The sequence below is a fragment of the Erythrobacter sp. 3-20A1M genome, assembly GCF_018636735.1.
Classification (GTDB): Bacteria; Pseudomonadota; Alphaproteobacteria; order Sphingomonadales; family Sphingomonadaceae; genus Alteriqipengyuania.
This window is the reverse complement of the sequence record NZ_CP045200.1, coordinates 1963051-2074457: the sequence shown is the minus strand read 5'-3', so window position 1 is coordinate 2074457 and position 111407 is coordinate 1963051. Positions and strand designations below refer to the sequence as shown.

The window sequence follows — 111407 nt, the reverse complement described above, 5'->3', positions numbered from 1 at the left end:
GCGTTTGTCCACCATTTCACTGCGGCGATCGGCGGCGGCGAGGTCGCCGCGCGCGACCTCTACCCTCCGCTCCGCCTCGCGGGCATCGTTACGTGTGCGGTGGGAAAGGGCAGCTAGTTGTCCGCGAAAGGCGAGGTGGTAGGTCAGCATCCCCCCAGTCACGCTCTTTTCCGGTGAATCGTAATCGTTGACGAGTTGGCGACTGCGTTCCGCCAATAGCGCGAGCCGATCGAACTGCTCTCCGCTTGTGGCGACGCTTTCGGCGGCTCGCAAACGGTCGACCGCGCGCAGCCGTGCGATCCGTTCCAGCCGCCCGGACCGCCCCGTCCTAGCCATCGCCATTGATGATCCTGGAGAGAGCCTGCGCACTCTGCGCCAGATCGCTCTTCTCGCTCGCGCGCTGGCACAGGAAGGCCGAGAGAGCCTCGTGCATCTGCATCGCCCGGTCGACCGCGGGATCGGCACCTTGGCGATAGGCTCCCATAAGGACGAGATCCCGGTTCGCCTCGTAATCCGCAACCAGAGCACGGAAGCGGCGCGCGTCTTCGATATGCGCCTCATCCGCCACCGCGGTCATCACCCGGCTGAGGGAAGCGGGAATGTCGATCGCCGGATACTGACCCCGCTGGGCGAGATCGCGCGACAGCACGATATGGCCGTCCAGGATCGCGCGAGCGGTATCCACCACCGGGTCGTTATGGTCGTCGCCATCGGCGAGCACGGTGTAGAGCCCGGTGACGGCTCCGCCCGAGGTCGAGGAATTGCCCGCCCGCTCCACCAGCCCGGTTATGGTGGCAAGGGCGGAAGGGGGATAGCCACGGGCGGCACCCGGTTCGCCGAGCAGCAGCCCGACTTCACGCGCGGCGTGCGCGACACGGGTCAGGCTGTCCAGTATCAACAGCACCCGCTTTCCCTGCGCGCGGAAATATTCAGCCAGGGAAGTGGCAAACCGCCCGCCCCTGAGGCGCAGGTTCGCGGCATGATCGGCAGGTACCGCCACTACCACGGTGCGCTCGCGCGTCTCGCCCTGCATGTGGCGCGCGACAAAATCGGAAACCTCGCGGGCGCGCTCGCCAATCAGGCCGACCACGGCGACATCGCATTGCGCGCCATCGGCGATCATGTCGATCAGGACCGACTTGCCGACGCCCGATCCGGCCATGATCCCCATCCGCTGCCCCACGCCCATCGTGGTGAGCGCATTTATCGCGCGAATGCCGGTGTCGAAGGGATCGGTTACGGAGGCGCGTTCGAGCGCCGCCTCGCGGTGCCCACCCAGCGGCCACGCCTTGCGCGCCCTGATCGGTGGGCCTCCGTCGATCGGGCGACCGCGCGCATCGACCGCCCGCCCGATGAATTCCTCGCCCACCTGCACCATTCCGGGCGCGCCTTCGGCGCGGACGCGGGCCCCCGGCTTCAATCGCGTGGTATCGCCCAGCAGCATCATCAGCGAATATCCGCCGCGAAAGCCGATGACTTCCGCTGGCGCTTCCTCGCCCCCGGCTTCGCTTTCCACGCGCGCGATCGTCCCGATCGGTGCCGGCAGTCCCGACACCTCGATCAGCCCGCCATTGCAGGAATGGACGCGGCCATGGGCGACGCTACCCAGGTTGGGTTGCGCGGCCTTCAGGCCCTCGATTTCGCGCGAAAGGAGGTTCAGCACGCGGCAAAGGCGGCGCGCAGGGCCGCTGCCCATTCCATCGGCCCGTCGCTGACCCCGCCGTCATTGCCTTCCAGCCGCAACGCCCCGCGTTCCAGCATCGGGTCGGCCTCTATGGTCCAGCCCGCCGCGAATTCGGGGTCCAGCGCCACAGTATCGTCGGGATGCAGCATCAGCGTCAGCGCTTCCTTCGCTTCGCCAATCCGCTCCGCCGCGTCGAAACAGCGCTGCTGCAACCGCTCGCGGTCCAGCGTCAAGGGCATCAAAGCGTCCTCGCACAGCCCCACCACGGTCTCCGCCAGGCGATCGGCCAGCTCGCGCCGTGCGGTCTCGTCGAGCCGCTGAAACGAGAGGCGAAGCTTCTCGCGAGATCTCTCTACTTCCTCGGCTTCGATCTGCGCCTGCGCGCTCGCATGCGCTATTCCGGCGGCGAAGCCATCATTGCGCGCGGCCTCGAGCGCCGCAGCGTGATCGGCTTCCGTGGTTTCCTCGATCGGCGGTGCGAGGACGACCATCGTCCCGTCGAACCGGGAGTCGGGAACGAACGGGTTCGCCTCCTGCTCGAACGCGGCTAGCCATGCGGGCCGTCCGGCGGGCGCGTGTGACAGCGATTCAAACATACTCGCCATCGCTTTGTCCCAGAGCGATCTCGCCGCTTTCCGCCAGTTGGCGCGCAGTGGCAATGATGCTGCGCTGGGCGGTCATCATATCCGCCTTGCGGATGCGGCCGCGCAATTCGATCTCGTCGCGCACCCCGTCCGCCGCGCGCGACGACATGGCGGCGAAGATCGGTTCGCGATCCTCCTCGTCCAGACCCTTCAGCGCATCGATGAGAACGTCGTTCTCGACTTCGCGCAGGAGGCGACCGATCGACATGGCGTCGAGTTTCAGCAGCATGTCGAAAGTGAACAGCTCGGCCTCGATCTCGCGCGCCAGATCGGCATCGCGACTGTTGATCGACGGCATCACCAGCTTCTCGATATTGCCCTCGGCCCGATTGATCAGTTCCGCCGCTTCGCGCGCGCCGCCCATGCTGAGCGGCGTCTGGCCGAAGCGTTCGCTGATGCGGCGTGTCAGCATCGCGTCCAGCATGACGATGGCCTGGGTGGGAACCTTGCCCAGCCGCGCCACCCGCTCGACGATCAGCGGCTGCTTGTCCATCGGCAACTGCGCCAGCAGGCTGGCGGCGGAATCGGAATCGAGCAGCAACAGCAGCACCGCGATGACCTGCGGCGGTTCGTCCTCGATCAGGGTCAACAGGCTCTGCGGAGCCAGCCAGCGCGCGATTTCCAGCGAACGATTGACCTGGTTCGGCGCGATGCGATCCATCAGGTGACTGGCCTTGTCCGACCCGACCGCGCGCGACATCAGTTCGCGCACCTGCGTCGGGCGATCCTTCACCGGCAGCGTCTCGCGCGCCGCCTCCACGATGAAGCGGTCGAGCGCGGAAGCGATACCGGGCGCGTCCACCTCGCCCAGCGCGCACATGGCCTCGCCGAGGCGGTGGAGCTCTTCCGGTTCGAGCCGCGAGAGGATGGCAGCCGCCTCGTCCTCGTTGAACAGCATCACGATGATCGCCGCGCGATCGAAGTCGCTTGAGGGAAGGGGATAGCTCATCGTCCCGCCTCCACCGGAGCTGCCAGCATCCGTCGCAATGTGGCCGCAGCCTGATCGGGCTGTTCGACGGCCAGCCGACGCGCCAGCTCGACTTGCTCGCGCACGGATTCATGCGCGAGATTGGCCTGCGTGGTGGCCCCGCGAAGGGCGATCATGGACTGGCTGTCGAGGTCCGGGCTAGCGGTATCGTCCCCGTCCTTCTCCTCCTCGTCCCGGTCGCGGCGCAGATTGCGCAGCAAGGGACGCACCCCGAAGATCAGACCGAGTATCACCGCGAGCAGTGCGATGCCGTTGCGCAGGATGGTGCCGAACCATGCGGTCTCGTAGAACGGAGGCGCTTCGGTAACGACCGGGTCGAACGCGCTCGAGATGACCGTCACCTTGTCGCCGCGGTCGGGATTGGCTCCGACCGCTGCCGCCACGAGATTTTCGATCTGCTTGACGCTGGCGGGCTTGATCGTCTTGAGCGCCTCTGAGCTAAGTGCGACCGCGACGGACAGGCGGCGCACTGCGCCAGGCGTGGTCGTGGTCACCTGGACCTGACGCCCCAGCTCGTAGGTGCGGCGCGCGCTGCTTTCGCCCGAAGTCTCGGGATTGCCGGCAACCTGCGTATCCTGCGGCGGCCCCTCCTCAAGAACGTTCGGCGCGGGCGGCGTATTAGCGAGAACGCCGGGCACCCCGCCCGCCGGACCGGCCCCGCTCTGCTGCGAGCGCGACTGGGTCTCGCTGCGCAACGCGCCCTCCTTGTCGTAATTCTCCTGCGCGGAGGTCATCTCGTCGAGGTCCAGTTCGACCTGGACCTCGCTCGAAAAATTGCCTTCGCCCACGATCGGAACCAGCAGTTGCGCGATCTGGGCGCGGAGCTTTTCCTCGAACTGGCGTTGCAGGTCGAGCCCGACCGAACCGTCGCTGGTGGAACGGTCGGACAGCAGCTTGCCGTGCTGATCCACGATACGCACTGCATCGGCGCTCATCCCCGGAACCGAGGCGGCTACGAGATTGCCGATCGCGACAACCTGATCCGGAGACAGGTTTCGACCGCGCGCCATGCGCACCATGACTGAGGCGCTGGGCGCGGACTGTTCGCGCACGAAAACAGACCGTTCGGGCGTTGCAAGATGCACCCGCACCGCCTCGACCCCGTCGATCTCCATGATCGTCATCATCAATTCACGCTCGCGCACGTTGCGTACGCGCTCGCCCTCCAGCGTGCGGCTCGATCCCAGGGGAATCGCGTCGAGCATTTCGGACGTGCTTTCGGGCGCGGCCAGCGCGCCGTTGCTGGCGACGAGCATCCGCGCGCGATAGAGATCGTCCTCGCCCACGGTCAGCATACCCGTGGTGTTGTCGATGGTGTAGTCGATGCCACCCGTGTCGAGCGCACTCGCGACCTCGGCTCGTTCGGAATCGGACAGGCTGCCATAGAGCACGCGCTGGGGCGGCTGCGACAGCCCCACCCACAGCAGCGCCAGCGCCGACAGGCCGCCGAGCACACCGATCGCGGGCAGGCTCTTGCGGATCGCGGGCTGCGCGGTGAAGGCTTTCAGCCGTTCGCCGAAAGACCCGTATGCCGGATCGGTGAAGGCCCCCAGCAGCGAGGCGCGCGGCGCACCCGCGCCAGTGGGCGACGGAACGGCGAGAGCGGTGCTGCCCGCGCCGGAAGGAACGAGGTCTGCCATTGGTTACACACCCATCCGCATGATGTCCTGATAGGCCGACAACAGCTTGTTGCGGACCTGCAGGGTTGCCTCGAAGGCTATTCCGGCTTCCTGACGCGCCAGCATGACCTGCGCGACGTCGGTAACTTCTCCGCGTTCATACGCGGCGGTGATGTCCGATGCGCGTGTCTGCGTCGCGCTGACGGATTCCACCGCGCCTTTCAGCGCGTCGGCGAACCCGCCCCCGACCGGGGCCGTACCGGTAGGGGCAGCCTGCGCCACCTCCTTCCCGGTCGCTTCGTTGAGCGTCTTGAGCGCGTCGGAGCGCTCCATGATCTGGCGGCGCAGGTCCATCACCTGCTGCACGCCCGAGGTGGGTCCGATGCCGCTCATCGGCCAGCTCCGGCGACCGCGAGACCGGCCTCGCGCATGTCGGCCAAGCGATAGCGCAGCGTGCGCTCACTGATGCCGAGCCGGCGGGCGGTGGCCGCCCGGTTACCGTTGGTTTCTTCCAGGGCGTCGGCGATCGCCTGCGCTTCCATCTTGCGCACGATGTTGGACAGGCGCCCACCCTTCGCGGGCAGAACGTCCGTCGCTTCGGCTGAAACGGGCGCGGCGGCCTGGCTCGAGAGTCCTTCGAAAACCGACTGATCGCCAGGCGTCACTATGCGGGCGACCCGGTCGAATACGATGTGGCTCACGCCGATCTCGCGTTCCCCGTCCGCCATCACCAACGCGCGCCGGATGACGTTTTCCAGTTCGCGCACATTGCCCGGCCACTGGTGCTGCCGCAGTTTGGCCAGCGCCGCCGCCGATACGAAACCGGGCTCGCCTGGGCGCGTCGCGTGGCGCAGCATCATCGCGAAAGCCAGCGGGGCGATGTCGCCCGGCCGCTCGCGCAGCGCCTGCAACTGGATGGGAAAAACATTGAGGCGGTAATAGAGGTCGGGGCGGAAGCGTCCCTCGGCCACTTCCTGCGGCAGATCCCGGTTGGCGCAGGCGATCACGCGCACGTCCACCGCGACGGGCTTGGTCGCGCCGATGGGAACCACCTCCCCTTCCTGCAACGCGCGCAGCAGCTTCGCCTGCAGAGCCAGAGGCATCTCCGCGATTTCGTCGAGGAGCAGCGTGCCACCGTCCGCGGCCCGGAAGAAGCCTTCCGCTGCCTCGGTCGCGCCGGTGAACGCACCCTTCTTGTGACCGAAGAGCATCGCCTCCAGCATGGCCTCGGGCATGGCCGCGCAATTGATGGCGATGAAGGGGCCGTCGCGGCGCTCGCTGGTGCGGTGGATGAAGCGCGCCATTACTTCCTTGCCGGTTCCCGACGGACCTTCGATCAGCACGGGTACGTCGCTGAGCGCTACGCGCTCCGCCAGCATGAGGTTGGCCGCGCTCGCGGGATCGGCGCACATCGGGGTCACACCGGTATCGGCTGCCGCCAACAGCGCAGCGATCGGCGTCTCTCCCGTCGGATCCGCGTAGGTGAGGCGGAAGCCACGAGCACCGAGCGGCGCGAGATTCTGTTCCTCGCCACGCTCCAGTACGATCAGCAGATCGTCGCCCCGCCGTGCCGGGGCCGGAGAAGCGACATCGCACACGACGATCGTTCCCTTGCCGGGCAGGCGGGACAAGGCGCGCGAGACCCTCTCGCAAAGTGGCGCGTGAATTTTTTCCACGTCCGCATGAAAGTGGATTTGCGGCATTTACCGAGACCCCTGTTAATCATCTTTCCCGAGGGGGCCATTTGGAGCCTTACGTCCAACCATCCGGTAATTTTAGGGGCGGTAGTACTACCATGTCCGGGAACGGATCGGATTTTGCTGCGGGTCTTAATTTTCGATCCTGTCGGTCGCTCTTCCCCCTGTCAGCCGCGACACGGGGTCGGGTTGATGAAGCCACGACAGGAGTTTTCAAATGGCTGTTATCAATACCAATATTAGCGCGCTGAAGGCATCGAACGCTTCGGTTCGCGCCGACAAGATGATGGGCGTCGCGATGGAGCGTCTTTCCACCGGCAAGCGCATCAACAGCGCGAAGGACGACGCCGCCGGCCTCGCGATCGCGACCAGCATGACGTCGCAGATCCGCGGCATGGGCCAGGCGATTCGCAACGCGAACGACGGTATGTCGATGGCGCAGACCGCGGAAGGCGCGCTGGAAGAAGTAACCAACATGCTTCAGCGTGTGCGTGAGCTGGCCGTTCAGTCGAAGAACGAAACCTACGATGCCACCGACCGCGGTAACATGCAGAAGGAAGTCACCGAGCTTACTTCGCAGATCAACTCGGTGCTCACCAACACGAAGTTCAACGGCAACGCGCTGTTCAACAACACGGCCACTGCGTCCACCGCCGCCGAGAACTTCGACATCCAGGTTGGCCCCAACTCGGCCGACACCGTGACGATCGAGAAGGTCCAGATCGACGCGACAAACCTCAGCGCCACCGGTCTCGACGTGACCGACACGACCAAGGCGGCTGCGACCATGACCAATGTCGACAACGGCCTCAAGGCGGTCAACACCGCTCGCGCCACGCTCGGTGCGTCGCAGAACCGTCTCGACTCGGTGGTGAACGACCTGACCACCAATTCGACCAACCTCGCCGACGCGCGTTCGCGGATCGTCGATGCCGATTACTCGGCCGAAACGACCGCCCTCGCGAAGTCGCAGATCCTTAGCCAGGCTTCGACCGCGATGCTCGCGCAGGCCAATCAGAGCCAGCAGAACGTCCTGTCGCTCCTGCGCTAAGACCGCGGTCCTTCAAAGACCCGATCCCGGGGACCCGGCAGGAAACTGTCGGGTCCTTTGGCGTTTGTGGCTATTGCGACGAGTCGGCGCGCACCGGCACGGTAGCGGTCGACGGAATTTCCGCGCCTCCACTCTCGAACCCACCGCCTAGTGCCACGAACAGGTTCGCCTGGTTCTGGAGATAGGCGCGCCGGGTCATCAGCAATTGCTGCCGCGCGCTGAACAGGTTGCGTTCCGCATCGAGCACCTGAAGGTAATCGGTCACGCCCTCGCGATAGCGCAGCCGCGCGATCCGGGCGGTGTCTTCCTGAGCGCGCACGGCCTGTTCCTGAACCGCGACCTGCCGCGCGATATATTCACGCCCCGCAAGCCCGTCCGACACTTCGCGGAACGCGGTCTGGATCGCCCGTTCATAGGTCGCGACCTGCTCTGTTTCCTGCGCACGAGCGAGGTCGAGCTGACCCTCTCGCCGACCCCAGTCGAAGATCGGCAAGTCGATCGACGGTCCGACCGAGTAGAAGAAGTTCCCGGTATCGAAGAGGCCGTCGAGACTGCTCGAGGTAAGGCCTGCCCGCCCGGTAAGCGAGATCGAAGGAAAGAACGCCGCCCGCGCGGCACCTATATTGGCGCGCGCGGCGGTCAGGTTCTCTTCCGCCTGCACGATATCGGGCCGCCGGAGCAGCAGATCGGACGACAGCCCCGCGTCGAGCCGGAGCTGGTTCTCCTGCTGCGCCAGCGTCAGGGACGGCGGGAGATCGGCCGGTGTTTCACCCCCCACCAGCACCAGTAATTGGTTGCGAAGCTGGGCGGCGGAGAGCTGCTCGGTCGCCAATTGCTGGTCCGCCTGGGTCAGCAGCGTTTCCGCCTGATAATAGGGAAGCGCGGAATCGACCCCCGCGTCCAGCCGCCTCTTCGCCAGACGAAGCCCTTCGCGCCGCGATTCGGCGGTGGCCTGCGCCAGCTCGATCTGTTCCTGCGTTTCGACCAGTTCGTAATAGGTCGTGGCGACATCGGCGATCAGCGAGAGATAGAAAGAGCGCTGGGCCGCGACCGATGCGAGATACTGCGCCCGCGCCGCCGCCGACAGGTTGGCAACGCGCCCCCAGAAGTCGAGTTCGAACGCGCTCACACCAACGCCGACCTGGAACTGATTGGTCGTAATCGCGCCTTCGCCGGTCGTCGCTCCCCCCGTGCCGCCAGTTCCGGGCACTCCGGTGCCAGGCGTTCCGGTGCCAGGCGTTCCGGCGAATCCGGCAGAGCCCGTCGGGAAACGGCTGCGGGTGACGTTGCCCGTGGCAGCGATGGTGGGAAGGCGCTGGCTCGTCTGGATCTGGTACTGCGCGCGTGCCTGCGCGATGCGGGCCGTCGCCGCGACGAGATCGCGGTTGTTCGAGAGCGCGGTGCCGATCAGCGAGTTGAGCCGCGGATCGACGAAGAACTGCCGATAGGACAGGGTTGCGGCGACCACCTCTCCGTTCGGTCGATAGGTTGGCTCGTACGCGCTTGGCACGGACAGCGGCGGGCGCTCGTCGGCGGGCGCTAGATTGACGCAGCCGGTCAGCACCAGCGCCAGAGCACTGGCCGAAGCGCCGAGCCTCGTTCCCCTCACGACGACATCCCTTCGTCTTGCGCTTGTTCAGGGCGCGCGCTGTCCATCGTTCCCGCCGCGCTAGGCTGGCCTCGGCTCAGATGCCTGCGCACCAGCAGGTAAAGCAGCGGGATCACGAAGATGCCGATCGCGGTGGCGGTTATCATCCCACCCATCACGCCTGTGCCAACCGCGACCCGGCTGGCCGCGCCCGCCCCGCTTGCCAGGACCAGCGGCACCATCCCGAGAATGAATGCCAGCGACGTCATGATGATCGGGCGCAAGCGAAGGCGTGCCCCTTCCTTCACCGCTTCTATCGGGCTCTTGCCCTGCTCTTCTTCCTCGATCGCGAACTCGACGATCAGGATGGCGTTCTTCGCTGCCAGACCGATGATCGTGATGAGCCCCACGTTGAAATACACGTCTGCCGACAATCCGCGCAGCATCGAGAGGATGACCGCTCCGAGTACGCCGAGCGGCACGATCAGCAGCACCGCGATGGGCACCGCCCAGCTCTCGTATAGCGCCGCGAGCACAAGGAAGACGACCACGAAGCTCAGCCCCAGCAGCAAGCCGATCTGTCCGCTCGACTGCTTCTCCTGATAGGAGATACCGGTCCATTCGAAGCCAACGCCGTCGGGCAGTTGCTGCGCAAGCTGCTCCAGCTCCGCCAGCGCCGCCCCCGAACTCTTGCCGGGGGCTGCGGAGCCCGACAGGGTCATGGCTGGATAGCCGTTATAGCGCGCGAGGCTTGGTGGGGCGGCGGTCCAGTCCACCGTCGCGAAGGCGCTGAAGGGGACCAGACTGCCCTCTGCGTTCGGCACCCGCAGGGCCAGCACATCCTCCGGCGTCATGCGATAGGGTGCATCCGCTTGCGCCAGCACCTGGAGCACGCGGCCTTCGCGGTTGAAGTCGTTCACATAGGCCGACCCGAAAACGGTAGACAGAGCCGTGTTCACATCGGTGATCGACAATCCGAGTGAGGTTGCCAGTACCCGGTCAATGTTCACATCGAGCTGCGGAACGGGTGGCTGGTCCTCGGGCCGCAGCTCTCCGATGATGTCGCTTTGCGATGCAAGGCCGAGCAGCTGGTCGCGCGCCTGAGTCAGCACTTCGCGCCCGACACCGGCCCGATCTTCCAGCTTCATGGAGAAGCCACTGGCATTGCCGAGCTCGCGGATCGCGGGCGGCTGGATCACGAACGCCTGTGCGCTGTCGAACTGGCCAAACTGACCCATCGCCTGGCTCATCAGCGCGGACGCGGATTCGCCGTCGCCGGTCCGCTCGCTCCAGTCGATCAGCGGCGTGAAGATGATCGCCGCGTTCTGGCCGCTGCCATAGAAACTGAAGCCGCGGACTGCGACTACGTTTCGACCACGTCCTTGCCCATCCAGTATTTCACGATCGGGTCGATCGCCTGGTTGGTACGTTCCTGCGTAGCGCCCGGCGGTCCCTGGATCGCGGTAATCAGATAGCCTTGGTCCTCCGTCGGCAGGAAGGCGCTTGGCAAACGGGTGAAGAGCAGCACCGCCAGACCGATCAGCAGCGCGAACACCGCGAGGCCGCGCATGGTGTGAGCGAGGATTTTCTCGTTCACATTGACGTAGCGCTCGGTCATCCGATCGAACCAGGCGTTGAATTTCTCCAGTCCGCGCCGGAGCAGGCTAACACCTTTCGCGAACAATCCCTTGATGCCACCCTTCTCCCGGTTCGCCTCGAGCCGATCCATCTCGGCCTGCTCCTCTTCCTCCGTCTTGAGGAAGGTCGCGCACAGCGCGGGGGTCAGGGAAAGGGCGAGGAAAGCCGAGAAGAAGATGGAAATCGACAGTGTCGCCGAAAACTGACGGTAGATCGCGCCAACGGAACCGGGGAAGAACGCCATCGGAATGAACACGGCGATCAGGACCAGCGTGATACCTACGATGGCACCGGTGATCTGGTCCATCGCGATACGGGTCGCTTCCTTGGCCTCAAGACCATCCTCGCGCATGATCCGCTCGACATTCTCGATCACCACGATCGCATCGTCGACCAGGATACCGATCGCCAACACCATGCCGAATAGCGTGAGGACGTTGATCGAGAACCCGAAGAGCCACAGGCCGAGGCACGCGCCCGCCAGCGCGATCGGCACCACCAACGCGGGGATCAGCGTGGCGCGCCATTTCTGCAGGAACAGGAACATGACGAGAAAGACGAGGATCATCGCCTCGACCAGCGTCTTGACGACTTCCTCGACCGAAATGCGCACGAACGGTGTGGTATTATACGGAATGCTCCACGCGACATCGGCCGGCAGCTGTGGACCCAACTCCTCCATGCGCTCGTGCACACCGGTATCGGTCGACAACGCGTTTGCACCGGTCGCCAGCTGGATCGCCATGCCGGCCATCGGTTTGCCGTTGAGAGTGGTGGAAGTCGCGTAGCTCTGGGCGCCCAGTTCCACGCGCGCGACATCCCCCAGCCGCACGGTGGCACCGCCGGTATCGCCGCGCAGCACGATCTCGCGAAATTCCTCCGGCGTCGTCAGACGGCCGCCGGGCACGATCGTGGCGGTAATTTCCTGCCCGTCGGTATTCGGCAAAGCACCTATGGAGCCGCCCGCGGTCTGGCTGTTCTGCGCGCGAACGGCAGCGATGACCTCGCTCGGCGAGATGGAGAAACTGGCAAGTCGCTCGGGATCGAGCCAGATGCGCATCGCGTATTCCGAACCGAACAGACGCACGTCGCCCACGCCCGGCACACGGCGCAGTTCGTCGATGACTTGCGTCGATGCGATATTGCCGAGGTCGGTGGTGGACAATTCGCCGCTACGCGAGGTCAGCGCGACGATCTCGAGGAAGCCGGTATTGGCCTGCCGCACGACGATGCCCTGGCGGCGGACGTCCTCGGGCAGGCGCGCCTGCACCGTGCTCAGCCGGTTCTGAACCTCGGTCTGCGCGATATCGATATCGGTGCCGGACTCGAACGTGACCGTGATCTGCGCGGTGCCGTTCGATTGGCTCGACGAGTCCATGTAGAGGTAGCCCTCCACCCCGTTGAGCTGTTGCTCGATTACCTGGGTGACGTTTTGCTCCAGCGTCTCGGCGTCGGCACCCGGGTAGGTGACGCTGATCGAGAGCGAGGGCGGCGCAACCGTTGGATATTGTTCGACCGGCAATGCGCGCAGCGCAATGATCCCGGCGAGCAAAATCGCGATCGAAATCACCCAAGCAAAGATCGGCCGGTCGATGAAGAAGCGTGAAAGCACCTCAGCGCGCCTGCTGGGTCTGGTCCGTCGCCCCCGACTTGGCCTGCGCCGTGCCTTGCTGCGGCGCACCACCCTTCTTCGCCGCACCCTTCCCGTCTGCACGCTGCACCGCCACACCGGGGCGCATCTTCTGCAAATTGCTCGTCACCACGACATCGCCAGGCTTCAGCCCGCTGGTGACGATCCACTCACCATCGACCATCTGTCCAAGCTTGATCGGACGCGGCTGGACCTTCCCGTCCTGCCCGACGACGAATACCGTTCCGCCCTGCTCGGTCATGTTGACCGCCCGCTGCGGCACGGTGATCCCGCCCTTGCGCTTGCCCGCGAAAATGGTCGCGCGAACGAACTCGCCGGGCAGCAACTGGCTGTCGGGGTTGGAGAATTCGGCGCGCACGGCGACAGTGCCGGTCTGCTGGTCGACCGAATAATCAAGGAAATCGATATAGCCGGGTATGGGATACTTGCCACCGCTGGGGAAGCTCAGGCGCACCTCGACCAGATCGTTGTCGCCCAGGTCGATATTGCCCGCCGTGATTTCGTCGCGGATTTCCTGCAGCTGCGTCACGCTCTGCGCGAAGCGGACGTAGATCGGGTTGATCTGCTGGACACGGGTCATCAGCGTGCCCTCGGTCCGCGAAACCAGCGCACCCTCGGTGACGTCGGCGGCGCTCGCGCGACCCGCAATCGGGGAGCGAACGGTGGTATAATTAAGCTGCAACTGCGCAGCCTGCACGGCAGCGCGCAATTGCGCGACATTGGCCCGCGCCTCGCGCTCCGCAGCGACCGCGGCGTCGAATTCCTGGCCGCTAATGGCGTTTTCCTTCACCAGTGGGCGATAACGGCTGACCACCGCCGAAGCGTTGGCGAGGGTCGCCTGCGCGCGTTGCAGACTCGCTTGCGCTTGCTGGACTTCGGCCCGCATCTCGCTCGGATCGATCTTGAACAAAGGCTGGCCCTTCGAAACGAAGGTGCCTTCCTCGTACAGGCGCTGCTGCACGATACCGTCGACGCGGGCGCGAACTTCCGCCTCGCGCACCGGCTCGACCCGCCCGGGCAATTCGATGACGTTGGGCACTTCGTGCGTACTGATCGTGACCGTCTGCACGGGCACGGCGGGAGGAGCCTGCTGCTCTTCGCCCTTGGAACAGGCTGCAAGCGAAAGCAGCGCCGCGAGGCTGATAAGTCGTGCCACCATGCGTGGCCCCCTATCGTGCTTCTTCGCACCTGCGAAGCCCCAAAGGGCCGCCTGATACAAAGTTTCTGTTTGCAACCTGATACCGACGCCCTCAGCCCGAGAGCGCAACCACCTGTTGTATCGCGAGGACGGCGAACAGCAGCGTCGCCGCGACCAGAACCGCATTGCCCAGCGGTCCGTTGCGTGCCTGCCGGGGTACATGCGAGGAATTGTTGAGGATCAACAGCGTCACTGCAAGGAAGGGCATGAAAAGCGCCCCGAACGCACCATAGGCGATCACCAGCAGGAACGGCCGGTCGGCGAACAGCAACAGCATCGGCGGGAAGGTAAGCCAGGCGAGGTAGCAGCGATAGGCCGCGCTTCCCTCGTGTCCGCCCTCCTCTCGCCCGCGCAGCTGATACCACCAGTCGGAGAAGAACAGGCTCATCCCCTGCCACACGCCGAGTAGGGAGGAGAGCGAGGTCGCGGCGAAGCCGACGAGAAACAGCACGGCGATGGCCCGCCCGAAGCGCGCTTCCAGCACGTCCGACAGGCCGAGCAGCCCCTTGTCGCTATCGGCCAACGCGATCCCCGCGGCATTCAGCAATTGCGCCCCGACGATCAGCATCGCGATCACGAAGATGCCGGTCACGCAATAGGCGACGGCGTTGTCGAGCCGCATCACCGGCACCCAGCCTGGCCCGCGCCAGCCCTTCGCCTGCGTCCAGTAGCCATAGGCGGCGGTGGTCACGGTGCCCCCGACCCCGCCGATAAGGCCCAGCGTGTAGAACAGCGATCCTTCCGGAAGCTGGAATGCGAGCCCGCCTGCGAGGTCCGGCAGGCTAGGCGCGACCAGTATGGCAAGGCCGACCATGATGACGAACATCAGCCCGACCAGCAGCTTCATCACCAGTTCGAATGTCTCGTAGCGGTTGAACCACACGAATGCGAAGCCACCCAGCCCGCAGGCGATCGCCCATGCCTTGAGCGGGATCGCGGGAAACAGCGCGGCCAGCGGCAACGCGCTCGCGCTCATCGCGGTGGCACCGTAGATGAAGCCCCAGACGATAACGTAGATGCCGAAATACCAGCCGGTCCAACGTCCCAGCGAACGCCATCCGGCAAGGATCGTGGAACCGGTGGCGATGTGATAGCGGGCGGAGCCTTCCGACAGCGCGATCTTCACCACGCAACCGATCACCGCAGCCCACAGCAAGGCGTAGCCGTAGCGCGAGCCCGCAATCAGGGTCGCAACGAGATCGCCCGCACCCACGCCCGTGGCGGCCACCACGATGCCGGGGCCGATATGGCGCCAAGCTCGCCTGGTCCCGATCTCCGGTCGATCGTCCGACATGCGGCAGCTCCTGCTCGTGTCGACGGATGGTGAGCCCTGCTGGGTTCGAACCAGCGACCTACTGATTAAAAGTCAGTTGCTCTACCGACTGAGCTAAGGGCCCATCACCGAAGCGGTGCCCTAGGCAGGGGGCGCGGGTCGGTCAAGCGGGTCGCGGTTTGGAGAGGCGAAAGCGCAGCTGGCGCAGCGTCAGTGAAGTCACCGGATCGCGCCAGTGGGCCGCGATCAACGCGGCCGGACCGATGACGAAGGCGCGTTCGCGAAAGGCGGGGTGCGGAATCGCAAGATCGGGCGCGGCACACATCCCGCCCGACCACAGCACGATATCGAGATCGAGCACCCGCGTACCCCAGCGCCGCGCACGGCGGCGGCCGAACGCGCGCTCCATGCGCTTGAGTTCGGCTAGGATCGCATCCGGTGCAAGCGCGCTCTCGACGATTACCGCCGCATTGGCGAACGTGCGGGCGGAAGGGCCCAGCGGCGCGCTGTCGATCACGGGCGAGCGCGCGGTCACGGTGCCAAGGGCGGAGAGTTCCTCCATCGCCGCCGCCACGACCTCGCGGGGGCGACCGTAACGGCGGTGCCGCCGGTTGGAGCCGAGCGCGATCAGGTAGAGCTGCGCGCTCAGACGTCCTCGCAGATGCGGGAATAGAGCTGCGGACGGCGATCGCGGAAGAAGCCCATCCCCGCGCGGTGCTTCGCTGCGGTATCGAGATCGAGCGTTTCTATCAGCACACCCGCTTCGTCGCGACCGAACTCGGCCAGCATGTCGCCCCATTCGTTGGTGATGAAGCTGTGGCCGTAGAAGGTCTGGCCGTCTTCCGTCCCGATGCGGTTGGCGGCGATCACGGGCATGCAGTTCGACACCGCGTGACCCGTCATCGCGCGTCGCCACATGCGGCTGGTGTCGAATTCGGCATCGTATGGCTCGGACCCGATCGCGGTCGGGTAGAACAGCAGCTCGGCCCCCATCAGCGCCATGACACGAGCGCTTTCGGGATACCACTGGTCCCAGCATACCCCCACGCCGATCCGGGCACCGGCGATGTCCCATACTTTGAACCCGTCGTTCCCGGGGCGGAAGTAGTATTTCTCTTCGTAGCCCGGCCCATCGGGGATGTGGCTTTTGCGATAGGTGCCCAGGATCTCGCCACCCGCGTCGATCATGGCCAGCGTGTTGTAATAATGGTGCCCGTCGCGTTCGAAGAAGCTGGTCGGGATTGCGACCTGCAGCTTCGCCGCAAGCTTCTGCATAGCCAGCACGCTGGGGTGTTCGGCGGTAGGCCGCGCACGAGCGAACAGCGCCTCGTCCTCGGTCTTGCAGAAATAGGGTCCGGCAAAGAGTTCCGGCGGCAGCACGATCCGCGCGCCCCGCCCCGCCGCCTCCTCGACCAGCGCGGAGACGGCATCGACGTTTTCGCGCTCGTCCTCGCTAGCCAGAGTCAGCTGGAGCGCTGCGACGGTAACGGAACGGGTCAAGAAGGGGGCCTCAGCGCTTGCGGAACAGGAGGGTCATGCGGTCGCTCTCGCCGACCGCGTCGAGTTCGGGGCGGTTGGTCGAGCGGGACGGCGGCAATTCCCATACGCCCTTCGGGTGATCGGCGCTGTCCTTGGCATTGGCGTTGACCTCGCTGGTGCCGACCAGCTCGAAACCCGCCGCCTCGACCAGGCCGATCACGTCGCTCTGGCGCATGTAACCGCGGCTGCCGTCAGTGTAGTCGCCCGCCGCCCACGGCTTCGCGCGATGCTGGACGATGCCCAACATGCCGTCATCCTTCAGCAATTCGCGTAGGCGCATCAGCTCCGCACGCAGCGCGCCGGAGCGGTAGAGGTTGTGCATCTCGCGGAAGATCAGCGCACGGTCGACGGTGCCCTTCAGCGCCTCGGGAACGTCCTGAGATGCGTAGGCGGCGACCGGGGCACCGGCCAGGTTCCAGCCGGGGCTGTCCTTGGCGAAGGCCGCAGGCAGCTTCGCGAAATAGCCCGCCATTCCCTCAACGTCGGCGTTGGCCGGGTCGGGCATGATCCCGACATAACGCCCCGCGCTGCCGAGATAGGGCACCAGCACGCGCGTGTACCAGCCGCCCGCGGGCATGTAGTCGACCACAGTCATGCCTGGCTCGACGCGAAAGAACTCCAGCGTTTCGGCCGGATGGCGCCATTCGTCGCGGGCCCGATCGTCGGCGCGGTTGTCCTGGGCCAGCGCGCCTTGCATCGCCGCATCGGGCGCGGCCTGCGCAAAAGCGGGGGCGGCTATTCCCAGGGCCAGGGCGGCGAAGGCGATCGTGATCGGGCGCATGTCTCTCTCCTGCTGCTTCTGCCCCATCTAGCCCACCGCTGCGCGATGACAAAGGGCGACGCGGTTCCTACATGCGGGATCAAAGGAGACAAGAGATATGGCAAACAGCGAAACCGTGATCGTCGCCGGCGGTTGCTTCTGGTGCACCGAAGCGGTGTTCAAGGACGTGATCGGCGTGACCGAAGTCGAAAGCGGCTATATCGGTGGCGAGGTCGAGAACCCGACCTACAAGCAGGTGTGCTCGGGCAATACCGGCCATGCGGAGGCGGTGCGCCTCACCTTCGACAGCGACCGGGTTTCGCTGGCCGAGATCTACGACATGTTCATGGGCACCCACGATCCCAGCCAGCTCAACCGGCAGGGCAACGATGTGGGCACCCAATATCGCAGCGCGATCTTCCCACTATCGGACGAGCAGCGCGAGGCGGCCGAGGCCGCGATCGCGCGCTGGAACGAGAGCAATCCGGGCGAGGCGGTGACTACGATCGAGGACGGGACGTGGTATCCGGCCGAGGACTACCACCAGGATTACTGGGAGGGCGAAGGTCAGCGGAACCCCTATTGCATGGCGGTGATCCCACCCAAGCTGATGAAGCTGCGCAAAAGCTTCCAGGGCAAGGTCCGCGAGGACGCGTGAGGATGGCGAGCGGCTGCGGCCTCAAAGGCCGTAGCTGCTCTCGTCCACGCCCGTGCAGCGCCCATAGGTGGCGGTGGCATTACCACCACCAGCGCGCGTATAGCGCGTCGGGCCGAGCACGGTGATCGCCAGCTCTTCCGTGACCCGCTCCTTCGATTGGCTATCGGTACACGTCTGCGAGCCGGTATAGGTGCGGCCCTCGTGGCGATCCCAGATAAACACGCACGTGCCGAAGTTTCGGGTGCCGAAGCCCTTGCCATCGAAAGTATTGACCGTCGCCAGCGGCGGCTCGGTGGTGCATTGCCCATCGCCCGTCACGACATCGTACACGCCATTCTCGAGGCCCAGATCACCCGCATCTCCCCCGTTCGACACCGGGGTCGCGGGGCTTTTGGCCTTCGCAACCTCGCCCGTCGGACGCGGCTGATCAGGTTGCGGTTCGTCGTTCGCGGAGCAGGCGACAAGCGAAACCGCGCCGCCGATGATGATGAAAGCGGCGCGCAGTTGCATTGTCGTATCCCTTCGCGATTCTACACTCACGCAAAGCATCGCGAAGGATTGCGGTTCCGCTTCAGTCGCCGCTGGGATCGACGAAATTGCCCGCGCCGATATTAGCATTGACCACGCCGCCGTCGATCGGGATTGTGGTTCCGACGACATAGTCGCCCGCCCGGCTGAGCAGATAGATCGCGCCAGCCGCCATATCTTCGGCAACACCGACACGGCGGCTTGGAATACCCTTCTCCACCTTGTCGGCATTGTCGCGCGCGGCGCGGTTCATCGCACTGGGGAAGGCCCCCGGACCGATTCCGTTGACCACGATATTATCGGCGATCAGGCGAGCGGCCATCCGGCGGGTCAGGTGGATGAGACCCGCCTTGGACGCCTGATAGGGATAGGTTTCCCACGGGTTCGACTTCATCCCGTCTATGCTGGCGATCATCAGCACCTTGGCGGGACGGTCCTTCGTCGCCGCTGCCTTCAGCAGCTTGTGCAGCTTTTGAGTCAGGAAGAACGGGGTCTTCAGGTTGAGATCAACCGTCTTGTCCCAGCCCCCTTCGCCGAACTCCTCGAACGGTTCGCCCCATGCTGCCCCCGCATTGTTGACGAGGATGTCGAGCCTGTCCTCGCGCGAGGAAAGCTCGTCGGCGAGCTGCTGGATCCCGTCCATCTGCGACAGGTCGCCGACCAGACCGATGACCTTGTCCCCGAACTCGGCGCTCGTCTCCTCCACCTGCTCCTGCTTGCGCGCGACGATATAAACGCGCGCACAGCCTGCGGCGAGCAGGCCCTCGACGATCATCTTGCCGATGCCGCGACTGCCGCCGGTGACGAGCGCGACGCGGCCTTCGAGCGTGAATAGGTCGTTGAGGTTCATAAATATCTCTTTCTTCCCCTCCCGCCTGCGGGAGGGGCAGCGAGACTTGGGCTTGCCTCGCAAGTCCTAGTCGTAGCGGGGTGGGCCTTCCCTCCGGTCGGCCCATGCCCACCCCCGCCCCCTCCCGCAAGCGGGAGGGGAGACTTCATCAATATCCGCTAAGGTCGGCCACCCGGCCCGCGTGGTAATATGCATCGCCGAGAAATTCGCTGAGCGCGCGGTCGCGCTTCATGAACAGGCCGATATCGTATTCGTCGGTCATGCCGATGCCGCCGTGCATCTGCACGCCCTCCTGCACCGCCAGCGCGGCGGTGCGCGCGACCTTGGCCTTCGCGACCGAGGCCATCAGACTGCCACGCTCGCTGCCGCCATCAAGCAGCTGTTGCGCCTTGATCACCGCGGCGCGGGCGATCTCGACCTCCGCATAAAGATGCGCGGCGCGGTGCTGCAGCGCCTGAAACTCGCCGATCAGCTTGCCGAACTGCTTGCGCTGCTTGAGGTAGTCGACGGTGCGATCCATCGCGCCCCGCGCGACGCCCACGCCCTCCGCCGCCGCGCCGACGCGCCCGGCGTCGAGCATGCGGTTGAGCAATTCGCGCCCCCCATCGACCTCGCCGATCACGGCATCGCCATCGAGTTCGACCCCGTCGAATTTCACATGGCTCGCCATCGAGCTATCGACCAGCCGCACCGGATCCTGGCTCATATTCGCCGCATCCTTCGGCACCGCGAATAGCGTGACGCCATCTTCGTCGCCGTCGCTGCCAGAGGTCCGCGCGGCAACCACCAACATGTCCGCGCTCGCGCCCTGAATCACGAAATCCTTGCGGCCCGACAGCTTGAAACCGTTGCCGGAGCGCTCCGCCTTGCAGGCGATCCGTTCGGGGCGATGCTTCGCCCCTTCGTCGATCGCGACGGCATAAACCGCCTTGCCCTCGATCAGGCCGGGCAGATAGCGCTCCTTCAGCGCGGCGTCGGCATCCTTCAGCGCGGTCGCCGCGATCACCGAACTGGTGAGGAAGGGCGACGGGGTCAGATTACGGCCGATCTCTTCCAGCACGATTCCGGCCTCGACATGGCCCATGCCCAGGCCGCCGTCGTCCTCATCCACCAGCATGCCGGTGAAACCCATCTCGGCGAACTGTTCCCACAAGCCATGACCGAAGCCGTCCTTGCACTCGCGGTCGCGCCAGTGGCGCAGCTGTTTCTCGATCGCGCCTTCTTCGGCCATGAACTGGCTGGCGCTGTCGGCGAGCATCGCCTGATCGTCATCGTGATAGAGTGGCATCGGGTTTCCTCTTCCCTGATTTCGTCATTCCGGACCTGATCCGGGATCCCGCTGCTTTCACCCGCGCGGGAAGCGGGCCCCCGGCGCGGAGCCGGGGTGGCGATTATTCGTAACTCCTCAACCGCCCGGCAGTTCGAGGATGCGCTTCGCGATCACGTTCAGCATCACCTCGCTGGTGCCGCCTTCGATGCTGTTCGCCTTGGTCCGCAGCCAGCTGCGCGCGGGGGTCCCGCCGTCTGTTTCCTCGCTGTCCCATTCCAGACTGCGCGAGCCGCCGGCGGCCATCATCAGCTCGTGGCGACGCTTGTTCAGCTCGGTCCCAGAATACTTCATCATGTTGGGCTGCGCCGGATGCGCCTTGCCCACCTTCGCCTCGTCGAGGAACTTCTCCGCCATACAGCCATAGGCGAGCGCATCGACGTCGAACATCGCCAGCTCGGCGCGCAGCACCGGGTCCAGTTCGCCCGCCATGCGCTTCATCGCCGCGCCGATCGCGCTGGTGCGGTCGCTCCCGCCCGCGCCCGAAATCATCTCGCGCTCGTGGCCGAGCAGATATTTCGCGACGTCCCAGCCGCGGTTCACCTCGCCCACATAGGCCGGCACGTCCTCGCCATAGCTCTTGGGCACCTTCACATCGTCCATGAAGGTTTCGCAGAAGGGCGAGTTGCCGCTGATCAGCTTGATCGGCTTCGTGCTGCATCCCTCGCTCGCCATGTCGAACAGCATGAAGGTGATGCCCTGGTACTTGTTCGCCTTGTCGGTCCGCACCAGGCAGAAGATCCAGTCGGCCTGGTCGGCATAGCTGGTCCATACCTTCTGCCCATTGACGACCCAATGATCGCCCTTGTCCTCGCCGTAAGTCTGCAGGCTGACGAGGTCCGACCCGCTGCCCGGCTCCGAATAGCCCTGGCACCAGCGGATTTCGCCGCGCGCGATCTCGTTCAGGAAGCGCTGCTTCTGACCTTCGGTACCGAATTGGAGCAGCGCCGGGCCGAGCATCCAGATGCCGAAGCTGGACAGCGGCGGACGGGCATTGATCCGCGCCATTTCCTCGCGCAGCACCTTTGCCTCCGGCGGGGTGAGCCCCGCGCCGCCATATTCCTTCGGCCAGCTCGGCACAGTGTAGCCCTTGTCGCGGCACGCCTCGAACCACGCCCTCTGCGCCTCGTCCTTGAACTCGGCATCGCGGCCGCCCCAATAGATGTCGCGCTCGTCGCGCACCGGCTCGCGCATCTCGGGCGGGCACTTGGCTTCGAGCCACTGCCGGGTTTCGGCACGGAATTGTTCGAGGTCGGACATGGTCGCTTTTCGCTCCTCTCAAAGGTGGCGCCTGTGCGCCTTTCGTTGAGTCGAAATATGAGGAAATCCGCGGCGCGATCAAGCGGCTTCGCCCCTTTCCGCCATGCCGTAGCGTCACCTCGTCGCGCGTTGACGGGGGCGGCGGTGCGCCTAATGTGGCGGCAATGTCGATGGAGAGGACGACCCCGCGATTCTGCGCATTTCGCGCCTGCTTGCGAGCAGCGCGGGACCGAGGCATTGCGAGCGCGTGATCACCCCCGTTACCACCGGCAGGCTGCCCATGCGGGTCAAGCTCGCGCACGGATTCGGCGCGGTCGCCTTCGGGGTGAAGGATAACGGCTTCAGCTTCTTCCTCCTGATCTTCTACAACCAGGCGCTGGGCATGGATGCTGGCACCGTGGGGCAGGTACTGCTCGCTGCATTGCTGGTGGACGCACTGGTCGATCCGCTGATCGGAAACCTTTCCGACCGGACCTATACGCGGTGGGGACGCCGCCTACCCTGGCTGTATATTGCGCCGATCCCGTTGGCGATCGCATGGGTGTTCCTGTGGACCCCGCCCGGCGGATCGGCGCCGAGCGCGCTCGAACTGTTCGGCATCGCGGTGTGCGTTCGCCTGCTGCTGTCCGCCTGCGAAGTACCGTCCATCAGCCTCGTCCCCGAACTGACCGCCGATTACGACGAGCGTACCACGCTGTTCCGCTATCGCTTCCTCTTGGGCTGGATGGGCGGACTGATCATGATGGTGATGGCATACGGCGTCTTCATGCCGGGGCCGGAGGGACTGTTGCAGGCCGAGGGATACCTGCCCTTCGGCATTTTCGGCGCGGTCCTGATGGTGGTCTCCGTCATCGGCTCCGCCCTTGGCCAACACCGCCTACTGGCGCGCCTGCCGCCGGAGCGCCCTGCCCCGTTCAGGTTCGGCCGGGCCTTCACCGAAATCCGCGAGGCATTCTCGGAGCGGGCGTTCCTGATCTTCGCCGCGGGCGCGCTCGCCGCCTACGTGTTCCAGGGCATGACCTTCTCGATCTCGCAATATCTCAACCTGTTCGTGTGGCAGTTCGACCGCGCGGCGCTCAATGCCTTCCCCGCCGCGCTGCTGCTGGGCGCGATCATCATGTTCGTCATCGCCAACCCGGTGCAGAAGCGCTTCGGCAAGCCACGCGGTGCGATGATCTGCGCCCTGTCCGGCTACGTCATCGCGATCGGGCCCTATTACCTGTTCCAGTTCGGCGTCTGGCCGGACCCGGGCGCGCCGGCCACGGTGCTGGGCTTGTTCTCGGTCTCCACCGCGCTCTATTTCTGTTTTCTCGTTATCGGCAACGCGCTGGCGATCACGACAGTGATCTGCGCCAGCAGCATGATCGCCGACGTGGTGGAGGCGCATCAGGAACGTACCGGGCGCAGGTCGGAGGGGGCGTTTTTCTCCGGCAACTGGCTGATCCAGAAATGCGCGACCGGCGTCGGCATCTTCGTGACCGGACAGGTCATCGCCGCTTCGCAGCTGGTCCGCAACGCCCAGCCCGGCACCGTGCCCGCCGCCACGCTCGATACGCTGATCTGGCTCTATGTCGGCATCGGCGGCGTGCTGGTCGCGCTGACCGCCTTCTGGCTGGGCCGCTTCCCCATCGGACGGGCGGAGCACGAGGCACGGGTCGCCGCCCTCGCCGCAGCCGCGCGTGCCGATCGCGAGCATCTGACCATCACGCCCTGAAAACACATCGCTTTCAAAAGACCGAAAAGAAAGAGAAGAGGACCGACCCCATGGATTTCCAACCGACCGAACGGCAGCAGCACTGGCGCGACCGCGTGCGCCACTTCATCGAGGCCGAGATTCGCCCAGCGGTCGCAACCTATCGCGAGCAGGACGCAACTGGAGAGCGATGGAAAGTCATCCCCGTGGTCGAGGATCTGAAGGCCAAGGCGAAGGCACAAAGTATCTGGAACCTGTTCATGCCGCCGCGCAACGACAGCCATCACCATGTCGACGAGAGCTTCGAGTTCGAAGGCCCCGGCCTCACCAATCTCGAATACGCCCTATGCGCCGAGGAGATGGGCCGCATCGGCTTCGCGTCCGAGGTTTTCAACTGCTCCGCGCCCGATACCGGGAACATGGAGGTGCTGCATCGCTATGGCACCGCGCAGCAGAAGGAGGATTGGCTGAAGCCGCTGATGAACGGCGACATCCGCTCCGCCTTCCTGATGACCGAACCCTTCGTGGCGAGCTCCGACGCGACCAATATCGAAACCCGCATCGAGCGGGACGGTGACGAATACGTCATCAACGGGCGCAAATGGTGGAGCTCGGGCGCGGGCGATCCGCGCTGCAAGGTCGCGATCGTGATGGGCAAGACCGATTTCGAGGCGCAGCGGCACGTCCAGCAATCGATGGTGCTGATGCCGCTCGACGCACCGGGCGTCACCGTCCTGCGCCACCTGCCCGTATTCGGGTACGACGATGCGCCGCACGGCCATATGGAGATCGAGCTGAAGGATGTGCGCATCCCCGCCACCAATATGCTGCTGGGCGAGGGGCGCGGGTTCGAGATCGCGCAAGGCCGCCTCGGGCCGGGCCGCATCCACCACTGCATGCGCACCATCGGCACCGCCGAGGAAGCGCTGGAGAAAATGTGCCGTCGCCTGCAATCGCGCGAAGCGTTCGGAAAGCCGGTGTACAAGCACTCGGTCTGGGAGGAGCGCGTTGCCCGCGCCCGTATCGACATCGAGATGACGCGGCTCCTCTGTCTGAAAGCCGCCGACATGATGGACAAGGTCGGCAACAAGGCGGCGAAGCAGGAAATCGCGATGATCAAGGTGCAGGCGCCCAACATGGCGCTGCGCATCATCGACGACGCGATCCAGGCGCATGGCGGCGCCGGCGTGAGCGACGATTTCGGTCTCGCCAAGTCCTACGCCCACCAGCGCACCCTGCGCCTGGCCGATGGGCCGGACGAGGTCCACGCCCGCTCCATCGCGCGTATGGAGTTCGGCAAGCACGCCCCCGAGCCCGACGAGAGCGGTCTCGGCACCGGCGGCGCGGCACGGGCCAGCGCGGGTAGCGCCGCGGCCGGCGGAGCGCGCTGATGACGAAGGCAGCAATTCTCGAAAAGCCCGGCGAAGGTCTCGTCATCCGCGAGGTCGTGCTGGCCGAACCCGGCCCGCACGAGGTGCTGGTCGATGTGAAGGCGTGCGGCCTGTGCCATTCGGACCTGCATTTTATCGACGGACATTATCCGCACGCGCTGCCGACCATCCCCGGGCACGAAGCGGCGGGTGTGGTCCGCGCGGTGGGGCAGGAGGTGAAAACGGTGAAGCCGGGCGACCATGTCGTCTCGTGCCTGTCGGCCTATTGCGGGCATTGCGAGTTCTGCACCACGGGACGCCTCGCCCTGTGCATTAGCCGCGATGTGCGACGGGGCCGCGACGCGGACCCGCGCATCACCTTCGAGGACGGGGAGGCGGTCAACCAGATGCTGAACCTGTCCGCCTTCGCCGAACAAATGCTGATCCACGAACATGCCTGCGTCGCGATCGACAAGGACATGCCGCTCGACCGGGCGGCGATCCTGGGCTGCGCCGTCACCACCGGGGCGGGCGCAATCTTCAACGCCTGCAAGCTGGTTCCCGGTGAAAGCGTGGCCGTGGTCGGCTGTGGCGGCGTGGGGCTTGCCGCCGTCAACGCCGCGAAAATCGCGGGCGCGGGCAAGGTGATTGCGCTCGACCCGCTGCCGGAGAAGCGCCAGCTCGCCGAAGCGCTAGGCGCGACGCACACGATAGATGCGCTGAGCGAGACCGCGGCGGACGAAGTGGTGAAGATCACCGGCGGCGGGGTCCATCACGCGATCGAGGCGGTGGGGCGCGAAGCCTCCGCCGCGCTGGCGATCAAGGTGCTGCGTCGCGGGGGCACCGCGACCGTGCTCGGCATGATGCCGCTGGATTGCAAGGTGGGCCTCGGCGCGCTCGACCTGCTTGCGTCCAAGAAACTGCAGGGCGCGTTCATGGGCGACAACCGTTTCCCGGTCGACCTGCCGCGGCTGGTGGATTTCTACCTGCGCGGCCTGCTCGATCTCGACACCATCATCGCCGATCGCATACCGCTGGAACAGATCAACGAAGGGTTCGACCGGATGCGGGAGGGGCATAGCGCCCGCAACGTGGTGGTGTTCGAATAACCTTGCGCACCGCCCCCAAAACCCCATGATGTCCGCATGCAATGGCTGATCTGCCTCGGGGTACTCGTCGTCTCGCTGCTGGTAATGCCGGCGGCGATACGCTGGATAAAGCGCACCCGCGGTCCCTATGCCGGGTCCGGTATCGGAGCACTGGGCGCGGTGCTCAACGAAGCGCTGGACCCGGCTGCCGCTAGGAGCCTGCAGGCACGCGAGACCAAGGAACGGGTCGGGGACGAACGCAGCGGCGAAAACGGAGACAAGGACCACGATCTGCCGCTAAGGTGATCGGCATCGGATTTTGACGGGAAGGGAGGCAAGCTTCGGCCACGGCCGGGGCGGATAATATGGCGAGCATCGATTACGAGACCGAAATGGTCGGCACCGTGGAGGTGCCCGAACGCGACCGGCTGGACGAGGTGGCGCTGACCGCGTGGTTCGAGGATAACGTCGAGGGGTTTTCTGGGCCGATCACGCTGGAGAAGTTCAAGGGAGGCCAGTCCAACCCGACCTACAAGGTGAAGACGCCCGGCCGCACCTACGTGCTGCGCCGCCAGCCCTTCGGCAAGCTGCTCCCTTCCGCCCACGCTGTGGATCGCGAATACACCGCGATGAGTTGCCTCGGTCCGACCGGATTTCCGGTGCCCAGGACCTACGGCCTGTGCGAGGATACCGAGGTCATCGGTGCCAAGTTCTTCGTCATGGACCTCGCCGATGGGCGCAATCTGTGGAACGGTGCCCTGCCAGATTACGAACCGGACCAGCGGCGCGAGATCTACCACGCGATGATCGACACGCTGGCGGACCTCCACCTGAAGGACCCGCAGGCGATCGGCATGGGCAATTTCGGCAAGCCGCAGGATTACTGCGCGCGCCAGATCGCGCGCTGGAGCAAGCAGTACCGACTGTCGGAGACCGACACGATCCCCGAAATGGACCGCCTGATCGAATGGCTGCCCGAAACGATTCCCGCGCAGCACGCCAGCGGCATCGTCCACGGCGACTACCGGCTCGACAACCTGATTTTCCACGCCAGCGAAAACCGCATCATCGCGGTCCTCGACTGGGAGCTGTCGACACTAGGCGATCCGGTCGCCGACTTCGCCTATTTCATGCTCAACTGGGTCAATCCGCCCGACGGGCGCGCGGGGATCGGCGGGCTCGACCATGCCGCGCTGGGCATCCCGACGCGCGAGGAAGCGGTGGAACGCTACGTCGCGCGCACCGGCTATCCCGTGCCGCCGATGGACTGGTACTTCGCCTACAACCTGTTCCGGCTGGCGGGCATCATGCAGGGTATCAAGAAGCGGGTGATCGACGGAACCGCCAGCTCCGCCCATGCGAAACAGATGAGCGAGCGCGTCGCGCCGCTGGTCGCCAACGCCTATCACTTCGCGAAGGAGGCCGGTCTCGACTGACCGGCCTTCCTCGCAAGGTTAGAAGCCGCGGCTGAAACGCACGAGCAGGCCCTGATCATCGGGTGCCTGCGCATAATGGCCCGGCTGGCGACGATAGAAGGCGCTGGCCGAGAACCCGCCACCCCATAGCGGGGTGCGCCAGTTGAGCTCGCCCATCACCTCGCGTCCGCTGGGTGCCAGCGACAGGGTGCGGATGCCGAACTGGGTTTCCTGCGTGGCGTAGTCGTAATCGACCGGCAGGTTGAGCGAGAGCCCGCCTGCTTCCACCCGCAGGGGCTGCGAAAGGCGGAAACCGAACGCATCCCCCCGGCGCAGGGTGTTCTCGCGGACCAGGTCGAGCGACCATGCCGCGCTGCGCATGGTCGATCCGCCCGCCACCAGGCCGCCGCTATGCGCGCGGGTCATGCCTTGACGCAGCGAAGCGCCAAGCCGCAGATCGCTCGCGAGGTCGAGCCCGATCGAAGTATCTAGGAACAGACTGTCGGCACCGCGCGCACCGAAGCTGTCGTTCAGATACGCACCCAGCACGGTGCGATCCTCGCGCAGCCATTCGATCCCGACATTGGCCGAGACCGGGCCGATCTGCCGATCCGCCGCCACGCCGAAGCGGGTGAACGGATAGCGTTCGCGGCGCGTACCCGTGACGTCGATCCCGAGGCGGTAATTGCCCAGCCACACATCGCCTCCGCCCGCCGTCAGCGTCAGGCCCGTCGCGCCCAGCGACCGGCGCAGCGCGACGGCAGAGCCCTCGCTTTTCTCGAAGCCGGTGTCACCGGCGGCATCGCCAGCGATCATGAAGGCGGGGCGATCCTGCCCCTGCATATGCGCGGCGAGCCCTTCGGGACCTTCCGAGAAGGCGAAGCCCAGCTGCGTTTCCGGGCTCAGTCGCATCGCGACCCTGCCAGCGAGCACGCGCGCTTTCTCCGCATCGCCGGGCGCGAGCCGCAGGGGGTTGGAGAGGGCGGCGGTGTCACCCGACGCGGCGACCGTGAAGGCCAGGCTGACCTTCGCATTGCCGGCGACGATGCGCCGGGTCGAGGTGCCGACCGCAGCGCGCAGGCGACGCTCCACGGCCGCGCCCCGCGCCGCGGCACCCAGGTCGATGCCGTAGGCGCGATCGTATTTGTCGAGCATGACGGTCTTGAGCGAACTCGTGGCCAATGCGTCTCCCATCGCGCCCGAACCAACCAGCATATCGTCGGCAAGGGCGAAAGCGGTGCCCGTCCCCGCCAGCGTGGTCCGGCCCTGCGGCGCGAAGGCTGCTGCGATGTCCAGGATACCGCGCCCGTAGATCGCATCGGTCCCCGCGGCCCCGGCATCGCGCGCGGTATCGAGCAGCAGCGTGACGATCTGCTGCCCGGTCAGGTTGGGGAAGGCTTGCGCCAGCAGTGCGACCGCGCCCGAAACTTGCGGGGCGGAGAAGCTGGTGCCTGAAAACAGCGAGACGAACTGCTGACCGTCGCGATTGGTGACCTTCAGCGTCCCGTCCTCATAGACGCAGCAGATCGATTCCCCCCGCGCCGACAGGAACGACGCGGCTTCCGCCCCAGCGCGGTTGCTGAAGTCCGAAAACTCGCCATTCTCATCGACCGAGCCGACGATGATGACCGAACCACTGCCTGACTGCAGGATGCCGCGGCCGAAGGGATCGGGGTTGTCGGGATCGAGATCGGGTTCGGTCGAGTCGCCATCGTTGCCGGCAGCGACGATGATCACCACCCCGGCAGCCGCGGCGCGGTTGACCGCGGTGCGCAATTGCTGGCTGGGGCTGCCGCCGCCAAGGCTCAGATTGACCACCCTCGCCCCTGCCGCAACCGCACGGTCTATCCCGGTCGCGATGTCCCGATCGGAGAAGGTGCACTCGACATCGTCGGGATCGTCCGGACCGGCGCAGGTGCCCGGCGTGTCGGCGCGATAGATCAGCAGATTGGCGTTGTAGGCGATGCCGACGACGCCGGTATCGTTGCGCGCGGCCGCCGCGACCAGCGCGACATTGGTGCCGTGATCGTCCTCCCCATCGAGCGAACGATTGCCCGCGACGTCGCCGGAGCCGGCGAGGATGCGGCCGGCGAATTCGGGATTGTCCTGATCGATCCCGGTATCGATGATCGCGATCGCGGTATCCTTGCCGGTCGCGCCCTGCTGCCACGCGGTGATCGCGTTGTGATAGGCCGGGCCGTCCGATCGGCGATATTCCGCGGTGTTGAAGTTCGGGGGCGGCGGCGGGGGCGGAGGGGGGGGCGGAGGGGGGGGAGGCGTCGGTGCCGGGGTTACCGGCGGCTGCGGCGCGGGGGTGCTGATCACCCCGCCCCCACCGCCGCCACCGCCACCGCATGCGCTCAATGTAACCATCGCGGCTATGGCGGCGGCACCGCCGAGGCGGGCCCGATTATTGGTCGATGTCATGTGCGATCCCTGAAAGGTCAGTCCTCGATGGCGATGTGGTCGATTGTCTATCATCACGATGCTATCGATATGGTTAACATCGCCCTGCGTGGGCGGTGGGGATTTGTCGGTGCCCCGCTTGTCTCTCGCCCGGCGCGCCGCTAGCAGCGCGCGAAGCCCGAAAAAGCGACGCGAGGTACCCGCAGGAATGACACAGGCGCTCCAGAGTGCGATCGATGCCGCGTGGGAAGATCGCGCGAACGTCACCCCCGACAGCCGCGAGGTCGCGCAAGCGGTCGAGGAAGCAATCGCTCTGCTCGACGGGGGCGAACGCCGCGTGGCCGAGCCCGACGGAACCGGCGGCTGGCAAGTCAATCAATGGCTGAAGAAGGCGGTTCTGCTGTCCTTCCGCCTGCGCGACAACGCCGTGATCGAAGGTGCGGTCGGCGCGCCCGCGTTCGACAAGGTGCCGAGCAAGTTCGCTGGCTGGGATGAGGCGCGGTTCCGCGAGGCGGGCTTTCGCGTCGTGCCGGGAGCGATCGTGCGCCGGGGCAGCCATATCGGCAAGGGCACCGTACTGATGCCCAGCTTCGTCAATATCGGCGCCCATGTCGGCGACGGCAGCATGATCGACACTTGGGCCAGCGTCGGGAGCTGCGCGCAAGTGGGCAAGAACTGCCATATCTCCGCCGGGGCCGGGATCGGCGGCGTGCTCGAGCCGCTGCAGGCCAATCCCACGATCATCGGCGACAATTGCTTCATCGGCGCTCGGTCCGAAATCGTCGAGGGCGTGCAGGTCGGCGAGGGCTGCGTGGTCGCCATGGGCGTGTTCATTACCGCCTCTACCAGGATCGTCTATCGCGATAGCGGCGAAGTAATCCGCGGCCATATCCCGCCCTATTCGGTGGTCGTACCCGGATCGCTGCCGGGCGAGGCGGGCAAGCCGTCGCTTGCCTGCGCGGTGATCGTGAAGACGGTCGACGAGCAGACGCGGGCCAAGACGGGTATCAACGAGCTGCTGCGCGATTGACGCGCAGCCTGCCAGGGAACATGCTTACATGCCGCGCGCTTATGACCGGCATACAATCCGAGGGGACCACGATCATGGCCGACCGTAACGACAACACGCATATCGACGAAACCCGCGCCAGCGGCGGCAGCAAGGAAGGTGTGGTCCGCTGGGTACTGATCATCGGCACCCTGCTGGCGATCGTTCTCCTGACCGTGATCTGGATGACCGGCGCGCTGACGCAGGGCGACCAGGAAGAAGAGATTACCGCATCCGGCAATATCGAGGCGCAGGCCAACGACGACAGCATCGTCGGCGACGGGGCGGATGCCGGGGAAGGCGTGGCGGCGGATCAGAACCAGCTCGATAACGGGCTGGAGGTTATCGACAACGATCCCACGACCCCCGCGACCTGATCCGCTTCTGATGGAACCTCCTTCTCCCCCTCGCCGTTTCGGATGACGTCGAGGAGCGGCGAAGGAGGTATTCGATGAGCAATTCCAACAGTTTCCAGACCGGGCAATATGTCCAGTGGAACTGGGGCAACGGCACGGGCAAGGGCCAGATCAAGGAGCGCTTCGAGCGCGAGGTGACTCGCACCCTGCAGGGCAGCGAGATCACCAAGGACGGCGATTCCGACAACCCCGCATATCTGATCAAGCAGGACGATGGCGACAAGGTGCTGAAGCGCGGATCCGAACTGGAGGCGCAGGACTGATGCCGGCAAAATCGAAAGCACAGCAGAAAGCCGCAGGCGCGGCCCTGTCCGCGAAGCGGGGCGAAACCAAGGTTTCCGATCTGCAGGGTGCATCCAAGCAGATGTACGACAGCATGAGCGAGGACGAGCTGGAGGATTACGCCTCCACCGATCGCGAAGGCCTGCCCGATAAGGTCGACGACGACGATTAAGTCGTCCGGGCGCGCACGCCCTTCCCTCCCCCGCCTATTGCGGTGCGGGAGAACGGTAGGTGACGCTCCCGTCGGGTCGTGAGACCGGCTCCCGTCCACCGGGTGCAGGCTCCAGCGCACTCGGGTTGGGGCGCGGGGCGGGACGCGGCGATGGCGAGGCGGGCAGCCGCCGCCCGGTCGCGCGTTCCAGAAAATCGTCACCCGCCGCCTGCGGAGCACCGTCCTCGCCCACGTCCGGGCGACGCTGGGTGGAGCCGGGGGCACCGGGCGTGGGTACTGCGGGTGAGGCATTTCCATTATCGTCCGGCGCGCGCCGCCCCGGTTCAACCAGATTGCCCTGCTCGTCGATATAGTAATACTCGTCCGGGTCGCCGAAATAGAACTCGTCGTCCGGCTCGGTCTGCCATTCGGGCAGTTCCACGTCGGTCTCGAATTCCTCCACCGGCCGATCCTTCACCGCGTACCGCATATAGGCCGCGAATGCCTGCGCGGGGGCCCGCCCACCGGACAGGCCGCCGACCGCCCGGTTGTCGTCGCGCCCCATCCATACGCCGGTGGTGATCCCGCTGGAGAAGCCGACGAAATAGCCATCCTTGTTGGAGCTGGTGGTGCCCGTCTTGCCCGCTACGGGCCGGCCGATCTGGGCCGCACGTCCGGTCCCGGTGGCAACCGCGGTCTGGAGGAGATCGGTCATCTCCATCGCAATATAGTCCGCCACCAGCTTCACCTGCCGCTCGGGCTCATGTTCATAGACGGTGCGCCCGCTGGCGGTCGTGACCTTCACGATGCCATAGGGCTCTACCGATTTGCCGCCCGCCGAAATCCCGGCGAAGGCGCGGGTCATGTCGATCAGCCGCACGGTCGAACTGCCCAGCACCATCGCCGGATAGGTGGATATATCGGTGGTGATGCCAAACCGGCGGGCCATCGCCGCGACATTGTCGAACCCGACCTCGTTGCCCAGTTGCGCCGCGACGGTGTTCTTCGAATAGGCGAAGGCGCTGCGCACGTTCATCTCGCCCGCATAGCCGCCCCCCGAATTCTTGGGGCTCCACCCCTTGATCGTGACCGGCCCGTCCACAACCCGGTCGTCGGGCTTGTAGCCCGCCTCCAGCGCGGCGAGATAGACGAACAGCTTCCATGCAGAGCCAGGCTGGCGCTGCGCGGAGGTCGCCCGGTTGAAGCTGGTCTTCACGTAATCGGTCCCGCCGACGAGCGCCAGCACCGCGCCGTCGCGGTCGAGGCTGACCAGCGCGCCCTGCGCGCCCTTGGGTGCGTTCGCCTTCACCGCGGCGGTCGCCGCCCGCTGCATCCCGACATCGAGCGTGGTCCAGACCTCGATCGGTTCGAAGGTCTCGGGCAACAGCACGTCGAGCTGGGGCAGTGCCCAGTCGGTAAAATAGCGCACCGAGTTCTGGCTCGCGTCCTTCTTCAGCTTCACCGCGGAAGGGTCGACCGATGCCTGCGCCGCGCTGATCCGGCCCTGTTCGCGCATCAGGCGAAGCACGACCTGCGCCCGGTCGACCGCCGCGTCGACGTCGGCGGTGGGCGAATAGCGGCTGGGGGCCTTCACCAATCCGGCGATGATCGCCGCCTCGGCGGTGTTGAGCTCGGTGCCGGGATGGCTGAAGAATTTCCGGCTGGCGCTGTCGATGCCGTATGCTCCGCCGCCGAAATAGACTTTGTTGAGATAGAGTTCGAGGATCTGCTGCTTGGAGAATTTCGCCTCCAGCGCCAGCGCCAGGACCCCTTCGCGCATCTTGCGGTCGAGCGAGCGGTTCGAATTGAGGAAGATGTTACGCGCCAGCTGCTGGGTGATGGTCGATGTCGCGGCGATGCGCTTGTCTCCGGTCATCGCCACGTACAGCGCGCGCGCCAGGCCGTAGGGATCGACGCCGGGGTGCGAATAGAACCTCCGGTCCTCGACCGAGATCATCGCATCCTTCATCACCTGCGGGATTTCGGAGCTGTCGAGCCATTTGCCGTAGCTCGGCCCCAGTTCCACGATCTCCGTCCCGTCGCGGGCGCGCACCACGATGGTCTGCGCGTTCTGGGTCGCCTTCAATTGGGAGAAGCTGGGCAGCTCCTTGGCTGCGAACAGCACCGCGATGCCTAGGAACAGCGCGCCGAGCCCGGCCAGCACCGCACCCCAGCCGACCAGCCGCCGGGTCCATTTCCAGAACCCGCTGCCCTGCTTGGCCTGTGGCTTGCGCCCCTTGCCCTTGCGGTTGCCGCCACCGCCGCGCCGTTGCGCCATTCATTCCCTCCAGCGGGGTGTCACCCGCCGCTATCCGATACGATCCGAACGGGACCGGTGCCAGCGCCTAGCGTAATGCGGCGTGAACGGCAAAGCCGGAAGGGCGGGCGGCGGCGTCAGGCGTCTTCCGGTTCGAACTGGAGCGCGGCGCTGTTGATGCAATAGCGCAGGCCGGTCGGCTGCGGACCGTCGGGGAAGAGATGCCCCAGATGGCTTTCGCAATTCGCGCAGACGACCTCGGTCCGCACCATGCCGTGGCTGGTGTCGCTGTGCTCTTCCACCGCGTCGCCATCGGCCGGGCGCACGAAGCTGGGCCAGCCAGAGCCGCTGTCGTACTTGTCCTCGCTCTCGAAGACGAGGCTGCCGCATGCGGCGCAGTGATATTCGCCCGCCTGCTTGTTCTTGTCGTACTTGCCGGTGAAGGCGCGCTCGGTACCGGCCTCGCGCAGCACATGATATTGCTCGGGGCTCAGGCGCTCGCGCCATTGCTCGTCGGTCAGTTCCAGCTTGTCGGTCATCGCAATCTCCTTCGCGTCGGTTTCCCATATGGGGGCCAACGCGAAAGCCGCAATTATCCGTCGAGATCGGCGTATTGCTCGGGCGGACGGATCCCGTCCATCCGTTCCGCCAGCAGGGCGCGGAAACTGGGCCGGCTCTTGAAGGCGTAGTACCAGCCGCGCGTCGAATCGTGCCCTTTCCAATCGATCCCGCCCAGATAGTCCGCGACCGAGATATGCGCCGCGGCAGCCAGGTCGGCGACGCTCATCTGCGATCCGGCCAGCCAGCTGCGATTGTCGACCAGCCAGTCGAGATAGTCGAGATGGGCGTGCGCCAGCTTCATCGCCTCGCGCAACACGCGCGAATCGGGCGGCTCGCGCATCACCAGCCGCTTCTTCATCCGCTCGTGCAGCAGCGGCATGGTGACGTCGCCGAACAGCGTTTCATCGAACAGCGCGACCAGCCGGCGGATTTCCGCCCGGTTCGCGGCGGTGCCGTTGATCAGCGGGCTCTTGTCGACCGTCTCTTCCAGATATTCGCAGATCGCCCGGCTGTCGCACAGCGCGATACGGCGCTCGCGATCCTCCAGCACAGGGACGCGGCCTGCGGGGTTCGCGGCCCAGAAATCGTCCCCCGCATCCCACGGATCCGTCCGAACGAGCTCGTAGCCGATGCCCTTCTCCCCCATGAGCAGGCGGACCTTGCGACTGAAGGGACAGAGCGGGAACTGGTGAAGCATCCACATGGCACCTCCCCATGCCGCATGGGCGCGGCGCGGTAAACGGGGCCGCGTGCAAAAACCCGGCTAAATCAGACGTCCGCCATGTCAGATGCCGGAGGCCTCCAGCGTCAGCAGGCACGGCGGCATCGCGCGCTCGAGCGTGTCCTGCTGGCGGAAATCGCGCGCCGCCTCTTCCATCAGCGCGGCGACCTGGGCGCGGGTCAGGCCGGCCTCGTCCATCAGCTGGGCGGAGGCGCGGACGAAGAACTCACGCCCCCGCTCGCGCAGGTCCGGCCATTTCGAGGCCCCGGGGTCGCCCGCGGCCTGATCGTGCGCGACCAGCGCGAAGGCGGCGGCGCAGCGCAGCAGCGTGCGCTGTTCGAGCGAGATTGCGGGCGGCGGCGCGGATGCCTGCGCGGCGATTTGCGCCGGGAGCGAGACCGCGATAAGCGCTGCCGCGACTGCTTGGAAACGAAAGGCCATCCCGGCCCGTTAGTGCCACGAGACTTAACCTGCGCCAACGGGCCGCAGAGAATTTCGAACCCCGGACGGAGGAACCTGCACATGAGCAATTATCCCGAACTGAAGATGCTGATCGGTGGTAGCGCTATCACCGGCGACGGTCGCGACACGATCGAGGTGAAAAATCCCGCCAATGGCGAGACGCTCGCCGCCCTCCCCTCGGCCAGCACCGCCGATCTCGACCAGGCGTTGGAGAATGCCGAGAAGGGCTTTCACGAATGGCGCAAGACCAGTGCGGACAAGCGCGAGGCGATCCTGCGCAAGGCTGCAGGCCTTCTGAAAGAGCGCGCGGGCGACATCGCCGAGGCGCTGACCTATGAGCAGGGCAAGCCGCTGGCCGAGGCCAAGGGCGAGACGATGTATTCGGCCATGCTGCTCGAATTCTATGCCGGCGAGTGCAAGCGCATCTACGGCCGCACGCTGGTCCGCCCCGAAGGCGCACGGGCCGAGGTGCAGTATCACCCGGTCGGCCCCGTGGCAGGCTTTTCGGCGTGGAACTTCCCCGTGCTCAACGTCATGCGCAAGATCGGCGGCGCGCTCGCTGCGGGCTGCTCCACCATCGTCAAGCCGAGCGAGGAAACCCCGGCTGCGGGCATCGCGCTGGTGCAGGCCCTGCTCGACGCGGGCGTGCCCGGCGACGTGGTCCAGTGCGTCTTCGGCGTGCCGGACGAGGTCAGCCGCCATCTGCTCGCCTCCCCGATCATCCGCAAGGTGACCTTCACCGGCTCGACCGAAGTGGGCAAGCACCTGTCGAAACTGGCGGCCGAGGATCTGAAGATCACCACCATGGAACTGGGTGGACACGCCCCGGTGCTGGTGTTCGAGGATGCCGATCTCGACAAGACGCTCGATACGATGGTCGCCAACAAGTACCGCAATGCCGGACAGGTCTGCGTCAGCCCGACCCGCTTCCTGATCGAGGAGAACATTTTCGAAAAGTTCCGCGACGGCTTCGTCGAACGCGCGAAGGCGGTGAAGGTCGGTAACGGCTGGGAAGATGGGACGCAGATGGGCCCGATGGCGAGCGAACGCGGCCCCGACGGCGTCGCGTCCAAGATCGCCGATGCGAAGGACAAGGGCGCCAACCTGGCGCTGGGCGGCGAACGGATCGGCAATCTGGGCAATTTCTTCGAGCCTTCGGTGCTGACCGAAGTCCCGACCGATGCCGAGATCATGAACGAGGAGCCGTTCGGCCCGGTCGCGATCCTCAACCCGATGAAGGGCGAGGACGCCATGATCGAGGAGGCAAACCGCCTGCCCTATGGCCTAGCGGCCTATGCCTGGACCAACGACGTCGCCCGCCGCCGCCGGCTTGCCGCGGAAGTCGAGGCGGGGATGCTGGCGATCAATACCGGCGGCGTCAGCGCGGCCGATGCCCCCTTCGGCGGGGTCAAGTGGTCCGGCCACGGGAGCGAGGACGGCCGCGAGGGTGTGATGGCGTGCATGGTTCCCAAGACCATCCACGAAGGCTAGTCGCCGCCATCATCCTCTTACCACTCCCGCCAATGGAGACCCGTGCATGAAAACCCGCGCCGCCGTCGCGTTCGAAGCCAAGCAGCCCCTGGAAGTCGTCGAGGTCGATCTCGAGGGGCCGAAGGAGGGCGAAGTCCTGGTCGAACTGATGGCGACCGGGCTTTGCCACACCGATCTCTACACCCTCTCGGGCAAGGATTCGGAAGGGTTGTTCCCTTCCATCCTCGGCCACGAGGGGTGCGGCGTGGTGCGCGAGGTCGGCCCGGGCGTCACCAGCGTGAAGCCCGACGATCACGTCATCCCGCTTTACACCCCCGAATGCCGCCAGTGTAAGATGTGCCTGTCGGGCAAGACCAATCTGTGCAGCGCAATCCGCGAGACGCAGGGCAAGGGGCTGATGCCCGACGGGACCAGCCGCTTCTCGTACAAGGGTCAGACGATCCACCACTACATGGGCACGTCGACCTTCTCGAACTTCACCGTCCTGCCCGAAATCGCGGTGGCGAAGATTCGCGAGGACGCCCCCTTCGACACTACCTGCTATGTCGGCTGCGGCGTCACCACGGGCGTGGGCGCGGTGGTCAACACCGCCGACGTGCGCCCCGGCGACACCGTGGCGGTGTTCGGCCTGGGCGGGATCGGCCTCAACGTCATCCAGGGCGCAAAGCTGGCCGGCGCGGGCATGATCATCGGCGTCGATCTCAATTCGGACCGCGAGGAATGGGGCCGCAAGTTCGGCATGAGCCATTTCGTCAATGCCAAGGAGACGGACGACGTCGTCGCGAAGATTATCGAGATGACGGGCGGCGGGGTCGATTACAGCTTCGAATGCATCGGCAATACGAACGTGATGCGCCAGGCGCTGGAATGCTGCCATAAGGGTTGGGGCACCAGCGTGATCATCGGCGTGGCTGAGGCGGGCGCGACGATCGAGACACGCCCCTTCCAGCTAGTGACCGGGCGCAACTGGCGCGGCACCGCATTCGGCGGGGCGAAGGGGCGCACCGACGTGCCCAAGATCGTCGACTGGTACATGGACGAGAAGATCCAGATCGACCCGCTCATCACCCACCGCTTCAGTCTGGACGAGATCAATCACGGCTTCGACCTGATGGAGAAGGGCGAGAGCATCCGCGGCGTCGTGATCTACTGAGTGCCGACCGTGCAGGACCCGGTCAATCTCGCCGCCAAGTTCGAAGGAATAGAGGCGCATTGGGCGCCGCGTATCGTCGGGCAATATAACGATAACGACATCCGTATCGTGAGGGTCGAAGGCGAATTCGTCTGGCATACGCACGAAGAGACCGACGATCTCTTCCTCGTGCTGGAAGGCAGGATCGAAATCGAACTGCGCGACCGAACCGTAAAGCTTGGCCCTGGTGAACTGTTCGTGGTGCCGCGTGGAGTCGAGCATCGACCGGTCGCGCGCCAGGGCGAGGCGAAGCTACTGATCATCGAGCCGAGTGGCACTGCAAACACCGGAGACCATGCTACGGCTACGGTAGCCACACCCATCTGACGGAAGAGGAAAGCGACGTGCTCAATCACATCATGCTCGGGTCGAACGACATCGAGAAGTCGAAGAAATTCTACGATACCGTGCTCGCCACCCTGGGCGTGCGCGAGCCGATGAAGAACGTCGCGGCGAGCGGCCATGTCCGCTATTTCTACATGCATGATGGCGACGTCTTCGCACTGACCCAGCCGATCAACGACGAACCGGCCGAATGCGCCAACGGGATGACCATCGGCTTCAAATGCGATTCGCCCGAACAGGTGACCGAATTTCACGATGTTGCGGTGGCGAACGGCGCGACCTCGATCGAGGGCCCTCCGGGCCTGCGGGAAGCGAGCATGGGTTCGATGTATCTGTGCTATTTCCGCGATCCCGACGGCCACAAGATCTGCGGCATCCACCGCGCATCGTGATGGAAACCGTCAGCGAGAACCGGAGCCACGGCGGGACGCAGGGCGTCTATTCGCACGATAGCCGGGAAACCGGGACCGAGATGACGTTCTCGGTCTTCGTCCCCGATCACGAGCCGGGGGAGAAGCTGCCGGTGCTGTGGTATCTCTCCGGCCTCACCTGCACCCACGCAAACGTGACGGAAAAGGGCGAATACCGCGCCGCCTGCGCCGAACACGGCATCGTCTTCGTCGCACCCGATACATCCCCGCGCGGCGAGGGTGTGCCCGATGCGGACGGATACGACATGGGCCAGGGCGCGGGCTTCTATCTCGATGCGACGCGGGACCCGTGGGCGGACAATTTCCGCATGCGCTCCTATATCGAGCGCGAACTGCCCGCGCTGATCGAGCGACAGTTTCCGGTCGACATGGACCGGCAATCGGTAACCGGCCACTCGATGGGCGGGCACGGCGCGCTGACCTTTGCATTGCGCAACCCCCACCGGTTCCGCTCGGTCAGCGCCTTCGCGCCGATCTGCGCACCGGCGCAGGTGCCGTGGGGGGAGAAGGCGTTTTCCGCCTATCTCGGAAGCGATCGCGCGGACTGGCGCGAATACGATGCCGTTGCCCTGATCGGGAACGGTGCGCGGCTGCCGAACCTGCTGGTCGATCAGGGGACCGCCGACAATTTCCTTGAGGAGGGGCAATTGCGCCCCGACCTGCTGCGCGAAGCGTGCGAGAAAGCCGGGATCGAAGCGAAAATCCGGATGCAGGAGGGGTACGACCATTCCTACTACTTTATCTCGACCTTCCTCGCCGAACATGTCGCCTGGCATGCGGGGCGGCTAAAAGCCTGAGGCTCTATGTCGTCACCCCAGGCTGGGGGAGCGCCTTTGGGCGACGCGCCTGCCGGGAAAGCGAGGCATTTTCCTACACCATGACGCGGCGCTAGACACGCACCGCTCTTTCCTATTGCCGGATCGCCCCGCTCGAGGTTTTCGCGCCCCACCCCCTGTCCGTCCGCGTACGGCGGCAGGCCAATCTCTCATGTATATCAGTGATTTAACCCGCCGGCGCGAAAGTGACAGGGTGTAACTTTCGTCACCCGCGCCCGCTGACCTCGAACAGCGCGTATTCGGCGCGCCAGTTCGCTCCCGCGGCACCGACCGGCGTCTCGCTGGCGAAGAACCACTCGCGCTCGATCCGCCCGCCCTTGGCCCGTGCCAGCTCGCGAAAGTCGCGGACGGTCACATGGTGGATGTTCTGCGTTTCGTACCAGGTCACCGGCAGGTGCCGCGTCACCGGCATGCGGCCATGGCGAAGCAGCGACCAGCGCATCCGCCAATGCGCGAAATTGGGGAAGGAAACGAAGGCGCGCGCGCCCACGCGCAGAAGCTCCTCCAGCATCCGATCGGGCCGCGCCGCGGTCTGCAATGTCTGGCTCAGGATCGCGTAATCGAAAGCGCCATCGGGATAGAAGGTCAGGTCGCGGTCGGCATCGCCCTGCACCACCGACAGCCCCTGCCCGACGCACGTCGCGACGCAGGCCGGATCGATCTCGATCCCCCGCGCATCGACCCCCTTGGCCCTGAGCGCAGCCATCAACACACCATCACCGCACCCTACGTCGAGCGCGCGCGTGCCCGGATCGACCCGCTCCAGGATCGCGGCGAGGTCGGGGCGCAACTGCTTTGCCTGGCTCATTCGATGAACCCCGCCACCACCCGGTCGAGCGCGGGTACGTCGAGCAGGAAGCTGTCGTGCCCGAAGGGAGCGGATAGCTCGACGAAGCTCGCCTCCGCCCCGGCGGCATTCAGCGCGTGGACGAGGTGGCGGCTTTCCGCCGTCGGATAGAGCCAGTCGCTGTCGAAGCTGACGAGGCAGAACCGGGCGCTTGACCCGGCGAAGGCAGCGGCCAGCCGCCCGCCATGCTCCTCGGCCAAGTCGAAATAATCCATCGCTCGGGTGATATACAGGTAGGAATTGGCATCGAACCGGCGGGTAAAGCCGCTGCCCTGGTACCGCAGATAGCTCTCGACCTGGAAATCGGCCTCGAACCCGAAGCTTTTCGCTTCCCGGTCCTGCAAGCGGCGGCCGAACTTCTCGGTCAGCCCGTCTTCGGACAAATAGGTGATGTGCGCCGCCATCCGCGCTACGGCGAGACCGGCATCGGGCGCAGCCTGGTCGCCATAATAGTCCCCGCCGCGCCAGTTGGGATCGGCCATGATCGCTTGCCGCCCCAGTTCGTGGAAGGCGATGTTCTGCGCCGAATGCCGACTGGTGGAAGCGATCACCAGCACCCGCCCCGCCCGCTCCGGCCAGTTCGCCGCGAGGCTGAGCGCCTGCATTCCGCCCATCGATCCCCCGACCACCGCGTGCAGCCGCTCGATGCCGAGGCCGTCGAGAAGGCCGACGAGGCCCCGCACCATATCGCGCACGGTAATGACCGGGAACCGCATGGCATAGGGTGCCCCGTCGGGCGCGATACTCGCCGGGCCGGTGCTGCCGAGGCAACTGCCGATCACGTTGGCGCAGATGACGTGGAACCGCTGGGTATCGATCGGCTTGCCCGGCCCCACCATCCGCTCCCACCACCCGGGCTTGCCGGTGACCGGGTGCTCGCTCGCCAGGTACTGGTCGCCGGTCAGCGCGTGACAAACGAGGATGGCGTTGTCGCGCCGATCGTTGAGTTCGCCATAGGTCTCGTAGGCGATTTCGACATGCTGCAGCGCCTGCCCGCTGTCGAGTTGGAGCGGACCGGGCAGCGCGAGCGTCTGGGGGCGGAAATCGGGCGCCATGGCCGCGCTCGCTTGGGGGCGAACGTCCGGGCTGTCAATCGCGCGCGCCAGCCGCTAGATGCCGCAACCCGATGGACCAGCGCCCGCAATTGAAGCCGTGGATCGAGGCGATCCACCCCTACGTCCCCGGTCGCTCGACCGGCGCCGGCGGCCGCGAGCTGATGAAGCTGTCGGCGAACGAGAACCCGCTGGGCTGCAGCGATGCCGCGCGCGAGGCGCTCTCCCGGCCCCACGATCCGGCGCGCTATCCCGATCCCGATGCGACCGCCCTGCGCGAAGCGATCGGCGCGGCGCACGGCATCGATCCGGCCCGCATCGTGTGCGGCACCGGCTCCGGCGAACTGCTTGGCTGCGCGGTGCAGGCCTATGCCGGTCGCGGCGACGCGGTGCTTTTCTCGCGCTATTCCTTCTCGCTCTACCCCCTGCTGGCCGCCAAGGTCGGAGCCGAGGCGATCATGGCCGAGCCGGTCGGTTACGGCGCCGATGTCGACGCCATGATCGACGCGCTGGACGAGCGGGTGAAGGTCGTGCTGCTCGACAATCCGAACAATCCGGTCGGCAGCAGCCTCTCGGGTGCCGAAGTCGAACGGCTGCATGCCGCACTGCCCCCGACCACGCTGCTGGTGCTGGACCAGGCCTATGCCGAATATGGCGACCCGCAGGCGGCGAGAGCCGGGCTGGAGCTTGCCGCACAGGCCGCGAACGTGCTGGTCACGCGCACCTTCTCCAAGGTCCACGGGCTGGCGGCGGAGCGGATCGGCTGGGCGACCGGCGCACCGCATCTGGTCGATGCGCTCAACCGCCTGCGCGGGCCATTCAACCTTTCCACCGGCGGGCAGGCGGCGGCGGTCGCGGCGATCGGCGATTCGGATTTCGTCGAGCAGTCGCGTGCTCACAACGCGACCGAGCGGGAGCGTTTCACCGGGGCGATGCGCGCGCTGGGCAATCACGGTGTCCGTCCGGTCCCGAGCGCGGCGAATTTCGTGCTGGTCCTGTTCGAGGGCGCGCTCAGTGCCGAAACGGCGCGCGACGGCTTGGCCGAGGCGGGTTACGCGATACGACACTTGCCCGGACAAGGTCTTCCGCATGCACTGCGGATCACTGTCGGAACCGCCGAGGACATGGATACGATCGCGACCACGATCCGGGAAATGGCGGAGCGCGCATGATCCAGCGCGTTGCTATCATCGGCCTCGGCTTGCTCGGCGGCTCGGTCGGACTGGCCTTGCAGGAAAGCCAGCCGCGGGTCGCGACCACCGGTTACGACGCCGATCCGTCGGTGCGAAAGCAAGCTGCCGAGCGTGGACTTGTCGGCACGGTTTACGCCAGCGCGGCCGAAGCGGTTAAGCACGCCGACCTCGTTATCCTGTGCGTCCCCGAGGCGCGATGGAAGCTGCCGCACGCGAGATGGCGCATGCCTTGCCTCAGCACGCGATCGTGAGCGATGTGGGCTCCTCGAAAGCAAGCGTCGGAGAGGCGCTGCGCCGCGCGCTGCCCGATCACTTGGTCATTCCGGCGCATCCCGTCGCCGGGACCGAGCGCAGCGGACCGGATGCAGGCTTTGCGAGCCTGTTCCGCAATCGCTGGTGCATTCTCACCCCGGCCCCTGATGCGCCAGAGCAAGCGGTGGCCGATGTTTCCGCGCTATGGGAGTCGCTCGGCGCTACTGTCGAGATCATGGATCCGGTTCATCACGACCGCGTACTCGCCGTGACCAGTCACCTGCCGCATCTCATCGCTTATACCATCGTCGGTACCGCCAGCGACCTGGAGGAGGTGACCCGCGGCGAAGTCATCAAATATTCCGCCGGCGGTTTTCGCGATTTCACCCGCATCGCCGCGAGCGATCCCACCATGTGGCGCGACGTCTTCCTCGCCAATCGCGAGGCGGTGCTGGAAATGCTGGGCCGCTTCACCGAGGATCTGACCGCGCTTCAGCGCGCGATCCGCAATAGCGACGGCGACACGCTGTTCGACCTGTTTACCCGCACGCGCGCGATCCGCCGTTCCATCGTAGAACAGGGTCAGGACGACGAACGCGCCGATTTCGGCCGCTCCGACCACGCGATCGACAACCGGGACTAGTCATGCCCGAACTGCCTGAAGTCGAAACCACTGTCCGCGGGCTCGCCCGCGTTCTGGAGGGGGAGCGGCTGATCAGAGTACGGGTCAATCGCCCCGACATGCGTCGCCCCTTTCCCGTAGACCTCGTCCAGTCGCTCACCGGCGCGCGCGTGACCGGCCTTGGTCGCCGCGCGAAGTTCGGGCTGATCCATACCGACCGCGATCAGACCATGATTTTCCATCTCGGCATGAGCGGCCGCTGGCGGATCGACCCGGAGGAAGCGGACAAGCACGATCATCTGCTCCTCGAAACCGATCGGCATCGCTTCGCCCTGTGCGATCCGCGGCGATTCGGCTGGGTCGACCTCGTCGCCACCCAGGAAATCGACGATTGGGCGAGCTTCGCTGCGATGGGACCCGAGCCGTTGGGCGATAGGCTGACCGTCGATCACCTGCGCACCGCGTTGGCGAGCCGCAAGCAGGCGATCAAGCTCTGCCTGCTCGACCAGCGTATCGTCGCGGGTCTGGGCAACATATACGTCTGCGAGGCGTTGTGGCAGGCACGGATCGATCCGCGCAAGGCCGGGGGCCGGGTTTCGCGCCAAGCGCTCGCGCGGCTCGTTCCGGCGATCCGCGAAGTTCTGGAGCAATCGATCCGCGACGGCGGCTCGACCCTGCGCGACTATGCTCAGCCCGATGGCGAACTCGGCTATTTCGCCACCCGCTTCCACGTCTATGGGCGGGACGGCGAATCCTGCCACCGTGCCGATGGGGGAGTGGTACGACGCATCGTTCAGGGCGGGCGTAGCACATGGTATTGCCCCCGCTGTCAGCGATGATGCGCGAGTTTCTTGACGATTCGCCCATCCACGACTATGTCGCGCCCTTTCCGGCGCTCCGGCGCCCGTTTTCACATGTTTCGAGCGATTCTCGCAGGCGGCTCCCGCCCTCTGCCACGACTGGGATAGACAAGACGATATGGCCAACACGCCGCAAGCCAAGAAGCGCATCCGCCGCAACGCCAACCGCGCCGAGATCAACGGCGCCCGTATGAGCCGCATCCGGTCCTTCGTGAAGAAGGTCGAGACCGCGATCGCCGGTGGTGACAAGAAGGCGGCGGAAGCCGCTCTTAAGGATGCGCAACCTGAACTGGCGCGCGGCGTTTCTCGCGGCGTCATGCACAAGAACACGGCTTCGCGGAAGATGAGCCGCCTGTCGAAGCGCGTCGCTTCGCTGTAAGGCCTGGCCGCGACGGCGGCTTTTTAGCTGTGATTTAGCACTCTCGAACGCGTCGGGCCTCGGTCCGGCGCGTTTGTCATATGGCGCTACCGGAGCCTGGCGCGAGCGGATGGATATGAAGCGCCGGAATCCTGCGATTCGCACGGCATTTCGGTCGAAAACCAAGCTATAACATTGGGTTGGACGCAGCCCTGCGGGCTTGCGCGCTGTCAACTTCATTATTTCAAATAAATTACGTCCGCGCCCCTTGAGCGAATCGGTGGAGAGCGGTCTAACTCCCATCTCACCCGGTCAGCGTCGTACCGGACTTAAATATCGTGAGTGACGAAGGGGGCGCTCGGGTCTTTCTCGATCCGGGCGACGGGATAGCTTTGTCAGCGTGGTGGAACCGGTCGGAAGTGTCTGCTTTCCGGGTCGGGGAGGACGTGGGAGGTTGAGAATGAGTGTTCGTGATACCACCGCGCGGGATGTGAAGGGCGAGGGAATGGAAGATATCGAAGCGGTGAACCTGGCGGCGGACTGGGCTGATATCAGCCAGGGCTTGCGCAAGGATCTGGGCCACCAGCTTCACAGCCAGTGGATCAAGCCGATCCAGCTCGGCGGCTTCTGCAAGGACACCGGAACGCTCGATCTTTACTTGCCGACCGAATTTTCCGCCAACTGGGTGCAGGACCGCTTCGCCGATCGCCTCAGCCTCGCCTGGAAGATCGCCCGTAGCGAAGTCCGCACCGTACGCATTCAGGTTCATCCCGGCCGCCGCAAGTTTGCCGAGTTGGCGATGGGCGACGGCCGCCGCCCCGCGAATGACGGTGGTGATTTCGGTAACACGGTCCATGGCGTCGGCGGGATGGCCGATAGCGGCTTCACCGCGCCCGTCGGGCTGGATGCCGCACTCACCTTCGCGGCGTTCATTACCGGTGAAGCCAACATCCTGGCGTGCAACGCCGCCCAGCGGATGTCCGCCAACGAGCAGCCCCAGTTCAGCCCGCTTTATCTCAAGGGCGCGACCGGTCAGGGTAAGACGCACCTGTTGCACGCTATCGGGCACCAGTATCTCACCAACCACCCGCGCGCGCGTATCTTCTACTGCAGCGCCGAACGCTTCATGGTGGAATTCGTCCAGGCGCTGAAGCAGAATCGGATGATCGAGTTCAAGGCACGCCTGCGCAGTTTCGACCTGCTGCTGGTGGACGACATCCAGTTCATCATCGGCAAGGCGAGCGCGCAAGAGGAACTGCTTTACACGATCGACGCGCTGCTGGCCGAGGGCAAGCGGCTGGTCTTCGCCGCCGACCGCGCACCGCAGGCGCTCGACGGAGTCGAACCACGCCTTCTTTCGCGCCTGTCGATGGGCCTCGTCGCCGACATTCAGGCAGCCGATCTGGAGCTTCGCCGTAAGATCCTCGAATCGAAGCTGTCGAAGTTCGCACCGCTCGACGTGCCCGAGGACGTGATCGATTTCCTCGCCCGGACCGTCAGCCGCAATGTTCGCGAACTGGTCGGTGGGCTCAACAAGCTGATCGCCTATGCCCAGCTCACCGGGCAGGTCGTTTCCTTGCAGCTTGCCGAGGAGCAGCTGACCGATATCCTGTCGGCCAATCGCCGCCGGATCACGATCGACGAGATCCAGCGCACGGTATGCCAGTTCTATCGGATCGACCGCTCGGAAATGAGCAGCAAGCGCCGTGCGCGCGCTGTGGTCCGCCCGCGACAGGTGGCCATGTACCTCGCCAAGGTGCTGACCCCGCGCAGCTATCCCGAGATCGGACGCAAGTTCGGCGGGCGCGACCATTCGACCGTTATCCACGCAGTGCGCCTGATCGAGGACCTGCGCCAGCGCGACGCGGATATGGATGGCGATGTGCGCAGCCTGCTACGCCAGCTCGAAAGCTGATTTAGACAGCGCATCCACCGCCGTTGCCGGATAGATCGACAGCCTTGCGCACAGGGCTGTCGACAGCCTTTGCACAGCCTGCCAACAGGCAGGCCATGGCATCCTCCACCAAGCTGTCCCCAGCCCGGCTCTACCGTTTTGCGCGCCATATCGTCCTCCCGGAGATCGGCGGCGCGGGGCAGGCACGGCTGGCCGAGGCGCATATCGCTATCGTCGGATTGGGTGGTATCGGAAGCCCGGCGCTGCAATATCTCGCAGGTGCCGGGATCGGGCGGCTGACGTTGATCGATAACGGCGATGTCGAGGCGAGCAATCTCCAGCGCCAGACGATCTACACCGAACGCGACATCGGCCATGGCAAGGCGGTGATCGCGCGCGGCTGGCTGGCCGATTTCGATCGCGGACTGGATGTCGATATCAGCGACGCAAAGATCGAACCCGGCAACGCGCGAGCGATGATCGATGGAGCCGAGTTGGTGATCGACGGCACCGACAATTTCGCCACCCGGCTAGCGGTATCCGATGCCTGTGTCGCGGCCGGCGTTCCGTTACTCTCGGCTGCGGTCGGTCGGTTCCAGGGACAGGTCGGCGCATTCGCCGGGCACCTCCCAGATCACGCGTGCTATCGCTGCTTCGTCGGCGACGCCTTCGATGCCGAGGATTGCGATACCTGCGCTGAGGACGGCGTGCTGGGCGCAATGGTCGGCTGGGTCGGCACCTTCGCCGCGATGCAGGCGATCAAGGTGCTGCTGCGCGGCGTGAGCCAGTTCGGCGATCCGCGTTGGGGAACCGTGTTTCAAATGGACGGTCTCGCGCCCGGCATGCGCAGCTTCGCTATCCCGAAGGACCCGACCTGCAAAGGCTGCGGAGACTAGGCTCGCCAGCGGGCGATGAAGAATCCGTCGAGACCGCCGACATCGGGCAGCATGCCGGGATCGGTCCGGAGCCAGCCATCGGTAGTCGCGGCAAGATTCGCCGGCAGTTCGTCGGCACGGATCGGTTCCGGCGTCAGTTGCACACGCTCCGCCTGCTCCTCACCTTCCGCCCGTTCGAGCGAGCAGACCGCATAGATCAGCGTGCCCCCCGGCGCGAGCCATTCGGTTGCACGGTCGAGCAACGCGGTCTGGAGTTCCGCAAGCTCTTCGATCTGACGCGGGCCGATGCGGTGCAAAACGTCCGGATGGCGGCGACAGGTGCCGGTCGCGGTGCACGGCGCATCCAGCAGGATAGTGTCGAAAGCGCGTTCCGGCTGCCACTGCAGCGCGTCGGCAATGACTGTGTGCGCGGAGAGGCCCGTGCGGGCGAGGTTCTCTGTCAGCCGCTCCATCCGTCGCTTGCTGATATCGAGCGCGGTGACGTCCCACCCGGCGGCTGCCAATTGCAATGTCTTCCCGCCCGGTGCAGCAGCGAGATCGAGCACGCGGCGGCCGGCGCCCTCCCCCAATAGGCGTGCAGGTAGCGACGCGGCGAAATCCTGCACCCACCAGGCACCCTCGGCGAAGCCAAGCAATTCCTCTATCCCCGATCCGCGCGACAACCGGATATGGCCAGGCGCCAGGCTCATGCCGCCCTGTCGCTCTGCCCACGCGTCCGTTTCGTGAACATCGCGTAGCGCTAGATCGAGCGGGGGCGGTTCCGACAGGCCCACCGCGATCGCCTCTGCTCGCGTTCCCCAGCGCGCCGCGACGGCATCGGGCAAGGTCGGCGCCGGAGGCAGGGCCGCGCCGCGCTTGGTGAGCGTCGAGAAAACCCCGTGCGCCAATCTGCGCGGCCCACCCGCGAGCAACGGCAATCCAGTCGCGATCACCGCATGTGGTGGCGTCTCCAGCCGTAACGCCTGTGCCAGCATCAGGCGCAGCACCGTGCGCGGCTTCGCATCGTCGGGTAGGCGGTGCTTGGTCGCGCTGTCGATTAGCACGTCGAGATCGACCAGCCAGCGCAACGCCTCGCTGGCGATCGCGCGGGCGAGGGCGCGGTCTTCCGGTGCCAGGCCCCGCGCCGCCACGCCTTCCGCCTGGTCGAGCGTTTCGCCCCGGCGCAGCACGGCATCGAGAAGCTTCAGCGCAGCGCGGCGCGCGCCGAGCCCGGCGGGATGGGATTGGTCTGCCATGCCCACTCCGCTAGCCGCGCTTGAAACCTTAAGCCAGAGCGCGCATTTTCGTAACATGACCCAACGCGCCACCAAGCGGCCCGAAGGCTTCACCAAGCCTGCCCACTGGACGAACGAGCCGGTGCCCGAGCCGAAACCGATCGAAGCCGCGGAAAAGGACCCGCGTGGCCTTTCCCCCACCCGCTACGGCGATTGGGTGAAGGACGGGATCGCGATCGATTTCAGTTAGAGCGCGCGCAAGCTGATCCGTAGCCCGTCCTTGGGGCGCGGGATCGGCCAAGCCTGCCATTCGGGCGCGTAACGTTCCGCAATTTCGATCCGATAGCGGGTCAGCATCTGCGCCAGCAGGATCTTGATCTGCATGTAAGCGAAGTGCAGCCCCAAGCACATATGTGCCCCACCGCCGAAGGGTACCCAGGCATATTTGTGTCGCGTCTTTACCGCTTCGGGCAAGAACCTTTCGGGATCGAAGCGCTGCGGCTCGGGCCAGTGCGCCGCCATGTGATGAACGTAATGCGGGTTGATCCCGACCGGCGTTCCGGCGGGAACGCGGTAGCCTAGAAATTCGAAATCCTTGAGCGCACGACGCGGGATCGAGGGAACCGGCGGCATGAAGCGCAGCGCTTCCTTGAACGCCATCTCGGTCAGCTCGGCCTTGCCCATATCGTCGTAGGAAAGACTGCCGCAGTCGCCAGCCAGTCCGCGCAATTCGTCGCGTACACGGTCCTGCCAGTGCGGCTCGCGCGCCAATAGCCAAATGAGCGAGGTCACGCTGGACGTGATGGTGTCGTGCGCTGCCATCATCAGGAAGTTCATGTGATCGACCACCGCGGCGACCGGCATCGGCGTACCGTCTTCCATCTCAGCAGTGGCGAACTGGCTGAACATGTCCTGCCCTAACCCATCGCCCGCCCGGCGGCGCTCGGTCTCGCGGGTGAACCAGTCGACCAGGAAGGCGCGGCCCTCGACCCCGCGGCGCATCTGCGTGCCGGGCAACGGGCGACGGATTGGTGCAACGGAAGCCTGCACCATCTCGACGAAGGCATGGTTGATCGCTTCCGCTTCCTCGCCCAGTGGCAGGCCGAGGAAGCTATCGGCAGCGAGGTCCAGCGTCAGCTGCTTGATCGCTGGGTAGAACTGCATCTCGCCCGCGCCCCATTCGCCCATGCGGGTGCCAATGCCGCGATCTAGCGCATCGGCAAAGTGGCGCATCGGCCCCGGCTTGAACGCGATCGACAGCGCGCGCCGGTCCGCCCGGTGATGGTCGAAGTCCATCAGCATCAGGCCGCGCGGGAACAGCTTGTCGAGTACTGGCCCCCAACCCTGCTCGCTGGAGAACACCTTGTCCCGGTCGAACAGCATCAGCTCGTTCGCATCGGCACCGATCAATGCGACGTGCCATGCGCCCATCGTGCGCACCTTGTAGATATGGCCGTAGGTTTCGATCATCCGCCGGGCGAAAGCATGTGGGTCGGCGAGTTGATTGAAGGTGTGGCCGACAACCGGCCAGCCCGCTTCGCCCGGAATATGTTCGAGCGCACCGGCGGGTAGCCGGTCGGACCAATGGGCGAAGCGCAAGGGTGCAGGTGCGTGAGCGGTCGCGACGGATGCCATGGACAGTCCTCCTCCTGACATCGATGTAAATAAGCCGCGGCGCTAAATCCAGCCCGACAATTCCTGTCGCATCAGTGTCTCGATCATATCCATCCCGGCGTCACTTGCATTGAGGCAGGACAGCGCGGCGAACTGCTCCCCCCCGGCGTCGCGGAACTGATCGCGACCCTGAATGGCCAGCTCCTCCAGCGTCTCGAGGCAGTCGGCGGAGAAGCCCGGCGCGGCGACCGCAATCCGGCGAACGCCTTCGCGGGCGAAGCGCATCAATTCGGCATCGGTGGCGGGCTCCAGCCATTGCGCACGGCCGAAGCGGGATTGGAAACTCGTCTCGATCCGCAGGCCCGACCGCTTCAACCGCTCGCTCAGCAGCCGCGAGGTCTTGCGGCAATGGCAGTGATAGGGATCGCCCAGTTCGAGTGTGCGCACCGGCATGCCGTGATAGCTGAGCAGCAGCACCTCCGGCTCGAAATCGAGCGCGTCGAGTTGCCGCGCGATATCGGCCTCGAGCGCGTCGAGAAAGGCCGGGTGATCGTGATAGGGCGGCAGGGTTCGCAGGCTCGGCTGCCAGCGCATGGCGCGCAGCGCATCGCCCGCCTTGTCCACGGCGGTCGCGGTCGTCGCACCGGAGTAATGGGGGTATAGTGGGGCGAACAGGATACGCTCGCATCCGGCCGCGCGCATCGCCTCCAGCCGTTGGGGGATCGACGGATTGCCGTAACGCATCGCCCAATCGACCCGGACACCATCGCCCAGAGCGCGCTGCAGCTTCTCCGCCTGGGCTCGCGTGATCGCCGCCAGCGGCGATCCGTCAGGACTCCACACCTGTCCATAGGCATGCGCGCTCTTCTTGGGGCGAGTGTTCAGAATAATCCCGCGCAGGATCGGCTGCCATACGATCTGGGGGATTTCGACCACGCGCCGGTCGGACAGGAATTCGGCGAGATAGCGCTTCACCGCCGCCGGAGAGGGATCGTCGGGTGTGCCGAGATTGACCAGCAGCACGCCGATGCCGCCGCTGTGCACTGGCGGATGGTCGTTCGGGAGAGATTGCGGCTGCCAGGTCATTGCGTCCGCGCCCTACAACCCGCCGGAGAGCAGGGGCAAGCGTCTTAGCCGCAGCCCGGTCGCAGCGAAGAGCGCGTTGGCGATGGCGGGTGCCGCGATGACAGTCCCGATCTCGCCCGGATCGAACGGCGGCGCATCGCTGGCGACGAACTTCAGCGTGATCTCCGGGCTATCGGCGAGTAGCGGCAGCGACAGATCGGCCAAGCGTGCCGAGCGGGGCAACCCCGTCTCGTATTCGGTACTGCTGCCCAGCGCGAGTGAGGTCCCGAAGATCAATCCGCCTTCGACCTGCTGGCGTGCGATGTCGAGGTTCACGATGCGCCCGATGTCCATCACCGCATGCAGGCTGGAGACGCGCACCCCGCCCTGACCCCGGCGAGCGGTCGCGATGCAGGCGATACGGCCGCCGCTCTGCTCATCACCCATCCGGTGGCATGCCACACCCTGCCCGCTTTCGGAGCCCCACTCAGCAAGATGGGCCGCTTGTTGCAGGCATTCGGCCAACCGCGGATCCCGCCCCAGCATCCCGATACGGAACGACAGCGGTTCGCGCTTCGCCCGGGCTGCCGCCTCGTCGACGAAGCTTTCGGTGACGAAGGCGGTTATTGCATCGCCCCCGCCCCGCATGCGCGAGACAGGCAAAGGCAGATCGACCGGGACATGCTGCACCGCGACGTTGGGGATGTCGTAGGCGGGCATCGCCCCCGCACAGGCGAGCGCGTCCGCCTCTCCCGAAACCCGCGCGATCGCTCCCTGCGCCGTCCGGTTGTCGAACAGACGCGCGCCCAGTTGCCGCATTACGGGTGGCATCGCGATGCGGGTCCGCAGCGCCTCCAGCGAGCCCGCCGGGCCGAGCCGCACGCTCGCGACGACCGCGGCAGGGGCACGGGGAAAACTCGCCAGCATCTCCTGCCAGCGGGACCAGGTTAGTTGCACTGGCCGTCCGGTCTCGCGGGCGATTACCGCAGCCTCTATCGCATGGCCGAAGGACAGGCGCGCATCGAAACTCCCACCGGCAGGCATCGGATAGATGACCGTGTTCGACAAGGACACGCCGGCCGCCTCGGCCGCCGCAGCCCGCGCGCTTTCCGGAACCTGGCACGCCACCCACAGCTCCAGCCGGTCGTCGTGGAGCCACGCCGTTGCACTTGCGGTTTCTATCGGCGCATGCACGGCGGGAGCGACATCGTAGCGCACCATCAGATCGGGCTTCTCGATCCCTTCGGCTCCGCCTCCTCGCGTGGCGATGTTATGCGCGTCACCGTGGCGCACTGCTTGGTCCAGGGCGGCGTCCATGGCGCTACTGTCGGCCCAGCGGCCATCGCCGCCGAAGACGGGCTCCATCGCGGCGAGCGCCCGTTCCGCAACCCACCAGGTCTCCCCCATCGCTGCAATCCAGTCGCGCCCGCGCACCACACCGGTTACACCCTTCGATCCGCGAAGTGCGTCGATGTCGAAATGCTCGAGAGCGGCGGACCCCACCGGCCCGTGACGGATCGCGGCATGTACCATGCCAGGCAGGCGAACATCGCCGGCGAAACGCCATCCGCCGTCGACCTTTGCCGGCAGATCGAGTCGGGGGAAGGGGATTTCAACCTCCTGACCTGCCGGTACCGGGGTTTGCTCAGCTGGTGATGCTCGCAATATCGGTATGTCCGGAACCGAGCGCCGCGCCGCGCCCTGAGCGAGATCCGCGAACGACAGCCGCTTCGAACCACAAAGAACGAACCCGGCGCGCGTGTCGCACGCATCGGGCTGGACATCCCAGCGCTCGGCCGCTTCCTCTATCAACATCGTCCGCGCCATCGCCGCGGCCTCGCGAGCCGACGTCTCGTAAGCGTCTAGGGTCGTTCCGGCGGCGGTTGCATCGAAGCGGGCACCCTCGGCGAAACGCCGGGTCAGGAGATCGGTGGGGTCGTTCGCAAGACCTGCGGCGAACGGCATCCATAGCGAAGCCCATCGGGCCGCCAGCGGGAGATTTGGGTAGGCACCGCTCGGCGGTACCGGTTCGACCGCAACCTGGCGCCAGTCCGCGCCCAGTTCCTCCGCCACGATTTGCGGAAGAATGGTGCTTACGCCCTGCCCCATTTCGAGCTGCGGGAGAGCCACGGTTACCACCCCGTCGGGCGCTATCGTCAGCCACGCACCGAAAGCGGCATCGCCGGCGCCCAGCAACATGGGATCGGCGAAACTGCGGGGACGCAACAGCCACCCGACGACCAGCCCACCGCCGATCGCGGTCCCGGCCAGCACGCCGCGACGGCTGACCTTCACCCCTGCGCCTCGAGCCATTCGGCCAGCTGGCGCGCTATCGCTGCAAACGCGTCTGCCTCATCGCCATCACCGGCTGCGGGCGGGGTACCGGCGTCGCTCGCCACCCGGATCGATGGCGTGAGCGGGATACGCCCCAGGAATGGCAGGTCGAGCGCTGCGGCGAACTTCTCCACTCCGCCCTGACCGAAAGGATCGCTGATCTCCCCGCAATGGGGGCAGGCGTAACCGGCCATGTTTTCGACCAGCCCGATGACGGGCACCTTCGCCGTTTCGAACAACTGCCCGGCCCGCGCCGCGTCGATCAGCGCCAGATCCTGCGGGGTGGAGACGATGACCGCCCCATCGGGCTTGTGCTTCTGCACCATGGTGAGCTGCACATCGCCGGTGCCGGGGGGCAGATCTATCAGCAACAGTTCGGTATCGCCCCAGTCGGCATCCACCAGCTGGGTCAACGCACCGCCTGCCATGGGTCCACGCCAGGCCAGCGCCTTGCCCGGTGGGGCGAGGTGCCCCATCGACAGCATCGGAATGTTCAAGGTGCCGGTAACCGGCTGCAACCGCTCGTCCTTCGCCTGGGGCTTCTTCTTCTCGCTCGCGAGCAGACGCGGTTGCGACGGACCGTAGACGTCGGCATCGACGACGCCGACCTTTACCCCGGCACGCTTGAGCGCCACCGCGAGATTTGCGGTAAGGGTGGACTTCCCAACCCCGCCCTTGCCCGATCCGATCGCGACGATGCGGCGCCGTGTGCGTTCCGCCATGATCGCGACCGCCGCGCTTTCGATACCTTCTAGACCTTCCAACGCTTGCCGGATCGCCGCTTCCATTGCCTCGCGGTCGGAAGCGGAAAGGCCAGACCCGTTCAGGACCAGCGTCAGCCGTTCTTGATCGATGCGCAGCGATGCGATCCGCGCCGCGAGCCCGGCGGGGAGCCTGTCTTTGATACCCTTCTCGTCCATCGGCGATGCCCTAGCAGCAAAATTGCGGTCGCAACCCCTGTTTTTCGCGAGATTGCCTCCCTATAACGATCCGATGGACATGCTGGACGGGTTGAGGAACAGGGTCGCGCTCGCGATGGCCGGTAAGAACCCCTGGGGCCCGCCCCGGGGGAAGCCGGATTCCGGATCGAACGACGGGAATGCGGACCCGGGGGAAAGCGGCGGGCCGGAGGGCGCGCCTTCGAACGACGGGGGCAAAGGTCCCCGCAATCCGTGGCTGCCGCCGAGCGATGACAAGCCGCGCCGGTCCGCCAGCATAGAGGACATCTTCAAGAACCGCGGGCCAGAGGGGCCGCGGCGCACGGGCCCCGGTGGGGGCGGACCCAATTTCCGCCTGCCCCAACGCTCCGGCGGAAAAAGCTGGCTGCCTCTGTTGGCGGCCGTGCTCGTCGGATTGTGGCTGATCTTCACCGTGCCCCATCAGATCGGGCCGAAGGAACAGGGCATCGTCACCTGGGCCGGGGGCAAGTATTCGAACACGCTCAGTTCGGGGCTGAACTTCACTTGGCCGTGGCCGATCCAGCAGGTGGATGTGGAAGATGTCAGCACGTTCCGCTCGGAACCCGTGGGTGGCAACGGAGAGAACCTGATCCTGACCGGGGACCAGAACCTCGTCGATCTTTCCTATGTCATTCGCTGGAATATCTCGGACTTGAAGCAGTTCAAATTCCAGCTCGCCGATCCGATCGAGACGGTGAAGGAAGTGGCCGAGTTCGCTATGCGCGCTTCGGTTGCGGAAAAGGAACTCGACGCGGTGCTTTCCGGTGCCGGTCGCGGCGATATCGAGCAGCGTGTGCGCAATCGGATGCAGGCGACGCTCGATGCGTACAAGTCGGGGATTTCCGTCCAGGGTGTCGAAATCGAGAAAGCCGATCCGCCCAAGCAGGTGATCGAGGCGTTCAAGGACGTTTCGGCAGCGCAGCAGAACGCCGAGACCGACGTCAATCGCGCTCGCGCCTATGCGCAACAGGTGCTGGCCCGTGCACAGGGCGATGCCGCCGCGTTCGACAAGATCTATGAGGAATATCGCCTCGCACCAGAGGTGACGCGGCGCCGGATGTATTACGAAACGATGGAAAGCGTGCTGGGCCGAACCGACAAGACGATCGTCGAGGCACCGGGCGTGACCCCCTATCTTCCGCTGCCCGAAGTGAAACGCCGCAACCAGTTGGCCGCACCGCAGGAGGGCCAGTGATGGAAACGCTGTGGGAGAAATACAAGCTCGTCCTGATCGTGGTCGGCGTGGCGCTGGTTCTGCTGGCGATGAGCGTCGTCGAAGTACCGGAGACCAAACAGGCGGTAATCGTGCGAACGGGTGAACCCGTCCGTGTGGTCAACCAGTTCCGGCAAGATGCCGCTTACGGCAACACGGGCGCGGGGCTGGTACTGCGCATACCGTTTCTCGAACGGGTGCAGGAGATCGACAAGCGTGTCCTCGACCTCGACATGGAGCGGCAACAGGTCCTTTCGAGCGACCAGCAGCGTCTCCAGGTCAATGCCTACGCGCGGTTTCGGATCGTGAATCCCGTGCGGATGGTGCGCACCGCCGGCACGACCGAAAACGTCGAGATGCAGCTGCAGCCGATCCTTAGTTCGGTCCTGCGGCAAGAGCTCGGCCGTCGTCCATTCGCGGCGCTGCTTACCGCCGACCGAGGCGAAGCGATGCGCAATATCCGCGAGGCGCTCGACCGACAGGCGCGCCAGTACGGTGCTCAGGTCATCGACGTTCGGATCAAGCGCGCCGACTTGCCCGAAGGCACGCCGCTCGAGTCGGCCTTCACGAGAATGGAAGCCGACCGGCAGGAAGAGGCCGAGACCATCCGCGCGCAAGGGCGCAAGAATGCGCAAATCATTCGCGCAGAGGCAGAAGCCGAAGCGGCCAAGACCTACGCCGCCGCCTACGGCAAGGATCCGGATTTCTACGACTTCTACCGGGCCATGCAGAGCTATCGCACCACCTTCGAAACGGGGGAGGGAACAAGCTCCATCATCATGTCGCCCGACAACGAATATCTTCGCCAGTTCCGGGGCCAGCGGTAATTCGGATCGACGTTAAATCGAGGTTCAGCGCCGGCGGTTCATGGGCTGCGCAATCGTCGCGCCGCTCGCCCGCGGCAGTTCCCCGACGAAGCTAGCTGAAAAGGAAAAGAAGGGACGTGAAACCTGTGCGATATGCCTACGGTCTGACCACCGCGCTGCTGGTTGGTGGCGCCACCATCTCGCTTGTCACAGGCCAGCCGGCCGGCGCGCAAGTGGCCCAGAACGACGACAGCCGGATGCAGCACGCGGTTCCGCGCGCGGGCGCGCCCGACAGTTTCGCCAATCTCACCGAACAGCTGGCACCCGCCGTCGTGAACATCTCCACTCGTCAGCGGGTTGAGGTCCAGAACACCAATCCCTTCGCCGGCACTCCTTTCGAAGGGCTGTTCGGCCAGCGCGGCTCCGGGTCGCAACCGCAGACGCGCGAAGGTGTGTCGCTCGGTTCCGGGTTCATCATCTCCGCCGATGGTACCGTGGTCACCAACAACCACGTCATCAGCCCGGAGGGACGCGCGACGGTCGAAGAGATCACCGTCACCACGCCCGACGGCACCGAATACGCTGCAACGCTGGTTGGATCGGACGAGCAATCCGATCTCGCAGTGCTCAAGATCAATTCCGACAAGCCCTTCCCCTTCGTCAAGTTCGGCGATTCGTCGCAGGCCCGTGTCGGCGATTGGGTGATCGCGATCGGCAACCCGTTCGGTCTCGGCGGCACGGTGACCGCCGGCATCGTTTCGGCGGTGTATCGCAACACCGGGTCCGGCAGCGCCTACGATCGCTATATCCAGACCGATGCGAGCATCAATCGCGGCAATTCGGGCGGGCCGCTGTTCGACATGCAAGGCAACGTCATCGGCATCAACAACGCGATCTTCTCGCCTTCGGGGGGCAGCGTCGGGATCGGTTTCGCCATTCCGGCGGAGACCGCAGCCCCGATCGTGGAGCAATTGCGCAGCGGCGAGACGATCGAGCGCGGCTATCTCGGAGTACAGATACAACCGGTTACCGACGAGGTCGCCGACTCGCTCGGGCTGCCGAAGAACCGCGGCGAGTTCGTGCAGTCCGTGGTCGATGGCGAGGCGGCGGAAAAGGCCGGGATTCAGGCTGGCGATATCGTGACCAAGGTCGACGGTAAGGAAGTGACACCGGACCAGACGCTGTCCTTCCTCGTCGCGAACATCGAACCTGGACAGACCGTGCCGGTGGAACTCATCCGAGACGGGCGCAAGCGCGCGGTTCGCGTCACCGTCGGCAAGCGCCCGACCAACGAGGAACTGCGGCAAAGCCAGATGTTCGGGGGGGACGAGAGCGACAACCAGCAGATGGCACCCGACGGTTCGACGAGTGAGATCGTGGGCAAGGCACTGGGCCTTGGCGTCGTGCCGGTCGACCCGCAGATCGCCCGGCAGCTCGGCGTGTCAGCGGACACCACCGGCCTCGCAGTCACGGTCGTGGATCCGAATTCGGACGCCGCCCGCAAGGGTCTCCAGCGGCGCGACATCGTCCTGTCGGCGAATTACAAGAAGCTTGAAAGCGTCGATCAGCTCGAAGCGGTCATCGCCGAAGCAAAGGAATCGGGTCGCGAAGCTGTTCTGCTGCGCGTTCTGCGTCGGGGCCAACCGGCGCAATACATTCCCATCCGCGTTCGCTGATTTAGCACTGGCCGCCGGAGCCTCTTGGGAGGAACCGGCGGCTTACGCTCCGCTCGAGCGCACTGTTGGGTGCTTCTGGCCGTTTCGGGACGGAGATACTGGCTATGACAGGCAGGGGAACGGCTCGGACTTTGCTGGCGCTGTTCTACGCGGTCGCCGGCGTTTTTCACCTCGCTACGCCTGATGCTTTCATGAAGATCATGCCCGGCTGGGTGCCCTATCCAGATACGGTGATTGCGCTCACCGGGATTGCCGAGCTGCTGGGTGCGGCGGGATTGGTCCAGCCTATCTCGGGAAGGTTACGAAACGCAGCGGGTATCGGGCTCGCCCTTTACGCCGTGGGCGTTTTCCCCGCCAACATTCATCATTTCGCTCTGGACATGGCGCGCCCTGACCATGGGTGGGGCCTCGCCTATCACGTACCGCGCATGTTCGCGCAGCCCGTGCTGGTATGGCTCGCCCTGTGGACCGGCGGCGTGACGGACTGGCCGTTCCGCCGCCGGGAGCCATCGGACTAGCTAAGGTGCTTCGACACCGCAGCAGTCATCTTGAACATGGAGATCTGCTCCTTGCCGATCACCGCGCCCAGTTTGTCGTCGGCATTGATCATCCGCTTGTCCTGCGCATCCTGCAGGTCATGCTTCTTGATATAATCCCACACCTTGCTGGTAACCTCGGCACGGGTCATCGGACCCTTGCCAATCACATTCTCCAGCTCCGGCGAAACATTCACCGGCTTCTGCAGCGCATTGTTCTTTCCAGCCATTATCGTTCCTTTCTCATGGCTCTTCGAAATCATCCTCCACCCAATCCTCTTCCGCCGTCGGACGGAAGCTGGCGGTCGTAACGGTTGCGGCGATCACATGCCCGTCGATCTCGGCAAACAATTCGTCCTTGCTCGCCCCCGGCATCAGAGTCAGCGGCAGATCGAGCGCGAACAGCTGAAACACGTACCAGTGCGACCGCCCCTCCTCCGTCAGCGCCGGCAGCAGCCAATCGGAATTCCCGCGTGCGTTCTTTCCGGTCCTGGGTGGCGCTTCGCCTTCGAGCAATTTCGCGCGTTGCCCGGGCAGACCCCACACGAGCCAATGGCAATCGGGCGGATCGGTGCTGGCATCTTCCACTACCAGAACCAGCTCCTGCGTACCCGGCGGGGGCGCTGTCCACTCCATCGGCGGGGCGACGGCGTCTTCCTCCTCCGCTGTAAAGGAAGGATCGAGTTCCCCGCCATTCTCGAACGCCGCGCTCGAAATCGCGAAACCGCCCCGGTTCATTTTCGCTTCCGCAGCGAAACGCGCCAGCGCCAGGCTTGCGCGCGGGGGGCAGTTCTCGGGCAAAAAACGTTTGAGCCAGTCGGCCATGGATATCGTCACCTTTCCTCTGCCGCGTGCTAAGCTTTCGATCCGGGTTTGGCGAGGGGAACGGACGCGGTTTTTCAACAGATGGCGCCGGAAACGCGCCCAGGAACACCGCACCTCCCGACGCAGGCGACTTGCCCCGCAACGATTGTCGCGTAAGAAACGGATAGAACAGGGTTTTCGGGGGGCTTGCGCGGCGAGCGTCGCGCAGGTGTGCCATTGGGGAGAGCAGGATGGGTATGGGTCGCACGTCGCTTTTGGTTGCGCTGGCAGGCGCTCTGGCCGCTTGTGGCGGGGGCGGATCGGGTGGCAGCGGTTCGGGACCGACGTCTGGCGGAAATACCGGTGGTGGCAGCTCCGGCGGGGGAACCTCAGGCGGGGGCTCGGCGAGCGGCACGTGTTCGCTCACAGCGAGACAGAACTGGGTTTTCGAGCAGCTCGACCAATATTATCTGTTCCCCGACAAGCTCGCACGTAACCTAAATCCGGGTGCCTATGCCACGGTCCAGGATTATATCGACGCGCTCGTTGCGCCGTCCGTCTTCCCGACCGGCGGACCCTTGCAACGCGCCGGCCTCACCTACATCACTTCGATCCAGGAAGAGGAAGAGCTGATCAATTCGGGCGCGAGCGCTGGCTTCGGCGTGCGCTTCGCGTTGAGTTCGAGCAATCGGCTCTACGTGCTCGAAGCCTTCGAGAACGGCCCCGCCTATCCGCAAGGTCTCGACCGGGGGACAGAGATCATATCGATCAACGGGAAGTCGGTGGCGCAGCTGCTGTCGAACGGAACGATCAACGAAGAGCTTGGGCCTTCGACCCCCGGATTGACCGTTCAGTTCCGCATCCGCCAACCCGACGGGATGACCCGCGATGTCTCTGTCACGAAGACGGTCTTTTCGCTCGACCCGATCTCGGATCGCTATGGCGTCAAGATTCTGGACAATGGCGGTACGAAGGTGGGCTATATCAACCTTCGCACCTTCATCGTCGCCGATGCCGCGCCGCAGCTGCGCGCAGCGTTCGGTCAGTTGAAGGCCCAGGGCATAACGCAGGTGATCGTCGACCTGCGCTATAATGGCGGCGGGCTGACGTCCGTGGCCGAAGTCTTCGGCAGCCTTTTGGGCGCGGATCAGGTCGGGAAGGTATTCAGCCATACCGTCTTCCGCAATTCGCTGGCGCAGTACAACGAAACCGTCAATTTTTCGGCCGAACCGAATGCCATCCCCGCGATGAAGATCGCCTTCATCGGTACGGGCAGCACCGCTTCGGCAAGCGAACTGGTGGCCAATGCCTTCATTCCCTATCTCGGAAACAACACCGCGCTGATCGGCTCCAACACCTATGGCAAGCCGGTCGGCCAGATCGCCCTGGACCGCGAGGCGTGCGATGATCGACTGCGCGCGATTGCTTTCCGCACCACCAATGCGAACGACCAGGGGGACTATTATGGCGGGCTCGCCAGCGTCTTCCCGGTGACGTGCCGCGCGACCGACGATTATCTGAAGCCGCTGGGCGATCCCACGGAAGCTTCGGTTGCGACCGCTCTGGACTTCCTCGCGGGGCGCAGTTGCACGCCGATCACGGGCAGCAGCACGGCGCGAACCACCGCGGGCACGAAGGCAACAATGCGCGTGCTGCAACCTGCCCAGCCCGGCACCCTGGAGCGCGACGTGCCCGGTGCCTACTGATCGATTGCAAGGGAGTGCCGACCCATGGCCCAACGCGAATACGCAACCTTCGCCGAGTTCTGGCCTTTCTACCTGCGGGAGCATAGTCGGCCGCGCACCCGCGCGCTGCATTATATCGGGACCACGCTGGTAGTGGCGATCGCGCTGTTCGCGCTGGCGACCCAGCGTTGGTGGTGGTTGCTCGCCCTTCCACTGGCCGGGTATTTCTTCGCCTGGCTGGCGCATTTCACCGTGGAGAAGAACCGGCCCGCTACCTTCACCTATCCGCTATGGAGCCTCGCTGCCGATTTCCGCATGTGGGCGCTCTGGCTGAGTGGCCGGCTCGGCTCGGAACTGAAACGGGCGGGCGTGAACCGCTAAGGCTTATCTGTCGCAGGCTGCCGGTCGGTCGACGCGCAGCCTTCCAGCTGACGGTCACCCACCTTCACCGTCACGGTATAGGGATAAGTCCGGTCACTCATCCCGTCGGAGCACGCCCCGGGGGTCACCATCATGTCGAAGGGCCGCCCGTCGAGCTGCCCTGAAAAAGCGATCCCGCCCTGCCCGTAGAAGCGTTCGACATCGATACTTTGCCCAGTTGCCCCGTCCATCGTGTTTTCCGGCGTGCGCCAGACGAGCGTATCGCGGCGGACGGTGCCGCCCCAGAACGGCTCGGTACCGGTAAAGGTGATCACTTCGGCTTCGCCGATGCCCCGAAATCCTTGCGGCGCTGTATCCGGCGTTACTTCATCCGACGGTGACGAACAGGCGGAGACCGCAACCAGGGCGAGTACGGAAAGGAAAATACGCATTGCCTGCCCTTACTCCGGTCGCGCAACTGGGCAAAGGTCAGGCGCAGCCTTCGACATAACCAAGCTGTGGCATGGTGCCGACATGGATAAGGTCGACCTTTCCGTCTCCCCCGATTTCGAAGCGCAGCGCGCTTTCGCCGAGGCTGGCGTTGGGGGCGGTCAAGTATTTGCCGCCCTCGATATATTTATGCGGCTCTTCGCGAAAACCCCCGAACCATTGTCGCACTGTTTTCTCACTGGCACCCGGGCCGATCCCCTCGGCAAGTTTCACATCCGAGCTCTTGCCGATCGTAATGCGCCGAACGATACCGTTCTCGGTCAGCGCATAAACACCGGGGTAGTCGGGAGAAGAGACCGTTCCACAAGCGCCTTCCGGGTCGACCTGCGCACCGCGCTGGGCCCAGCCCGAGTCCTTGGGAACCAGCTGCCCGATCCTGAGCGCACCGAGACCCTCCAGAGAGAGGACCTTCGCGTCGTTCACCGGGGTAGCAGAACGCTCGGCCGGGCTTTCCGCCGGTGCCTGCCCGGTCGAGACAGCTTCGGAAGGCGCAGTGTCGCCTGCCTCTTCCGACGATGGGGCACATGCCGCCAATGGCAGAACGAGAAGAACGAAAGGTATCGCGCGTTTCATGGCCAAGACAGCGTATCGGGCAGCGCCGGGTTCCCGCTCGGATAGATCGGCAGACCCACGCGTTTCACCCGCATGAGCAAGTCCCGGGTCGCCATCACCGGCTTTCGCCCCTTCCCCGGCGTGCCGACCAATCCGAGCGCAACGCTGATCGACAGCCTGCGGGGCGATACCGCATGGGCGCAACAGCATTCCATCCAGCCTATCTTTCACCTGCTCGACACCGTCTACGCCGACCTCGACTGCACGGTCGGCAAACTGTTCGCCGATGAGCCCGCCGCGTTGATCCTGACGGGCTATTCGCGGATCGCGACCGGTCTCAAGCTCGAAACAGGTGCGACCAGCGTCTGCAGCCCGGTTTACGCCGATGCGAGCGGCTTCACACCTCCTAAGTGTCGCGATCCAGCGTCGGTGCAGGCGAACCGGTCGATCGACTTTCCCGTGCTCGTCGACCGATTGCGCCGGGCGGATATCCCCGCCTACCTGTCGGACGACGCCGGGGCCTATGTCTGCAACCGGAGCTATTGGCTCGCTCTCGATCGTGTCGCGCGCGCGGGTCTTTCGACCCATGTATTGTTCCTCCACCTTCCGGCGATCGCGGGCATGGAAGACGGCCCCGTCGGCGGTGCCGGCGCGATGGAGCTGGCGACCATGCAACGCGGGCTCGGCATCGTGGCGCAAGCCCTCGCTTAGCCTGCCGCCACGAGCAAGGTCGCCAGACCCAGCCCGATGGAGAGCGGTACCCGCAGCGCCATCCACCAGCTCGGCGCGCTGGGTGCGATGCGGCGATCGACCCACAGGCTGGCGATCAGCCCGACCGCCAGCACCACCAGCGACGGGCGGGGCCATTCCTCGCCGAACACCCACGGCAGATAGGTCGCCAGCGCGACGAGGCTCGGCAGGACGGAGGCGACCCACAGCCAGCCCGGAACGCGTTCCGCCTCGCGAATGCGACTGGCGGCGATCCCCCACCATAATCCGCCGAGGAAGCTGAAGATGAGCGCGGCATAGCCCCATGCGATCGCCAGCGCGGCGTAGCGCCAACCCTCCGGCCCGAACCACAACGCGCCGAGACAGGCGAACTGCGGCGACAGTCCGGCGAAACCGAGCACGCGCGGTAGCGGAGGAATGCTCCTCATGCGCTACTGCGTACCGGCGTTGCGGCCGCTTCGCCCACCACCGTGTTCCATCGAACGACCCGCCAGTCTTGTACGAGCCCGTTCACCACATAGGGGTCGCGCGAGGCGAAGCGTTCGGCGGCCTCGGGCCCGTCCCCCGTGAACAGCAGCAAGGCCCGGTCCGCCGGGTCGGTCGCCCCGCCGAGTAGCAGTTCGCCGCACTCCGCCGCTTCCCACGCCAGCGCCAGATGTTCGTCGCGAAATTCGGCGCGGCGAGCGAGATAGTCGGGTGAGAGCGCGTAAGTCAGCAGATAGTGGGCCATGGATACTTCCTCTGCCAAACCCGCCACCACTGCAACCCCGGACAGCCGACCTAGCGCTTCGCCCGCGACAGGCGGCGGCGATTGGCTTGCACCGGCTTGCGGTAATGCTCCACCACCCGTTCGCCGATTGCGGTGCCGCTCTGGAACGGACCCCCGGCCAGCAGCGCGGGCCACAGCAGCGCCGCGGCTGTCAGCTTCTCGCCGACCATCCGGTTCGCCTCCCGTTCCGCCAGAGGCCCCCCGGCCATCATGCGCCAGCCGCGTAGCCACATTACGAAAGCGGCCTCGTTTGCCAGCATCCAGGTATCGAACAGCAATTCCTGCGGGGTCTTGTCGCGTTTGGGGGTCATGGTCGTCTCCGGCAGCGCAATGCTGCACTGCAACAACTCGCCGTAGGAGGAAACGGCCCCGCCCGCCTCGGGTCGTCGATCAATTCGTGAGCGGGTGACGAAAGTGACACCCCGTCACTTTCGCTATTCGTCGCCATCCTCTTGATACAGCGCCATAATCTCCTCGTCGGAGAGGGCGGACGGACAGCGGGGCGGCGCGCGGAACGGGTCGGGACGCGCGATCGCGGCGCGCATCGTCTCGATCTCGCCCGCATCGTCGGGGCCGAGCGCGCCGGTTTCCACCGCTTCGCCCGCCTGCAGCCGCGCCAGCAGCGCCTCGAAATCGCGCGCGTGCCGCTCCGCACTGGCGTTGAGTCGGCCCAGCGCGGGATTGCCGCCAGAGGTCATGGAGTGGAGCAGCGCCACGGTCAGCCGCTCGTCATAGCGGCGATAGGTCCCGACCAGCTCGCCCTGGTAATAGACCGGCACCTCCACCCCGTTCAGCGCGCGCTCCAGCGCGGCGTGGGCCAGCACGTCGTAGGAATGGTGGAAGGCGACTTCCCAGGCGAGGTCGAACGCCTTCCCCTTCAGCCGGCTGCGCAGGCGATAGGCCGACTGGCGGCTCATCCCGACGGATCGCGCCGCCTCGCTGACCGAATGGGTCGCCGATAGCTGCCGCAGAAAGGCCGCCTGCCGGTCCAGCGACCAGCCGTCATGTCGGGTGATGGTTTGGGCGGATGGGCGCGTCTGCTTGCTCATCCGGCAGGATAAGGCAGATTTTCGCCGAGTAGGAAAGTTTCGACCGATCCGCGAGGGACCGCGGCGTCAGCCTTGCGCGGCGCGTTCGCGTTCCGCGGCCTTTTCGCGTTCGACGCGTTCGCGGTTTTCGGCGACGGAGCGCGCCTGTTCGGCCAGCCCGCGCCAGGTCTTCTCCGACCGCAGCGCCCGCTGGCGCACATTGTCGAGCTCAGCCGCCTTCGCCTCGGTCGCCGCCTCGTCCGCGCGGGCGCGGCAATATTCGTAATTCATGCTCATGGCGTGCTCCGGCGTCGTGGGAAGGGGAAGGCAAGTGCCGCGCGCCGCGACCCCCCAAGGGAGCGGCGCGCGGCGGAAGGGGTCAGTCGGCGGACGAAAGGTTGACCGCGCTTTCCTTCCCGTTGCGTCCCTGCTCCAGCTCGTAATTGAGGCGCTGGTCCTGCTGCAGCGTCTGCATGCCGGCGGCCTGCACGGCGGAAATGTGGACGAAGGCGTCGTTCGACCCGTCGTCGGGCTGGATGAAGCCGTAGCCCTTGTCGCCGTTGAAGAATTTGACTGTGCCTGTCTTGGCCATGGTGTGTTCCTTTCGAGAACGATTGGTTGCCGCACGGCGACATGCCGCGCGGTCGTGCGTAAGGTCGTCCGAAGAAAGGAAGTCGCCGTCTGGTTAACGCCGGGGCCCCGACCGGGAGGAAGGGGCAAGCGGCGTAGTCAAAAGCCGAAGTCCGTCGCAAATTTCGACGTCAGCGGATGAGCATGTAGCACGGGGGCGGCCAAACGCCTAATCATTGCTGGATGAGCACCCCCGTCACCATCCTCGTCGACGCCGATGCCTGCCCGGTGAAGGAGGAAATCTACCGCGTCGCGGACCGCTACGGCGCGCATGTCCGCGTAGTGAGCAACAGCGCGTTCCGCGTGCCGGTGAGCGAGCGGGTGAAACGCGTGGTGGTGAGCGACGGCTTCGACGCGGCGGACGACTGGATCGCGCAAGCCGCGGACGAGCGGAGCGTGGTGGTGACCGCCGACATCCTGCTGGCCGAACGCTGCCTGACGGCGGGCGCGCGGGTGCTGAAGCACGACGGGCGCGAGTTCGACGCCGCCAGCATCGGCAGCGCCCTCGCGACCCGCGCCATCATGGAAGACCTGCGCGCCGGGATGGATGGAGTTGGCGGTGGGCCTCCGCCGTTCAGCAAGGCGGATCGATCGCGGTTTTTGCAGGCGCTGGACCGGGTGCTGGTGGGGATGCGCTAGGCCGCGACGAGGTGCTGGCGGAACCATTCGGCCAACTCGTCCTCGCCAAGTTCCCCGGCGGCAAGGGCGAACACGGTGTCGATAGCTTCTCTCGGTGTAAACGAGAGGGTCTGCCCGTTTAGTCGCAGGAACAGGCGCGCGAACACCCACGCCGTGCGCTTGTTACCATCGGCGAAGGGGTGGTTGCGCGCGATCCCATAGGCATAGGCGGTGGCGAGAGCGCACAGGTCCTCCTCCCCGTAGCTCCACTGGTTGAGCGGACGGGTGAGCGAGAGCCATTCGGGTCCAGTGCGGGGTGGGTCGTTTTTCGCGCAGGCGTGAATCCAGAGCGAAGCCATTTTAGTTGAGCAGAAAGTTACATGGCAGTCGGAGAAATTTAATGTGATCGCGCAACTGTCACATTTCTGACGTAAGTCCTTCAGGCAACCACGTTCTCCTTCACTTCGCCGACAAAGCGAAGCAGTGACGCTCACGACCAAGCAGAAGCGTTCAAGACCTATGGCATATCGGAGGCCTGGGCCGGTTCCTCGCCGATCGCCTCACGTACTCTGTGGCGGATCCGAGCCCTAGTGCGCGCGCCGAAGGCGTTGGGATCACCTTCGTAGCGGCTTCGGATGTATGCCATGTCCCACGAAGTGAGAGAGGCAAAGGCTTCGTCACCCATCGGAGTATCGAGCACGGTCAGGATAGTCGGTGCGCCCGATCCCGCAAGCTGGTTTGGATCGACGCTGGTCAGCGTCCGCATCAGAGCGTAGTCGGCGATCTGTTCGATCGTCAGCCCGCGCAACGCAGACCGTTCGATCAGGACGACCGACATGGCGATAGCAGTGTGGGTCATAGCGCGGATTCGCGAGCCGCCGGAAAACGAAGTCACGATCTGTGCACCGCCGGGTGTCTCGATGTCCCCGTGCGAAAGTCTGGGCACAGGGACTCCGTTCTCGTTGATCAGCTGCGTTAGTTGCCAGCAAACGGCGGGCCCGTCTTCATTGGGCACCGACCAATACCTGTCTTTCAGAGATTGGAAATAGACCGGATGGGCGCGCTCAAACTCCTTGAGGAAGGCCTTTTTGTCGTCAACGAAGATAACCAGTGCGCTCGGCAAGCAGCCAGAAGGTGCCGGCTCAATCCCAGCTGCCTGTGCCACTGTATGCATCCGCTCTTTGACCTGCGTGTTCACGCGATCAACCATGCCGATTACGGCGGGGCAGTAGACGTCAGGCTCGTATAGGGGGAGCGCGTCGAAGGGGGTAATCGCGGTCAGCTTTCCGACAAAACGGTTAGCAATCGTGCGCTGCTCGGCCTCGCTAAGAACATCGGTCCGCTTACCATTGACGACGATGCTGGATGACCCCTCTTGCGCCGTTTCGGGCGCTTCGCGCTGACCTCGAGACGAGTCGCCGGTTTCCTGTGCTACGCTGTGAGCAGGAGCAGCCAGCGCAAGCGACAGAATTAGTGCGACCAAGCGCCTCGTCATTCCACTTCACCTTCGGGCAAGTAGAGGAGATCGCTTTTGGCGCGATATATTCCGCTCATCTCTTATACCCCCTTCAAGTTTACAGCGCGATCCGTGCTACCACTATAACTCATTACAGCTTCGCTCGCCAGATAGCTGTCCGAATTCTGCTTGGCGGCGAAGTCGCGCACTTCCTGAGAAATCTTCATCGAGCAGACTTTCGGGCTACACATGGAGCAGAAACGCGCGGTCTTGGCGCCTGCTGCGGGCAGCGTCTGGTCATGGTATCGCTCGGCGGTGTCGGGGGCGAACGACAGGTTGAACTGGTCGCGCCAGCGGAGGTCATGCAGCCTTCGGCGCGGGAATACCTCGCAAAAGACCCTGCGTGCCCAAATCTTCGTCCAGATCGGGCCAGTGAATGCCGTATCCCCCCGCGCAAGTCTGCCAGTTGGCGCGCGCCTCCGGAGAGCCACCCGCAAGGCGCGGGAACCACGCGATAGGGACGGAGATCGTGCGACCGTCCATCAGATCCACCACGAGCGCATCGTCGGTGCAGACTACGTTGTTGACCCGCTCGTCAGTCAGCCGTTCCGAAATAGTCATGCCATGCCTCCGTCAGCCCGGCGCGATGCTCCGCAATGATGCCCAGTATGGCATTTATCTCCTTCTGACGTAAGCCGCGACTGCGCGCCAGCTCCACCCCTTCCAGCAAGACCTTCGCCGTCGCCGCATCGCGATCGACATGAATGTGCGGCGGTTCGTCGCCTTCGTTGCTGAAGAAGTAGAAACGGTATGGGCCGATCCTCAAGACTGTAGGCATGTCCAGAACTCCCTTCCCCTTCTTTGTGCAGAGGACGGCGAGCTCATTGAAACACCTTTTATACGGAGCTGAAGGCGTAGTTTTCCCGAATGGTCCGGTATCGAGCCATAAGATCAAATCGTCTTGAACGTTATCAGGCACTTAGGCTAAATCTACCTGGCTGAGTGATCGCTCCATTCTGGAGCCAACTGCCCAATTATCCCTCCGGCAAGTACAACTTCTCCCCCTTCTCCCGGTAAACCTTGCTCATCTCCTCCATTCCCTCGCGCGCTTCCTCGGCCTCTTGGGCTGACGTCTCGCGCTTGATGTTTTCGCTCGCCAGATAGCTGTCCGAGTTCTGCTTCGCCGCGAAATCGCGCACTTCCTGCGTGATCTTCATCGAGCAGAACTTGGGGCCGCACATGGAGCAGAAATGCGCGGTCTTGGCGCCTTCTGCGGGGAGGGTCTGGTCGTGGTATTGCTCGGCGGTGTCGGGGTCGAGCGACAGGTTGAACTGGTCGCGCCAGCGGAATTCGAAGCGGGCCTTGCTCAGCGCGTCGTCGCGGACCTTGGCGGCGGGGTGCCCCTTGGCAAGGTCGGCGGCGTGGGCGGCCAGCTTGTAGGTGACGACGCCGACCTTCACGTCGTCGCGGTCGGGCAGGCCGAGGTGTTCCTTGGGCGTGACGTAGCAGAGCATGGCGGTGCCGTACCAGCCGATCTGCGCCGCGCCGATGCCGCTGGTGATGTGGTCGTAACCCGGCGCGATATCGGTGACGAGCGGGCCAAGCGTGTAGAACGGCGCTTCGCCGCACGCCTCCAGCTGCTTGTCCATGTTCTCCTTGATCTTGTGCATCGGCACATGGCCGGGGCCTTCGATCATCACCTGCACGTCCTGCTCCCAGGCGCGCTTGGTCAGCTCGCCCAGCGTGTAGAGCTCGGCGAACTGGGCTTCGTCATTGGCGTCGGCGATGGAGCCGGGGCGCAGGCCGTCGCCCAGCGAGTAGGCGATGTCGTAGGCCTTCATGATCTCGGTGATCTCGTCGAAGCGCTCGTAGAGGAAGCTCTCCTTATGATGCGCGAGGCACCATTTCGCCATGATCGAGCCGCCGCGGCTGACGATGCCGGTGACGCGCTTGGCGGTCATCGGGACATAGGGCAGGCGCACGCCGGCGTGGATGGTGAAGTAGTCGACGCCCTGCTCGGCCTGCTCGATCAGCGTGTCGCGGAAGATCTCCCACGTCAGGTCCTCGGCGATGCCGCCGACCTTTTCCAGCGCCTGGTAGATCGGCACGGTGCCGATGGGGACGGGGCTGTTGCGGATGATCCATTCGCGCGTGTCATGGATGTTGCGCCCCGTGGAAAGGTCCATCACGGTGTCCGCGCCCCAGCGGATCGACCAGACCATCTTGTCGACCTCGTTTGCGACGTCGGAAGCGACGGCGGAGTTGCCGATATTGGCGTTGATCTTGACTAGGAAATTGCGCCCGATCGCCATCGGCTCGCTTTCGGGGTGGTTGATGTTGTTGGGGATGATCGCACGGCCCCGCGCAATCTCGTCGCGCACAAACTCCGGCGTCACGAATTCGGGAATTGCCGCGCCCCAGCTGTTGCCCTCCGGCGTCTCGGCCAGCGCGGCGCGGCCCAGGTTCTCGCGTTCCGCCACATATTCCATCTCCGGCGTGATGATGCCCTGGCGCGCGTAGTGCATCTGGCTGACGTTCTGGCCCGGTTTGGCGCGCAGCGGGCGCTTGACCACGTTGGGAAAGGGAGGGACGCCGCCGCTGCGATCCGGGCCGAGCTGGCCGTTATCCTCCGGCTTCACCGCGCGCGCGTCGTATTCCTCGACATCGCCGCGGGCCATGATCCATTCGCGCCGCAGCTGCGGCAGGCCGGCGTGGATGTCGATCGTCGCATCCGGGTCGGTGTAGGGGCCGGACGTGTCGTAGACGCGCACCGGCGGCTCGCCCCCCTCCAGCGCGATCTCGCGCATCGCGACGCGCACGCCGCTGCCGGTGCGGGCGCCGATATGCACCTTCTTCGACCCACGGATCGGCCCGGTGGTGACGCCTATTTCGAGCGGGGAATTGATGTCGGCCATGTGCTTGCTCTCCGGTTGGCGGAGGCGGAGCGGTCCGTTGGCGGCGACCGGTCCACTCCCTCCGCCGATGCTAATCGGTTCAGGTTCGACGGGTCGGACGCAGCTACGCGCCCCTCTCAGCCATAGCTGGCTCCCCGGGGATGGACGCAGCATAGGCGGCGCAAGGTCCGCTGTCGAGAGCGGCGGTCAGGTGATGCGGGCGAGCGCGAGCCCGATCAGCACCACGCCGACCAGCCCCGACCCGGCGGCGAAGAGCTCGCTGCGCCGCTGCATCTGCCGATGCCCGAAATCGAGCAGAGGCTGCCCGGCGGCCAGCAGCACCAGCCCCTCCGCCACCGCGATGCCGCCCATCGCCGCGAGCAGCAGCGACAGCGCATCGTAGGTGCGGAGCGGCGCGGCGAGCAGGATCGCGGCCCCGATCGCCAGCGTGCCCAGCCCGGCGGAGAAGCGCAGCGCCGCGCTGTCGCGCATCTCGGCCAGCATCGCCTCCCACCCGCCGGGATAGCGCCATTCGCCCGCCGCCATGGCGAGCACGCCGAGCCCGGCGAAGAAGGCGATCCAGTCGGCGATGAAGATGGGCGGGCTCATCCCCGCTCCTTGGCACCGGGGCGGTCCCTTGCGCAAGCGGTGCTGGCCTTTACCCGGGTGTGGGGGTAGCGCGGGCCCCATGATCCCGCTCGAACATATCGACACCGCGCAGGTCCCCGGCGGCGACGAGCTGCGGCTGATGCGGCGCGGCGGGGACTTCATGATCCAGCTCGATCGCAACGAGCTGATGAACAGCCGGATGAGCGGGTCGGAGGAAGCGCTGGCAGAGATGGCGCTCGACCGGCTGGGGCCGCAGGCTGCGTCCGCGCATATGCTGATCGGCGGCTACGGCATGGGCTTCACCCTGCGTGCCGCGCTGGGGCGGCTGGGACCGCAGGGGCGCGCCACGGTGGCCGAGCTGGTGCCGAAGATCGTGGAATGGGCGAAGGGGCCGATGTCGGCGCTGACCGACGGATGTCTGAACGATCCGCGCACGGCCTTGCGCATGGGCGACGTTGCCGACGCGATCCGCGAGGGACGTGGGCGTTACGATGCGATCCTGCTCGATGTGGATAACGGCCCGGACGGGCTAGTGCGCGATGAAAACGACCGGATCTATACGCGCGAGGGACTCGCGGCGGCAAAGGCGGCGCTCAGGCCCGGCGGCGTGCTGGCGATCTGGTCGGCGGCACCCGATGGGCGCTTCGCTAAGCGATTGCGCGATGCAGGCTTCATCGTGGACGAGCAAACCGTCCGCGCGCGCAGCAACGGCAAGGGGCCCCGCCACACGATCTGGTTCGCCCAGACGCGGTAACGAAGCCGCGCCAGGCGCGGCGCCTAGTGCCGCGTAATCTCGTTCTTGATCTTGCGCCCGGCCAACAGACCGAAGACGAAGAACAACGCCGCCAGCACCAGCGCGATGACGAACAGCCAGACGGCGATATGGGCGAACGTGCCCGCAACTCCGCCGAAACCGAGAATGGCCGCGACGAGCGCGACGACGAGACAGATGATGGCGAGTTTGATCATGAACATGGAATGCAGTCGGAGAGCGGAGGTTCCTCGCCGCTGCCGCACGCACGCGCTTATTGCTGCGCGCTGGTTACGTCTGGGTCAGTCGCGCCCCTACCCCGCCTTCTGCGCCGCGATCCAGCGGTCGATCTTCTGCTCCAGCACCGGAAGCGGCAGCGCGCCGGTGCCCAGCACCTGCTGGTGGAACGCCTTGATGTCGAACCGGTCGCCCAGCGCGGCCTTCGCCTTGTCCCGCAGCTCTTGAATCTTCAGCGCGCCGACCTTGTAAGCGAGTGCCTGACTGGGAATGGCGATGTAGCGTTCGACCTCGGCAGTTGCGTCGGTCCGGCCCATGCCGCTGTTCGCCAGCATGTATTCGATCGCCTGGTCGCGGGTCCAGCCCTTCGCATGGAGACCGGTGTCGACCACCAGCCGCATCGCGCGCAGCATCTCGTCGTCGAGCGTACCGAAGCGCTGGTAGGGATCGTCGTAGAGCCCCATCGGATAGCCCAGCGTCTCGGCATAGAGCGCCCAGCCCTCGACATAGGCGGTGTTGCCGCCGAAGCGCATGAAAGCGGGCAGCGCCTCGTTCTCCTGCGCCAGGCTGATCTGGAAGTGGTGGCCCGGCTCGCCCTCGTGCAGGAACAGCGTCGTCTCGCCCGGGGTGGTGCGGCTCGGCAGGTCGTAGGCGTTGAAATAGAAGATGCCCGGGCGCGAGCCGTCGGGCGCGCCCGACTGGTACGATCCGCCTGCCTCGAACTTCTCGCGGAAGGGCTCGTAGGGGCGGATTTCGAGATCGGTCTTCGGCGTCACCGCGAAGAAGGCGGGGATCTTCGCCTCCACTTCCTCGCCGATATCGTAATAGCGCTGGGTCAGGTCCTCGCGGCTCTTCGGCTTGAACCTGGGATCGGTGCGGATGAAGTCGAAGAATTCGGACAGCGAGCCGGTAAAGCCGACTTGCGCCTTCACCCTCTCCATCTCGCCCTTGATCCGCGCGACTTCCGACAGGCCCAGATTATGCAGATAGTCGGCGGTCAGCGGCAGCGTCGTCGTCTGCTCGATCAACTGCTGGTAGAGCGCCGCCCCGCCCTTCATCTGACTGAGGCCGACACTGTCGCGCGCCTGCGGATAATATTCGCTCTTCAGGAAGTCGTGCAAGCGACGGTTGGCGGCGTAGACATCGGCGATGGAGGCGCGGTAGGCAGCGGTCAGGCGCGCCTTGTCCGCGGCGCTGAAATCGTCGGGCATCGCCTCGATCGGGCCCCAATAGGGCGATTCCTCGATCTTGAGCGCGTCCTGCGTCTCCAGCTGTTCGATCACGTTGCCGATGGTCAGCTTGGTTTCCAGCACGCCGGTATCCATCCCCTCGCGGAACTTGGCGATGGAGCGGTCGATCAGCTTTACGTAGCCGGCGTTGCGCGACAGGCCGTTCTCGTAATCCTCGACCGTCTTGTAGGGGGCCGCGCTCTTGCCGCTCGAAAGCGTGGGGTAGAAGGTGTGGAAGCCGAAGAAATGGTTGATCGGTCGCACATCGGTAAGCGCGAGGATTTCGGGTGTGAGGTTGGATAGCGCCTCGCGCTGGTCGTAGGCGAACACATCGTAGGCGATCTGGTCGGTTTCATCCAGCGCGGCCCGGTCGATCCCCTGCAGCTTGGCGAGGTTGTCCTGCGCATTCGCACGCTCGGTGTTGTTATACGCATCGGTCAGGTAATTGCCGAGTGTATCGGCGTAGCGCATGTCGCCACGGAACAGCGCGTTGATCGGGTTGTTCGCAAGCTCCGCCTCGTCGGCCGCCGCGAAGATCGCGAACAGGCGCTCATGCGCGTCTGTCGCGGCTGCATCGGCATCGGCTTGGGCTGCGGCCATCATCGCGTTCGGCCCAGCCGGGTCCTGCACGGTCGCGCATGCGGCCAGCGGAATAGCGGTCGCGGCGAACAGCGCGATACGAATCGAATGCATGGTGACCCCCTGTCGGATGACGTGGCGCAAATGCCTACGCCAACCGGCAGGGGGTCGCAATCGGGTCAGAAGGTGTAGCCGACGCCCAGGCCCACCAGCCACTGGTCCGCGCTGCCCCGCACGCTGGTGAAGGGGGTGCGCTTCGCATCGCCGAACAGCCGCGAATAGCCCGCGACCCCGAACAGCGCGAAGCCGCCATCGGTCAGATCGCCGTTGAGATCGTAGCCCGCGAAGAGATTGGCGCCCAGGCTCTCGAACCCGCCATCGGCCTTGTAGGCGGGCAGCACGCCGCCCGTCGTCACGCTCTGCGCCGGAGTCACGGTGTAGTAGTAGTCGGCATAGTCGTCGTCGATGAACTTGCCACCGATGGACAGAGAAACCGCGGCGGCGCGGCTGACGGGCGTGAAATAGGTGACCCCGGGGGTGACCGCCATGCCCTTGTGCGCGCCCGCCACATCCCACGTCGCATCGACGGTGAAGCTGAGGCTGTCATAGGGATTGAGCACCTGGGAGAAGCTGACCCCGGCAGTCGGTCCGACTTCCACCGCGGTATCGAGTTCGCCCAGGGAGGCGACCACCGGGTCCTTGATACGGTTGGCGCGGTCGCGATTGAGCTTCGCCGCGACGCCGAGCGAGAAATTGGCACCCGGTCCGGCGCGGTCGGGAATGAAATCGACCGCCACGCCGGCGGCGCGCGGGCTGATGTCGATCCCGCCGATCGAACCTTGGACGGCGGGGAACGGGAAGACCACGTAATCGTCCGACCCGGTATAGCTTGGGGCGTAGCCCGCGCCGATGCCCACGGTCAGATAGTCGCCGTCGAACACGGTCTCTTCCGGCAGGGGGGTGCTGGCAGCGCCCGGGTCGTCCACATCCTGCGCGTACGCGGGAGCGGCCATGGCAAGGGCGATCGAAGCGCCCCCGCCCAGTATGGTATGGAATTTCATCGATGCCCTCATGTGATTATCCCATCACAACGCGCAGATGCGCGATCACGTTCCACGCCGCCGCACCTTATCGCAGATCGCCGATTGCGGCGCGGTGCCACGCGCCCTAACGCGGACCCGGCAATGAGCGAAAACCGAACCGATATCGGATCGTCGGCGGCGGGCTGGCCGGGGGGCTGACCGCGCTCGCGCTACGCATTCTGCGCCCCGACGTCTCGGTCGCGCTGGTCGAGGCGGGCGACACGCTGGGCGGGAATCATCGCTGGAGCTGGTTCGCGAGCGATCTCGACCCGGCGCGAAAGGCACTGCTGGAGCCGTTCCGCACCGCGCGGTGGGACGGCAATATCGTGCGCTTCCCCCGCTACGAACGCAGGCTCGATGCGGACTATTTCTCGCTCGCATCGCGCGACTTCGACGCGACGCTGCGGCAGCACCTGGCGCAGGAGACGATCCGGACCGGCTCGCCGGTAGAGCGGGTCGATGGCGCTGGCGTCGCGCTGCAAGGCGGCGAAAGAATCACCGCGCGCGCGGTGATCGACATGCGGGGTTTCTCGGCCTCGAGCCATCTCACCGGGGGGTGGCAGGTGTTCATGGGCCGCCATCTTCGCACCGACCGACCGCACGGGGTGGAACGCCCGGTTATCATGGACGCAACGGTGGAGCAGCTGGGCGGCTATCGCTTCGTCTATGTCCTACCCCTCGGCCCCGACGAGATCTTCGTCGAGGACACCTATTACCAGGACGAACCCGTGCTCGACCGGGAGGCGCTGTCCGCGCGGCTCGATGCCTATTGCGAGCGTCGCGGCTGGCGCGGCAAAACCATCGGCAGCGAAACCGGCGTGCTGCCGGTCGTGACTGGCGGCGACCGCGACGCGCATTTGCGCGAGATCGCGGTGCCCGGCGTGGCGCTGGCGGGCGCGCGGGCGCTGATCGCGCACCCGCTGACCAGCTATACCCTGCCGCTGGCGGCGGAAACCGCGCTGCTGGTCGCGCGCAATGCCGATCTGGCCGGCCCGGACATGGCCGAACTGCTGGCCGAGCATGCGCAAGGCGTGTGGGACCGCACCTCGCATTACCGCTTCCTGGGTCACCTGCTGTTCGACGCGGCGAAGCCGGCGGAACGCTACCGCGTGTTCGAGCGCTTCTATACGCTGCCGGAGGGGTTGATCGAGCGGTTCTACGCCGCCAGGCCGACCCCGACCGACAAGTTTCGCGTGCTGGCGGGCATTCCGCCGGTGCCGCTCCACCGCGCCTTTCGCGCACTTGCCCGGTCAGGCAAGTCACTGGATATTCCGCAACAAAGGACCGCGGCACTATGAACGCTGTTTCGAATGGCACCGCATCGAATGGTGGGGGAACGAAGACCGCCTGCGTGATCGGCGCCGGGTTCGGCGGCATGGCGCTTGCCATCCGGCTGCAGGGTGCGGGCATCCAGACCACCGTGGTCGAGGGCCGCGACAAGCCGGGTGGGCGCGCCTATTACTGGGAACGCGACGGGTTCACCTTCGACGGCGGGCCGACCGTGGTTACCGACCCGGCCTGCCTGACCGAGCTGTGGGAAGCCACCGGCCACGACATGGCAGAGGATGTCGAGCTGATGCCGGTGAAGCCGTTCTATCGGCTCAACTGGCCCGACGGCACGAACTTCGATTATTCTAACGATCACAAGAAGCTGTTCGCAGAGATCGAGAAGCTCAACCCGGCGGACGTACAGGGCTATCAGCGCTTCCTCGAATATTCCGCGGGTGTGTACGAGGAAGGCTATCTCAAGCTCGGCTCGGTCCCCTTCCTCGATTTCAAATCCATGCTGAAGGCGGCGCCGGCACTGGCGAAGAAGCAGGCGTGGCGCAGCGTCTATTCGATGGTGTCGAGCTTCGTCGAGAACGAGAAGCTGCGCGAGGCGCTGTCCTTCCACACGCTGCTGGTCGGCGGCAATCCGATGAGCACGAGCGCGATCTATGCGCTGATCCACAAGCTGGAGATGGATGGCGGCGTGTGGTGGACGCGCGGCGGCACAAATCGCCTGATCGCCGGGATGGTACGCCATTTCGAGCGGCTGGGCGGCACGATCCGCCTCGCCGATCCGGTCGAGCGCGTCCATGTCGAAAGCGACCGCGCGCAGGAGGTGGAAACGACGAGCGGCTGGCGCGAACGCTTCGACGCGGTCGCCAGCAATGCCGACATCATGCATTCCTATCGCGACCTGCTCGGGCGCAGCCAGCGCGGCTGGCGCATGGGCAAACGACTGGCGAAGAAGCGCTTCAGCCCCGGCCTGTTCGTGGTCCATTTCGGGCTGGAGGGAACCTGGCCCGGCATCGCGCACCACCAGATCCTGTTCGGGCCACGCTATGGCGGGCTACTCGACGATATCTACAAGACCGGCGTGCTGCCGGCCGATTTCTCGCTCTACCTCCACCATCCCACGGTGACCGATCCCAGCATGGCGCCGCCGGGCAAGAGCACGTTCTACGCCCTCGCCCCGGTCGCCCACATGGGCAAGCTGGCGGTCGACTGGGCGGAGATCGGTCCGATCTTCGAAAAGCGCATCCTGGACGAGGTCGGGCGGCGGCTGATCCCCGACATCCACGATCGCATCGTGACCAAGTTCCATTATGCGCCGAAGGATTTTGCGACCGATCTCAACGCGCATCTCGGCAGCGCCTTCAGCCTGGAGCCGGTGCTGACCCAGAGCGCCTATTTCCGCGGCCACAACCGCGACGACACGATACGAAACTTTTACCTTGTCGGGGCAGGCACCCACCCGGGCGCCGGCATCCCCGGCGTGGTCGGCAGCGCCAAGGCGACCGCCGGCCTGATGCTGGAGGATATGCTGTAGTGAAACGCCTTGCCGTCTATTGCGGATCGGCCACGCCCGCCGACCCCCGATACATGGACTGCGCGCGCGAGGTCGGGCGCACGCTGGCGCAGCGCGGCATCGGCGTGGTCTATGGCGGCGGGCGGCTGGGCCTGATGGGCGCGGTGGCAAGCGCCGCGCTGGATGCGGGCGGCGAGGTGATCGGCGTCATCCCCGATGCACTGGCGGGCAGCGAGGTCGCCAATCGCGACTGTACCGAACTCTACACCGTGGGCGGAATGCACGAGCGCAAGCAGCGCTTCACCGACCTGTCGGACGGCTTCGTGACCATCCCCGGCGGCGTGGGAACCATGGACGAGCTGTGGGAGGCGATGAGCTGGGCGCAGCTCGGCTATCACGCCAAGCCGGTCGGGCTCTACAATGCGCACGGTTTCTACGACCACCTGATCGCCTTCAACCGCCACATGGCCGAGGTCGGTTTCGTCCGCCCCGCGCACCAGAACATCCTGATCGCGCGCGACACCCTGCCCGATCTGCTGGACGCGATGGACGAATACCAACCGCACACCCCGATCTTCAGCATGAAGGCCGACGACCTTTGAACCAGCCCCGCCCCCTTGCCCCCTCGCGCTTCGTGCGCGGCACGCCGGCGGCGGCGGGCGGCGGGCGCGACCGCGACCGGCTGGTGGAAAAAAGCCGCGCCGCGATTGCCGAAGGATCTGCCAGCTTCACCACCGCCAGCCGCCTGTTCGACCGCACCACGCGCGAACAGGTTTGGATGCTCTATGCTTGGTGCCGCCGCTGCGACGATCTCGCCGATAATCAGGACATGGGCGGCGACCTCGGCGAACAGAAGGATATTGAGGACCGGGTCCAGGCGATCCGGGTGCTCACGCGCCGCGCGCTCGAACGCCAGCCGACCGCCGATTTCGCGTTCGACGCGCTGGGCCAGGTGGCGAGCGAGACCGGCATCACGAAGGACATGGCCGACGACGTGATCGGCGGCTTCGCGATGGATGCTGGCGGGTTCGACGCGAAGGGCGAGCGGGACATGCTGCGCTATTGCTATCACGTCGCGGGCGCGGTCGGCGTGATGATGGCGCGCGTCATGCGCGCGCCCGACGACAGCTTCGTCTACGACCGCGCCTGCGATCTGGGCATCGCATTCCAGCTCGCCAATATCGCGCGCGACATCGCGCAGGACGGGGCGGCGGGGCGTAATTACCTGCCCGAACAATGGCTTGAGGACGCAGGGTTGACCGCGGAGAACTATCTGGAGCCGGAGAACCGCTTCGCTCTGGCGGCGGTCTCGGCGCGGCTGGTCGACCTGATGGAAACCTACGAGGCCTCCGCCCGGCTGGGCGCTGCGCGGCTGCGGTTCCGCCAGCGCTGGGCGGTACTCGCCGCAGCGCGCATCTACGGCGCGATCGGGCGCAAGGTGCGCGATCGCGGCCAGCTCGCCTGGGACAGCCGCACGCGCATCGGCAAGCCGGGCAAGCTGCGGCATCTCCTGGCCGCCTTCGGAGAGGCGCTGGTCAATCGCCCGCGCCCGCCGCACACCTGGCCCGAATACACACGCGGCGAGCTACAGCCGATCAAGGGCTGGTGACACCGGCGCTCGGGCGGGCTAGCCAGCGTGCCATGTTCGAAAAGCTCCTGATCGCCAATCGCGGCGAGATCGCATGCCGCATCATCCGCACCGCGCGCGCCATGAATATCGCCACCGTGGCGGTCTATTCCGACGCGGACGCCAGGGCGCTCCACGTCCGGCAGGCGGACGAGGCGGTGCATATCGGCCCCTCGGCGGCGTCCGAAAGCTATCTGGTGGGGGAGAAGATCATCGCCGCGGCGAAGGAAACCGGGGCGCAGGCGATCCATCCGGGCTACGGTTTCCTGTCGGAGAACGCCGACTTCGCGCAGGCGGTGCAGGACGCCGGGCTGATCTGGGTCGGCGCGCCGCCCGCCTCGATCCGGGCGATGGGGCTGAAGGACGCCGCCAAGAAGCTGATGCGCGAGGCGGGCGTGCCGGTCACCCCCGGCTATGACGGCGACGACCAGAGCCCCGCGCGGCTGAAGCAGGAGGCCGACGCGATCGGCTATCCGGTGCTGATCAAGGCGGTCGCTGGCGGCGGCGGCAAGGGGATGCGCAAGGTGGATGCTGCGGAGGACTTCCTCTCCTCGCTCGAATCCTGCCGCCGCGAGGCCAAGGCCAGCTTCGGCAATGACGACGTGATCCTCGAAAAATGGATCACCTCGCCCCGCCATATCGAGGTGCAGGTGTTCGGCGACAGCCACGGCAACCATGTCCACCTGTTCGAACGCGACTGCTCGCTCCAGCGCCGCCACCAGAAGGTGATCGAGGAAGCGCCCGCGCCGGGCATGGACGAGGCTACGCGCGAAGATCTGTGCGCCGCCGCCGTGCGCGCCGCCAAGGCCGTGGATTACGAGGGCGCGGGCACGATCGAATTCATCGCCGACGCCAGCGAAGGCCTGCGCGCCGATCGCATCTTCTTCATGGAAATGAACACCCGGCTCCAAGTCGAGCATCCGGTCACCGAGGAGATCACCGGGGTCGATCTGGTGGAATGGCAGCTTCGGGTGGCGTCGGGTGAGCCGATCCCGAGGAAGCAGGAAGAGCTGAGCATCGACGGCTGGGCTATCGAGGCGCGGCTCTATGCAGAGGACCCGGCGAAGGGATTCCTGCCCTCGACCGGGCCGCTGCATCACCTCGATCTGGGCCACGAAGGTCGAATAGAGACTGGTGTCGAAGAGGGTGACGAGATCAGCCCGCATTACGACCCCATGGTCGCCAAGCTGGTCGCGTGGGGCGAAACCCGCGACGATGCCATAGACCAGCTGATCGCGATGACCGACGGTGTCGAGATCTGGCCGGTGCGGACCAATGCAGCCTTCCTGGGTAATGCGCTGGGCGAGGACGATTTCGCCGCTGCCCGGCTCGATACCGGTTTCATCGAGGCGAAAGGCGACGCGCTGCTCGCCGATCCCGAGCCCGACGACGCGATTCGCGCCGCCGCCGCCGATATCGCACTGCTGGCCGCGGGGGCCGGCGAAGAGCCGATGGCGGGCTTCCGTCTCAATCGCCCTCGCCGCCTGTCGGTCGCGCTGGGTCGAGGCGGTACGTTCGAGGTCGTCGACCCGGCCGAAGCCGCTCCGTTCGAGCCTTTGCCGGGCTTCGCCGACGATGAGCGCGTGGTGGTGTTTGCGGACGGCCAGGCGCACGAATTCGACCTCGCCGAACGCGGCGGCGGCGCGGCGGCGGCGGGAGACGGTGCGATCGTCGCTCCCATGCCGGGCAAGGTCATCGCGGTCGATGTGGCGGACGGCGACAGCGTCACCGCGGGCCAGCGGCTGATGGTGCTCGAGGCGATGAAGATGGAGCACGCGCTCACCGCACCGTTCGACGGGACCGTGACCGAACTCTCCGCCAGCGAGGGTGGGCAGGTGCAGGTCGATGCGGTGCTAGTGATGGTGGAGCCGGTGGCGGAATAGAGCCCACCCCCAGCCCCTCCCGCATGCGGGAGGGGAGCGAGGCTTGCCAGCTTGCTGGCTAGCCGCATCGGGGTGGGCCTGAGCTACCCCTGCAGCTGGTCGTGCACCGCGAGATATTTCCTCGCATCGCGCGGGCGGCGGAACAGCTTTCCGCGCTCGCTGAACAGCACCAGGAACAGGCTCAGCACGCTACAACCGACCAGCGCGATCGCCAGCGGCAGCGCGGTGCCATCGTACAGCTGCCCGATCGCGATGCCGAGCAGCGCGCCCAGCACCATGCGGATGAAGGTCTGGACCGAACTGGCGCTGCCCGCGGTATGCTCGAACGGCTGCATCGCGATGGAGCCGAAATTGGCACCGGTGAAGCCGAGCAGGCACAGATTGCCCGCCATCAGCGGCACGAACAGCCACAGCGATCCGGGCGCGAGCAGGGCGGCGGCGAGCTGCAAGCAGGCGATGGCGATGAAGGTCACGAGCGCGGTGTGGCTCACCCGCCGCGCGCCGAACCGCTCCACGATGCGCGAATTGACGAAGCTGGAGACGGCCAGCGTCGAGGCGGTCGCGCCGAAGATCAGCGGAAACGCCTCGCCCGCGCCGAAATGCTCGCCGATCAGCTGCTGGGCCGAATTGATGTAGCCGAACACCGCGCCGAAGGTCAGCCCGCTGCTGAGCACGTAGCCGATCGCGGCGCGCGTCTTCAGCGTCAGCGGGAGGGTGTGTAGCACGCTGCCGATATCGATCGGCTGGCGATCCTCTGGGCTGAGCGTTTCGGGCATGTGCCACGCCGCGAAACCGCAGATCAGCGCGGAGAGCACGGCGAGCATCACGAACACCCACGGCCAGTCCGCCAGCTCCAGCACCGCCTGCCCCACGCTGGGCGCGAGCACCGGCACGACCATGAAGATGATGAAGATCAGGCTGAGCAGCCGCGCCATCGCGTCGCCTTCGAACCGGTCGCGGATGATCGCGGCGGGCAGCACCACGATCCCGGCAGTCGCGAAACCCTGCAATCCGCGCAGCGCCAGCAACGCGGGGAAGCTGGGCGCAACCGCGCAGGCGAGCGAGCACAACGCGTAGAGCCCGAGGCATACGAACAGCACCGGGCGGCGACCGTACCGGTCGGCGAAACTGCCCGGCACCAGCGCGCCCAGCCCGTTGGCGAGCAGGTACACCCCGACCACAAGCTGACGCTGGTTGGGATCGGCAACGTCGAAAGCCGCCGCGATCTCGTCCAGGGCGGGCAGCATCGAATCGATCGCCAGCGCGTTGAGACTCATCAGGCTGGCCATCAGCACCACGAACATGCCGCGCGAGATCGACCGGCCGGTGCCGAGCGAGGAATGGATGCGGGTGTCGGGGAGGGTCGCCATGCCATCGCCCTTGCCCCTGCAAACCGCGTGTGGGAACCCCTTTTCGCAGGTGCAGCATAAAGCGGCGCTTCTTCCACCATCTCGGTGCGACCGCTAGAACGCGGATGTGAGCGATCCGCAGCCCATTCCCGACCAGGACGACGAAGAGCGCGAGGCCGACGGCCTGCGCAAGATCATCCATGTCGACATGGACGCCTTCTTCGCCAGCGTCGAACAACGCGACAATCCAGAGCTGCGCGGTCGCCCCGTCGCCGTCGGCGGGTCGAGCGGGCGCGGCGTCGTCGCCGCCGCCAGCTACGAAGCGCGCAAGTTCGGCGTGAAGAGCGCTATGCCGTCCGTCACCGCGAAACGGCTGTGCCCCGACCTGATCTTCGTCAAAAGCCGCTTCGACGCCTATCGCGAGGTCAGCCGCCAGATCCGCGCGATCTTTCACGCCTACACCCCGCATGTCGAACCGCTGAGTCTGGACGAGGCCTACCTCGACGTGACCGAGGATCTGCAGGGTCTCGGCACCGCGACCCGCACGGCGCAGGCGATCCGCCGCCGCATCCGCGAGGAGACGCAGCTGACCGCCAGCGCGGGCGTGTCCTACAACAAGTTCCTGGCCAAGCTGGCGAGCGACCAGAACAAGCCCGACGGCATCTGCGTGATCCGCCCGGGCGAGGGTGCGGCCTTCGTCCAGTCGCTGCCGATCCGGCGCTTCCACGGTGTCGGCCCGCGGGCGGAGGAGAGGATGCAGCGGCTCGGCATCGCGACCGGGGCCGATTTGGCGGAGAAGGACACCGCCTGGCTGCGCGCCCATTTCGGCAGCTTCGGCGACTATCTCTTCCGCGCCGCGCGGGGCATAGACCTGCGCCCCGTGCGCACCAACCGCATCCGCAAGAGCGTGGGCGGGGAACGGACCTTTTCCGAAGACCAGTCGCATCCCGACGAACTGCGCGAGACGCTGGAGCGGATTATCGACATCGTGTGGGACCGGATCGAGCACAACAAGGCGCGCGGTCGCACGGTGACGCTGAAGCTGAAATACACCGATTTCCGCATCATCACCCGCGCGCAGTCGCTGGGCGATTATGTGGCGGACAAGGCGCAGTTCGCGGGCGTGGCGCGCGACCTGCTGGAGGCGCAACTGCCGCTGCCGCTGCCGATCCGGCTGATGGGACTGACGCTGTCCAACCTCGAACGCGATGCGGGGGCGGAAGCAACGGAGCGCAAGCACGACGACGCGCAGCTCTCGCTGCTGTAAGCTACACTCAGTCCGGCGCGGTCCGCTCGCGATAGAGCCGCAGGCGCGATTTCGACAGGGGCAACATGGGTTCGGGCAGCCCTGCGAGCGGGAAAAACGCATGCTCGGCGATCTCGCGCCGGTCGGGCGATACCGCGCCGTCGACCCGGGCGGCGAAGATATGCGCGGTATGCGTGGTCCCCGCCAGGTGCTCTTGCGTGCAGGCGATCTCGCGCAGGTCGATCAGGTCGACCTTCAACTCCTCGCGCATCTCGCGCCGCGCCGCATCCTCGGGCCGCTCACCCTTGTCGATCCCGCCGCCGGGCACGGCCCAGTCTCCGGAGCCGTAGGTATGGCGCACCAGCAGAACCTGGCCGGCATCGTTAAGGACGATCACCGCCACCCCGTTCAGATCGGGCTTCGCCACGCGGCGATAGATGCGCCGGATGCGGTAGGCGACGCGCAGCCCGGCGCGATGGAGCGGCGCGGGCAGGACCCGTCCCGCCAGATCCTCGATCAGGCGAAGCACGTAACCGGCTGGCGCGCGGCGGAAAGCAGGCGCGCGACCGGCAGATCGTTCTCCCCCGCCAGCGCCGCTTCGAACACGGCCCGCTTGTCCGCCGAACCGCCGAGCGTGAAGACGATCTCCTCGCTCGCCAGCAGGCTCGGCAGCGTCAGCGTGACGCGGTCGAACGGTGCCTCTGGCGGCAGCGGATCGGGCGTCAGCCGCCGGATCGGGGCGCTTTCCGACACCTTGGGATCGGTATTGGGGAACAGCGAGGCGGTGTGCCCGTCCGCCCCCATGCCGAGCCAGGCGAGCGCGAAGCGCGGCACCTGCTCCATCACGGTAAGCGTGACCACCTCGGCCCCGACCGGCTCGAATATCGCACGCAGCTTGCCGGTGTTGGAGGCCGGGTGATCTTCCGCCACCACGCGATCGTCGTTCGGCCACACGGTCACGCGCGACCAGTCCAGATCGTGCGTCACCAGCCTTTCCATGATCGGGAACGGGGTGGTGCCCCCCGGTACGGTGATCGCGATCGGCGCGCCGTCGCGTTCCAGCTCGCGGGCCAGGCGGCGGGCGATCCAGCGCGCGATCTCTTCCGGCGTCGCGCCGCCGATGATGTCGGGAGTGGTCATGGCCGCGTCCTAGACGGCAAAAGGCCGCCGGGGGCAATCCCCACGGCGGCCAATCGCTTTACCAGCGGTGCAAAGCATTACTTGAGCGTCTGGCGCAGGAACCAGCAACGTTCCTCCGCCATGTCGGTCCAGTCATCGAGCAGACCGTCGGTGGCATTGTCGTTCGCCTTGTCGCACAGGTCCTTCAGGCCCTTCAGCCGCTTCACCATCGCGGTGTTGTCGGCGAGCAGTTCCTTGACCATCGTGTCCGCATCAAGCGTCACGTCGTCCTGGTCCTTCACCTGCGTGTTCTTGGCAACCGACCCGACCGAGGTCAGGGTGATCTCGTCCAGCTTGCGCACCCGCTCCGCCACGACGTCGATCTGGTCGCGGATTTCGATCGCCTGCTCGTCGAACAGCAGATGGAGGTCGCGGAAACGCGGCCCCGCGAGGTGCCAGTGGAAATTCTTGGTCTTGATGAATAGCGCGATGTGATCGGCGAGAAGACGGTTCATCTCCTCCGCCAGTTCCTTGCGTGAATTGTCGCCTGCTGCGGCCATGTCGGTTTCCTTCTTCGTGTCTGATTGCGTCCCGTCGGATTACATATTCAGAACGCCCGGATGGTGATCGCGTTTCATGCAGAGCGATAATGAGTTCGATCGCCTCAATCGATTGTCACGCCAATCCACGCGCTGACAATCCGATCACCGCAGCGCCCAGCAGCACTAGCCCGGACAGCACCAGCCGGATTGCCCGCAGCGGTGCCCGCTCCAGAGTCACGCCCGCGGCGTGGCCGACGTTCAGCGCCAGCCCGCCACCGAGCGCGGCCCCCGCAGCGACGAGCCACGGCAGGGCGGTCGCCGCGGCCAGCGCGAAGACGAGGAAGCGGCCCGCATCGGTGATCTGGCGCGCGAGCAGTACGACGAACGCGGCAAACGCGGAATGCGTCGGCTCCTTCGGCCCGCGCTCGCGGTTGGGCCAGGCAAGTTCGAATGCGGCGGCGACCAGCGCGAAGGCGACCAGCATCGGCTTGCCCGGTCCCGCCAGCCGGTCGGCGATCGCGGCCCCCGCCCACGCCATCGCGCTGGCGGAGACGACCGCTGCAATCCAGCCCGCGACCATCACGGCGGGGCCGGTGCGTCCCGCCAGCCGCGCGACCAGCACTTGATCGCGCGCGCCGAGCGACAGCAGCAGCACGCCGGCGAACCCGAACAGGAAGGATGACATGCGGGCTCAGATATCGGGCAGGTGCTGATCGGCAAAGCCCCAGCCCGCGAGGGATTTGGACTGCGCACGGTCGAGCAGCGTCTTCGCATCGCCGATATGGAAGCGGGCGGCGGTCTTGGTCTCCTTCAGTTCGCCCCACGCGATCGGCGCGGCAACCGGCGCGTTCTCCCGCGCGCGGGCCGAATAGGGTACCACCGCCGTGCTGCCGCGCTGGTTACGCAGCCAGTCGATGAAGATCTTCCCCTTGCGCTTCTCCTTGCTCATCGTCGCGACGAAGCGATCGGGCTCCGCCATGCTGAGCGCCTCGGCGAAGCGCTTGGAGAAATCCTTGTGCTCCGCCCAGGAATGCCCGGTGGCGAGCGGCACGATGACATGCACGCCCTTGCCGCCCGAAAGCATGGCGAAGCTGGTGAGCCCGATCTCCGCCAGCCGGTCGCGGATGTCGCGCGCGGCGCGCTTCACTTCCTCGAAATCGAGGCCCTCGTCGGGATCGAGATCGAAGATCATCCGGTCGGGTTTCTCCACCGCGCTGGATCGTGCGCCCCAGCCGTGGAACTCGATCGTGCCCATCTGGACGCATTGCAGCAGCCCGCGCGCGTCCTCGACATAGAGATAATCCTCGCTCCCGCCGTCCTTCTCCTTGATCGGGACATGCTTCACCCCGTCGCCGAAGCCGCCGCTGTTGTGTTTCTGGAAGAAGCACTTCTTCGCCCGGCCCTGCGGACAGCGCACCAGGCTGACCGGGCGGCGGCCGACGAAGGGGAGCATGATCGACGCGACGGCCTCGTAATAGTCTGCGAGGTCGCCCTTAGTCTCTCCGCTGTCGGGGAAGATCACCCGGTCGCGGCTGGAGATTTCCACTCCGGCGGCCGCGTCGGGCGTGGAAGAGGGCTTCTCGGGCGTCACATCCTGCGCATCCTTGTCGCCGCGCAGGCCGAGGAAGCTGGCGTGCCGCACCTTCCCGTCGGCGGTAAATTCGGCAAAGGCGATCTCGGCCACCAGCCGGGGCGTCAGCCAGGTGACCTTGCGACTGCTCGCCTTGTCGACCTCGGCGGGCGGGGTCTTGCGCTCCAGTCGACCCATCCTGCCCGCCAGGTCTTCCAGCGTGTCGCTGTCGAAACCGGTGCCGACATTGCCGCGATAGGTCAGCTCGCCGTCTTCGTGCTGCGCCAGCAACAGCGAGGCGAAGGGCCGCCCCTTGGCGGAACTCGCCTTGTAACCGATGATCACGAATTCCTGTCGCCGCGTGCATTTGACCTTCACCCAGGCCTTTGTCCGGCTGCCGGAGTAGCGCGCCTCCACCTTTTTCGAGATGATGCCTTCCTGCCCCGCATCGCACATCGCGCGGTAGAGCTTCTCGCCCGCGCCGATCACATGCTGCGCGACGTGGACCGGCGGCTCAGCGTCGATAAGCAGCGCCTCGAGCCGCTCCTTGCGCTCGATATTGGATAGCGGCGCGAGCTTCTCGCCATCGAGTTCGAGCAGGTCGAATGCGTGCAGTTCCAGCGCGTCGTCTTCCCCTTGCGAACCGTGCCCGCGCTTCAGCACCTGTTGCAGCGTGGAAAAATCGGGATTGCCCTTCGCATCGGTGGCCACGATCTCGCCGTCGATCAGGCACGGCGGCAGGTCGAGCGCGGCGATCGCCTCGGCCAGAGGGGCGAACTTGTCGGTCCAGTCCTTGCCGGACCGGGTATAGACGGTGACCTTGTCGCCCGACGCGGCGATCATAGCGCGGTACCCGTCGAACTTGATCTCGTGCATCCAGCCGTTCCCGGTCGGCACGGTGTCGACCAGCGTGGCGAGCTGGGGCTTGCTGAATTTCGGCGGTTTGCCGGATTTGCGCGAAGACTTCGCGGTCTTGGCCTTCGTGTTCCGGCTGGCCTTTTTCATCTGCGCGGCGAAGGCCTCGTCGCTCTTGTCCTCCAGCGAGAACTCCCCGTCCTCGTCCGCCGCGATTTCCGCCATGGAACGGCCCGACGCGACGCTGGTCAGCTCGCGATCGACCAGCGCGTCGCCCTCACCCGCATATTCGTCGCCGATCTTGCGCAGCAGCCAGTTCTCGCGCTTCTCGTTCCCGCGCGGCTTCATCCGGACGAGCAGCCACTCGCCCTTCATCCGCTCGCCATGGAGCACGAAATGCAGGTGACCGTCCTCCAGATCGGCGGCGCTCTTGCCCTCGATCGGTTCCCACGTCCCGCGGTCCCACAGCATCACGGCGCCGCCGCCATATTCATCCTCGGGAATGTTGCCTTCGAAATCGGCGTAGGACAGCGGATGGTCCTCGGTCCTGACCGCCAGCCGCTTGATATCGGGATCGGGCGAAGGCCCCTTCGTCACCGCCCAGCTCTTGAGCACGCCATCGACTTCCAGCCGGAAATCCCAATGCAGCCGCGTCGCGTCGTGCTTCTGCACAATGAAGCGGTTGCCCGCTCCCTCGCCCCGCTCGCCCTTCGGCTCGCGCGTCCTCCGGAAGTCGCGCTTCCTGTTGTATTCGGCGAGCGGGTCGGCCTTAGCCATTACGGTCGTCCCTCAATCGTCGGCGTTCGCGGCCCAGCGGTTCGACCAGCCGCAGCAGGGTCAGCATCACCAGGCTGATGACCGCGCCCACCATCACCAGCGGCCACTGGCCCGCCCCGCAAGCGATGCCGATCACCGCGGCGAGCCACAGATTGGCGGCGGTGGTGAGATTGTGGACCTGCCCGCGGCTGAACACGATCAACCCTGCCCCGATAATGCCGACGAAGGCCCCGGTCGCTTCGTATACGCGCAGCGGGTCCATCCGCACCCCGCCCAGCGTGTGGTAGAGCCCGATCGCACTGACCGTCATCGCCGAAGCCGCGACGCAGACCAGGCCGTGGGTCCGCATCCCGGCCGAATGCCCCCGCAATTCGCGGTCGAGCCCCAGAAGCAGGCCGAGTACCGCCGCGACTGCGATCCGCGCGATCAGATTGGCATCGAACCAGCCGGAAAGGATCGGCGGATTGAGTTCCATCAGGCGCTCTTTTTCTTTCGGATCGAGGGACCGCTCGCCTTTTTCTTCTTCGCCGGCTTGTCGTCGTCGACCGATTTTTTGAGCGCGGCCATCAGGTCGATTACGTTCCCGCCGCTGCCGGAGCCGGGTTCGTCGACATCTTCGATAATCGCCTTCTTGGTCTTGGACTTCGCCTTCTTGTCTATCAACTTCTTGAGGGCGTCGGCATAGCGGTCGTGGAACTCGCTCGCATCGAAGGGGGCGGTCTTCTTCTCGATCAGCGTTTCGGCCAGGTCGAGCAGTTCCTTGTCCGGCTTGTCGTCGCCGATCTCGCCGAAGAAGGACTGGCCCTTCCGCACCTCGTCGGCATAACGCAGCGTTTCCAGCAACATACCCTTGCCGCAGGGTTTGAGCGCGACGAGCTTCTCCTGCCCGCGCACCGACAACTGGCCGAGCCCGACCCGGCCAGCGCCGCGCAAGGCCTCGCGCAGGACGATGAACGCCTCCTCCGCCAGATCGTCGGCGGGGACAACGAAATAGGGCTTTTCGAAATAGAGCGGGTCGATCTCGCAGCTCTGGACGAACTGGACCAGCTCCAGGGTCTTCCTGCTCTCGACCTTGACCGATTCGATCTCCTCGTCCTCCAGCAGGACGTAATTGTTCTTCGACAGCTCGTACCCGCGGATGATGTCGTCGCGATCGATCGGGCCGACGCCCTCGACCACCTTTTCGTAGGAGATGCGTTTGCCCGTCGGTTCGTGGATCTGGTTGAACGAAACGCGCGCGCCGGACTTCGCGGCGGAATAGATTTCCACCGGGATCGAAACCAGCGCCAGCCTGATCTGCCCCTGCCAATATGCGCGTGCCGCCATGCTCGTCCCCTGTTCTTTCAGGGGAGTCAGCGATTCAGCGCGGGATTGGTTTCGCGTCAGCTATCGGGCGCGCCGAAGCCTCCGCCGCCGGGGGTCAGGATGACGAAGCTATCGCCCGGCTGCATCTCGGCCGAGCCGGTCGCGCCCAGCTCCTCCACCGAACCGTCGGCGCGCTCGACCCAGTTTCGACCCGGCTGCGCATCACCGCCGCCCGCAAGCTCGCGCGGCGCGATCTCGCGGCGGTTGGCGAGGATGTTGGCGCGCATCGGTTCGAGGAAGGTCACGCGTCTTTCCACCCCGTCGCCGCCCCGGTGCCTGCCCGCGCCGCCCGAGCCGCGCCTGACGGCGAAGCGGTCAAGCCGCACCGGCAGCCGCGTCTCCAGGATTTCGGGATCGGTCAACCGGCTGTTGGTCATATGCGTCTGCACCGCCGCCGTCCCGTCATGATCCGGACCCGCGCCCGATCCGCCGGCGATGGTCTCGTAATACTGGTGCCGCTCGTTGCCGAAGGTGAAGTTGTTCATTGTGCCCTGGCTGGGCGCGAGGCGCCCGGTCGCCGCGAACAGCGTGTCGGTGACCACCTGGCTGGTTTCGACATTCCCCGCGACCACCGCGGCGGGCGGTCGGGGATTGAGCATCGACCCTTCCGGCACGACCAGCTCGATAGGCCGCAGGCAGCCGTCGTTCATCGGGATGATATCGTCGATCAGCGTGCGCACGACATAGAGCGCGGCGGCGCGGGTGATCGAACGCGGAGCGTTGAAATTGCCGGCCAGCTGGTCGCTGGTGCCGGTGAAATCGAACACCGCCGAACGCGCGTCGTCGTCGACGCGAATCGCCACGGTAACCTGCGCGCCGTTGTCCATCGGGTAAGTGAATTCGCCGTCGCGAAGCCCGCCTAGCAAGCGACGCACCGATCCTTCCGCATTGGAGAGGACGTGCCCCATATAGGCGGTCAGCACCTCGGCCCCGTGCTCTTTGGCAGCGCCGCCCAGCAATTGCGAGCCACGGGTACAGGCCGCGAGCTGGGCGCGCAGGTCCGACAGGTTGCGCGAGGGCTGGCGCGCCGGCCATTTCGCATCGGCCAGCGCGGCGCGGATCGCGTCCTCGCGCAGTTCGCCATCCTCCGCGATCAGCAGGTTGTCGATCAGCACGCCCTCTTCCTCGATCCGCGTGCTGTCTGGCGGCATGGAGCCAGGTGCGATCCCGCCGATATCGGCATGGTGCCCACGTGCGGCGACGAAGCCATCGGGCGTCTCGCTCCCCTCCCGCCAGAACACGGGCACGATCACGGTGATATCGGGCAGGTGCGTGCCGCCGCGATAGGGATCGTTCAGCGCATAGGCATCGCCGCGCCGCATTCCGCGCCCGTCCGCTGCGTCGCCCCGCGCCTCTATGATGCGGCGGATCGAATCCCCCATGCTGCCCAGATGCACCGGGATATGCGGCGCATTGGCGATCAGCGCCCCTTCCGCGTCGAATATCGCGCAGGAGAAATCGAGCCGTTCCTTGATGTTCACGCTGGTGGCGGTGGACTGCAGGACCAGCCCCATCTCCTCCGCGATGACCATGAACAGGTTGTTGAAGATCTCCAGCCGCACCGGATCGGCGGCGGTGCCTTCCGCGCGCCGGTCCGGTCGTGCCGCGACGCGGGCGAGAACGAGGCTGTTGTCCTGGGTCAGCCGCGCTTCCCAACCGGGCTCGATCACGGTGGTGGAGCCGGGATCGACCACCAGCGCGGGGCCGACCACGGGCTCCCCTGAACGCATGTCCGCGCGCTCGACCGTGGGCCATTCGCCGCTTGCCTGGCCGCCGACTGGTAGCGCTTCGGGCTCCAGCCCGGCGAGGCCGCCGACCGTCCCCGTCGCTTCCACACTCAGCGCTTCGAGCAGGATCGGCGCGGCGGCATCGCTATAGCCGAATTGGGCGCGGTGCAGATCGCGGAACGCCGCGTCCATCCGGGCCGGATCGGTGCAGTCGAGCGTCAGCGTGCTGTCGCTGCCCTCGAACCGCAGCCGCGCCTTGGGCGTGAGTTCGATCGCTTCCTCTGGCACGCCCTGATCGATCAGTGCCGTGCGCGCCTCGCCCTCCAGCGCGGTGCGTTCGGCAGCGAAGCCCTCCGCCAGCGATCGCACCACGCTGCGCTCGCGGATCGCCTTCACCGGGGCCAGGCCGATGCCATAGGCGGAGAGCACACTGGCAAGCGGATGGACCAGCACGGTATCGATCCCCAGTTCATCCGCCACGCGCGCCGCATGCTGGCCGCCCGCCCCGCCGAAGCAGGCGAGCGCATACCGGGTGACGTCGTGCCCGCGCGCGACGCTGATCTTGCGGATCGCGTTGGCCATGTTGTCGATCGCGATGGCGAGGAAACCTTCCGCGATCTGCTCCAGCGGTAACGGCTCGTCCATTCCCGCCGCGATCGCCTCCAGCCGGGCGCGCGACGCCCCCGGATCGAGCGGTGAGGCCCCATCCTCCCCGAACACCTCGGGGAAGAAGGCCGGGTCGAGCCGCCCCAGGAACAGGTTGCAGTCGGTTACCGTCAGCGGCCCGCTCTTGCCGTAGCAGGCCGGACCCGGATCGGCCCCGGCGCTACCCGGCCCGACGCGGAAACGCGCGCCGTCAAAGGCGCAGATCGAGCCGCCGCCCGCCGCAACGGTATGGATCTTCATCGCCGGTGCCGCAACGCGCACGCCCGCGATCACCTCGTCGCCGGTCAGCTCGTACTCGCCCGCGTAATGGCATACGTCGGTGCTGGTCCCGCCCATGTCGAAGCCGATCAGCCGATCGTGCCCCAGCGCCCGCGCCGAAGCGACCATCCCAACCACGCCGCCCGCCGGACCCGACAGGATCGCGTCCTTGCCGCGAAACGCGCTCGCCGCAGCGAGCCCGCCATTCGACTGCATGAAGGCGAGCCGCCCGTGCTCGGGCAGTCCTGCGCGCAGTCCATCGACATAGCGATCGAGCACCGGCGAGAGATAGGCGTCGACCACCGTCGTATCGCCGCGCGGAACCAGCTTTATCAGTGGTGCGACCTCGTGGCTGACGCTGACCTGCGCGAAACCCAGCTCGCGCGCGATCCGCGCTACCAGCCCCTCGTGATCGGTGTAGCGCCAGCCATGCATCAGCACGACGGCGAGCGCGTCGAACCCGTCATCGCGCAGCGCCTCCAATTGCGCGCGCACCGCGTCCGGGTCAGGCGCTTCCAGAACCGTTCCGTCCGCACCGACCCGCTCGGCGATCTCGATCACGGTCTCGGGCAATTGCTCCGGCAGGACGATGTGGCGTGCGAAGATATCGGGCCGGGCCTGGTTACCGATCCGCAGCGCATTGGCGAAACCGCGCGTGGTGGCGAGCGCCAGACGCTCCCCCTCCCGCTCCAGCAGGGCATTGGTCGCGACGGTGGTGCCGATCCGCAGCTCCGCAATCGGAGCCTCGCCGTGTTCGGCCATCAGCCGCCGGACCGCCTCGCTCGCCGCGTCGTCGTAACGCTCCGGGTCTTCCGACAGCAGCTTGTGCGTGACCAGCCGCCCGCCGGGCGTCGTCGCCACGACATCGGTGAAAGTCCCCCCACGGTCGATCGCGAAGCGCCATGCCTTGTCCTGTGCCATGCCCCCTTCCCTCGCATTCGAGCACCCGAATGGAAAGGTCCGGGTACAGAAGATCAAAGCACCCGCGACCGGCGCGCCGAAATTTGCTATTCCGACCCGCCCGCCAAATGGCTATTGGGCAGCGACCCAAATCCGCCCCTCATCCTACTATCCGCGTGCGCCCATGTCTCGATCATCAGCGCTGGAGACGGAATTCGCAGCCAATCGCGCCAAACTGCTGCGTTTCCTGGTTGCGCGAGGGGCCGGTGACGCAGCGGAAGATCTGGTCCAGGAATTGTGGCTGAAGCTTTCGCGCACGGGCGACCCTGCGGCGGCCGCTTCCCTCGGCTACATGATGCGCGCAGCCGATCGCCTGATGATCGATCGCTTTCGTTCGGCGCGCCAGGCGGTGCTTCGCGATACGAGCTGGGCCGCCTCGCAACCCGGTTTCGCCGAACGGACCAGCGCCGAACCGTGCGCCGATCGCGTCATCGAAAGTCGCCAGCACGCGCGCCTGGTCGCAGCGGCACTGAACGCGATCTCCCCGCGCGCCGCCGCCGTGTTTCGCCGCCACCGCATCGACAATGTCTCGCAGCGGGAGATCGCGGACGAATTCGCGATCAGCCTCAGTACCGTGGAAAGCGACATGCGGATCGCGGGCCGCGCGATCCTGGAAGTCAGGAGGCAAATCGATGAGGGGTGAGCCGATCGTCTCCGTATTGCGTACAGGAGGAGCCGCCCATGCAGGCTGACGACGAGATGCGCGAGACTGCCCTGGACTGGGCGATCCGGACCCGCGACGCCGGGTTCGAGGACTGGGACGGCTTCACGCTGTGGTTGGAGCGCGATCCCGCCCACGCGCGTGCCTATGACGCGATTGCCGCGGACCTCGACGCGGCAGCCGAGGCGCTGCGGGATGGGCCGGACGGCGAGGACGCGGGGATCGTCGCGGCCAACGATGACGACGATCGCCCCACAGCGCCTGTCTGGAAGCGCCGCTGGTTCGCGCCCGCCCTTGCCGCATCGCTCGCGCTGGTGGCATTCCTCGGCTTCTGGCAACGACCGGAAAGCGGGGACCAGCTCTACGTTACGGCTCCGGGCGAGACGCGGCAGATCGCGCTTGAAGATGGCAGCACGATCGAACTCGCGGGGGACACGCAGGTTTCGCTCGACGCAGAGAATGCGCGCGCCGCCCGGCTCGATCACGGGCAGGCACTTTTCCGCATCCGCCACGACGCGGCCAACCCCTTTCGCGTGCTTGCCGGCAAGGATACGCTGGTCGATGCCGGGACGGTGTTCGATGTGCGGCTCGGTCCGGAAAGTCTGGAGGTCGGCGTTGCCGAAGGTGCGGTGATCGTCAATCCGACCGGTCAGCGGCTGGAGCTTGCCGCGGGTCGCCACCTGACGCGCATCGACGATACGTACACGGTCAGCGCGGTCGCGCCAGGCGAAGTAGGCGAATGGGCGCAGGGTCGCATCACCTTCCACGAGGCGACCCTCGCCCGGATCGCGGCCGACCTGTCCCGCGCCACCGGGACACCCTTCACGGCGGCAGGAGAAACCAAGCAGCTTCGGCTTTCCGGCAGTATCCTGGTCGAGCCGGTCCGCGACGATCCGCGCGCGCTCGAGCCCCTGTTGGGTATCCGCGTGACACGCGACGGGCAGAACTGGAAGCTTTCGGCAGAGTGAGACTGCGCTGCATCTGGTTCTTGTGCGCCGCCCTGGTGGCGCTCGGCAGCACGGCTGCCATGGCGCGCAAGGCCGACCTGGCCGTCCCGGGCGGAACGCTGTCCGAGGTCGCGATCGCCGTCGCGCGCAAGACCGGTAGCAGCATCGTCATCGCCGACCGCGCGGTGGCGCGGCGCAGGGTGGCGGGGGTGCACGGTCGGATGGACGCAGCCGCCGCGGTGGACGCCATCGCACGGCGCAATGGCCTGAAAGCGGTCCGGGTCGGAACGAACGCATGGCGGCTCGAGGCCCGCGATCCCCCACCCCCGGCGAAACGCCAGCCTCGCCAGAGCAGCAGACAGATGCCGCCACCTCCTCCGCCCATCGTGCAGGAGATTACCGAAGGCCCACCGATCATCGTGATCGCCAGCAAGCGCGAGTCGCGCCTGCGCGATCTGCCGGGGCAGGTCTCCCTGCTCGACGGTCAGAGCCTGGAACTGGGTGGGGTCGGCGGGACCGAGAAGATCGCACAACGGATCGCGACCGTCAGTTCCACCTATCTGGGCAGCGGGCGCAACAAGCTGTTCATTCGCGGCATCGCCGATTCCAGCTTTACCGGCCCCACCCAGGCCACCGTCGGGCAATATCTGGGCGATCTGCGCCTGAGCTACAACGCGCCCGATCCCGACCTGCGCCTGTCCGACATGGAGCGGGTCGAGGTGCTGGAGGGGCCGCAGGGAACCCTTTACGGGGCCGGATCGCTCGGCGGCATCATCCGTCTGGTCCCCAATGCCCCCGAATTCGGCGAGACGACCTTCTCCGCGATCGTCGGGGGCTCGGCGGTCAGCCACGGCTCACCGGGGTTCGACACACATGCGACATTGAACCTGCCCGTGGCCGCGGGGGCGGCTCTGCGGCTGAACGGCGATCTGGTTTCGCAGGGCGGCTATATCGACAAGCCCTATCTGGGTCGGCGCGATGTGGACCGCACACGGATCGCGGCAGGTCGGGCGGCCCTGCGCGTGGAACTGGCCCCCGACTGGACGATCGACCTGCTGGCGCTGGGGCAGGATACCGATGCCCGCGACAGCCAGTATGCGGACCGCGACAGCGGCGGTCTGGTCAGTTCGGCACGCGTGCAGGAGGGAGCACGCGCGACCTACGGTCACGGCCAGATCGTGATCTCCGGCCGGATCGGTGCGGTGCGGCTACGATCGTCCACGGGCGTGGCGGGGCAGAACCTGCGCGAACGCTACGACGCCACTTGGCCGGGCGACCCGGCGCGGCTGTTCGTTCAGAACAACGACACCCGGATGATCGCGAACGAGACACGCGTCTGGCAACCGCTGGGCGAACGCTTCGGCTGGCTGATCGGGGGCAGCTTCCTCCACAACCGTACCCGGCTGACCCGCTCGCTGGGCACGGACGGTGCATCGATGGTGAGCACGGGCGTGCTCAATACGATCGACGAACTGACCGGCTATGGCGAGGCGAGCCTGCGCCTGTTCGGTCCGGTCATCGCGTCGGCCGGGCTGCGCGCGACCCGGGCGCACCTGGGCGGGGCGGGCGAGGACGTCGCCCCCCAACTCGCGCTCGCCGGGCGCGAGATCACGGCGCGCCGCGACGAGACCGCTTATCTGCCGTCGGCTTCGCTGCTGGTCCAGGTGGCACCCCGCGGGCGCATATATGCGCGCTACCAGGAGGGGTTCCGGCCCGGCGGCCTGGCAGTTGCGGGGGCGTTCGTCAGCCGGTTCCGGTCCGATCATGTCTCCACGATGGAGATCGGCGGGGCCATCGGCGAACCGGGCCGGGGCACGTTCGATCTGGCCGCCAACCTGTCCTATACCGACTGGCATAACATCCAGGCCGACTTCATCGACATCACCGGTCTGCCTACGACCGCCAATGTCGGCGATGGCAGGATTTGGGCGGTGAGCGTTTCGGGTGGCGCGCGCCTCGCGCCGCGCCTGAAGCTGGAATTCGGGGCCAGCTACAACGACAGCCGGGTTGACGAGCCGGTCTATGCCAACGCCGCGCGCCTGTCGCAAATCCCCAATATCGCGCGCTTCTCGGGCCGCCTCGCCCTGCAATGGAGCCACGATCTGACGGACGATCTGCGGCTCGATGCAAGCGGGCGGGTCAACTATATCGGCCCGTCACGGCTTGGCGTGGGTCCCGATCTGGGTGAGTTGCAGGGCGACTATCTTGACACCGGCGTCCTGGTGCGCGTGGGAGGCGACCGGTTCGGCGTGACCGCCTCCATCAGCAATCTGGCAGACACGCGTGGCAACCGCTTCGCGCTCGGCACTCCGTTCGCCACCGGTCGCGAGCAGGTCACGCCGCTGGAGCCGCGAACGGTGCGGATCGGGTTCGACGCGCGGTTCTGAACGCGGCCGGAAAGAAATTTCATTTTTCACCAAGGCTGCGGCGTGGTGGCTCCGTCTTCCCGGCAAGGACCAGGAGGACAATCATGTACCGCACGCTTCTCGCCGGCACCGCGCTCGCGGCGCTCGCCACCCCGCTCGCCGCCCAGACCACGATCGACAACGCGCGCACAACGCCGGTGAAGACGTCCGAACTGCGCAATGGACAGGGCGACGACCTCAAGATCGGTACCAACGGCACGATCAAGCCAACCGGCGGCAATGCGGTCACCGTGGACAGCGACAACGACGTCACCAGCGATGGCAAAATCACCGTCACCGATGCGAACGGGGCATCCGGCATAGTGGTGGTCGGGCCGCGCGCCGCCGACATCGTGAACAACGGCACCATCACGATCGACGAGACCTACACCCCGACCGACACCGACAAGGACGGCGATCTCGACGGTGGCTTCGCGAAGGGGACCGGGCGCACCGGAATTCGCGTCGGCGGCGCGCTCACCGGAAACGTGGTCCAGGCCGGAACGATCACCGTCGAAGGTAACCAGTCGGCGGGTGTCTCCATCGACGGACCTCTGACCGGTGCCTTCACCCACAATGGCAGGACCACCGTGGTCGGCGACCAGTCGGTGGCGGTCGCCGCGCAAGATATCAGGGGCAATGTCCGCCTCGCCGGGCAGGTCGGCGCGAGCGGCGCAGGGTCGGTCGGCGCGCGGTTCGCGGGCGATATCGACGGGGCGCTGGTCGTCCAGGGCGTCGTCACCGCGAGCGGCTATCGCAGCACGACCGCGCCCAGCGATGTGTCGAAGCTCGACGCGGACGACCTGCTGCAGGGCGGCGGCGCGCTGATCGTGGAAGGCGACGTTGCGAAGGGTATCGTCTTCGATGTCGCGCCGAGGGACACGAAACCCGACGACAAGGACGAGGACGGCGACGGCATTCAGGACGACAAGGAAGGCAATGCCCGCATCTCGTCCTACGGTTCCGCGCCCGCGGTCGCCATCGGCGCGACGAACCGCGACATCGCGATCGGCGCGACGCAGGGTGCCGGCAACGGCTTCGGCATCGTTTTCAAGGGCGAGTTGATCGGCGACGGCGTCTATACCGGCGTTGCCGGCACCGGCATGGCGCTCGGCGGTCGCGGCGGCGGAGTTACCGTGGCGGGCGGCCTGCAGAACGACGGTGGCATCGGCGGCGCGGCCAAGAACGCCAACGCGACCGCGCTGCTGGTCGGGAACGGCACCGTCCTTCCCACTGTCGCAAACACCGGTACCATAGCCGCCGCCGTCACTGGCACCAGCGGACGGTCGGCGGCGCTGCTGGTCGATGCGAATGCATCGTTGCCGCTCGTGAAGAACAGCGGCGTGATCCGGGCGGTGACGATCGCCGAGGGATCGGCCTACGCTATCCTCGATCGCAGCGGCACGCTCTCGAGCGTGGAGAACAGCGGCGCAATCCTGGCCGGAGGCGCGAAGGCCGGCGCAGGCCGCAATGTCGCCATCGACCTTTCGCAGCGCACGGGCGACAGCCAGGTGAAACAGACCGTCGCCGCGCAGGGCGTGCAGGCACCCCGCATCGAAGGCGACATCCGTTTCGGCGCAGGGTCCGACCTGCTCGATATCGCCGACGGCACGGTGATCGGCAACGTCGCGTTCGGGGCGGGCGACAACCGGCTGAAGCTGTCGGGCGATGCGATCTATTCGGGCAATGCGGATTTCGCGGGCGGTGCCGGAACCCTGTCGATCGCCAACACGGCGACCTTCGCCGGGAAGCTTGTCGGGGCGCAGAACACCGCGGTGGCGGTTTCCGGCGGGTCGTTGTTCGTAAATGCCCCCACCACGGTCAGGTCGCTGGATGTCGGGGCGACGGGCGTGGTCGGCGTGACGCTCGGCAGCGATCCCGCCGCCAGCGGCATCGTGGTCAACGGCGCTGCCAACTTCGCCCAGGGAGCGAAGATCGGCATCGCATTGAGCGAACTGCCGACGCTCGGCGAAAGCTACCGGCTCATCAGCGCCGGCACGCTCACCGGGGCCGACAAGCTTGCCACCACCGACGCCCTCCTCCCCTTCATGTTCAAGGCCGCGCTCGCGGTTTCGGGCAACACGGTCAACGTCGACATCGATCGCAAGAATTCGGACGAACTCGGTTTGAACCGTTCAGAGGCGGCAGCCTTCGACGGACTGTACGAAGCGCTCGCCGAAGACGACGACGTGGCCAAGATCTTCCTCAACATCGCCGATGCGCAGACGCTGCAGGCTTATGTCGGCACGACCCTGCCCGATCACGCGGGCGGCGGGTTCGAGGGACTGAGCCAGGCGCTGCGCGCTTTCGACCGCCATCTGACCGATCCGATCGGGCCGATCGACCAGCAGGGCAAATTCCGGATCGTGGCCGATTTCGCCACTTGGAAATCGCGCAAGGATCGCGGCGACTCCATGGCCTACGACCTCGACGGATCGGGTGTCCGCGGCGGCGTCGAATACCTCACCGGCATCGGCGCGTTCGGCCTGACCGGCAGCTGGCTGTGGAACAAGCACGAAGCCCCCTTCGACAACAAGGTCGACGACACCAGCTACGAAGGCGGGGTGCACTGGCGCGGTACCTTCGGCCCCCTCGCGGGCTTTGCGCGTGTGGGGATCGGGCGGTCCGATTTCGAAGGAAGCCGACGCTTCCAGGGCGGCGCTGGCGAGGACGCGGTTTCGTTCGACATCAGGCGCGACTGGTCGGGCGACTTCGTTTCGGCGACCGGAGGCGTATCGCTGGAAGGGGGATCGCAGTTCTTCTTCTTCCGCCCGTCGATCGCGCTCGACTATCTCCGCCTGAAGGAAGACGGGTCGGTCGAAACCGGCGGCGGCGATGCGCTGAACCTGACGATCGGCGATCGGACGAGCAAGGAGCTGGCGCTCGATCTGGCCACGGCGGCCGGGGTCGACCTGTTCGGCATGCAGCGGCGCGACCCGTTCTGGCTGCGGATCGAAGGCGAAGGCGGCTGGCGACAATTGCTGTCGAGCGACCTTGGCACCACGCGCGCGCACTATGCCGACGGCGACGACTTCCTGCTTGTCCCCGAGGAGCGCCAGAGCGGCTGGTTCGCGCGCCTGCGCGGTTATGGCGGCAACGGTTTCTACACTATCGGTGCCGATGTCGGCGCAGAAGAACAGTTCGGCAAGATCGGCTACAACTTCCGCGCCTCGGTCAGGTTCGGGTGGTAGAGAGCTTTGTGACCGCGATGTCGACGGGTTGTTCCGGCGCGTCTCTTCGACATCCTGACCAATGGCAAAAGGTCCGCTCGCACGCAGAGACCTATTCGTTGGCGTGCGCAAACCCTGCAGGATAAATCTGCACGCATGCGCTGGAGCGGGTGAAGGGAATCGAACCCTCGTCGTCAGCTTGGGAAGCTGCTGCTCTACCATTGAGCTACACCCGCATCTGGGCAGGCGGCGCGCTTGCCACGGCGGGAGGCTCGCGGTCAATATGCCTTGTGCGCGGCCCGTGTCGCCGGACCCATGCTTGTTCTGAGCCATTGAAGGGGTAAAAGGCCCACCAAAACACTCGGGAAGAGGAATTACATGCGTCAGATCGATCATTTTATCAGCGGCGGAACCGGCGGCTCGGCGGACCGCACCCATGATGTATGGAACCCGTCAACGGGCGAGGTGCAGGCGCGTGTGCCGCTGGGCGATGCGGCGCTGCTCGACCGCGCGGTGGAAGCGGCGAAGAAGGTGCAGCCCGAATGGGCGGCGACCAACCCGCAGCGGCGCGCCCGGGTGATGTTCGAATTCAAGCGGCTGGTCGAGGCGAACAAGCAGGAACTGGCCGAATTGCTTTCGAGCGAACACGGCAAGGTGGTCGACGACGCGCATGGCGATGTGCAGCGCGGGCTGGAAGTGATCGAATATGCCTGCGGCATCCCGCAGGCGCTGAAGGGCGAGTACACGCAAGGGGCCGGCCCCGGCATCGATGTCTATTCGATGCGCCAGCCGCTCGGCATCGGGGCGGGCATCACGCCGTTCAACTTCCCCGCAATGATCCCGATGTGGATGTTCGGCATGGCGATCGCGGCGGGCAATGCCTTCATCCTCAAACCGTCCGAGCGCGATCCTTCGGTGCCGATCCGGCTCGCCGAGCTGTTCGTGGAAGCGGGCGCGCCCGAGGGGCTGCTGCAGGTGGTGAACGGCGACAAGGAAATGGTCGACGCGATCATCGACCATCATGACATCGCCGCGATCAGCTTCGTCGGTTCGTCCGACATCGCGCAGTATATCTACTCGCGCGGCACCGCGAACGGGAAGCGCGTGCAGGCCTTCGGCGGCGCGAAAAACCACGGCATCGTGATGCCCGACGCCGATCTCGATCAGGTGGTGAACGATCTGGCGGGCGCGGCCTTCGGCTCAGCGGGCGAGCGCTGCATGGCACTGCCGGTCGTCGTGCCGGTAGGCGAAGACACGGCCAACCGCTTACGTGAAAAGCTGATCCCCGCGATCAACGCTCTGCGCGTCGGCGTCTCGACCGACAAGGATGCGCAATACGGCCCGGTCGTCACACCCGAGCACAAGGCGCGGATCGAAGAGTGGATCGACACCGCCGAGAAGGAAGGTGCCGAGGTCGTGATCGACGGGCGCGGGTTCACGCTGCAAGGCCACGAGAAAGGCTTCTTCGTCGGCCCGACCCTGCTCGACAAGGTCACCACCGACATGGAGAGCTACAAGGAAGAGATCTTCGGCCCCGTGCTCCAGATCGTGCGCGCGAAGGATTTCGAGGAGGCGGTGCGCCTGCCGAGCGAGCACCAGTACGGCAACGGCGTCGCCATCTTCACCCGTAACGGCCACGCCGCGCGCGAGTTCGCGCACCGGGTCAACGTGGGCATGGTCGGCATCAATGTGCCGATCCCCGTGCCCGTCAGCTATCACAGCTTCGGCGGTTGGAAACGTTCGGGCTTCGGCGACATCGACCAGTACGGGCAGGAAGGGCTGCGCTTCTGGACCAAGACCAAGAAGGTCACCCAGCGCTGGCCCGATGGCGGTGGCGACGGCTCCAACGCATTCGTCATCCCCACCATGGGGTAACCACATAGCAGGAGGGCTTGTCGGTGAAGCAGTTCGTGATCGCGCTCCTGGCGCTTGTGCTTGCCGCCTGCGCAACGCCGCCTCCGGCGAAGGAAATGACGCCGGTTGACACCGGCAAGCGTATCGCGCTTACCTTCGACGATGTCCCGCGAGCGGCCGGGGCGTTCCAGACGCCCGACGAGCGCACGCGGCGGATCATCGCCGCATTGCGAGAGGCCGGGGCCGATCAGGTCGCTTTCTTCGTCAACCCTGGCCATATCGCCGAGCGTCCCGGGGCGGAGCGTCGGATCGCCGCCTATACTGCGGCCGGGCACCTGATCGCCAACCATTCGAACACGCATCCGGGCCTCAGCGAGACACCGGCAGAACTCTATCTGGCCGATATCGACGCAGCAGGCGTTTGGCTGGAGGGTCGCAAGGGTTATCGCCCCTGGTTCCGCTACCCCTATCTGGACGAGGGGCGCGCGGACAAGGCCAAGCGTGACGCGGTGCGTGCGGGGCTGGCAAGTCGCGGCCTTTCCGACGGGTACGTTACCGCCGACGCGTCCGACTGGTGGCTGGAACAGGCGACGATCGATGCCAAGGATGCCGGGCAGCCGATCGACCGCGCGGCATTGCGCGATCTCTACGTCGAAAGCCATGTCGGCGCGGCTGATTTCTTCGACGATCTCGCGCGGCGGGCCATCGGACGGTCGCCGGTCCATGTAATGCTGATGCACGAAACCGATCTGGCAGCGCTGTTCCTCCCCGATCTGATCGCCGCGCTCCGATCGGATGGCTGGACCATCGTTTCACCCGACATCGCTTACGCCGATCCGATCGCGGCGGAGGCCGCGCGCTACGACACCCCGTCGGCGCAGGGAACGCTGACCGAAATGATCGCTTGGGAGAAGGGGCTGCCCGCCCCGCGGTGGTACGATCGCAACGACACCAAGGTGCTTTCCGCCCTGTTCCGGGCGCGGGTTCTCCACCTTCCGCCAACGCAAGAGTAGCTGGAGGCGGCGGAACGATCGGCCCGGCACGCCGTCTCCAAACTGGGAGAGAGTAGAATGCGTAAGCGCACCACCGCTGTTATCGTCGCGCTAGGTTTGGCCGTGGCGGCCTGCCAGGTCGATGCCGATCCGCCGAGCGAAGACGTGGCGACCACCGCCACCGCGATTCCGGTCGAACCCGATGGCGGCACGGGTGCCGGGGCCGGACCATCGATGGTGGCACAGGTGGACACCATTCCGCAGAAATACCGTGGGGTGTGGGATTACAGCGGGGGGAATTGCAATCCGGCATCCGACCTGCGCATGGAAGTCGGACCGCGGACGATCACCTATTACGAATCGCAAGGTACGGTGAAGGCGGTGAAACCGGGCGGCAAGGACGGGATCATCGTAGTCCTCGCCATGGCTGGAGAAGGCGAACAATGGACCACGACACAGCGGCTCGACCTGAGCGCCGACGGCAAGACCCTGTCGCCCAGCGATGCACAGGCACCGGCCGATCACAAGCCGATGCCGCGAACCCGGTGCGCGACATGAGGATGGCCGTTCTCGCACTGGCGCTCGCCCCCCTTGCGGCCGGTTGTGCGACCGCGCCCACAGCTGGCGAGCCCGACCGCCTGCCTGCCCTGCCCGAGGGGTCGTGCAATGCGGACGGCGTCCAGACCAAGTTGGGAGAGCGTGCCAGCCAGGAAACCGGCACGCAAATCCTCGGCCGCACCGGTGCCGACAGCCTGCGCTGGGGCCCGCCGGGTGCGGTGTTCACGATGGATTTCCGACAGGGCCGCGTGAACGTGATGTACGACGCGGACATGACAATCACCCGCATCTATTGCGGCTGATCGCGCCCGGCTGCGGCGCATTCGCCCAGTCTGCGGTCGAGAAGCGTGGTAAGATCGTCCAGCCCTTCGCACGCCGCCAGTTCCGTGGCCGCGATTAGCAATCCTGGTCGGTTGCAGGCTTCCTGGAGGAAGATCGCGGGCAACTCCGCTTCGGGTAGGTCGCTCCGCCCGGCCAGCTCGTCGCGATGGAGGAAGCGCACCGTGAGGGGGAGACTGTCCAGATAGTCTTTCCACCGCCGCCGCATCGCGACCGGACCGTAGGTGAGCGCGCATAGCGAACAGGGATAGGTAGACGGGGAGACGATCTTGTGCGCCGCGTCGAACAGCCTGTCGAACACGCCGCCATCGGCGTTGTAAACCAGGATCAATTCGGTGCCGTCGCCGCCCATCCGCTCACATTCGTTTGGAGCGCATCGGGGGTCAATCGGCAATTCCGGTCGCCGAGCGGCGAAGAGGTGGTCAGGACTCGAAAAGGGGTGCTAGGGCCCATGCCATGACCGGACAATTTCAGCTTACAGACGACCAGCGCGCGATCCAGGACATGGCGCAGCGCTTCACCGCCGACAACATCACCCCGCATGCGGGCGAGTGGGACCAGACCCATCATTTTCCGCGCGACGTGATCAAGCGGAGCGCCGAGCTCGGCTTCGGAGCGATCTACGTTTCGGAAGAATCGGGCGGCATCGGCCTCGGCCGGCTGGAAGCGGCGCTGATCATGGAGGCGATGGCCTATGGCTGCCCCACGACGAGTGCGTTCATCTCGATCCACAACATGGCGAGCTGGATGATCGACTGCTTCGGCGGGGATGCGGTGAAGGCGAAGTACCTGCCCGATCTCGTCGGGATGGAGAAGATCGCCAGCTACTGCCTGACCGAACCGGGCAGTGGCTCCGACGCGGCGGGGCTGAAGACCACGGCGAAGCGCGATGGCGACCACTACGTGCTGAACGGCACGAAGCAGTTCATCTCCGGCGGCGGCGTCAACGACGTCTATGTAACGATGGTCCGCACGGGCGAGCACAAGACCAAGGGCATCACCTGCCTCGTGATCGACAAGGACACGCCGGGCGTCAGTTTCGGCGAGCCCGAGAAGAAGCTCGGCTGGAACGCCAGCCCGACAGCGCAGGTCATCTTCGAGGATGCGCGCGTGCCGGTGGAGAACCGCGTAGGCGACGAGGGCGAGGGTTTCCGCTTCGCCATGATGGGGCTCGACGGCGGGCGGCTGAATATCGGTGCCTGCAGCCTCGGCGGGGCGCAGCGCTGCCTGGACGAGGCGGTCGCCTACACCAAGGACCGGCAGCAGTTCGACACGCCGATCGCCGACTTCCAGAACACCCAGTTCATGCTCGCCGACATGGCGACCGACCTTGAGGCGGCGCGCGCGCTGCTCTATCTCGCCGCGGCGAAGGTGACCGACGGGGCGCCGGACAAATCGCGCTTTTCCGCGATGGCGAAGCGGCTGGCGACCGACAATGGCAGCAAGGTGGTGAACGACGCACTGCAACTGTTCGGCGGCTACGGCTATCTCAAGGATTACCCGATCGAGCGATTCTGGCGCGACCTGCGCGTGCATTCGATCCTGGAAGGCACCAACCAGGTAATGCGCATGATCGTGGGCCGCGACCTGCTGCGCCAGTGAACGAAAGACCTATGACAGACGATATCAATATCCACACACATGGCCGGGTCGGCCATATCTCGCTCAACCGGCCCAAGGCGCTGCATGCGCTGACGCTCGACATGTGTCTCGCCATGAGCGAGGCGTTGGCGGCGTGGGCGGAGGACGATGCAATCGAGGCGGTCATCCTCGACCATGCCGAGGGGCGCGGCTTCTGCGCCGGGGGCGACATCAACCTGCTGCGCCAGTCGGCGCTAAACGATGGCGGCAAGGCTGGGCGCGAATTCTTCCTCCACGAATACCGCCTGAACCACCAGATGTTCACCTACGCGAAGCCGATCGTCGCCTTCATGGACGGTGTCACGATGGGCGGCGGCGTGGGCATCTCGCAGCCGTGCAAGTTTCGCGTCGCGACGGAGAACACGCGCTTCGCCATGCCGGAAAGCGGCATCGGTCTGTTCCCCGATGTCGGCGGTGGCTGGTATCTGTCGCGCCTCGGCGGGCGGCTGGGCCAGTTCCTGGCCCTCACCGGCGCGCGACTGGACGGGTCCGAATGCCTGTGGACCGGCCTCGCGACGCATTATCTGCCATCGGACAAGCTGGCCGAGGTGAAGGCGCGGATCATCGACAACCCCGATCGCATTGGCGGCATCCTCTCCGAACCCGTGGGCACCCCGCCCCCGGCGCGCATCGCCGACAATGCGGACAAGATCGCCAAGCATTTCGCCTCCGACACCTACGAGGATATCCTCGCCAGCCTGGAGGCCGAGGCCGAAAACAACGGCAGCGAGTGGGCGGCGAAGGAGCGCGATACGCTGGGCACCAAGAGCCCGCAGACCTGCAAGGTCGCGCTGCGCGAGCTGGTCGAGAGCGCGAAGCTGGATGATTTCGCCGACGAGATGCGGATGGAATACCGCATCGGCAGCCGCGTCCTCACCCGCCCCGATTTCGCCGAAGGGGTGCGCGCGGTGATCGTCGACAAGACCGGCGATCCCAAATGGGACCCGCCCACGCCCGAAGGCGTTGACGAGGCGATGATCGACGCGATCTTCGCCCCGCTCCCGGCGGACGAGGAATGGACGCCGCTGAGCTGATCCTCGGTAAGGCCGTCATGCTGAACTCGTTTCAGCATCCAGCCCGCCTCTCGGGCAGACGGTCCGGATCGAAGACTGGACCCTGAAACAAGTTCAGGGTGACGAATTTGAGGAGCCCTGAATGGCCTACGAAACCATCACCAGTGAAACCGACGGTGCCGTCACCACCATCACGCTCAACCGCCCGCAGGCGCTCAATGCGCTTTCCAGCGTGGTGCTCGACGAGCTGATCGAGGCCTTCACCGTCTACCAGAACGACGACAGCCAGCTGTGCGCCATCCTGACCGGGTCGGGCGACAAGGCCTTCGCCGCGGGCGCGGACATCAAGGAAATGAGCGAGAAGGACGCGGCGGATTTCTATCTGCAGGATTTCTTCGCCAAGTGGACCAGCCACATCGTCGAGGCCGTCCGCAAGCCGTGGATCGCGGCGGTCAACGGCTTCGCGCTGGGTGGCGGGTGCGAGCTTGCGATGATGGCGGACTTCATCATCGCCAGCGACAAGGCCAAGTTCGGCCAGCCCGAGATCAAGCTTGGCGTCGCGCCGGGCTGGGCGGATCGCAGCGGCTCACCCGCGCGGTCGGCAAGGCCAAAGCGATGGAAATGTGTCTGACCGGCCGGATGATGGACGCCGAGGAAGCCGAGCGCAGTGGCCTCGTCGCGCGCGTCGTGCCGCATGACACGCTGATGGACGAAGCGCGCACCACCGCCGCGACCATCGCCGGGATGCCGCCGATGGCCGCGATGGTGAACAAGGAAATGGTCAACGCCGCCTACGAGACCTTCCTCGGCCAGGGCGTGCTCCACGAACGCCGCCTGTTCCAGATCCTCACCGCAACCGAGGACAAGGTCGAGGGCATGAAGGCCTTCATCGAGAAGCGCGACGGGCAGTGGAAGGGGCGGTAACAGCACCGGTTGTTCTGATCGTTGTGGGAGCGATCGGCAGTTTTTTGGCTTGGATAGAATTTCGCGATTACCGAGACAGCAAAGGTAACTTCTCGCGCCGACACCAAGTATCCTTCGGTCGCGGAAAATTCATGCGCGGTGCAGTGGCGTTTCGGTCTTGGGCGGAATTGATCGCGCTCGCAGTGACGGGTCCGCTTTGCCTAGTCTTCGGAATATGGCTGCTAATTAAGTAATCTGGAGAGTGACATGAAAATCGCCTTTATCGGCCTCGGCAACATGGGCGGCGGAATGGCCGCGAACCTGGTCAAGAACGGCCACGAAGTGCGCGCGTTCGACCTGTCGGAAGACGCGCTCGCCAAGGCCAAGAGCAATGGCTGCGAGACCTTTACCGATGCGAAAGAAGCCGTGCAGGGCGTCGATGCGGTGGTCTCGATGCTCCCCAATGGCGGGATCGTGAAATCGGTCTATTCCGACGCCGTGATCGGCCACGCGCCCGAAGGCGCGGCGCTGCTCGACTGCTCGACCATCGACGTCGCCACCGCCAAGGAAGTGACCGAAACGGCTACCGCCAAGGGCTACAAGATGGTCGATGCGCCGGTCAGCGGCGGGATCGCGGCGGCGGACGGCGGCACGCTGACTTTCATGGTCGGCGGCACCGAAGAGGCGTTCGCGGCGGCCAAACCGATCCTTGAAGGCATGGGCAAGGCGGTGATCCATGCGGGCGACGCGGGTGCGGGCCAGACCGCGAAGATCTGCAACAATATGCTGCTCGCGATCTCCATGATAGGCGTCGCCGAAGCGATGCAGATGGCGCAGAAGCTGGGGCTCGATCCGCAGAAATTCTACGAGATTTCATCGCAGTCGTCGGGCTATTGCTGGTCGCTCAACGCCTACACCCCGCTGCCGGGCGTGGGCGTCGAGAGCCCCGCCGACAAGGACTACCAGGGCGGCTTCGCCACCGCGCTGATGCTGAAGGACCTGCGCCTCGCGATGGCGGCGGCGGAAGAGGTCGATGCGGGCGTGCCGCTCGGCGCACGCGCGGCGAGCCTGTACGAGGATTTCTCGGGCGCGGGCAATGACGGCCTCGATTTCTCGGCGATCATCAAGACGTACAAGTAACCGGCAATCCTCCTTGTTTTCGCGCCAGCGCAAATGGGGAGGATCAGAATTCTTCGAGAATCCGCTCCAGCCATTCGCGCGGGGTCTTGCGGCGTCTCACATCCGCGACGAATTCCTGACCGCGTGCGACGCTGCGCAGGCGACCGCCGCGCAACCAGCGATCGCGCCGGTCGTGATAGCTCAGCCCGCCGGGCTTCAGCCACGCTGGCCTCTTCCACAGCGTCAGCGGACCGCCGGGCACGGTGAGGCGTAGCGCCTCGCTGGCGAAGCGCGCCTGTCTCCCCTCGCCTTCGTAGATCGCGTCGTTGCTGCCGTGCATGCCGAGGACATGCGGGTGGCTGCTATCCTCCAGATGCTCGGGGATGCCGTCTGCCAGCCGATGCACCGCCGTGACCCGGAGGTAGCCGAAGATGCGGTGATGGCGTTCGCCGTCGTCGCCCACGAACAGGCCGAAGAACAGGAAAGTATCGCCCACGCCGACGCCCTGATTGGCAAGGTGCGTCTGTGCCGCGCCGACTTGCCCGAACAGGCAGCGGCCATCGCCGGTGAACAGCGGATCGTGATGGCAGAGCGAATCCGCGCCATACGCGCCCCTGCTCGCCCTCGCGGCATGGTCACCCAGCCCCAGGTCGCCGTAGGTCGCCCTCGCGATGCCCTTGCTGTCGGGAATCGGCAGCGAGACCGGCACGCCGTCGACGATCGGCGACGATCCGCCGCCCGATCCGCTGTCGAACCCCTTGCGGCTGAAGATGATCCGCAAGGCTGGCCTCGCTACTGCCCGCCGACCTCGCTCGGCACCGGACGACCGCCCGGCGCGATCTCGCCCTGCCAAGCCAGCACCGGCTTGCGCGCCGCCTGCGTTTCGTCGAGCCGGCGGCGCGGTGCGTAGTAGGGCGCGGCTTTCAGGCTTTCGTCGCCCGCCTTCGCCCGCTCGGCGACGCTGCGCAGCGCGGCGATGAACTGATCGAGGCCGGCCTTGCTTTCGGTCTCGGTCGGCTCGATCAGCATCGCGCCG

Annotated in this window: 108 protein-coding genes, 2 tRNA genes, 4 pseudogenes and 1 riboswitch (2 of these 115 only partly in view); of the genes and pseudogenes, 50 read left to right on the top strand and 64 right to left on the bottom strand. The window is 65.9% G+C overall.

Annotation, left to right across the window (positions count from 1 at the left end):
* The 7 genes in view from F7D01_RS10195 to F7D01_RS10165 are tightly spaced (at most 3 nt apart) and all read right to left on the bottom strand, a layout consistent with a single transcriptional unit that may run on beyond the window.
* On the bottom strand, nt 1-342 hold the 5' portion of the coding sequence (locus F7D01_RS10195) for a hypothetical protein (RefSeq protein WP_215227468.1). The gene continues 63 nt to the left of window position 1, outside the view; only the first 342 of its 405 coding nucleotides appear in the window; its start codon is at nt 340-342; its stop codon lies off the left edge, out of view.
* Nucleotides 329-1663, bottom strand: a complete 1335-nt coding sequence (locus F7D01_RS10190) for a FliI/YscN family ATPase (protein WP_371819589.1) — start codon at nt 1661-1663, stop codon at nt 329-331. Before F7D01_RS10190 ends, F7D01_RS10195 begins: the two co-directional genes overlap by 14 nt.
* On the bottom strand, nt 1657-2289 hold the full coding sequence (locus F7D01_RS10185; RefSeq protein ID WP_215227466.1) for a flagellar assembly protein FliH: 633 nt from the start codon (nt 2287-2289) through the stop codon (nt 1657-1659). Before F7D01_RS10185 ends, F7D01_RS10190 begins: the two co-directional genes overlap by 7 nt.
* A complete protein-coding gene (locus tag F7D01_RS10180) occupies nt 2273-3277 on the bottom strand; it encodes a flagellar motor switch protein FliG (RefSeq protein WP_215227465.1) in 1005 nt (334 codons plus the stop codon). The genes F7D01_RS10185 and F7D01_RS10180 overlap by 17 nt, the downstream gene beginning before the upstream one ends.
* On the bottom strand, nt 3274-4956 hold the full coding sequence (fliF, locus tag F7D01_RS10175; RefSeq protein WP_215227464.1) for a flagellar basal-body MS-ring/collar protein FliF: 1683 nt from the start codon (nt 4954-4956) through the stop codon (nt 3274-3276). Before fliF ends, F7D01_RS10180 begins: the two co-directional genes overlap by 4 nt.
* Nucleotides 4957-4959: 3 nt before the next feature.
* On the bottom strand, nt 4960-5328 hold the full coding sequence (gene fliE, locus F7D01_RS10170; RefSeq protein ID WP_215227463.1) for a flagellar hook-basal body complex protein FliE: 369 nt from the start codon (nt 5326-5328) through the stop codon (nt 4960-4962).
* Complete coding sequence (locus tag F7D01_RS10165; protein WP_251566719.1) at nt 5325-6566, bottom strand: sigma-54-dependent Fis family transcriptional regulator; 1242 nt, start codon at nt 6564-6566, stop codon at nt 5325-5327. The genes fliE and F7D01_RS10165 overlap by 4 nt, the downstream gene beginning before the upstream one ends.
* A gap of 283 nt (nt 6567-6849) precedes the next feature.
* On the opposite strand from F7D01_RS10165, the gene F7D01_RS10160 reads away from it, so the two are divergent.
* Nucleotides 6850-7683, top strand: coding sequence for a flagellin (locus F7D01_RS10160; RefSeq protein ID WP_215227461.1), 834 nt, complete (start codon nt 6850-6852; stop codon nt 7681-7683).
* A gap of 70 nt (nt 7684-7753) precedes the next feature.
* On the opposite strand, the gene F7D01_RS10155 is transcribed toward F7D01_RS10160, so the two are convergent.
* The 8 genes and pseudogenes from F7D01_RS10155 to F7D01_RS10120 all read right to left on the bottom strand — a co-directional run bounded on the left by F7D01_RS10155 (nt 7754) and on the right by F7D01_RS10120 (nt 17351).
* Nucleotides 7754-9292, bottom strand: coding sequence for an efflux transporter outer membrane subunit (locus F7D01_RS10155; RefSeq protein WP_215227460.1), 1539 nt, complete (start codon nt 9290-9292; stop codon nt 7754-7756).
* Nucleotides 9289-12521, bottom strand: a pseudogene (locus F7D01_RS10150) (multidrug efflux RND transporter permease subunit). Before F7D01_RS10150 ends, F7D01_RS10155 begins: the two are co-directional and overlap by 4 nt.
* Before the next feature lies 1 nt (nt 12522).
* On the bottom strand, nt 12523-13719 hold the full coding sequence (locus tag F7D01_RS10145; protein WP_215227459.1) for an efflux RND transporter periplasmic adaptor subunit: 1197 nt from the start codon (nt 13717-13719) through the stop codon (nt 12523-12525).
* A gap of 91 nt (nt 13720-13810) precedes the next feature.
* On the bottom strand, nt 13811-15052 hold the full coding sequence (locus F7D01_RS10140) for an Nramp family divalent metal transporter (RefSeq protein WP_215227458.1): 1242 nt from the start codon (nt 15050-15052) through the stop codon (nt 13811-13813).
* Nucleotides 15053-15079: 27 nt separating this feature from the next.
* Nucleotides 15080-15155: transfer RNA gene (locus tag F7D01_RS10135), tRNA-Lys, on the bottom strand.
* A 39-nt stretch (nt 15156-15194) separates the two neighbouring features.
* Nucleotides 15195-15692 carry a 2-amino-4-hydroxy-6-hydroxymethyldihydropteridine diphosphokinase gene (folK, locus tag F7D01_RS10130; RefSeq protein ID WP_371819721.1) on the bottom strand — a complete coding sequence of 166 codons (498 nt, stop codon included), beginning with the start codon at nt 15690-15692 and terminating at the stop codon, nt 15195-15197.
* On the bottom strand, nt 15677-16531 hold the full coding sequence (aguB, locus tag F7D01_RS10125; protein ID WP_215227457.1) for an N-carbamoylputrescine amidase: 855 nt from the start codon (nt 16529-16531) through the stop codon (nt 15677-15679). The genes folK and aguB overlap by 16 nt, the downstream gene beginning before the upstream one ends.
* A 10-nt stretch (nt 16532-16541) precedes the next feature.
* Nucleotides 16542-17351 carry a class I SAM-dependent methyltransferase gene (locus tag F7D01_RS10120; protein WP_215227456.1) on the bottom strand — a complete coding sequence of 270 codons (810 nt, stop codon included), beginning with the start codon at nt 17349-17351 and terminating at the stop codon, nt 16542-16544.
* 97 nt (nt 17352-17448) lie between these two features.
* On the opposite strand from F7D01_RS10120, the gene msrA reads away from it, so the two are divergent.
* Complete coding sequence (gene msrA, locus F7D01_RS10115; protein ID WP_215227455.1) at nt 17449-17988, top strand: peptide-methionine (S)-S-oxide reductase MsrA; 540 nt, start codon at nt 17449-17451, stop codon at nt 17986-17988.
* A 21-nt stretch (nt 17989-18009) separates the two neighbouring features.
* Here msrA and F7D01_RS10110 read toward each other — a convergent pair whose 3' ends face one another.
* The 4 genes from F7D01_RS10110 to F7D01_RS10095 form a co-directional block, all read right to left on the bottom strand.
* Nucleotides 18010-18498 carry a hypothetical protein gene (locus F7D01_RS10110; RefSeq protein ID WP_215227454.1) on the bottom strand — a complete coding sequence of 163 codons (489 nt, stop codon included), beginning with the start codon at nt 18496-18498 and terminating at the stop codon, nt 18010-18012.
* A 61-nt stretch (nt 18499-18559) separates the two neighbouring features.
* Nucleotides 18560-19366 carry an SDR family NAD(P)-dependent oxidoreductase gene (locus tag F7D01_RS10105; protein ID WP_215227453.1) on the bottom strand — a complete coding sequence of 269 codons (807 nt, stop codon included), beginning with the start codon at nt 19364-19366 and terminating at the stop codon, nt 18560-18562.
* Nucleotides 19367-19514: 148 nt separating this feature from the next.
* Nucleotides 19515-20654, bottom strand: a complete 1140-nt coding sequence (locus tag F7D01_RS10100; RefSeq protein ID WP_215227452.1) for an acyl-CoA dehydrogenase family protein — start codon at nt 20652-20654, stop codon at nt 19515-19517.
* 117 nt (nt 20655-20771) lie between these two features.
* Nucleotides 20772-21953: an acyl-CoA dehydrogenase family protein gene (locus F7D01_RS10095; protein ID WP_215227451.1), complete on the bottom strand. Its 1182-nt coding sequence runs from the start codon at nt 21951-21953 to the stop codon at nt 20772-20774.
* 247 nt (nt 21954-22200) lie between these two features.
* Between F7D01_RS10095 and F7D01_RS10090 the strand changes: the two genes are divergently transcribed.
* The 5 genes from F7D01_RS10090 to F7D01_RS10070 are packed head-to-tail and all read left to right on the top strand — an operon-like array spanning nt 22201 to nt 27540.
* Nucleotides 22201-23667 carry an MFS transporter gene (locus F7D01_RS10090; protein ID WP_251566718.1) on the top strand — a complete coding sequence of 489 codons (1467 nt, stop codon included), beginning with the start codon at nt 22201-22203 and terminating at the stop codon, nt 23665-23667.
* 50 nt (nt 23668-23717) lie between these two features.
* Nucleotides 23718-25037 (top strand): acyl-CoA dehydrogenase family protein, encoded by a 1320-nt coding sequence (locus tag F7D01_RS10085; protein WP_215227450.1) that lies wholly within the window; start codon nt 23718-23720, stop codon nt 25035-25037.
* A complete protein-coding gene (locus tag F7D01_RS10080; RefSeq protein ID WP_215227449.1) occupies nt 25037-26125 on the top strand; it encodes a Zn-dependent alcohol dehydrogenase in 1089 nt (362 codons plus the stop codon). The genes F7D01_RS10085 and F7D01_RS10080 overlap by 1 nt, the downstream gene beginning before the upstream one ends.
* A 36-nt stretch (nt 26126-26161) precedes the next feature.
* Nucleotides 26162-26410 (top strand): hypothetical protein, encoded by a 249-nt coding sequence (locus F7D01_RS10075; RefSeq protein WP_215227448.1) that lies wholly within the window; start codon nt 26162-26164, stop codon nt 26408-26410.
* Between the two features lie 59 nt (nt 26411-26469).
* Nucleotides 26470-27540 (top strand): phosphotransferase family protein, encoded by a 1071-nt coding sequence (locus tag F7D01_RS10070; protein WP_215227447.1) that lies wholly within the window; start codon nt 26470-26472, stop codon nt 27538-27540.
* A gap of 18 nt (nt 27541-27558) precedes the next feature.
* Here the strand turns inward: F7D01_RS10070 and F7D01_RS10065 are convergent, their stop codons facing one another.
* Nucleotides 27559-29946 carry a S8 family peptidase gene (locus F7D01_RS10065; protein ID WP_215227446.1) on the bottom strand — a complete coding sequence of 796 codons (2388 nt, stop codon included), beginning with the start codon at nt 29944-29946 and terminating at the stop codon, nt 27559-27561.
* 187 nt (nt 29947-30133) lie between these two features.
* Here F7D01_RS10065 and dapD point away from each other — a divergent pair, with 187 nt between their 5' ends.
* From dapD to F7D01_RS10045, 4 genes are all read left to right on the top strand, one after another.
* Nucleotides 30134-30955, top strand: a complete 822-nt coding sequence (gene dapD, locus F7D01_RS10060) for a 2,3,4,5-tetrahydropyridine-2,6-dicarboxylate N-succinyltransferase (protein ID WP_215227445.1) — start codon at nt 30134-30136, stop codon at nt 30953-30955.
* 74 nt (nt 30956-31029) lie between these two features.
* A complete protein-coding gene (locus F7D01_RS10055; protein WP_215227444.1) occupies nt 31030-31350 on the top strand; it encodes a hypothetical protein in 321 nt (106 codons plus the stop codon).
* Nucleotides 31351-31424: 74 nt separating this feature from the next.
* The gene (locus tag F7D01_RS10050; protein ID WP_215227443.1) at nt 31425-31652 is read left to right on the top strand and encodes a DUF2945 domain-containing protein; all 228 of its coding nucleotides are present in this window, start codon (nt 31425-31427) and stop codon (nt 31650-31652) included.
* Nucleotides 31652-31843, top strand: coding sequence for a DUF3008 family protein (locus F7D01_RS10045; protein WP_215227442.1), 192 nt, complete (start codon nt 31652-31654; stop codon nt 31841-31843). Before F7D01_RS10050 ends, F7D01_RS10045 begins: the two co-directional genes overlap by 1 nt.
* Before the next feature lie 34 nt (nt 31844-31877).
* Here F7D01_RS10045 and F7D01_RS10040 read toward each other — a convergent pair whose 3' ends face one another.
* The 4 genes from F7D01_RS10040 to F7D01_RS10025 form a co-directional block, all read right to left on the bottom strand.
* On the bottom strand, nt 31878-34100 hold the full coding sequence (locus F7D01_RS10040; RefSeq protein ID WP_215227441.1) for a transglycosylase domain-containing protein: 2223 nt from the start codon (nt 34098-34100) through the stop codon (nt 31878-31880).
* A gap of 116 nt (nt 34101-34216) precedes the next feature.
* A complete protein-coding gene (gene msrB, locus F7D01_RS10035; protein WP_215227440.1) occupies nt 34217-34618 on the bottom strand; it encodes a peptide-methionine (R)-S-oxide reductase MsrB in 402 nt (133 codons plus the stop codon).
* 53 nt (nt 34619-34671) lie between these two features.
* Nucleotides 34672-35343, bottom strand: a complete 672-nt coding sequence (locus tag F7D01_RS10030; RefSeq protein ID WP_215227439.1) for a glutathione S-transferase family protein — start codon at nt 35341-35343, stop codon at nt 34672-34674.
* An 81-nt stretch (nt 35344-35424) separates the two neighbouring features.
* The gene (locus F7D01_RS10025) at nt 35425-35802 is read right to left on the bottom strand and encodes a hypothetical protein (protein ID WP_251566717.1); all 378 of its coding nucleotides are present in this window, start codon (nt 35800-35802) and stop codon (nt 35425-35427) included.
* A gap of 81 nt (nt 35803-35883) precedes the next feature.
* Between F7D01_RS10025 and F7D01_RS10020 the strand changes: the two genes are divergently transcribed.
* Genes F7D01_RS10020 through fghA form a run of 5 tightly spaced genes read left to right on the top strand, consistent with a single transcriptional unit; the run spans nt 35884 to nt 40079 of the window.
* Nucleotides 35884-37314, top strand: coding sequence for an NAD-dependent succinate-semialdehyde dehydrogenase (locus F7D01_RS10020; RefSeq protein ID WP_215227438.1), 1431 nt, complete (start codon nt 35884-35886; stop codon nt 37312-37314).
* A 46-nt stretch (nt 37315-37360) separates the two neighbouring features.
* Entirely contained in the window at nt 37361-38467 is a 1107-nt protein-coding gene (locus F7D01_RS10015) for an S-(hydroxymethyl)glutathione dehydrogenase/class III alcohol dehydrogenase (RefSeq protein ID WP_215227437.1), read from the top strand.
* On the top strand, nt 38468-38833 hold the full coding sequence (locus tag F7D01_RS10010; RefSeq protein WP_251566716.1) for a cupin domain-containing protein: 366 nt from the start codon (nt 38468-38470) through the stop codon (nt 38831-38833).
* 17 nt (nt 38834-38850) lie between these two features.
* A complete protein-coding gene (locus F7D01_RS10005) occupies nt 38851-39243 on the top strand; it encodes a VOC family protein (protein WP_251566715.1) in 393 nt (130 codons plus the stop codon).
* Nucleotides 39243-40079, top strand: a complete 837-nt coding sequence (gene fghA, locus F7D01_RS10000; protein ID WP_215227436.1) for an S-formylglutathione hydrolase — start codon at nt 39243-39245, stop codon at nt 40077-40079. The genes F7D01_RS10005 and fghA overlap by 1 nt, the downstream gene beginning before the upstream one ends.
* A gap of 244 nt (nt 40080-40323) precedes the next feature.
* Here the strand turns inward: fghA and metW are convergent, their stop codons facing one another.
* Nucleotides 40324-40926, bottom strand: coding sequence for a methionine biosynthesis protein MetW (gene metW / locus F7D01_RS09995; RefSeq protein ID WP_215227435.1), 603 nt, complete (start codon nt 40924-40926; stop codon nt 40324-40326).
* Nucleotides 40923-42020 (bottom strand): homoserine O-acetyltransferase, encoded by a 1098-nt coding sequence (locus F7D01_RS09990; RefSeq protein WP_215227434.1) that lies wholly within the window; start codon nt 42018-42020, stop codon nt 40923-40925. Before F7D01_RS09990 ends, metW begins: the two co-directional genes overlap by 4 nt.
* A gap of 71 nt (nt 42021-42091) precedes the next feature.
* On the opposite strand from F7D01_RS09990, the gene F7D01_RS09985 reads away from it, so the two are divergent.
* The 6 genes and pseudogenes from F7D01_RS09985 to F7D01_RS09960 all read left to right on the top strand — a co-directional run bounded on the left by F7D01_RS09985 (nt 42092) and on the right by F7D01_RS09960 (nt 48092).
* Nucleotides 42092-43189 carry a histidinol-phosphate transaminase gene (locus F7D01_RS09985; protein WP_215227433.1) on the top strand — a complete coding sequence of 366 codons (1098 nt, stop codon included), beginning with the start codon at nt 42092-42094 and terminating at the stop codon, nt 43187-43189.
* A pseudogene (locus tag F7D01_RS09980) lies at nt 43186-44105 on the top strand (prephenate/arogenate dehydrogenase family protein). The gene F7D01_RS09985 and the pseudogene F7D01_RS09980 overlap by 4 nt, the downstream one beginning before the upstream one ends.
* Before the next feature lie 2 nt (nt 44106-44107).
* A complete protein-coding gene (gene mutM / locus F7D01_RS09975) occupies nt 44108-44923 on the top strand; it encodes a bifunctional DNA-formamidopyrimidine glycosylase/DNA-(apurinic or apyrimidinic site) lyase (protein ID WP_215227432.1) in 816 nt (271 codons plus the stop codon).
* A gap of 139 nt (nt 44924-45062) precedes the next feature.
* Entirely contained in the window at nt 45063-45323 is a 261-nt protein-coding gene (gene rpsT / locus F7D01_RS09970) for a 30S ribosomal protein S20 (protein WP_215227431.1), read from the top strand.
* Nucleotides 45324-45762: 439 nt separating this feature from the next.
* Nucleotides 45763-47217, top strand: coding sequence for a chromosomal replication initiator protein DnaA (dnaA, locus tag F7D01_RS09965; protein WP_215227430.1), 1455 nt, complete (start codon nt 45763-45765; stop codon nt 47215-47217).
* 95 nt (nt 47218-47312) lie between these two features.
* A complete protein-coding gene (locus F7D01_RS09960) occupies nt 47313-48092 on the top strand; it encodes a HesA/MoeB/ThiF family protein (RefSeq protein WP_215227429.1) in 780 nt (259 codons plus the stop codon).
* Here F7D01_RS09960 and F7D01_RS09955 read toward each other — a convergent pair.
* A complete protein-coding gene (locus F7D01_RS09955; RefSeq protein ID WP_215227428.1) occupies nt 48089-49327 on the bottom strand; it encodes an RsmB/NOP family class I SAM-dependent RNA methyltransferase in 1239 nt (412 codons plus the stop codon). The genes F7D01_RS09960 and F7D01_RS09955 overlap by 4 nt on opposite strands.
* Nucleotides 49328-49382: 55 nt before the next feature.
* Between F7D01_RS09955 and F7D01_RS09950 the strand changes: the two genes are divergently transcribed.
* Nucleotides 49383-49556 (top strand): DUF1674 domain-containing protein, encoded by a 174-nt coding sequence (locus tag F7D01_RS09950; RefSeq protein WP_215227427.1) that lies wholly within the window; start codon nt 49383-49385, stop codon nt 49554-49556.
* Here F7D01_RS09950 and F7D01_RS09945 read toward each other — a convergent pair.
* Genes F7D01_RS09945 through F7D01_RS09930 form a run of 4 tightly spaced genes read right to left on the bottom strand, consistent with a single transcriptional unit; the run spans nt 49553 to nt 55239 of the window.
* The gene (locus F7D01_RS09945) at nt 49553-50941 is read right to left on the bottom strand and encodes a cytochrome P450 (RefSeq protein WP_215227426.1); all 1389 of its coding nucleotides are present in this window, start codon (nt 50939-50941) and stop codon (nt 49553-49555) included. The genes F7D01_RS09950 and F7D01_RS09945 overlap by 4 nt on opposite strands.
* 42 nt (nt 50942-50983) lie before the next feature.
* On the bottom strand, nt 50984-52006 hold the full coding sequence (gene hemH, locus F7D01_RS09940; RefSeq protein ID WP_215227425.1) for a ferrochelatase: 1023 nt from the start codon (nt 52004-52006) through the stop codon (nt 50984-50986).
* 12 nt (nt 52007-52018) lie between these two features.
* The gene (locus F7D01_RS09935) at nt 52019-54280 is read right to left on the bottom strand and encodes a xanthine dehydrogenase family protein molybdopterin-binding subunit (RefSeq protein WP_215227424.1); all 2262 of its coding nucleotides are present in this window, start codon (nt 54278-54280) and stop codon (nt 52019-52021) included.
* The gene (locus tag F7D01_RS09930; RefSeq protein WP_215227423.1) at nt 54277-55239 is read right to left on the bottom strand and encodes an Mrp/NBP35 family ATP-binding protein; all 963 of its coding nucleotides are present in this window, start codon (nt 55237-55239) and stop codon (nt 54277-54279) included. Before F7D01_RS09930 ends, F7D01_RS09935 begins: the two co-directional genes overlap by 4 nt.
* Before the next feature lie 73 nt (nt 55240-55312).
* On the opposite strand from F7D01_RS09930, the gene hflK reads away from it, so the two are divergent.
* The 4 genes from hflK (at nt 55313) to F7D01_RS09910 (ending at nt 59491) form a co-directional block, all read left to right on the top strand.
* Nucleotides 55313-56473: a protease modulator HflK gene (hflK, locus tag F7D01_RS09925; protein ID WP_251566714.1), complete on the top strand. Its 1161-nt coding sequence runs from the start codon at nt 55313-55315 to the stop codon at nt 56471-56473.
* Nucleotides 56473-57318, top strand: coding sequence for a protease modulator HflC (gene hflC / locus F7D01_RS09920; RefSeq protein WP_215227422.1), 846 nt, complete (start codon nt 56473-56475; stop codon nt 57316-57318). The genes hflK and hflC overlap by 1 nt, the downstream gene beginning before the upstream one ends.
* 125 nt (nt 57319-57443) lie before the next feature.
* Nucleotides 57444-58973: a Do family serine endopeptidase gene (locus F7D01_RS09915; protein WP_215229756.1), complete on the top strand. Its 1530-nt coding sequence runs from the start codon at nt 57444-57446 to the stop codon at nt 58971-58973.
* 104 nt (nt 58974-59077) lie between these two features.
* Nucleotides 59078-59491, top strand: coding sequence for a DoxX family protein (locus tag F7D01_RS09910; protein ID WP_215227421.1), 414 nt, complete (start codon nt 59078-59080; stop codon nt 59489-59491).
* On the opposite strand, the gene F7D01_RS09905 is transcribed toward F7D01_RS09910, so the two are convergent.
* Nucleotides 59488-59739 (bottom strand): SWIB/MDM2 domain-containing protein, encoded by a 252-nt coding sequence (locus F7D01_RS09905; RefSeq protein ID WP_215227420.1) that lies wholly within the window; start codon nt 59737-59739, stop codon nt 59488-59490. The genes F7D01_RS09910 and F7D01_RS09905 overlap by 4 nt on opposite strands.
* Nucleotides 59740-59752: 13 nt before the next feature.
* Nucleotides 59753-60346, bottom strand: a complete 594-nt coding sequence (locus F7D01_RS09900; protein ID WP_371819587.1) for a YbhB/YbcL family Raf kinase inhibitor-like protein — start codon at nt 60344-60346, stop codon at nt 59753-59755.
* Between the two features lie 218 nt (nt 60347-60564).
* Between F7D01_RS09900 and F7D01_RS09895 the strand changes: the two genes are divergently transcribed.
* Together F7D01_RS09895 and F7D01_RS09890 are read left to right on the top strand one after the other, a co-directional pair.
* Complete coding sequence (locus tag F7D01_RS09895) at nt 60565-62019, top strand: S41 family peptidase (protein WP_215227419.1); 1455 nt, start codon at nt 60565-60567, stop codon at nt 62017-62019.
* A gap of 24 nt (nt 62020-62043) precedes the next feature.
* On the top strand, nt 62044-62379 hold the full coding sequence (locus tag F7D01_RS09890) for a DUF962 domain-containing protein (protein WP_215227418.1): 336 nt from the start codon (nt 62044-62046) through the stop codon (nt 62377-62379).
* On the opposite strand, the gene F7D01_RS09885 is transcribed toward F7D01_RS09890, so the two are convergent.
* Complete coding sequence (locus F7D01_RS09885; RefSeq protein WP_215227417.1) at nt 62376-62810, bottom strand: COG3650 family protein; 435 nt, start codon at nt 62808-62810, stop codon at nt 62376-62378. The genes F7D01_RS09890 and F7D01_RS09885 overlap by 4 nt on opposite strands.
* A 37-nt stretch (nt 62811-62847) precedes the next feature.
* Complete coding sequence (locus F7D01_RS09880; protein WP_215227416.1) at nt 62848-63441, bottom strand: hypothetical protein; 594 nt, start codon at nt 63439-63441, stop codon at nt 62848-62850.
* Nucleotides 63442-63513: 72 nt separating this feature from the next.
* On the opposite strand from F7D01_RS09880, the gene F7D01_RS09875 reads away from it, so the two are divergent.
* On the top strand, nt 63514-64131 hold the full coding sequence (locus tag F7D01_RS09875) for a hypothetical protein (RefSeq protein WP_215227415.1): 618 nt from the start codon (nt 63514-63516) through the stop codon (nt 64129-64131).
* On the opposite strand, the gene F7D01_RS09870 is transcribed toward F7D01_RS09875, so the two are convergent.
* The 6 genes from F7D01_RS09870 to F7D01_RS09845 form a co-directional block, all read right to left on the bottom strand.
* Nucleotides 64128-64577, bottom strand: a complete 450-nt coding sequence (locus tag F7D01_RS09870) for a DUF3429 domain-containing protein (RefSeq protein WP_215227414.1) — start codon at nt 64575-64577, stop codon at nt 64128-64130. The genes F7D01_RS09875 and F7D01_RS09870 overlap by 4 nt on opposite strands.
* The gene (locus F7D01_RS09865; RefSeq protein ID WP_215227413.1) at nt 64574-64879 is read right to left on the bottom strand and encodes a YciI-like protein; all 306 of its coding nucleotides are present in this window, start codon (nt 64877-64879) and stop codon (nt 64574-64576) included. The genes F7D01_RS09870 and F7D01_RS09865 overlap by 4 nt, the downstream gene beginning before the upstream one ends.
* 50 nt (nt 64880-64929) lie before the next feature.
* Nucleotides 64930-65229 carry a hypothetical protein gene (locus tag F7D01_RS09860; RefSeq protein ID WP_215227412.1) on the bottom strand — a complete coding sequence of 100 codons (300 nt, stop codon included), beginning with the start codon at nt 65227-65229 and terminating at the stop codon, nt 64930-64932.
* 123 nt (nt 65230-65352) lie between these two features.
* Nucleotides 65353-65967 (bottom strand): hypothetical protein, encoded by a 615-nt coding sequence (locus F7D01_RS09855; protein WP_215227411.1) that lies wholly within the window; start codon nt 65965-65967, stop codon nt 65353-65355.
* A 66-nt stretch (nt 65968-66033) separates the two neighbouring features.
* A complete protein-coding gene (locus F7D01_RS09850) occupies nt 66034-66243 on the bottom strand; it encodes a hypothetical protein (RefSeq protein ID WP_215227410.1) in 210 nt (69 codons plus the stop codon).
* An 82-nt stretch (nt 66244-66325) separates the two neighbouring features.
* Nucleotides 66326-66538: a cold-shock protein gene (locus F7D01_RS09845; protein ID WP_215227409.1), complete on the bottom strand. Its 213-nt coding sequence runs from the start codon at nt 66536-66538 to the stop codon at nt 66326-66328.
* A 221-nt stretch (nt 66539-66759) separates the two neighbouring features.
* On the opposite strand from F7D01_RS09845, the gene F7D01_RS09840 reads away from it, so the two are divergent.
* Nucleotides 66760-67215: a YaiI/YqxD family protein gene (locus F7D01_RS09840; protein WP_215227408.1), complete on the top strand. Its 456-nt coding sequence runs from the start codon at nt 66760-66762 to the stop codon at nt 67213-67215.
* On the opposite strand, the gene F7D01_RS09835 is transcribed toward F7D01_RS09840, so the two are convergent.
* The 7 genes and pseudogenes from F7D01_RS09835 to F7D01_RS09805 all read right to left on the bottom strand — a co-directional run bounded on the left by F7D01_RS09835 (nt 67212) and on the right by F7D01_RS09805 (nt 72153).
* The gene (locus F7D01_RS09835) at nt 67212-67553 is read right to left on the bottom strand and encodes a type II toxin-antitoxin system death-on-curing family toxin (protein WP_215227407.1); all 342 of its coding nucleotides are present in this window, start codon (nt 67551-67553) and stop codon (nt 67212-67214) included. The genes F7D01_RS09840 and F7D01_RS09835 overlap by 4 nt on opposite strands.
* A 158-nt stretch (nt 67554-67711) precedes the next feature.
* On the bottom strand, nt 67712-68689 hold the full coding sequence (locus F7D01_RS09830; RefSeq protein WP_215227406.1) for a hypothetical protein: 978 nt from the start codon (nt 68687-68689) through the stop codon (nt 67712-67714).
* Between the two features lie 62 nt (nt 68690-68751).
* Nucleotides 68752-69012: pseudogene (locus F7D01_RS09825) on the bottom strand (phosphomethylpyrimidine synthase ThiC); the annotation flags it as partial.
* Nucleotides 69011-69271 carry a DUF2442 domain-containing protein gene (locus F7D01_RS09820; protein WP_215227405.1) on the bottom strand — a complete coding sequence of 87 codons (261 nt, stop codon included), beginning with the start codon at nt 69269-69271 and terminating at the stop codon, nt 69011-69013. The pseudogene F7D01_RS09825 and the gene F7D01_RS09820, both read right to left, overlap by 2 nt.
* Nucleotides 69246-69488: a DUF4160 domain-containing protein gene (locus F7D01_RS09815; RefSeq protein WP_215227404.1), complete on the bottom strand. Its 243-nt coding sequence runs from the start codon at nt 69486-69488 to the stop codon at nt 69246-69248. The genes F7D01_RS09820 and F7D01_RS09815 overlap by 26 nt, the downstream gene beginning before the upstream one ends.
* Before the next feature lie 196 nt (nt 69489-69684).
* Nucleotides 69685-71565, bottom strand: a complete 1881-nt coding sequence (gene thiC / locus F7D01_RS09810; RefSeq protein WP_215227403.1) for a phosphomethylpyrimidine synthase ThiC — start codon at nt 71563-71565, stop codon at nt 69685-69687.
* A gap of 38 nt (nt 71566-71603) precedes the next feature.
* A riboswitch (TPP riboswitch) is annotated at nt 71604-71712 on the bottom strand.
* Between the two features lie 39 nt (nt 71713-71751).
* Nucleotides 71752-72153 carry a hypothetical protein gene (locus F7D01_RS09805; RefSeq protein WP_215227402.1) on the bottom strand — a complete coding sequence of 134 codons (402 nt, stop codon included), beginning with the start codon at nt 72151-72153 and terminating at the stop codon, nt 71752-71754.
* 79 nt (nt 72154-72232) lie between these two features.
* On the opposite strand from F7D01_RS09805, the gene F7D01_RS09800 reads away from it, so the two are divergent.
* Nucleotides 72233-72907, top strand: coding sequence for a spermidine synthase (locus F7D01_RS09800; protein WP_215227401.1), 675 nt, complete (start codon nt 72233-72235; stop codon nt 72905-72907).
* Between the two features lie 23 nt (nt 72908-72930).
* Here the strand turns inward: F7D01_RS09800 and F7D01_RS09795 are convergent, their stop codons facing one another.
* From F7D01_RS09795 to F7D01_RS09785, 3 genes are all read right to left on the bottom strand, one after another.
* Nucleotides 72931-73122 carry a DUF1328 domain-containing protein gene (locus F7D01_RS09795; RefSeq protein ID WP_215227400.1) on the bottom strand — a complete coding sequence of 64 codons (192 nt, stop codon included), beginning with the start codon at nt 73120-73122 and terminating at the stop codon, nt 72931-72933.
* Nucleotides 73123-73218: 96 nt separating this feature from the next.
* Complete coding sequence (locus F7D01_RS09790; protein WP_215227399.1) at nt 73219-75063, bottom strand: DUF885 family protein; 1845 nt, start codon at nt 75061-75063, stop codon at nt 73219-73221.
* Between the two features lie 65 nt (nt 75064-75128).
* Nucleotides 75129-76010, bottom strand: coding sequence for a MipA/OmpV family protein (locus F7D01_RS09785; RefSeq protein WP_251566712.1), 882 nt, complete (start codon nt 76008-76010; stop codon nt 75129-75131).
* Nucleotides 76011-76159: 149 nt separating this feature from the next.
* Between F7D01_RS09785 and crtY the strand changes: the two genes are divergently transcribed.
* Genes crtY through F7D01_RS09760 form a run of 5 tightly spaced genes read left to right on the top strand, consistent with a single transcriptional unit; the run spans nt 76160 to nt 82335 of the window.
* Nucleotides 76160-77329: a lycopene beta-cyclase CrtY gene (gene crtY / locus F7D01_RS09780; RefSeq protein ID WP_215229753.1), complete on the top strand. Its 1170-nt coding sequence runs from the start codon at nt 76160-76162 to the stop codon at nt 77327-77329.
* Nucleotides 77326-78846, top strand: coding sequence for a phytoene desaturase (locus F7D01_RS09775; protein WP_215227398.1), 1521 nt, complete (start codon nt 77326-77328; stop codon nt 78844-78846). The genes crtY and F7D01_RS09775 overlap by 4 nt, the downstream gene beginning before the upstream one ends.
* Nucleotides 78846-79427, top strand: a complete 582-nt coding sequence (locus F7D01_RS09770; protein WP_215227397.1) for a TIGR00730 family Rossman fold protein — start codon at nt 78846-78848, stop codon at nt 79425-79427. Before F7D01_RS09775 ends, F7D01_RS09770 begins: the two co-directional genes overlap by 1 nt.
* Nucleotides 79424-80434 (top strand): phytoene/squalene synthase family protein, encoded by a 1011-nt coding sequence (locus F7D01_RS09765; protein WP_215227396.1) that lies wholly within the window; start codon nt 79424-79426, stop codon nt 80432-80434. The genes F7D01_RS09770 and F7D01_RS09765 overlap by 4 nt, the downstream gene beginning before the upstream one ends.
* Before the next feature lie 32 nt (nt 80435-80466).
* Nucleotides 80467-82335: a biotin carboxylase N-terminal domain-containing protein gene (locus F7D01_RS09760; protein WP_215227395.1), complete on the top strand. Its 1869-nt coding sequence runs from the start codon at nt 80467-80469 to the stop codon at nt 82333-82335.
* A gap of 83 nt (nt 82336-82418) precedes the next feature.
* On the opposite strand, the gene F7D01_RS09755 is transcribed toward F7D01_RS09760, so the two are convergent.
* Nucleotides 82419-83705 carry a multidrug effflux MFS transporter gene (locus F7D01_RS09755; protein WP_215227394.1) on the bottom strand — a complete coding sequence of 429 codons (1287 nt, stop codon included), beginning with the start codon at nt 83703-83705 and terminating at the stop codon, nt 82419-82421.
* Between the two features lie 106 nt (nt 83706-83811).
* Here F7D01_RS09755 and dinB point away from each other — a divergent pair, with 106 nt between their 5' ends.
* A complete protein-coding gene (gene dinB / locus F7D01_RS09750) occupies nt 83812-84951 on the top strand; it encodes a DNA polymerase IV (RefSeq protein WP_251566710.1) in 1140 nt (379 codons plus the stop codon).
* A gap of 7 nt (nt 84952-84958) precedes the next feature.
* Here the strand turns inward: dinB and F7D01_RS09745 are convergent, their stop codons facing one another.
* From F7D01_RS09745 to F7D01_RS09710, 8 genes are all read right to left on the bottom strand, one after another.
* Nucleotides 84959-85459, bottom strand: coding sequence for an NUDIX domain-containing protein (locus tag F7D01_RS09745; protein ID WP_215227393.1), 501 nt, complete (start codon nt 85457-85459; stop codon nt 84959-84961).
* Nucleotides 85447-86070 (bottom strand): 6-phosphogluconolactonase, encoded by a 624-nt coding sequence (locus tag F7D01_RS09740; protein ID WP_215227392.1) that lies wholly within the window; start codon nt 86068-86070, stop codon nt 85447-85449. Before F7D01_RS09740 ends, F7D01_RS09745 begins: the two co-directional genes overlap by 13 nt.
* 77 nt (nt 86071-86147) lie before the next feature.
* On the bottom strand, nt 86148-86609 hold the full coding sequence (locus F7D01_RS09735; RefSeq protein WP_215227391.1) for a Dps family protein: 462 nt from the start codon (nt 86607-86609) through the stop codon (nt 86148-86150).
* A 115-nt stretch (nt 86610-86724) separates the two neighbouring features.
* On the bottom strand, nt 86725-87276 hold the full coding sequence (locus F7D01_RS09730; protein ID WP_215227390.1) for a hypothetical protein: 552 nt from the start codon (nt 87274-87276) through the stop codon (nt 86725-86727).
* 6 nt (nt 87277-87282) lie between these two features.
* The gene (gene ligD / locus F7D01_RS09725; protein ID WP_215227389.1) at nt 87283-89793 is read right to left on the bottom strand and encodes a DNA ligase D; all 2511 of its coding nucleotides are present in this window, start codon (nt 89791-89793) and stop codon (nt 87283-87285) included.
* Nucleotides 89786-90268, bottom strand: a complete 483-nt coding sequence (locus F7D01_RS09720) for an MgtC/SapB family protein (protein WP_215227388.1) — start codon at nt 90266-90268, stop codon at nt 89786-89788. The genes ligD and F7D01_RS09720 overlap by 8 nt, the downstream gene beginning before the upstream one ends.
* Entirely contained in the window at nt 90268-91119 is an 852-nt protein-coding gene (locus tag F7D01_RS09715; protein ID WP_215227387.1) for a Ku protein, read from the bottom strand. Before F7D01_RS09715 ends, F7D01_RS09720 begins: the two co-directional genes overlap by 1 nt.
* Nucleotides 91120-91175: 56 nt before the next feature.
* Entirely contained in the window at nt 91176-94730 is a 3555-nt protein-coding gene (locus F7D01_RS09710) for a hydantoinase B/oxoprolinase family protein (protein ID WP_215227386.1), read from the bottom strand.
* 163 nt (nt 94731-94893) lie between these two features.
* Here F7D01_RS09710 and F7D01_RS09705 point away from each other — a divergent pair, with 163 nt between their 5' ends.
* The 4 genes from F7D01_RS09705 to F7D01_RS09690 all read left to right on the top strand — a co-directional run bounded on the left by F7D01_RS09705 (nt 94894) and on the right by F7D01_RS09690 (nt 101973).
* Entirely contained in the window at nt 94894-95412 is a 519-nt protein-coding gene (locus F7D01_RS09705; RefSeq protein WP_215227385.1) for an RNA polymerase sigma factor, read from the top strand.
* A gap of 38 nt (nt 95413-95450) precedes the next feature.
* The gene (locus F7D01_RS09700) at nt 95451-96398 is read left to right on the top strand and encodes a FecR family protein (protein WP_215227384.1); all 948 of its coding nucleotides are present in this window, start codon (nt 95451-95453) and stop codon (nt 96396-96398) included.
* Nucleotides 96395-98764, top strand: a complete 2370-nt coding sequence (locus tag F7D01_RS09695; protein ID WP_371819584.1) for a TonB-dependent receptor — start codon at nt 96395-96397, stop codon at nt 98762-98764. The genes F7D01_RS09700 and F7D01_RS09695 overlap by 4 nt, the downstream gene beginning before the upstream one ends.
* Before the next feature lie 83 nt (nt 98765-98847).
* Complete coding sequence (locus F7D01_RS09690; protein WP_215227383.1) at nt 98848-101973, top strand: autotransporter outer membrane beta-barrel domain-containing protein; 3126 nt, start codon at nt 98848-98850, stop codon at nt 101971-101973.
* A gap of 141 nt (nt 101974-102114) precedes the next feature.
* On the opposite strand, the gene F7D01_RS09685 is transcribed toward F7D01_RS09690, so the two are convergent.
* A tRNA-Gly gene (locus F7D01_RS09685) sits at nt 102115-102188 on the bottom strand.
* A 142-nt stretch (nt 102189-102330) separates the two neighbouring features.
* On the opposite strand from F7D01_RS09685, the gene F7D01_RS09680 reads away from it, so the two are divergent.
* The 4 genes from F7D01_RS09680 to F7D01_RS09665 are packed head-to-tail and all read left to right on the top strand — an operon-like array spanning nt 102331 to nt 105658.
* A complete protein-coding gene (locus tag F7D01_RS09680) occupies nt 102331-103827 on the top strand; it encodes a CoA-acylating methylmalonate-semialdehyde dehydrogenase (RefSeq protein ID WP_215227382.1) in 1497 nt (498 codons plus the stop codon).
* Nucleotides 103828-103850: 23 nt separating this feature from the next.
* Nucleotides 103851-104819: a polysaccharide deacetylase family protein gene (locus F7D01_RS09675; RefSeq protein ID WP_251566708.1), complete on the top strand. Its 969-nt coding sequence runs from the start codon at nt 103851-103853 to the stop codon at nt 104817-104819.
* 57 nt (nt 104820-104876) lie between these two features.
* Nucleotides 104877-105356 carry a hypothetical protein gene (locus tag F7D01_RS09670; protein ID WP_215227381.1) on the top strand — a complete coding sequence of 160 codons (480 nt, stop codon included), beginning with the start codon at nt 104877-104879 and terminating at the stop codon, nt 105354-105356.
* Nucleotides 105353-105658, top strand: coding sequence for an I78 family peptidase inhibitor (locus tag F7D01_RS09665; protein ID WP_215227380.1), 306 nt, complete (start codon nt 105353-105355; stop codon nt 105656-105658). Before F7D01_RS09670 ends, F7D01_RS09665 begins: the two co-directional genes overlap by 4 nt.
* Here the strand turns inward: F7D01_RS09665 and F7D01_RS09660 are convergent.
* Nucleotides 105646-106047: a hypothetical protein gene (locus F7D01_RS09660; protein WP_215227379.1), complete on the bottom strand. Its 402-nt coding sequence runs from the start codon at nt 106045-106047 to the stop codon at nt 105646-105648. The two genes, F7D01_RS09665 and F7D01_RS09660, sit on opposite strands and share 13 nt — an antisense overlap.
* 104 nt (nt 106048-106151) lie before the next feature.
* Here F7D01_RS09660 and F7D01_RS09655 point away from each other — a divergent pair, with 104 nt between their 5' ends.
* The 4 genes and pseudogenes from F7D01_RS09655 to mmsB all read left to right on the top strand — a co-directional run bounded on the left by F7D01_RS09655 (nt 106152) and on the right by mmsB (nt 110392).
* Nucleotides 106152-107297, top strand: coding sequence for an acyl-CoA dehydrogenase family protein (locus tag F7D01_RS09655; RefSeq protein WP_215227378.1), 1146 nt, complete (start codon nt 106152-106154; stop codon nt 107295-107297).
* 11 nt (nt 107298-107308) lie between these two features.
* Nucleotides 107309-108370: an enoyl-CoA hydratase/isomerase family protein gene (locus tag F7D01_RS09650; protein WP_215227377.1), complete on the top strand. Its 1062-nt coding sequence runs from the start codon at nt 107309-107311 to the stop codon at nt 108368-108370.
* Between the two features lie 121 nt (nt 108371-108491).
* Nucleotides 108492-109273 (top strand): annotated as a pseudogene (locus F7D01_RS09645) (enoyl-CoA hydratase-related protein).
* A gap of 246 nt (nt 109274-109519) precedes the next feature.
* The gene (gene mmsB / locus F7D01_RS09640) at nt 109520-110392 is read left to right on the top strand and encodes a 3-hydroxyisobutyrate dehydrogenase (protein WP_215227376.1); all 873 of its coding nucleotides are present in this window, start codon (nt 109520-109522) and stop codon (nt 110390-110392) included.
* 43 nt (nt 110393-110435) lie between these two features.
* On the opposite strand, the gene F7D01_RS09635 is transcribed toward mmsB, so the two are convergent.
* Together F7D01_RS09635 and gcvPB are read right to left on the bottom strand one after the other, a co-directional pair.
* A complete protein-coding gene (locus tag F7D01_RS09635; RefSeq protein WP_215227375.1) occupies nt 110436-111152 on the bottom strand; it encodes a hypothetical protein in 717 nt (238 codons plus the stop codon).
* An 11-nt stretch (nt 111153-111163) separates the two neighbouring features.
* Nucleotides 111164-111407, bottom strand: partial view of an aminomethyl-transferring glycine dehydrogenase subunit GcvPB gene (gcvPB, locus tag F7D01_RS09630; protein ID WP_215227374.1) — the 3' end only. The gene runs 1367 nt beyond the window's last position; 244 of the gene's 1611 nt are visible here — the last part of the coding sequence; its start codon lies off the right edge, out of view — the gene reads right to left on this strand; the stop codon is at nt 111164-111166.

Coding starts and splice junctions, on each gene's coding strand:
- F7D01_RS10185 (WP_215227466.1), bottom strand. CDS start 2,289: ATGGCGAGTATGTTTGAATCGCTGTCACACGCGCCCGCCGGACGGCCC.
- F7D01_RS10180 (WP_215227465.1), bottom strand. CDS start 3,277: ATGAGCTATCCCCTTCCCTCAAGCGACTTCGATCGCGCGGCGATCATC.
- fliF (WP_215227464.1), bottom strand. CDS start 4,956: ATGGCAGACCTCGTTCCTTCCGGCGCGGGCAGCACCGCTCTCGCCGTT.
- fliE (WP_215227463.1), bottom strand. CDS start 5,328: ATGAGCGGCATCGGACCCACCTCGGGCGTGCAGCAGGTGATGGACCTG.
- F7D01_RS10160 (WP_215227461.1), top strand. CDS start 6,850: ATGGCTGTTATCAATACCAATATTAGCGCGCTGAAGGCATCGAACGCT.
- F7D01_RS10145 (WP_215227459.1), bottom strand. CDS start 13,719: ATGGTGGCACGACTTATCAGCCTCGCGGCGCTGCTTTCGCTTGCAGCC.
- F7D01_RS10140 (WP_215227458.1), bottom strand. CDS start 15,052: ATGTCGGACGATCGACCGGAGATCGGGACCAGGCGAGCTTGGCGCCAT.
- F7D01_RS10120 (WP_215227456.1), bottom strand. CDS start 17,351: ATGCGCCCGATCACGATCGCCTTCGCCGCCCTGGCCCTGGGAATAGCC.
- msrA (WP_215227455.1), top strand. CDS start 17,449: ATGGCAAACAGCGAAACCGTGATCGTCGCCGGCGGTTGCTTCTGGTGC.
- F7D01_RS10110 (WP_215227454.1), bottom strand. CDS start 18,498: ATGCAACTGCGCGCCGCTTTCATCATCATCGGCGGCGCGGTTTCGCTT.
- F7D01_RS10105 (WP_215227453.1), bottom strand. CDS start 19,366: ATGAACCTCAACGACCTATTCACGCTCGAAGGCCGCGTCGCGCTCGTC.
- F7D01_RS10100 (WP_215227452.1), bottom strand. CDS start 20,654: ATGCCACTCTATCACGATGACGATCAGGCGATGCTCGCCGACAGCGCC.
- F7D01_RS10095 (WP_215227451.1), bottom strand. CDS start 21,953: ATGTCCGACCTCGAACAATTCCGTGCCGAAACCCGGCAGTGGCTCGAA.
- F7D01_RS10085 (WP_215227450.1), top strand. CDS start 23,718: ATGGATTTCCAACCGACCGAACGGCAGCAGCACTGGCGCGACCGCGTG.
- F7D01_RS10080 (WP_215227449.1), top strand. CDS start 25,037: ATGACGAAGGCAGCAATTCTCGAAAAGCCCGGCGAAGGTCTCGTCATC.
- F7D01_RS10075 (WP_215227448.1), top strand. CDS start 26,162: ATGCAATGGCTGATCTGCCTCGGGGTACTCGTCGTCTCGCTGCTGGTA.
- F7D01_RS10070 (WP_215227447.1), top strand. CDS start 26,470: ATGGCGAGCATCGATTACGAGACCGAAATGGTCGGCACCGTGGAGGTG.
- F7D01_RS10065 (WP_215227446.1), bottom strand. CDS start 29,946: ATGACATCGACCAATAATCGGGCCCGCCTCGGCGGTGCCGCCGCCATA.
- dapD (WP_215227445.1), top strand. CDS start 30,134: ATGACACAGGCGCTCCAGAGTGCGATCGATGCCGCGTGGGAAGATCGC.
- F7D01_RS10055 (WP_215227444.1), top strand. CDS start 31,030: ATGGCCGACCGTAACGACAACACGCATATCGACGAAACCCGCGCCAGC.
- F7D01_RS10050 (WP_215227443.1), top strand. CDS start 31,425: ATGAGCAATTCCAACAGTTTCCAGACCGGGCAATATGTCCAGTGGAAC.
- F7D01_RS10045 (WP_215227442.1), top strand. CDS start 31,652: ATGCCGGCAAAATCGAAAGCACAGCAGAAAGCCGCAGGCGCGGCCCTG.
- F7D01_RS10040 (WP_215227441.1), bottom strand. CDS start 34,100: ATGGCGCAACGGCGCGGCGGTGGCGGCAACCGCAAGGGCAAGGGGCGC.
- msrB (WP_215227440.1), bottom strand. CDS start 34,618: ATGACCGACAAGCTGGAACTGACCGACGAGCAATGGCGCGAGCGCCTG.
- F7D01_RS10030 (WP_215227439.1), bottom strand. CDS start 35,343: ATGTGGATGCTTCACCAGTTCCCGCTCTGTCCCTTCAGTCGCAAGGTC.
- F7D01_RS10025 (WP_251566717.1), bottom strand. CDS start 35,802: ATGGCCTTTCGTTTCCAAGCAGTCGCGGCAGCGCTTATCGCGGTCTCG.
- F7D01_RS10020 (WP_215227438.1), top strand. CDS start 35,884: ATGAGCAATTATCCCGAACTGAAGATGCTGATCGGTGGTAGCGCTATC.
- F7D01_RS10015 (WP_215227437.1), top strand. CDS start 37,361: ATGAAAACCCGCGCCGCCGTCGCGTTCGAAGCCAAGCAGCCCCTGGAA.
- fghA (WP_215227436.1), top strand. CDS start 39,243: ATGGAAACCGTCAGCGAGAACCGGAGCCACGGCGGGACGCAGGGCGTC.
- metW (WP_215227435.1), bottom strand. CDS start 40,926: ATGAGCCAGGCAAAGCAGTTGCGCCCCGACCTCGCCGCGATCCTGGAG.
- F7D01_RS09990 (WP_215227434.1), bottom strand. CDS start 42,020: ATGGCGCCCGATTTCCGCCCCCAGACGCTCGCGCTGCCCGGTCCGCTC.
- F7D01_RS09985 (WP_215227433.1), top strand. CDS start 42,092: ATGGACCAGCGCCCGCAATTGAAGCCGTGGATCGAGGCGATCCACCCC.
- mutM (WP_215227432.1), top strand. CDS start 44,108: ATGCCCGAACTGCCTGAAGTCGAAACCACTGTCCGCGGGCTCGCCCGC.
- rpsT (WP_215227431.1), top strand. CDS start 45,063: ATGGCCAACACGCCGCAAGCCAAGAAGCGCATCCGCCGCAACGCCAAC.
- dnaA (WP_215227430.1), top strand. CDS start 45,763: ATGAGTGTTCGTGATACCACCGCGCGGGATGTGAAGGGCGAGGGAATG.
- F7D01_RS09960 (WP_215227429.1), top strand. CDS start 47,313: ATGGCATCCTCCACCAAGCTGTCCCCAGCCCGGCTCTACCGTTTTGCG.
- F7D01_RS09955 (WP_215227428.1), bottom strand. CDS start 49,327: ATGGCAGACCAATCCCATCCCGCCGGGCTCGGCGCGCGCCGCGCTGCG.
- F7D01_RS09950 (WP_215227427.1), top strand. CDS start 49,383: ATGACCCAACGCGCCACCAAGCGGCCCGAAGGCTTCACCAAGCCTGCC.
- F7D01_RS09945 (WP_215227426.1), bottom strand. CDS start 50,941: ATGGCATCCGTCGCGACCGCTCACGCACCTGCACCCTTGCGCTTCGCC.
- hemH (WP_215227425.1), bottom strand. CDS start 52,006: ATGACCTGGCAGCCGCAATCTCTCCCGAACGACCATCCGCCAGTGCAC.
- F7D01_RS09930 (WP_215227423.1), bottom strand. CDS start 55,239: ATGGACGAGAAGGGTATCAAAGACAGGCTCCCCGCCGGGCTCGCGGCG.
- hflK (WP_251566714.1), top strand. CDS start 55,313: ATGGACATGCTGGACGGGTTGAGGAACAGGGTCGCGCTCGCGATGGCC.
- hflC (WP_215227422.1), top strand. CDS start 56,473: ATGGAAACGCTGTGGGAGAAATACAAGCTCGTCCTGATCGTGGTCGGC.
- F7D01_RS09910 (WP_215227421.1), top strand. CDS start 59,078: ATGACAGGCAGGGGAACGGCTCGGACTTTGCTGGCGCTGTTCTACGCG.
- F7D01_RS09905 (WP_215227420.1), bottom strand. CDS start 59,739: ATGGCTGGAAAGAACAATGCGCTGCAGAAGCCGGTGAATGTTTCGCCG.
- F7D01_RS09895 (WP_215227419.1), top strand. CDS start 60,565: ATGGGTATGGGTCGCACGTCGCTTTTGGTTGCGCTGGCAGGCGCTCTG.
- F7D01_RS09890 (WP_215227418.1), top strand. CDS start 62,044: ATGGCCCAACGCGAATACGCAACCTTCGCCGAGTTCTGGCCTTTCTAC.
- F7D01_RS09885 (WP_215227417.1), bottom strand. CDS start 62,810: ATGCGTATTTTCCTTTCCGTACTCGCCCTGGTTGCGGTCTCCGCCTGT.
- F7D01_RS09880 (WP_215227416.1), bottom strand. CDS start 63,441: ATGAAACGCGCGATACCTTTCGTTCTTCTCGTTCTGCCATTGGCGGCA.
- F7D01_RS09875 (WP_215227415.1), top strand. CDS start 63,514: ATGAGCAAGTCCCGGGTCGCCATCACCGGCTTTCGCCCCTTCCCCGGC.
- F7D01_RS09870 (WP_215227414.1), bottom strand. CDS start 64,577: ATGAGGAGCATTCCTCCGCTACCGCGCGTGCTCGGTTTCGCCGGACTG.
- F7D01_RS09865 (WP_215227413.1), bottom strand. CDS start 64,879: ATGGCCCACTATCTGCTGACTTACGCGCTCTCACCCGACTATCTCGCT.
- F7D01_RS09860 (WP_215227412.1), bottom strand. CDS start 65,229: ATGACCCCCAAACGCGACAAGACCCCGCAGGAATTGCTGTTCGATACC.
- F7D01_RS09855 (WP_215227411.1), bottom strand. CDS start 65,967: ATGAGCAAGCAGACGCGCCCATCCGCCCAAACCATCACCCGACATGAC.
- F7D01_RS09850 (WP_215227410.1), bottom strand. CDS start 66,243: ATGAGCATGAATTACGAATATTGCCGCGCCCGCGCGGACGAGGCGGCG.
- F7D01_RS09845 (WP_215227409.1), bottom strand. CDS start 66,538: ATGGCCAAGACAGGCACAGTCAAATTCTTCAACGGCGACAAGGGCTAC.
- F7D01_RS09840 (WP_215227408.1), top strand. CDS start 66,760: ATGAGCACCCCCGTCACCATCCTCGTCGACGCCGATGCCTGCCCGGTG.
- F7D01_RS09835 (WP_215227407.1), bottom strand. CDS start 67,553: ATGGCTTCGCTCTGGATTCACGCCTGCGCGAAAAACGACCCACCCCGC.
- F7D01_RS09830 (WP_215227406.1), bottom strand. CDS start 68,689: ATGACGAGGCGCTTGGTCGCACTAATTCTGTCGCTTGCGCTGGCTGCT.
- F7D01_RS09820 (WP_215227405.1), bottom strand. CDS start 69,271: ATGACTATTTCGGAACGGCTGACTGACGAGCGGGTCAACAACGTAGTC.
- F7D01_RS09815 (WP_215227404.1), bottom strand. CDS start 69,488: ATGCCTACAGTCTTGAGGATCGGCCCATACCGTTTCTACTTCTTCAGC.
- thiC (WP_215227403.1), bottom strand. CDS start 71,565: ATGGCCGACATCAATTCCCCGCTCGAAATAGGCGTCACCACCGGGCCG.
- F7D01_RS09805 (WP_215227402.1), bottom strand. CDS start 72,153: ATGAGCCCGCCCATCTTCATCGCCGACTGGATCGCCTTCTTCGCCGGG.
- F7D01_RS09800 (WP_215227401.1), top strand. CDS start 72,233: ATGATCCCGCTCGAACATATCGACACCGCGCAGGTCCCCGGCGGCGAC.
- F7D01_RS09795 (WP_215227400.1), bottom strand. CDS start 73,122: ATGATCAAACTCGCCATCATCTGTCTCGTCGTCGCGCTCGTCGCGGCC.
- F7D01_RS09790 (WP_215227399.1), bottom strand. CDS start 75,063: ATGCATTCGATTCGTATCGCGCTGTTCGCCGCGACCGCTATTCCGCTG.
- F7D01_RS09785 (WP_251566712.1), bottom strand. CDS start 76,010: ATGAAATTCCATACCATACTGGGCGGGGGCGCTTCGATCGCCCTTGCC.
- F7D01_RS09775 (WP_215227398.1), top strand. CDS start 77,326: ATGAACGCTGTTTCGAATGGCACCGCATCGAATGGTGGGGGAACGAAG.
- F7D01_RS09760 (WP_215227395.1), top strand. CDS start 80,467: ATGTTCGAAAAGCTCCTGATCGCCAATCGCGGCGAGATCGCATGCCGC.
- F7D01_RS09755 (WP_215227394.1), bottom strand. CDS start 83,705: ATGGCGACCCTCCCCGACACCCGCATCCATTCCTCGCTCGGCACCGGC.
- F7D01_RS09740 (WP_215227392.1), bottom strand. CDS start 86,070: ATGACCACTCCCGACATCATCGGCGGCGCGACGCCGGAAGAGATCGCG.
- F7D01_RS09735 (WP_215227391.1), bottom strand. CDS start 86,609: ATGGCCGCAGCAGGCGACAATTCACGCAAGGAACTGGCGGAGGAGATG.
- F7D01_RS09730 (WP_215227390.1), bottom strand. CDS start 87,276: ATGTCATCCTTCCTGTTCGGGTTCGCCGGCGTGCTGCTGCTGTCGCTC.
- ligD (WP_215227389.1), bottom strand. CDS start 89,793: ATGGCTAAGGCCGACCCGCTCGCCGAATACAACAGGAAGCGCGACTTC.
- F7D01_RS09720 (WP_215227388.1), bottom strand. CDS start 90,268: ATGGAACTCAATCCGCCGATCCTTTCCGGCTGGTTCGATGCCAATCTG.
- F7D01_RS09715 (WP_215227387.1), bottom strand. CDS start 91,119: ATGGCGGCACGCGCATATTGGCAGGGGCAGATCAGGCTGGCGCTGGTT.
- F7D01_RS09710 (WP_215227386.1), bottom strand. CDS start 94,730: ATGGCACAGGACAAGGCATGGCGCTTCGCGATCGACCGTGGGGGGACT.
- F7D01_RS09705 (WP_215227385.1), top strand. CDS start 94,894: ATGTCTCGATCATCAGCGCTGGAGACGGAATTCGCAGCCAATCGCGCC.
- F7D01_RS09700 (WP_215227384.1), top strand. CDS start 95,451: ATGCAGGCTGACGACGAGATGCGCGAGACTGCCCTGGACTGGGCGATC.
- F7D01_RS09690 (WP_215227383.1), top strand. CDS start 98,848: ATGTACCGCACGCTTCTCGCCGGCACCGCGCTCGCGGCGCTCGCCACC.
- F7D01_RS09680 (WP_215227382.1), top strand. CDS start 102,331: ATGCGTCAGATCGATCATTTTATCAGCGGCGGAACCGGCGGCTCGGCG.
- F7D01_RS09670 (WP_215227381.1), top strand. CDS start 104,877: ATGCGTAAGCGCACCACCGCTGTTATCGTCGCGCTAGGTTTGGCCGTG.
- F7D01_RS09665 (WP_215227380.1), top strand. CDS start 105,353: ATGAGGATGGCCGTTCTCGCACTGGCGCTCGCCCCCCTTGCGGCCGGT.
- F7D01_RS09660 (WP_215227379.1), bottom strand. CDS start 106,047: ATGGGCGGCGACGGCACCGAATTGATCCTGGTTTACAACGCCGATGGC.
- F7D01_RS09655 (WP_215227378.1), top strand. CDS start 106,152: ATGACCGGACAATTTCAGCTTACAGACGACCAGCGCGCGATCCAGGAC.
- F7D01_RS09650 (WP_215227377.1), top strand. CDS start 107,309: ATGACAGACGATATCAATATCCACACACATGGCCGGGTCGGCCATATC.
- mmsB (WP_215227376.1), top strand. CDS start 109,520: ATGAAAATCGCCTTTATCGGCCTCGGCAACATGGGCGGCGGAATGGCC.